This window comes from Endoryza foliicola (assembly GCF_050589245.1).
Taxonomy (GTDB): Bacteria; Bacteroidota; Bacteroidia; order Chitinophagales; family Chitinophagaceae; genus Endoryza; species Endoryza foliicola.
This window is the reverse complement of sequence record NZ_JBOBEW010000008.1, coordinates 1-115343: the sequence shown is the minus strand read 5'-3', so window position 1 is coordinate 115343 and position 115343 is coordinate 1. Positions and strand designations below refer to the sequence as shown.

Here is a 115343-nt window from a genome sequence, read left to right as displayed (position 1 = left end):
GCAGTAATTGCGGTGCTCACTTTAATGTTTTCGTGCACCAAATTAAATGAGAAGATTCTCGATGAGACTTCCGTTACAGGACAAACACAAAAGCAAATTGCCGATGGTTTGATTGCGCCGGTATATGCGCGTCTGCCGGATATTTATCGTCACACCACTTATTTCGCTTTACAAGAAATTTCTACTGATGAAGCGATCCTCCCTTACAGAGGTGGTACCGATTGGGGTGATAACGGTATCTACATTTCATTGCACAAGCACGAAACAACCAGTACCGATCCCAACGTTCGTGATACATGGAACTTGATCACTCAAAGTTTATCAAGATCTGTGGTTGCTATCAACGCGTTAGCTGATAACAAAGATGCGAATGCAAAAACCTATATCGCAGAAGCAAGAGCCATGCGTGGTTTTTACAACTGGTTGGCTTTGGACATGTTCAATCTTGCTTTCATTAAAGAGAAGCCGGATGATATCTCTAAATTGGTTCGCGATAAAGAAGCATTGGATTATATCATCTCCGATTTAGTAGCTGCTGAGTCTGATTTAACTACAACTACCGGTCCCGGTCGCATCACTAAAAATGCGGTATACGGTTTGTTAGCTCGTATTTATTTGAATGCATCTGTGTACCGCGATCGTTATGCCGCAACACATACTTTCTCTGCCGATGATATGGATAAGGTGATCGATTATACCAATCGCATTATCAGTTCCGGCACTTATGCTTTAAGCAGTGATTATTTTTCAATTTTCAACGATGATAATCATAACAATAAAGAGTTGGTATTTGCAGTAGATCAGAGAGCGGAATTGAACGGTCACAACCGTTTGGCATATTTCTCATTGTCGGGCGATCAGTTTCCTTTAACTGCTTATCCGGCAGCCAATGGTACCGATGGTCCTGCCATTACTCCCGATTTTTACAATACATGGGAAGCTGCTGCGGGTTCAGTAGATCCTTCTTTAGCTGATCCACGTTTTTCTCAAACCAATTTGGCGGTTCAGGCCGATGATACCTGCGTGAAGGCTGCAGATTTCAAAATGAACCGTGGTATTTTAAGAGGACAGCAATGGGGATTGATCCGCGTAAGTGGTGCATTTGAAAAATGTGCAAACGGAGATTTCAAAGTTGCTAAGCTTTACAACGTAACACGTAACAAGCCAACTTTGGCCGTTAATTTCACGAAAGCAATTGACTATACTGCTGAGGGAAGTAACTACAGCACCGGTTACCGCGTTTTGAAATTCCAATTCAGTGCGAAATCTACTTCAGGTAGAAACTTCGGCGATGCTGATATTCCCATTGTACGTATTGCAGATGTGTATTTAATGCGCGCTGAAGCGAAATTGAGAAAAGGAGATAATGCAGGCGCATTGGCCGATGTAAACACTGTACGTGCCGCTCGCGTTAATGGCACTGTGAAAGCAGCTCCATTGAGCGCAATTACCTTGGAAACATTGTTAAGAGAAAGAGGTTTTGAATTGTATTGGGAAATGCATCGCAGAACAGATTTGATTCGCTTCGATAAATACGAAGGAACGTGGACGGAAAAAACCAACACGAACAAAAACATGCGTGTGTTCCCGATTCCACAAACCGCTATTGACGGTGCTTCGAATATCCCCAATTACTTAACTCAGAATCCGGGCTACTAAGCAATCGATAGATCAAGTATGGTACAATCAGAAGGAAGTTGGTGAAAGCCACTTCCTTTCTTGTTTCACTCATTCAATAATAGATGTATGATGAAGACAAAATGGAGTATTGTTTCTTTATTATTCGTAGTGATTTGTTTTGTTTCCAATAGCGCAACAGCCCAGGCTCCGGTATTGGCAGATCAAGGATACACGGGTGGATCCATTCCGGAGCTAGTGAAAAAGCCCAATGCTTTACATTTCCTAGTAATGGGCGATTGGGGAAGAAATGGAGAAAACCATCAGAAAGAAGTGGCTGCTTCAATGGGCCGAGCTGCACACGACTTAGAGGCTTCTTTCATTATTGCAACAGGCGATAATTTTTATCCGAGAGGGGTTCAAAGCACGCAAGACTATCATTGGATCAGTTCTTTTGAGTCGATTTATACTGCTCACAGTTTGTATGAAAAATGGCATCCGGTTTTGGGCAACCACGATTATGGCACCAATCCCGATGCGCAAGTACAGTATTCAAAAATTAGCAGTCGCTGGGACATGCCGGCTCGCTATTACACAAAAACCTATCGTGCCGACACAAGCTCGGCATTGTTTGTATTTCTTGACACCGATCCAATGGAGAAATTATTGCGCGGCGACAAGCCCGATGGATCGAAATACGACTCCACCTATTTAGCAAAAGAGTTGAATTGGTTAGACAGCGTACTTCGTTCATCGAAAGCTCGTTGGAAAATAGTAGTGGGCCATCATCCGCTTTATACAGGCGGTTGGAGAAAAGACACAAAAGAAACGCAACGTTTGCGATCAACCTTGGAGCCGATGTTTGCGAAGTATAAAGTAGCTGCTTATATCTGTGGTCATGAGCACCATCAGGAATTGATAGTACCCACCGGTGCTACAACTTATTATATTAGTGGGGCCGCTTCAGAATCGAGATTGGTAAACGGCTATCCGGACCTCACCAAATTCAAATCATCGGATCAAGGGTATATGGCTTGCTCGATAACAGCCAACAGTCTCTTCGTGCAATTCATTAACTTTCAGGATAAGATTTTGTTTAGTTATGAACAGAAGATAATTAATAATTAAGAATTAATAATTAATAATGGGGCTCTGAAAGATGTGTATTGGATGGGAAGGGCGCTAGAGTTTTGAATGACGTTTAATAAAAAATTCGGGGGATGACAACCTTGCAGAGGTCGCTTATCGGTTTAAGAAGTAAATACAGAAACTGAAGAGGAGCAATCGCTGCGTTATCGCTGCGAACCTTGCGCCGCTGCGGTGAAAAAATATACGAGTAACTAGTAATTAAGAATTAATAATTGGGCTTCGTAGGATGTTTACTGGATGGGAAGGGTACTGGTGCTTTGAATGACGTTTAATGTAAAATATAATAAACCACAACTCTGTGGGGGCGTACATCAGTAGCACCGTTAAACGATGTGCAATGCGATTGACCCTGTAGGGGTCACACATCAGTAGCGGCGAAAAATGTGAACAGTGCCACCGACCCTGGAGGGGTCGCATCTTGGTAGCCGCGAAAAACGTGAACAGTGCAATCGTCCCTGTAGAGGCGCATATTAGTAGCACCGTTAAACGATGTGCAATGCGATTGACCCTGTAGGGGTCACACATCAGTAGCGGCGAAAAATGTGAACAGTGCCACCGACCCTGGAGGGGTCGCATCTTGGTAGCCGCGAAAAACGTGAACAGTGCAATCGTCCCTGTAGAGGCGCATATCAGTAGCACCGTTAAACGATGTGCAACGCGATTGACCCTGCAGGGGTCACATATCAGTAGCAGCGATAAACGATATGCAGTGCAAACGACCCTGTAGGGGTCGCACATCAGTAGCAGCGATAAATATGAACAGTGCAAATGACCCTGTAGGGGTCACACATCAGTAGCGGCGAAAAATGTGAACAGTGCCACCGACCCTGGAGGGGTCGCATCTTGGTAGCCGCGAAAAACGTGAACAGTGCAATCGTCCCTGTAGAGGCGCATATCAGTAGCACCAATAAACGATGTGCAATGCAAATGACCCTGTAGGGGTCACACATCAGTAGCCGCGATAAACGTGAACAGTGCAAACGACCCTGGAGGGGTCGCATATTGGTAGCCGCGAAAAACATGAACAGTGCAAACGACCCTGGAGGGGTCGCACATCAATAATAAATTCAAGGCCTTTAAAAACGAACATATGAGATTAATGATAAGAAAGATAGTTGTATTAATTGTGTTTTCCATTCTATGTTGGAATAGCCGTGCACAAACGCAATCATTCGGGCATTCGCACAACGATTACGAAAATAAAATTCCATTTTACGAGGCTTTTTTCGCCGGAATGCGTTCCATTGAGGCGGACGTTTATTTCTGGAAAGACAGTCTCCTAGTAGCGCACGAACCAAAAGACATTCGCGTTGACCGTTCATTACGTGCGTTATACCTAGAACCGCTTAAAAGCATCATTACAAAAGATGGTAATGAATTGAAGAAAATGGGGCCGAAAGGCTTTCAACTGATGATCGATATTAAAACAGCTGCTGTCCCCAGTTTGAACGCATTGATTCAACAACTGCAACAATACCCGGAAATCATTAACAGTGAATACATTCGTATTTCAATTTCCGGAAATCGCCCATCTCCCGACACCTATACTACTTACCCGGATTTTATTTGGTTTGATGGTGAAATACAAAAGACATACTCCCTCGATGCTTTGACACGCATCGCTATGATGAGCGACAATTTTGGTAGCTATGCGGCGAAGTGGAATGGAAAAGGAAGAGTAAGTGCAGAAGAAGAAAGAAAGATTGTGGCAGCAGTAACCAAAGTTCATCAATTAGGAAAGAAGATTCGTTTTTGGAACAGTCCCGATAACATCAATGCCTGGTATCATTTCTCAGATTGGGGTGTAGACTATATCAACACGGATCATTCCACCAAACTATCCGAATTTCTGAAAACCTATCCAACCCGGTCTTATACCAATGCGGTGCAATCAAAAATCTATCAACCGAAATATAAGAACGATGGAGCATCCAAGCCGGTAAAGAATGTGATTCTACTTATTGGAGATGGAACAAGCTTAGCCCATTGGTTTGCCGGATACACAGCCAATCATGCCTTCTTGAATGTATTCAATATGCGCTCTATTGGTTTGTCGAAAACTTCTTCCGCCGATAATTTTGTAACCGATTCGGCGCCCGGTTCTACAGCTTTCGCTTCCGGACAAAAAACCAAAAACCGCTACGTTGGAGCCGATACCAATGGATTACCTCTCTTACTTTTGCCCGCTATCTTTGACAAGCGTGGAATGAAAACAGCTTTGATCACTTCAGGTGATATAACAGATGCCACTCCCGCCGATTTCTATGCGCATCAATCGGAGCGCTCTAAATCTGATGCAATTTTGCGCGACCTTCTAAAAGCATCCATCGCTTTTATTGCTGGTGGATATCCATCTAACATTCCCACTTCATTACAAGACTCTGTAAAAGTAAAGTTTGATGTAGTAGCCAATTTATCTGATGCGAAAAAGGGCTTGAAGCCGGTATTGGTTAGTGATTCCAACGCCTATAAATCAATTTTACAAGGTAGAGGTGCATGGTTGACCGCTGCCTTCGAAAAAGCGGTTTCTATTGTTCAAGGTCCCAGGGGATTTTTTATGATGTTAGAAGGCGCTCAAGTAGATCATGGCGCTCATGCGAATGATCTTCCCAAAGTTGCAACAGAAGTGATCGATTTCGACCAAGCAATAGCAGCAGCTATGAAGTTCGCAGATAGCAATGGAGAAACACTCGTAATTGTTACTGCTGATCATGAAACAGGAGGATTAACGCTTTTAGATGGCGACTATAAGAAAGGATTCATCGCCGGACAATTCGCTTCCGATGATCATTCCGCTATTCCGGTACCTGTGTTCGCCTATGGACCCGGTTCACAATATTTCAGAGGGGTGTATGAGAATACAGAGATTTTTAGGTTTGTGTTGAAAGCGATGGGAGTTAATAATTAATAATTAACAATTAATAATGGAACAGCCGAGATAATTAATAATTAACAATTAATAATTAATAATGGAACAGCCGGCAGTCAGGTTGATTGAATACAGAGGCTAATCTGTGGTAATCTGTAATAATTTGAGTATTCTGTGGTCAAAAAAAATGCGAATTCTAAAATCAATTTCCGATCATAAAAATTTTCGATCAGTTTACTCAACCGCAAAGTAACTAAGTACGCAAAGGTCCGCAACGAAAGTCGCTGCGTTTCCTCCGCGAACTTGTCCTTAGCAGGCCGAAATTCTAGTCGAAGGATCGCTGTGCCGCTGCAGTGAAAGAAAATTGGATGGATGCGAAAAAAAAGCTCTCTGCGACTCCTTCGCGGACTCTGCGCTCTTAGCGGTGAATGTATTTCCTAAAGCCCAACGCCTAAAGCCTAACACCCAACGCCTAACCCCTAATTAAACATCAACTCCGGATAATTAAAATCCAAACTGAAATCCATATTCGCGCATTTCGCCATTAGCAAATCCACAATTTCTTGAGTAGAATAATGATACTTGTGATCAATTGGTTGATCGTGGTATAAGAAATCATTCATGCCATCTTTAAAATCATTCCCCAAGTCATCGAAGGTTTTCACGCCCAAATTTCTCAATGCTGCCGCATTGCACTGCTGTTCATACTGCCCTTTAATAGGAATGGCAATTAGTTTCTTCTTCAAAGCAATGGCTTCAGCAGGCGTTTCAAACCCACCACCGGTGATCAATCCATCGCAATGAATCAAGCTTTCATTGAAAGCCTGTTTTCCAACAGGGATATAAGTAATATTATCGATTCGAGTGGGTTCGTTTCTTTGATGAGAGAAAATTTGAAACGACACATCTTTGTGTTTAGAAAAAATAGGGTGCAAAATTTGATCGCAATAAGCAGGCAGATACACAGTAATGTATCCACCCTTCGTAGGTTCAGCGTTCAGGATCTCAGATTTAATAACGGGGGAGTAGATAAAGTCATCATAACTATCGAAATGCAACCCTATGTATTGATTTGCCTTGGCGTAATTCTTTAAAATCCATTCTCCCACAAAACTCTTCTTGCCCGGCCGTGGTGTTTTTTCCGACATAAAACTAGCCTGGTGTCCAAAATTCACAGATGCTTTCTTCTTTCTTGCACATGCCATGGCCGTTACGCTGTCGAAATCATTTAAAACCAAATCGTATTTTTCAACCGGTAATTCATTAACTTCTTTCCACAATTGAGCAGGATGAAAATTCTTTACCAATCTTGTAAAGTCTAAGCTTCCGGTGCAGGTATAAAACAAACTGATGCCTTTGCTTCTGTATTTAATTGGCGCATCCAAGCTAAGGGTGCTGTTCGCTCCACTCAAAAAAATATCTACTTCTCCATATTTCTGTAAGAATGGGAGTAGTTCCATAGCGCGACTAATATGTCCATTTCCGGTTGCTTGTACTGAATAAAGTATTTTCATGGTTTAAATTGCTAGTGAGTTAATATAGAAGCTGATCTCATCTGTGATCACGTTGGTATGGGCTTTCATCGGAGTGAAATTTTGGGTGAATTCTTTTTCGTCGTAGGTGAAAATGCTCCACTCGCTGTTTTTATATTCTAGTGAAGTGAGGTGTTCCACCCAATCGCCACTGTTTAAATAAGTAACCGAACCTTGTTCATTTGAGATCACACGCTTTTGTGGCTCGTGAATATGTCCGCAGATAACGTAATCGTATTTTTTTTGAATGGCAATGGTAGCAGCCATTTCTTCAAACTTTTCGATCTTCAGCGCTTTGTTAAATCCTTTCATGATTTTTTTGGAGAAGGATACCGGTTCTTTTTTCAGCAAGCGCATTATGGAATTGGTCCATTTATTTAAAAGCAACAAAGAAGCGTAACCGGTGCTGCCTAATTTAGTAATGATGCTGGCTCCATTCTTGGTTGTGTGATCAAATACATCACCGTGGAAGATCCAGGTCATTTTGTTGTTGATCTCTAGCACCAGTTTATCGGTGAGTGTAAACTGACCCAATTGCAGATCTGTGTATTTACGGAGCATTTCGTCATGATTGCCCGTAATGTAGAACACACGGGTTCCCTCATTCATCATTAAATTCAGCACTTCTTTAATAACGGCCAAGTGAGCCGGAGGGAAATAATGTTTGGAGAATTGCCACCCATCAATGATGTCGCCGTTTAATATTAAGATGCTTGGTTGTATACTTCTTAAATACGCAACCAATTCCTTTGCTTTACAGCCGTAGGTGCCAAGGTGGATATCGGACAACACTACTACATCTAATTTTCGTTTTTCCATCAGAGTTGGGTTTCACAAAGCAAGCATATCAATCTTACTAAACTATTAGCTCTATATTATGTAACCATTAAGCCTGTGTGAACATTTTATTACCACCACTGCATTTTAACATGTTTTTAATTTGCTAACAGTTCGTTAAGGCTCCGGTCACAATCCCTTCACAAATCGGTAACACGTTACAAATACTTTCGCAGCATCAAGCAAAAATCAAAATCAACTGATATGAGTAATTCCTCTTTCAGCCTCAAAACACTGATGTTGGCACTGGTAATGTGGTTGCCAATTGCAGTGTTTGCACAAAAATCGATCTCTGGAAAGGTCCTGAATTCCAAAGATCAAACACCTGTGGCTGGGGTGTCTCTCGTTGTTAAAGGAACTTCTGCAGGAACCACTACCAATGCAGATGGTCAATTTTTCTTAAAAGCAAATGTGGGCGATGTAGTTGTAGTGAGCGGCATCGCAATCAAAGAAACAAACTTCACCGTTTCAGCTTCTGCTAACTATTCTGTTTCAGTAGAAGTGAATCCTCAAGCATTGAACGAAGTAGTGGTAACCGCTTTGGGTATCAAAAAAGAAACCAAGCGCCTCGGTTACTCGGTTCAAGAAGTGAAAGGTGCTGATCTCGTGAAAGCGCGTGAACCAAATGCGATCAACGGATTGGTTGGTAAAGTGGCCGGTCTCTCAGTTGGCGCAAGTGCCGAGATTCTCGGTCGCCCGCAAGTTTTGTTGCGTGGTACCAGTCTTACCTTCTTCGTAGTTGACGGGGTTCCCATCAACTCAGATACTTGGAACATCAGCCCGGATGATATTGAATCCTATTCAGTTTTGAAAGGACCAACTGCTGCAGCTCTTTATGGTAACCGTGCAGTGAATGGCGCGATCATCATCACTACTAAGAAAGGTTCAAAAGACAAAAGAGGTTTCTCTGTAGAATACAATAGCTCAGTAATGATGGAGAAAGGTTTCAACTCTTTCCCTAAAGTACAAGATGAGTACGGTCCTGGCGACCATGGTCGCTATGCATTCGTTGATGGCCGCGGTGGTGGCTTGAACGATGGCGACTATGATATCTGGGGTCCTAAATTCGAAGGACAATCCATTCCTCAATACGATAGCCCAGTTGACCCTGTTACCGGTGTGCGTCAAGGAACTCCTTGGGTAGCACGTGGTAAAAACAACCTCGGTCGTTTTTTACAAACAGGATTGCTGACAACCAACAATATCTCTGTTTCTTCCAGCAATGAGAAGTCAGATCTTCGCTTCTCTTTAACTCATACCTACCAAAGAGGGATTGTTCCGAATACACAATTGAATGGTTTCAACTTCAACACTTCTATTGCTCACAATTTCAATAGCAAACTCCGTTTTGAAGCCAATATGAACTACAACCGTCAGTCTACTCCAAACGTTCCCGATGTGAACTACGGCCCTAACAGTATGATCTATAACATCGTTATTTGGGGTGGTGCCGATTGGGACATCGACGACATGAAGAATTACTGGCAGCCCGGTAAAGAAGGTGTTCAACAAATTTATGCTGAATACCAACGTTACAACAACCCATGGTTTTTGGCCAAAGAATGGTTGAGAGGTCACTACAAGAATGACTTGTACGGTTATGCAACCTTAAGTTATAAGATCAACAAGAACCTCGACATCATCGGTCGTTCTTCAGTAACTACTTATGGTTTGTTGAGAACAGAAAAATTCCCTTATTCTGCCACTACTTATGGTAGAGAAGAAGCAAGAGGTGACTATCGTGAAGACACTCGTAACCTATTTGAAAACAACACCGAAGTGTTGGTGAAATACAATCAAAATTTCAAAGGTTTGAATGTTTCAGCAGTAGGTGGTGGAAACGTACGCACCATGCGTTACAATTCTAGTTTCGTTACTACCGATTATTTGAACGTTCCCGGTATCTACACTTTTGCAAACTCTAGAAACCCCATCGTCGCTTCTAACTTTAGCTCTCAGATGTTGGTTCAGAGTGTGTACGGTTCATTGGATTTGAGCTACAAAAACTATGTAAGCTTGAATGCTTCTATTCGTACAGATAAATCATCTGCTATCCCAGGTTCTAAACCAGGTACCTACCCTTCAGCAGCAATTAGCACGGTGATCAGCGACTATGCAACGATGCCTGGTCCTTTCTCTTTCTTAAAATTGAAAGCATCGTATGCCAATGTTCGTGATGGTGGTACTTCCGCTTATATCGGACCTTCTTCTTACCCTATCGGATATGGGGCTGCTTATCAAACATCGTATGATGGACCAACCTATTCTTTGGTGAGCAAAACTTATAATACTCGTTTGGATTATAACAATACAAGTGCAGCCTATTATACTGATAACTTGTATGATGATATCCAAACTGCTGCTCGTTCTAACTACGAAGCCGGTTTCGACATCCGTTTCTTGAAAAACAGAATCGGCTTAGAAGGGGTTTTCTTTACTTACGTAGATGGACCTCAAATCTTCCGTAACCCGATCTCTCAAACAACCGGTTATTCAGCTATCTATATCAACGCAGCGAAATACCAAACCAAGGGTATGGAGTTTACTTTGAATGGAAGTGCCGTAAAAACTAAGTCGTTCAGCTGGGATGTATTGGTCAACTGGTCTACTTATCGTCAAACCTACGCAGAACTTCCTGCTGACTCAATTTTGGTGGGTGATATCTATGTGAAGAAAGGTGATCGTTTAGACTTGTACCAAGGTCAAGCATTTGTAAGAACACCTGATGGAAAAATTGTAAACGATGGTGGCGGACGTCCTATTCGTTATCCTAAAAACCAAATCTTGGGTTATGGTAATCCTGATTGGGTATGGGGTGTTACGAATAAGTTCCGTTACAAAAACTTCAGCTTAACCGTTCAAGTGGATGGTCGTGTAGGTGGTACTATGGAAAACTACCTGCGTCGCCAAACCTTCCGTGGTGGTCGTCACATCGAAACTACTCAAGGTGCAATGGGTGAAGCTCGTTATCAAGACTACTTAGGTAACAAAACGTATGTTGGTGAAGGTGTAGTGGTAGCAAGTGGTACTCCTGTTTACGATCCTGTAACCGGTCAGATCACTAACTACAAAGATTTAACCTTCGCTCCAAATACTACAAAAACGTATTTGCAAGATTATATCAGCCGTTACAATTCAACTGCTGAAGGAAACTTGATGAGTAAAACTTTTGCAAAAGTTCGTGAAATTACCTTGGGATATACACTTCCTGAAAGCTTTGTGAAAGGAAGTTTCATGAAATCTGCATCGGTTTCTTTTGTAGGACGCAACTTGTTCTATTTCGTGAAGAAGCGTAACAACGATGTAGACATCGACCAATACGCAGGTTCACAAACCTCTAGTAACCTCCAAACGCCTACTTTAAAGCGTTACGGAATCAACATCAACATTGTATTCTAATACATAAACTAAGTTAACATGAAATCTAGAATCTTAATAGCCGCTGCTGTTCTCGTTATGGGACTTACGGCTTGCGATAAAAAGTTTCAGGAATTGGAGCAGAATCCAAACAGCCCTGAATCCGTTCCGGCATCTCTTGCTCTGAATGGTGTTGAAAACAGCATCTTTATTGAACCCTGGGGTATTGAACACCGCTGGAATCAATTCGCTTGTTGCAATTATAACTACTATGGTAACCAAGAATACAACTTCGGTGGTGCTACTTTGTACTACACTACCTTGAAGAATGTAATTAAAATGGAAGAAGAAGCAAAGAAGTCTGGTGGTAAAGACGTAAATCCTTACACAGCCTTAGGTAAATTCTTCCGTGGTTATTTGTTTTATGAAATGACGATGCGTGTAGGAGACCTTCCTATGAGTGAAGCTTTGCAAGGAAATACCAATCTTACTCCTAAATACAATACACAGAAAGAAATCTTTGTACAAGTATTGAAATGGTTGGATGAGGCGAATACACAAATGGCACAATTGATCACTGCTTCTGATAATTCTTTGTTGGGTGATTTCTACTTCAACAATGATTTGAAAAAATGGCAGAAGGCAGTAAACAGTTTCCGTTTAAGAGTATTGGTAAGTTTAAGTAAGAAAGACGCTGATGCAACTTTGAACATCAAAGCCGATTTTGCAAAAATATTGTCTAACAAAACCAATTACCCCATCTTCGAAAGCATGGACGATAACTGGCAGTATGTGTACATCAATCCATTTAACAAGTACCCTACAAGTCCTGATAACTTCGGTTTTGATGCTACTCGTTACAACATGTCTTCTACCTATTTGGGAATTTTAACTGCCAACAAGGATCCAAGAACCTTTGTTGTTGCGGATCCTGCCGGTTCAAAATTGAAAGCCGGCTTGGCTCCCTCAGATCATGCAGCTTATGTTGGCGCGAGCCCTGCAGAAGATTTGGCTGATATGAGCTCTAAAGCAGGAACCGATAATGGCGCCGGTTTCACTCCGGGTCAATATTCTTTCTACGGTCGTAAGCGATATTACAGCACTTATACTGCTGAAAATACTTTGATGGTAGGTTATCCTGAAATGTGTTTCAATATTGCTGAAGCTATCAACAGAGGTTGGGTAGCAGGCGATGCTGAATCTTGGTACAAAAAGGGTATCCAAGCCTCTATCGGATTCTATGGTATCAAAGAAGGTGCTAACACTTTCTATTATTTGAAACCCGGTGGTAAAGTAAGTGAAGGCGGTGATTACTATAGCTTCGCTGTAAGCTTCATCTTCAACGATTACTACAACCAATCATCGGTAAAATACGCAGGCAACACTGCAACAGGTTTGAACCAAATTCTGACACAGAAATATGTAGCTTTCTTCCAAAACTCAGGTATGGAAGCTTATTACCAATACAGAAGAACCGGTATCCCTGCATTTGCACAGAATGGTCCGGGTACGGGCAATAGTGGAAAAATTCCTAAAAGATTTCAATATCCCGGAACTGAGCGTACCACCAATGGTACAAACTTGGCAAGTGCTTTAAGCAGCCAATTCGGTGGTTCAGACGATATCAACAAAGAACTTTGGGTAAATCAATAATGGTTATTAGTTAAATTTATAAGGGCGTAACGAATAGTTGCGCCCTTGTTTTAAATCTAGAAGTATGCAAAAACTTTTCTTTTCACTTATATTGATCGTTGTAAACATGGCAGTATTTGCGCAACGCAAAACTGAAAACGTGATCATCGTAACCCTCGACGGCATGCGCTGGCAAGAAGTATTCAAAGGCCTCGATCCGGTTTTAGCGTCTGACAGCAGTTATGTAAGAGACCGCGACGATTTGAAACGTGACTTTGGTGCTGCTACTCCTGAAGAAAGTAGAAAAAAGATCTTTACGTTTTTCTGGAATACCATCGCTAAACAAGGTCAACTTCACGGTAATCGTACGCTCAATAGCACAGTAGACAATGCCAACAAATATTGGTTTTCCTATCCCGGCTACAATGAAATTTTCACCGGTTATCCTGATACAGCAGTCAACTCTAACGATAAGACCTGGAACAAAAACATCAATGTGTTAGAGTTTTTAAACAATCAATCGGGAATGAAGGGTAAAGTAGCTGCTTTTACAACATGGGATGTGTTTCCGTATATCTTAAATAGACAAAGAAGCGGCCTCTACGTAAACGCAGATGCTGATTCATTCAATTTCAATACGCCTACTTTAAAAATGCTCAACGATATGCAGTACCTCGCGCCGCGTCCCATCGGCGTGCGACCTGATCTTATTACATATATGGCTGCTCGTGAGTATTTAAAAGCATACAAACCAAAAGTATTGTACATCTCTTTCGATGAAACGGATGATTTTGCTCATGGCGGCTTGTACGATCAGTATCTAAAAGCAGCTCATGCAGAAGATGCCATGATTGGCGACCTTTGGAACATCATTCAATCCATGCCTGAGTACAAAGACAAAACCACGCTCATTGTAACCACCGACCATGGAAGAGGAGATAAAGTAAAAGGAAACTGGCGTCATCACGGAGAACGTATTGAAGATGCACATGAAATTTGGATTGCTGCCATTGGACCTGATATGAAACCACTGGGTGAAGTATCGAACGGCCCCGGGCTCTTCCAACAACAAATCGCAGCTACCATCGCACAGTTGCTTGGCTTTCAGTTTACAGCCAACCATCCGGTAGCTGCACCAATTCCTTCAATCTATAAAAAATAAAAGATGGATTTAGTACATGCCATACAAATAGCTGATGAAATCATCGGGCTCTATGAAAAGCATGGTGGCAATGAGTATGCAGGTGAAGCCGTAACCCAATTGCAGCACATGTATCAGTCTGCAGAACTGGCACGTGAACAAAACAGAGAAGCTGACATCATTCTTGCAGCCTTCTTGCACGATATTGGCCACATCTGCGTTCACGCCGAAGAAGAAAACCAAATGAACGGATATGGCACTAAGAACCACGAAGGGGTTGGCGCCGAATTCCTCGCTAAACATGCTTTTTCAACTCGTGTTATTACTTTAGTAGAAGCACATGTGGAGGCAAAACGTTACCTCACGTGGAAGCATCCCGAATATTACGATCAATTATCTGAGGCCAGTAAAATTACACTAAGCTATCAAGGTGGTGTAATGAACAGCGAAGAAGCAGCCGAATTCGAACAAGACCCTTTGTTTAAAGAAAAAGTAATCATGCGACATTTAGATGATGAAGCAAAAGATCCTTCTAAACCTGTGGGCGATTTGAGTTTTTATCGTAGATTGATCATTCAACATTTACAACAACAAAACTGAGTAATGGCAAAATATAAATTGGTGGTGCTGGATATGGCCGGCACTACCGTAGTTGATAAGGGAAATGTAGCTGCTGCTTTTATCGAGGCTTTTCAATTCCACGGAATTAAATTAGGAAAAGAAGAAGTGAATTTTGTGATGGGATGGAGAAAGATAGATGCTATCACCAAATTGCTGACCGATCAAAAGAAAACCGGAATTGTTGGCGGCCCTGAATTAATCAACAGCATTCATACGCGTTTCGAAAACAATATGGTGGCTTTCTACAAAGCAGATCCTGATTTGGCACCACTACCTTATGCAGAAGAATTGTTCTCAAAACTTCGCTCGCATGGTGTGAAAGTAGGATTGAATACCGGGTTCACTAAACCCATCGCTCAAACGATTGTAGATCGATTGAATTGGAACGATAAAATTGATGTGATGGTAGCCAGCGATGAAGTTCCGGAAGGCCGTCCTTATCCCTACATGATCGAGAAAATGAAAGCTTTGTTTGGTGTGGAGAACAATGCTGAAGTAGTAAAAGTAGGAGATACAGAAGTGGATGTTCAAGAAGGGCGAAATGCTCAATGTGGATTAGTGGTTTCTGTAACAACCGGTGCCTATACCAAAGAGCAATTGGCATCCTATCAACCCGATGAAATCATTGACAGCCTCGCTGCTTTGGAACCGATGATTCTTTAATGAGTACACTACCCATAAATAAGAAAGCCGATTGGCAAAAAGCCGTTTACATCGCTATAGTGGCGTTTGTAACTTACGCTTCTGTTTATGCCTATCGCAAACCCTTTACCGTGGCTTCTTTTGAAGGCATCAGCTTCTGGGGTGTGCCTTATCAAACTTTGTTGATCATCAGTCAGGGAATTGGATACATGCTCAGTAAATTCACAGGCATCAAATTCATCGCAGAACTTGGTAGAAAAGCGAGATGGAAGCCCGCATTTTTATTGATCGGCACGTCCTGGTTGGCTTTATTGATCTTCGGATTGATTCCTGCTCCCTATGGTATGCTTTGTTTATTGTTGAATGGATTTTGCTTGGGCTTTCTCTGGGGCATCGTTTTTAGTTATGTAGAAGGAAGAAGAACCACCGATTTTATTGGAGCTGCTATGGCAGTAAGCTTCATCTTTGCAGGAGGCTTTACCAGAAGCGTTGCTGTTTGGCTTCGAGATGCTTTTTCCATTCCCGATGTGTGGATCGGCGCTGCTACCGGATTGGTCTTCTTTCTTCCCCTTGCACTTTTTTTCTTTTTGTTAGAAAGAGTGCCTGCTCCATCAGAAGAAGATGTGGCGGAACGACAAATGCGCATTCCAATGTCGCGCGAACAACGAAGAAAAATTCTCCAACAATTTGGATTGGGATTGTTAATGGTAACCATCACCTATGTGCTACTAACGGTAATGCGCGATATACGAGACAATTTCATGTCGAACATGTGGAATGAACTCGGTTACGGAAAGAAGCCCGAAAAGTTCACTCAAACCGAAACCATCACTTCCATCATTGTATTAACGGTGATGTGTTTGTTAGTGCTGATTCGAAACAGCTTCAAAACATTCTTTATTATACATTCTGTTGTAGCTGTTGGATTTGTGATAGCAGCCGGTTCTTCAATCGCCTACTTTCAAGGATGGATCAGCGGTGCAGCTTGGATGCAAGGAGTAGGGCTAGGACTGTACATGGGTTATATTCCCTTTAACTGTATCTTTTTTGAACGATTCATCAGCGCTTTCAAAATTGCAGGGAATGTTGGTTTTCTGATGTACATCGCCGATGCATTCGGATACATGGGAAGCATGACGGTGATGCTTACCAAAGAGATCGCTCGCGTTCAAATGAATTGGGTGAATTTTTATGGAACGGCTGTAATTATTGCCGGCGTGTTGGGTTTGGCAGGAGTATTAGGTTCCTATATTTATTTTAAAAAACAAGCAAGTTTGCAAACTCATGAGTAAGTCTGCTATTGTAATAGGTGCGGGTATTGTTGGCTTGGCCACAGCGCGCGCATTGTCGATTAAAGGATTTGATGTTACCGTTATCGAAAGATCCACCTATGCAGTAGGTGCTTCTGTTCGAAATTTTGGAATGGTGTGGCCGGTTGGTCAACCCTCAGGAACCTTGTACCAACGTGCTTGCAGAAGCAGAGATATTTGGAAAGAAATTGGCGACAGCGGCGCCTTCTGGTACGAGCAAGCAGGCAGTTTACATTTAGCCTATCATCAAGACGAATGGGAAGTATTACAAGAATTATACGAACATTACCATGCAGAACGTCCTATTCAATTACTTACTGCTGAACAAGTAGTAAGCAAATCTACCATTGCACAAACCGACAAATGCTTGGGTGCACTCTGGAGCTCCGACGAAACCATTGTTACTCCTTATAAAGCCATCGCATCTTTACCAGGCTATTTAAACGAAGCATACGGTGTTGAGTTTATATGGGATACAGCTGCTACTGAAGTGAGCAGTCATAAAGTGAAAGCTGGCGGCAACTATTACGAAGCAGATTTGATTGCAGTATGTAGCGGAGCCGATTTCGAAACACTCTACCCTGAAGTATACTCGAAACAACCCATTACCAAATGCAAGCTTCAAATGATGCGTTACAGCGCATCGTCTTCCGATAGAGTAGGGGCGGCGCTTTGCGGTGGATTGAGTTTGATTCACTATAAAAGTTTCACAGTTGCTGCTACTTTGGAAAAGCTGCGCGATCGTTATGAATCAGAAATGAACGATTATGTAAAGAATGGAATTCACGTCATGCTTTCTCAAAATGACGAAGCATCTATTACGCTCGGTGATTCCCATGAATACGGACTCACTTTTGATCCTTTCGATAGAGAAGACATCAATAAACTTATTCTCGATTACCTCCAACAATTTGCAAATATTAAAGGCTTCTCACCTCAAGCTTCTTGGCACGGCATTTATGCCAAATCAACCATTGGCGCTACTGAAATTCTCCTTAATCCTGAACCGGGCGTTCATATCATCAATGCATTAAGCGGAGCGGGAATGACTTTGAGTTTTGGATTGGCAGAAGAATGGAGTAGTGGAATTTGATAATTGGTAAATGTGTTCATTGGTGAATGTGACCCTGATTTCAACTAACTCAACAACTCTCAAATTAGTTAGCCGTTCTGCTTACGCGCAAGGGTAAATCCAATCGTTGTTCCCACATCAGGAGTGCTTCTTACATGCACGGTTTCACCATGTGCTTCTATAATGTGTTTGCAAATAGCGAGACCTAAACCGGTACCCCCTTTATCGCGCGAGCGCGCTGAATCGGTTCTATAAAATCGTTCGAAAATGCGGCCCAAATGTTCTTCTTCAATACCTATTCCATCATCACTTACCTCAACAATTACATGTTGCTCATCTGTATTGTAAACGCTGGCTACAATGGTTCCGTTTTGCTTGCCGTATTTGGTAGCATTCACCACCAAATTCACCAATACCTGTTTGATCTTTTCTTTATCGGCAAAAACTGTAATGGGGGCTTCGCACCCTTTTTTGATAGAGGCTTGGATGTTTTTCGCTTGTAATTTTATCGACAAAGTGTCGTACACTTCCTGGATCAAATCTTGGATCACAAAATTCTGTTTATACAACAATTGCTCTCCACTTTCCAAACGCGTGATCTCATCCAAATCGCTCACTAGATTTACCAAACGAGCAGTATTCTTCGATGCTTTTTCCAAAAATCGTTTGGCCACTTCTTGATCTTCCATGGCTCCATCCAAGAGCGTGTCTACATATCCTTGAATGGCAAAGATGGGAGTCTTGAATTCGTGAGCAAGGTTTTGTAAGAATTCTTTCCTGTAGGCCTCATTCCGTTGGAGCAACTCAATTTCTTTTTGTTGCTGCTCGCCCCAAGCTTCCACATCTTCTCTCACTTCATCAATACTTTTCTTAGGTAGAATGTATTTGAAATACACTTCTTCTCTCTTGGTAGCCTTTTTTTGATGAATGAGTTTGTAAATGAGTTTGATCTTGCGATAGATAAATTGCTCGAGCGTCACCAATATTAATGCAAAACTTCCGATCCATACAATCACCAAACTTGCTGTACCGATGCGCCAATCGGAGGTAATACCCCAAATGCCGAGTGCAATCGGTATTGAAAGTATACAAGCTGTAAAAGCAGATAACTGACGGGGAGAAAGATTCTTGGTAGACGCCATAGTGTCAAAGCTACTAACTACAAATCAAATTTGTAGCCTACTCCTTTAATTGTGGTGATGCAATCCAAACCCAATTTCTGACGAATCTTACGAATGTGCACATCAATGGTTCGGTCCCCAACAATCACTTCTTGACCCCAAATCTGACTCAATATTTCATTTCTTAAAAAAACACGTCCCGGGCGGGATGCTAGTAGATTCAATAATTCAAATTCCTTTTTTGCCAATACCACTACTTCACCTTTTACCTTCACTTCGTACTTGTCGGCATCGATCTCTAATTGGTCAAACTTCAGTTGGTGGTCATTCTCGGGAACCGGTTTGCTGATTCTTCTAAACAAGGCATTTACCCTGCTTACCAATACTTTCGGACTGATCGGCTTGTTTACGTAATCGTCGGCACCCGTTTCTAATCCCTTAATTTGGCTCGACTCGTCGCTTAATGCTGTTAGGAAAATGATCAATGTATCTTTAAAGGACGACTGACTTCGCAAAATTTCACACACTTCCACTCCATTTCTCTTCGGCATCATAATGTCGAGGATAATCAATTCCGGCTTGAACATCTTTGCCTTGGTCAAGGCCTCGTCTCCGTCTTTTGCCGTGATCACTTCATACCCTTCTTTCTTGAGGTTGTACTGAATAATCTCGAGAATATCCGGCTCGTCATCCGCAATCAGCACCTTTTTACCGTTCTCAACCATGCTTTAACAAATATTTTCACAAACCTAACACTTTGTTCATCAGTATATAGCCTTGGAATACAAGTTTACAATTTCTTAATACGACCGACCTGAAATTTAACAGCCGGGAAATAAAACCCTAACAGTTCAATAACCGTCTATTTTATTGCAAAATGGCCCGATTTCAGGCGTTAACATAGTAAATAAGTAGAAATTCTTAGCCTCATAAATACGTGAAAAGCAATAAGAAACGTTTAATTAACACGAAATGATAGTATTTTTGTTTTGTTGATCATCATGAAAAAATTCGTATACGCATTTTTCTTAGGGTCCTTCTTTATTCCCGCCTTGGTAAAGGCGCAAGACCCCGTCTCCTATAAAGTAGCCACCGACCGCCTGCTCTGGCACGATAATATTGACAAACAGCAAAAGAAACTTGTAGATGAAGCCGGTGCCGTGAAGGTATCTACCGACCCTGCTTTGAACCTGCATGTTTCCAATGCATTGATCAAGAGAGTGGATCAGTTACAGATGCAAATTGAACTCGACACCGTTTTCAATGGCAATACCAAGAAAAAATACCTCCGCAGCCTCGAAATGATGCTGAAGGGGTTCACCGATAATTTCAAGAACAAGGATTTCGGAATCGCCCTCGCCCAACCCTTAGTGGATGCTTTCGAAGAAGGAATGAAACTCGATTATAAGAACGAGTCCGTTTTCCCGCTCATTGAACGCGAGCCTTACGGTGTTGCCAAGATTTTGGTGGAACTTTTCACTTTCCCAACGGAAAATCCGGGAGTGGCACCCGGCAGAACCGAAGTGCTCAGAAAATACCTAGGCCTCCACCCGGAAGAGATTTTGAAGGTGCTGAGAAATAATACCGATCTCTATTTTGCAGATAGTTTTATTGTGATCGCTGCAAACTATGACATTCCGCGCTTTTACGATTTTGCTCAGGCTAGAAACGCTCTGGGTGATCGCATTCGCAAACACCCCGATACCCTGGTTCACACTATTGCCACCATGGCCAATAGCAAGAGCGGTCGCCTGTACATGCCGTTCTTAGAAAACATTTTACGCGGAAAAATTACCATGGAAGACATCGATAAAGTGCTGACCAACGAGTTCGCCTATTATCGATTATTGGTGAATACAAGAATTGAATACGCCGGCAGATTGCTGCCTCCAACCAGAGATACCGCACGTGAATTGAAATCACTCACTGATATGATGCGTAAAAAAGCGCAAGAGTACTTCGTGAATGAAATCAATGCATTGCACTCCGAAAACAATGAAGCCGTTCGCTTTAAACGGTTGGAAGGTTTAACGGCTCAAGAGCTGTATTATCTGGCGGTATTATGCGAAGATCAGATCTATACTTCCAGTTTCGTAAAAGGAGTATATCCCCGTATTTTCCAACGCATGAGCAATCCTAGAGGTGATAGTTTGTTGTTAAGCGTACACGCTGATTTCTTCCGTAAGTTCATTAAGATGTGCGCCGGCTACAATACCCTCAACGATTTTCTAGGTAGAATTGAAAAGGACAATGCTAATATCTTGATGAAAGCCTTCGTAATTGGACTGGAGAAAACAAAGGGCACAGAAGAAGCAGTAGATGTAGCCGATTCTTACAGCAGCATCATGGATAAAAATCCGGAACTCGCTCGTTTCATTCGCACAGAAGTGGAATGGAATTATGAAAAGAATGAAATCATTCAAAATAGAAAGGGCATAACGATCTATAATATCTTGAAAGTGTTGTTTCAATCGGCCGATACCTCCAAGAAAGTGGACGTTAGTGCAGAACTTGGTATTCCACCTGTATACACGGTTGATTTAAAATCTTTAAAAGACGATAGCAGCCGTATTGTAATGCAAGCATTCTTTTATGGTGATGAAGACAAAGACGGACAGAACTCTTTCGCCAGTTTCATGGCCAATTTCCGCGGCAATGCCAATTGGAAAGTAACCGAGAATGCGGAATGGGTATCCATCATTAATAACAAGAACAAGAACTTTCAAATCTACGCCAACAAGCCCTTGTATGGTGAAAACGATCCGGAAGAAACGGCTATCGATCATTTGAATGATTATCTTTTCGATCGCAATATTCAACCATCGGTATACATCCATCGTGGGCACAGTTACCACGTGAAGTCTACCATGCGTCGTTTAATGCCATCTGCAAGAATAGTAGTGTTGGGTTCTTGTGGTGGATATAATAATATCAACGAAGTGCTGAACATCAGCAGCGATGCACACATCATTTCTTCGAAACAAACCGGAACCATGCACGTGAACGAGCCTATCATTCAGGCTTTGAATGCCAGCATCACCGCCGGTAAAAACATCGACTGGGTAGCCATTTGGAAAGAGCTCACCGGTAAATTCACTTCCGGCGACGCCAAAGAAAAATTCGACGACTATATTCCACCGTATAAAAATTTGGGGGCCTTGTTTATTAAGGCGTACAACTTGAGAATTAATAATTAACAATTAATAATTAATAATTGAACAGCCGGCAGTCAGGCTGATTGAATATCGGAGGCTAATCTGTGGACCTAAAGCCCAAAGCCTAAGGCCTAACGCCCAACCCCCTACCGCCACCCATAACTTTATTCGCCAATTCTAACCCGTTTTGTTTTTCTTTGCATTATGTCTGATCAGCCGGCCAAGAAGAAGAAGATTCTCGATGTGAGTTTGTTGAAAAGGGTGTTTCGATATGCAGCTCCCTACAAAACACGTTTTTTCATTTCCATCTTTTTATCCATTGCACTAGCAGTGCTCGCACCGGTTCGTCCTTTTCTAATTCAAAAAACGGTTACTACTTTCATCGCTCAGGAGAACATCAATTGGGTGATCTGGATCACCGTTATTCAAATAGCTGTATTGTTGGTGGAAACCGGCGCACGATTTTATTTCACGTTCATCACCGCATGGCTAGGTCAACATGTAGTGAACGATATACGTCAACAGGTATACCGCAAAATTGTGGGACTCAACCTTCGTCAATTCGATCAAACCCCCATCGGTACGCTTACCACCCGCACCATTAACGATATTGAAAGCATCAACGATATTTTCGCTGATGGTCTCATTCCTATTGTGGCCGATTTGCTCTCCATCATTTCCATTTTCATCGTAATGTTGGTGACCGATTGGAAGCTTACCCTTATTTGCCTTGCACCTTTCCCACTTTTGATCATTGCTACTTATTTCTTCAAAGAAAGCGTGAACAAAAGCTTTATGATTGTGCGAAATGCCGTGGCTGCCCTGAATGCCTTTGTTCAAGAACACCTTACCGGAATGGCGGTGGTTCAGTCCTTTGCCGCTGAAGACCAAGAGTTTAACAAATTCAAGAAGATCAATAAAACCCACCGCGACGCGAATATCAAAGCCATTTTCGCTTATTCGGTTTTCTTCCCTGTAGTGGAGATCATTCTGGCCGTTTCTACCGGTTTGCTGGTGTGGTGGGGAGCTACTAGTGCGCTGGCCATGTCGGGAGAGGAAGCCACTGAAATGGCGGGAAAAATTATCGCCTTCGTGATGTACTTGAACCTACTGTTTCGACCATTGCGGGTAATTGCAGACAAGTTCAACGTATTGCAAATGGGCATGATTGCCAGCGAGCGTGTGTTCAAAGTGATTGATAATGAAGACTATATAAAGAAAGAAGAAGAGGGCAGCTTTGCTCCGGAAGGCCTCGAGGGTGCCATTCAATTCGATAAAGTGCAATTCAGCTATACACCCGGAACCCCTGTTCTAAAAAACATCAGTTTCGACGTAAAACCGGGAGAAACCGTGGCCTTGGTAGGTCATACAGGAAGCGGAAAGACCTCCATCATCAGTTTGCTGAACCGACTTTACCAAATTCAAGAAGGTGACATTAAAGTTGACGGTGTTTCTATCAAAGAATTTCAACTCGATGCCCTGCGAAAAAATATTGGAATAGTTTTGCAAGACGTATTTCTGTTCTCGGGGTCTATTTACGACAATATCACGTTAAGAAACCCGAATATTAGTCGAGAACAAGTGATACAGGCTGCACAAATGATTGATATGCATGAGTTTATCATGAGTTTGCCTGGTGGTTACGACTTTAATGTTATGGAGCGTGGTTCTACCCTCAGTTTGGGGCAACGTCAGCTCATTTCTTTTATAAGAGCACTACTCTATAATCCGTCCATTTTAGTATTGGATGAAGCCACTTCTTCGGTGGATACTGAGAGTGAGCTACTTATACAAAAAGCGATCGATACCTTGATTTCGGGTCGCACTTCCATTATCATTGCTCACCGTTTGAGCACCATTCGTAAAGCCAACAAAATCATTGTGTTAGACAGAGGCGAACTCAAAGAAATGGGCACGCACGACGAGTTATTGGCACTTGGCGGGTTCTATGCGTCACTCTACAAAATGCAGTTCGATACCCCTAAGATTCTCCATTAATATTTCTTAACGATTTATTATTAATTCTACCTGTTCCGACGTATCTTTGCGGCAAATTTACAGACAGGTATGACGATCAAGAGTCTCAAATGCTTATTGGTAGCGGCTTTCAGCGCAGGCTTGGTGCTTCTGGCTCCCTCTGTGAAAGCTCAGCATGAGCCCGAACATGTGAAGATTGAAGAATCAGAAGAGAAGATCAACCCCAAAGAGATCATTTTCGAGCACATCAAAGATGCGCACGAATGGCATATTGTGGGTTCCTTGTCTGTTCCTTTGCCTGTAATTCTTTACACAGACAAAGGTTTTGAAGTATTCTCCGGAGGTAATTTCCACCATGGTCATGAGAAGTTCCAAGGCAACTATTTGTATGGAATTGAAGAGGGAAAGATCAAAGTATTTGGTGCCGATGGTAAAATTGACGAAGAAGCGAGTGCGAAGATTTGGGATTTCTCAATCACAAAGAACGTAGCTTCCTTGTTGTTGTCAGTAACAGTACTCCTTCTTATTTTCTTGTCTTTAGGATCTTATTATAAAAAGAAAGGTGTGAATGGTCCTCGTGGATTGGCGGGTTTTGTTGAGCCGGTAATCATGACGATCAAGGACGATGTAGCGAAGCCTATTTTAGGTGACCGCGCTCCTAAGTACTTGCCTTTCTTATTAACCGTGTTCTTCTTCATTCTTATCAATAACTTGATGGGATTGATTCCATTCTTCCCCGGTGGTGCAAACGTGAGTGGTAATATCGCCTTCACATGTACCTTGGCAGTGTTTACCTTCTTATTGGTAAACTTGAATGGAAATGGAAACTACTGGAAGCACATCTTCTGGATGCCGGGTGTACCTGTACCGATGAAGATCTTCTTGGCACCTATTGAATTCATTGGTGTATTTACAAAGCCCATTTCATTGATGGTGCGTTTGTTCGCTAACATTACTGCAGGTCACGTATTGATTTTGGGTATCGTGTGTTTGATTTTCGTGTTGAAGTCTATTGCAGTAGCTACCGTAGTGGTTCCATTTACGTTAGCCTTAAGCATGATCGAATTACTGGTAGCATTTATCCAGGCATTCATATTTACGTTGTTGTCTACGGTGTACATCAGTATGGCTACTGAAGAGCACCATGGCGACCACCATTAATTTTTTTATTAAATAAAACCATAAACAATGACAGGAACTTTAGCTGCTGTTGGTGCTGGTTTAGCTGCAATTGGTGCGGCTATCGGTATCGGACGCATTGGTGGCTCTGCTTTAGAAAGCATGGCTCGCCAGCCTGAAATGGCTTCTCAAATTCAGACAAACATGTTGATCGCTGCTGCCTTCGTAGAAGCGGTTGCCTTGTTCGCTTGCGTTATCGCATTCTTGGGTCTGTAATTTGTACTGTACTAAAAGCCCCCAAGCACAAGGCGACAGGGGCTTTTACTTCGATTTTAAAACTTATTTAAAGAACGATTCAGTATGTTCTTCTTAGAAATAAACCCGCTGATTAAACCAGAGATTGGTTTGATCGTTTGGACTACACTCTCTTTCTTGTTGTTGTTGTTTGTTCTGGCAAAATTTGCTTGGAAGCCTATCTTGGGTGCAATCAAGAAAAGAGAAGAAACCATCAACGACTCATTGGCTACTGCTGAAAGAGTAAAAGCTGAAATGGCTCAGTTGAAAAGTGAGAACGAAGCCCTAATGGCCAAAGCACGTGAAGAACGCGCTCAAATGCTGAAAGAAGCTCGTGATACAAAAGATCGCATTATCAACGAAGCAAAAGAGCAAGCGAAAGCAGAAGCCAACAAAATTGTTGCCGAAGCTCAGCAAGCGATCCACGCTCAGAAGATGGCCGCTTTAACCGACGTGAAAAATCAGGTTGGTAAATTGGTGATCGAAGTATCTGAAAAAGTATTGCGTCGCGAACTTTCTAACAAAGGTGAGCAAGAAGGTTATATCAAGCAATTGACCGACGAAGTAAAGTTGAACTAATCATTCGAAGGGAAACCTTCTGAACAATAAATTAAAAACAGAATATGCCTAACCCCCGTTTAGCCGGAAGATACGCCAAGAGTATTCTTGGATTATCGTTGGAAACCAACCAGCTGGAGCAGGTGTATAACGATATGCTGTTCTTACAACAAGTTTGTAAGGCCAGCCGTGAGTTTGTTGCAGTGTTGAGAAGCCCTGTAATCAAAGCCGATAAAAAATTGGGCGTACTCCAATCGGTTACACAAGGTAAAGTTCAAGACATCACTTCTGGTTTCATTAAACTGTTGGTGTCTAAAGGACGTGAAAGCAATCTGCCTGAAATCATCACCGCTTTTGTAGAACAATACAAAGCGCACAAAGGAATTTATACCATCAAGTTAACCACGGCAGCTCCGGTTTCAGAAGAAATCAAGCAAGCCATTATCGCTAAAGTTCAAGAACAAACTTCCATGAAATTGATTGAAATGGAAACTGCTGTGAACGAAGCATTGATCGGTGGATTTGTGTTGGAATTGGGTGATACTTTGGTAGATGGTTCGATCGCTTACGATTTAAATAAGGTGAAAGCGCAGTTTATGAATAATGACTTTATTTATAAAATTCGCTAGTAACTTATTAGTATAACAATTACGAAAAAACGATAAACATTTCTATATGGTAGAAATTAAACCGGATGAGATATCGGCGATATTACGCCAACAGCTCAGCAACTTTAACGTAGCTGCCGACCTCGAAGAAGTAGGTACGGTGTTACAAGTGGGTGATGGTATTGCCCGCGTATACGGATTGAACAATGTTCGTAGTGGTGAACTCGTTGAATTTGAAAACGGTGTTCGCGCTATCGCATTGAACCTTGAAGAAGACAACGTGGGTGTGGTATTGATGGGTGAAAGCGGCGACATTAAAGAAGGCGGTAAAGTACGTCGTACCGGTAAAATTGCCTCTATCAACGTAGGTGAAGGAATGCTCGGTCGTGTTGTAAACACATTGGGCGAAGCCATCGACGGTAAAGGTCCAATTGAAGGTGCTCGTTACGAAATGCCTTTAGAGCGTAAAGCTCCCGGGGTTATCTTCCGTGAGCCGGTTAAAGAACCACTCCAAACCGGTATCAAGGCCATCGACGCGATGATCCCCATCGGTCGTGGACAACGTGAGTTGATCATCGGTGACCGTCAAACCGGTAAAACCGCGATCGCGATCGACACTATCATCAACCAAAAAGAATTTTACCAAGCAGGTAAACCAGTATATTGTATCTACGTAGCTATTGGTCAAAAAGCGTCTACCATTGCAGGTGTAATGAAGACTTTGGAAGACAATGGTGCGATGGCTTACACTACCATCGTTGCAGCTTCTGCTTCTGACCCGGCTCCTCTTCAATTCTACGCTCCATTCGCGGGTGCAGCAATTGGTGAGTTCTTCCGTGATACCGGACGTCCTGCTTTGATCATCTATGATGACCTTTCTAAACAAGCCGTGGCTTACCGCGAGGTGTCATTGTTGCTCCGTCGTCCTCCTGGTCGTGAAGCATATCCTGGTGACGTATTCTACCTCCACAGTCGTTTGCTCGAGCGCGCTGCGAAAGTAATCAACGACGATTCAGTTGCGAAAGACATGAACGATTTACCTGAAAGCATCAAGCATTTGGTAAAAGGCGGTGGCTCTTTAACAGCCTTACCAATTATTGAAACGCAAGCGGGTGACGTATCTGCATACATTCCAACCAACGTAATCTCAATTACCGACGGTCAGATCTTCTTGGAAGGTAACCTCTTCAACAGTGGTATCCGTCCGGCGATCAACGTAGGTATCTCTGTAAGCCGTGTGGGTGGTAACGCTCAGATCAAATCAATGAAGAAAGTAGCAGGTACCTTGAAGTTAGACCAAGCCCTCTATCGTGAGATGGAAGCTTTCTCTAAATTCGGTGGTGACCTCGATGCTGCTACGAAACTGGTATTGGACAAAGGTTCACGTAACGTGGAAATCTTGAAACAAGCTCAGTTCGCACCTTTCAGCGTTGAGAAGCAAGTAGCGATCATTTACCTCGGTACGCAAGGTTTGTTGCGCGAAGTAGCTGTTAAGAAAGTGAAAGATTTCGAAGATCACTTCTTGATGGAAATGGAGCAAAAACTACCGGAAGTATTGGCTGAATTCAAGAAAGGAAACCTTCCTGAAGATGGCGTGAAGAAAATGGTAGAATTGGCTAACGGAATCATTCCTCAGTACAAATAAGATCTAAGCGATCTTTACAATACGATCCCGAAGGAGCAATCCTTCGGGATTTTTTTTGCCCTTTTTCGAAGAATATCGATTATTCGCATAATTAGTTTCCCTTATAAGGTAATACTTGAAAGGATTTAACTTGTAAAGAAACCGGCTCTTTTTCCCCCAGCCTGAGCTGGGTCACTTCCAAATGCCATATATGGGTATTATTTTTAAAGTGTTGATCCGAATGTAACCCCTAAATCCATTTCTCTATGAAACAGATCTACACGATTTACAATAGCAGAAACTTGAAAATAGCTGCTCGGAAAAATGGACTTAGTTGGAAATCTAGATTTCTAAACGTCCTAATTCCGCCTCTATGAAAAGATTTTTACTCTTTCTATTCCTATTAACCATCAGCAGCCGTCAATATCTTTCGGCGCAATGTAACGTGAACGATCGCTACGATAAGATGGTGAGTGGTTACCACTCCACATTAGCAATCACTACCACCGATACGCTCAAAGTTTGGGGAGCGTCAATGGGTGCCAATGGTACCTCAGATGTATTGTCGCCCACGCCTGTAATTTCCTCTTCTTATTCCTATACCGGAACGATACTAAAGTATGCAATTGGAGGCAATAAGAGTGGTACAGACGTTGACCAAGCAATTATCCTTACCACCACCGGCTTATGGGCTTGGGGTGTGGAGGATATGGTATTGGAAACATCACTCACCTCTTCTAATGCGTTCCAACAAATAACCGCTATTTCAGGTGCCAATTCTTATGGGTTGCCTACGGGTGTGAATCCAACCGATGTAGCTCAATTATTTGCAACTTATCAAACGCTGGTTATTCGTACAAATGCAGGAGCAGTATGGGTGCTTACACAAGTTACGCTTGCTTTGGAGGCAAATGGTGGAACGGCAGGCTCTGCAGGGAGCAATACCTGGAAACAAGTTAAGATCAATAGTACTACTAACTTAACGAATGTTACAGCAGTGAGGGGTCAAGTGAGTAGTTCAACATACAATGCCCTTTATGCACTTACCTCCGATGGAAATATTTATACTTGGGGAAACAACGTATATCTGGGAGATGGCAATGCTTCATCTGCAAAGAACTATGCAACATTAATGACCAAGCCCGCTGCTTTGGTGAACGAAGTTCCGGCAATGATTGGAGTAACCGGAGGCATTGCAGGAACCAGTACTACAAAAAATACCTATTATCTACTTCGAAATAACGGTGATCTATATTCGCTAGGAGACAATACTCAGAAACAGTGCGGTGATTTCACAACAACAGAGAGGCGTTCATGGGTGCAAGTAAAAAAAGATGCATCAACAAATATGACCAACGTGTCCACTTTCTCCGTACAAGAACACAACTCCTCTTATCCGGGAGTTGCAGCTATTTTGACCAATGGCGACTTGTATACTTGGGGAAATAACAGTGTTGGTATGTTTGGAAGAACTGCTGATGGGACCTCTACCGGCTCCACTGCCGGAAACTATGACCCTGGAATGCCTGTATTGTTCAATGCCTCAACTGAGAATGCCATCTTCGCAGAAGTAGGAGGCCACACATTGGTTTACATCAGAGAAGGAACATCTCAGTTCTGTTATGTGGGTCACCAAACCGATGGAAGTATGGGAGATGGTAGCAGCACAGCGCAAAGTCCCTCTTCTACAACCTTGGTACACAACTGTAGTTCTACACCAGTTATTAATATTTGTGGTTATGTTCCTGTATCAGCCAGTGTTGTGAATTCATCTATTGGAACGAGTCACTATGTAATCATTGCAAATGGTGTAAGCACGGCGAATATAACAGTTCAATTGAAAGATGTAAACGGGGTAAACCTTACCGCTAGCGGAGGTGTGGTGGTTATTACAACTTCCTACGGATCTATAGGTACTGTAACAGATAACAACAATGGTACTTACTCGGCTGTATTAACGAGTGCGACAGCCTATGGTTCAGCTCTTATAACCTATACATTAAATGGCTCTTCGGGTTCCAATTCAGTAACAGTATTGTTTACATCTGCCCTGCCAGCTACATGGGGCGACTTGAAGGCATACAGAAAAGATCAAGAAGTGATAATTGAATGGATAATTGAACAAGAATCAGAAATTGCAAGTTATGAGGTAGAGCGCACCACCAATGGAAATACTTGGAATGCGGTGGCGGAGCCACTTGTAGCGTTGAACCGATCAACCCCCACAACCTATAAAATTATAGATAAAAATTACACACCCAATACTACTTGGTATCGTGTGAAGCAAAAAGCTAGTTCAGGTGTATCGGTATATTCAACAATTAAGAAGGTAGGAGAGGTGAGTAGCAATGCTAAGATTTCATTGTTTCCTGTACCGGCTTCCGATAAGTTCTATGTGAATGGTATTGCAATAACAGAAGTAAAATCGATCGTGCTTTATAACGAAAGCGGCAACCGTATCAGTCACTGGAATGAACCGCAAAAGTTCTACGACATCAGTAAACTACAGAAAGGATTGTATTTCGTGAAACTGGAAACCAAAGCAGGAGTAATTGAATACCTCCGACTGAGTAAAAATTAATACCCCCGGTTTTTATTTGCCCTTGGTGATACGAAGCTTCGGAACATCTAGATGTTTTCGAAGCTTTTTTTTGCATTTTATTGAAAGCTGGTTTTCAATGTTTTGAACACTTGTTTCAAGATAATTTTCAAACTTTTTTTGCTAAGGGCTTGCATTTATAAAAAATGCGTGCAATCTTTACATCGTCAAGCAGCAATAACACAGCTCACGACAACCACTCCAATCCTTCGTAATTCCAGTTACATCCATCTTCCTCTAACCAGTTTGATTAATCTGTCCCTTAAAAAAATGAAGATGTACCTGTGCCTCAATTTGAAAAAGGCTTACGAAGTTATCACAAGCAATTCGCTTTTCGTAATGCAAGATGCAGTTGTTGGTTCTAACACGCATCAGGTCACTCTCCCCCATTTTTTAAGGTTGTAAATAGAAGTGCTGAACGGCCAAAACCATTCAATACTCGGAAATTATTGTATTCCGTTATATAACGGATATGTATATACTAAAGAATTTATTTTAAAGGGTACGATCAACAACTCCGGCCCGTTTCTACGGGCTGGACATTTTTTAAAGTTTGTACCGGCGTTCCAATCCTATCTAACAACACTCCATCCAATACTCTTGATCCAAAGAGTTCTTAACAAGCAATTGTTATCAATATAATTATCAGGTGCAAACCTGAGCAACGGTTTATTTTAAAGGGTACGATCAACAACTCCGGCCCGTTTCTACGGGCTGGACATTTTTTAAAGTTTGTACCGGCGTTCCAATCCTATCTAACAACACTCCATCCAATACTCTTGATCCAAAGAGTTCTTAACAAGCAATTGTTATCAATATAATTATCAGGTGCAAACCTGAGCAACGGTTTATTTTAAAGGGTACGATCAACAACTCCGGCCCGTTTCTACGGGCTGGACATTTTTTAAAGTTTGTACCGGCGTTCCAATCCTATCTAACAACACTCCATCCAATACTCTTGATCCAAAGAGTTCTTAACAAGCAATTGTTATCAATATAATTATCAGGTGTAAACCTGAGCAACGGTTTATTTTAAAGGGTACGATCAACAACTCCGGCCCGTTTCTACGGGCTGGACATTTTTTAAAGTTTGTACCAGCGTTCCAATCCTATCTAACAACACTCCATCCAATACTCTTGATCCAAAGAGTTCTTAACAAGCAATTGTTATCAATATAATTATCAGGTGTAAACCTGAGCAACGATTTATTTTAAAGGGTACGATCAACAACTCCGGCCCGTTTCTACGGGCTGGACATTTTTTAAAATTCGTCCCACCATTCCAATCCTGCTGAACCTCCTCAAAATCCACCCAGATCAGTGTTCATTACTTTTTAATAAAACGAAAATTTTAACTATTAAACCTTTTAAAAATGAAAACGATGATTTACCCAAAATTGATCTTGAACTGGATCGTTAGCTTATTCAAAGCCACTTTCCTGTTGGGTTTGACCTGCTTTATCTCTAAAACTGCGAGTGCTCAAGAACTCGTATTCAGAAACCCTGCACTTATTTCAGGAACAGGTGGCGCAAACAATGCAGTGTACCGATTTTCAAGTGTTACAAGTGGTGTAGACGCGTTGGTGAAAATTAACGGTCGCTCAAATAACTTGGTTTCTTTAGTAGCAATCGATTTATCTTCTAGTGGTTTCGACAAAGCTTTTCAACCACAAGTCACTTATAATAACAACACAACGCCCAATGGCGTTTCCGATTGGTGGATGGAGTTTCAGATTTCATTTGTGAAAACAAATACTTCTACTCCTGTAACAGTGAATGCTTTCAAAGCTACTGCGGTGGATATAGATGGCAATGGTGATAAAATTAATGAGTGGGTTGGATTCTATGGTTTTGATACCTATGCAACAGAAGCCAATACTACCCTCATTGGAACTAACATTCTTGAAACCGTAGCAAACTTGTTGTCTGTAACCGGTAGAAGATTTGATGGCCCTGTTACGAACTATACCAATATTGATACCGGTGCTACACGTGTAATGGTTACCACTGCGTATTCAAACACAAATAGTTTCAGAGTTAGAACAGGTGGTCATAGCACAGGAGCCAGTGGAGCAGCAGATCGAATGAATTCGATTTATTTCAAAAACTTCAATTTCGTTACACCAACTGAAGTTCGTTTGCCGGTAACATTGAAGTCTTTTACAGCTAGCTTGGACGCATTAAAACCTGCTTTGAATTGGGTAAGCTCAATGGAAGAAAACTTGAACTATTATAGCCTGGAAAGAAGTACCAATGGAGTAGACTTCAACCAAGTGTCTATCACATTTGCAAAAGGAAACAGTGTAGGTGATGTTGCTTACAAGTATACCGATAACGCCGTTCCTTCAGATAGCAAAGGCGTACTGTACTATCGATTGAAAATGGTTGACATCGACGGAAAGTTCAAATACTCTGAAACCAAATTGGTGCGCATGGGTTCAGATAGCAAGCAAGTAACGGTTCAATTATTCCCTAACCCTGTAGTAAACGACTTGAGAATTGGTTTGCCCGCAGAAATGCAACAAAAAGCCGGCTCAATTGAGATTCTTACTCTCAGCGGTCAAGTAGTAAAACAAATTTTGATAAGCTCGGCTAGCCAAACCGAACAGGTATCTGTCTCCAACCTACCCTCAGGAGCCTACCTCGTTCGAGTGAACTTGAAAGGTGCAGTTGCTAGTCAACGCTTCATAAAACAATAAAGAGCGTTTTTTTAAAGGGTACGATCAACAAAGGCCTTCCGTTTCTACGGAGGGCCTATTTTTATTTAGAGTCTTCTAATGCACTGGAAAACAGTTATTTAGTTTTTTAGTTTCGAAGTAATTAAGTTGGCACTAGGAGCATTTCCCCCCTTACTATTACACATTTTCAGTAGAATACTTGGCTTTCAGCCATTAAACTAAAAAACGATTAAACCTAATAACCGAATAACTTCTTCCTACCTACAAACCATGATTTTTATTTTTCAATTTGGTTTATAATATAAACTAGTTTAGTTTTGAGATAAATTTACAAGCATGAATCACTTAATTGCTTTGTTGGCGCTCTTACTGGCTACTCAAATAGCCAAAGCTCAGACGCTTATTCAAGGTAAAGTTCAAGATAGCAAAAACAGGCCCTTAACCGGGGCTAGTATCGCCGTGAAAGACAGTTACGATGGAGCTACAACTGACTCCACCGGTTCTTTTCGTTTCAAAACCACTGAAAAGGGAAATGCTGTTCTATTGATCAGCTCCATTGGATACAAACTCCAAGAAAAAGCAGTGGTTTTGAACGGAACTGTACTTGAATTAAGCATCGTATTAAAAGAGGAGCCCAATGAATTGACCGCAGTTGTCATTTCAGCAGGAAGCTTCGAGGCTAGCGACCGAAAGCGTGCCGCTGCTATCTTAAACCCTATTGATATTGTAACGACCGCTAGTGCTAATGGCGACATTACCGGCGCCCTCAAAACCCTTCCCGGTGCGCAGCAAGTAGGAGAACGCGAAGGACTGTTTGTAAGAGGTGGTACCGCTACCGAAACAAAAACCTTTATAGACGGAACCCTGGTAAATAATTTCTTCTTCACCGGAGCACCCAATATTGCCGCTTTCAGCCGCTTTTCTCCCTTTATTTTTAAAGGAACCGTTTTTAGTACCGGTGGTTATTCGGCACTCTATGGTCAAGCACTTTCATCGGCAGTAATTTTAGAGTCAATTGATTTGCCTGAACAATCAGTTGCAAATATCAATGTGTCTGTTCTAGGTATCGGTGCAGGCTTTCAAGAGTTGTCGAAGAAAAAGAACAGCTCATGGGGGTTGAATTATGGATACAACAATTTGACACCCGCTTTTGCTATTTTCAAACAACGTCAAAATTATAGTCAAGCTCCTGAGTTCCATAACAGTGACGCAAATTTCCGAATCAAAACTTCGAAAACCGGGTTCTTAAAATACTATGGGTATTACAATACCAACAGACTAGACTTCACTACGCCCTCAGTTGATACAACGGGTTATTACGATCGTTTCGCCTTGAAAAATCAAAACACGTATCACAATTTAACATGGAGAGACAATTTGTCGAAAAAATGGAAAATTCAAACCGGTGTATCGTATTCTATTAATAAAGATGATATTCATTCTGAATTGAAAGATGCGAGTGGTTCAAAAGTAACTGTAACCGGAATGGAATTCAAAGAATTTACTGTAAAGAATCGTTCTCAATATTTTAATGCAAAGTTAGTATTGGAGCGTAGGCTGAAAGGCTTGTCTGCACTGCGTTTTGGAACAGAGTACAATAATAGTAACGACGAAACGGATTATACAGCTTACAATGGATCAATCTTCAAATCAATGGTAAAAGAGCATTTGAATTCGCTCTTCGCTGAATCGGATATGTACATCACCAACGATATTGCTGCGAAGATTGGCATACGTACCGAACATTCTCAGTTGTTAAATAAGTGGAACATCGCCCCACGTGCTTCTTTGGCTTATAAATTTAGTAGAGAGGCCCAAGCTTCATTGGCGTATGGAATTTTTTATCAAAATCCGGAAAAGTCTTTATTGCCAAGCAATGCGTCGCTCTTGTTTTCGAAAGCAACTCACTACATCGCCCAATACATGAAAACCACTTCAAAGCGAAGTTTTCGTTTGGAGGCATTTTATAAAAAATACGACGATTTATACAAAACTGCTTTTGTTACAGGAACAAGTAAAGCGATTAACAACAATGGCTTTGGAGATGCAAAGGGAATTGAGTTGTTCTGGCGTGATAAACAAACCGTTAAAACCCTTGACTATTGGATCTCTTATTCTTACCTCGACACCAAACGTGATTATCTCAATTTTCCTTCAGCTATTCAACCCAATTTCGCTGCAAAGCATACGGCTAGTTTAGTGATAAAGAAATTCATGAGTGCACTCAAAACAAACCTCAATATTGCTTACAATTTTAATAGTGGACGTCCTTATTATAATATTTTACCCGACAACAATGGCAATTACAAGGTAACAGATCAAGGTACTACTCCTGCTTATAACAATGTAAGCTTAGGACTAAACTATCTTCCTTTTATAGGTAAGAAAAACCGTAAAGTGTATGATGTATACGTTTTACAAGTGAACAATATCTTCAACTTCAAACAGGTTTATGGATACCAATATTCCTACAATGGAATTCGCAAACAAGCCATAATGCCTCCATCACGCATGTTTGTATTTGTTGGAGCATTTATCAGTATTGGTGTTGACCGATCAGACGAAGTAATCAATAATGGACTTTAATTCTATAAAAAATAAAAACAAATAATCATGAAACAGTTTCTTCTCTTTTTAAGCCTTACCGTTTTGATATCTACCGCTTCTGCTCAATCGGAGCGTTATGAAAAAGCCATGTTAGCCAATATTGGTGCCTTGGATACCACGCGCTCTGCCGGTGGTTATCAAGACCTCGCCAATACTTTTCAACGCATAGCTGATGCGGAAAAAACACAGTGGTTGCCATATTACTATGCTGCTTATTGTCATGTAATGATCGGTTATACCGCAATGGGTCAAGATCCTGCAAAGATGGATGTGGAAGCAGATTTGGCAGATGCCATGTTGAACAAAGCCATGGCACTTACACAAGCTAATTCGGAGTTGTTTTGTGTGAAGAAGATGATAGCCACTTTAAGAATGTCGGCAGATCCAATGACCCGCTATCAAACCCAGGGTCCTATTGCGGCGGAAGCGTTGGCCAAAGCAAGAGCCTTAGATGCCAACAATCCGAGAGTAGACATTCTCGAAGCACAAGATAAATTTTATACTCCGGAACAGTTTGGCGGAAGTAAAGTAGAGGCAAAAGAATTGTTTTTGAGTGCTCAAAAGAAATTTGAGTCGTTCAAGCCTGCTTCTTCACTGCATCCTAACTGGGGAAAAGGGCAAGTAATGTATTTCTTATCACAGTTGAAATAATGTGCATATGTCCCGGTCAAAACGGCCGGGACCTCTTTATATTTGTCGACTTATAATCATTAATATGGAACAAGAACCGCTCAGTGGAACCGAAAGCCTGCAGATCATTCAAGAAATGATCCAGAAGGCGCGTAACCAATTTAGTGAGAATGGGCATTTGTACCTGTTCTGGGGCTGGGTTATCTTGATTTGCTCGATTGGGCAGTTTGTGTTACAACACATTCTTCACACGCCTCACTACTATTATATTTGGGGACTAACTTGGGTTGCAGCTATCTATCAGTTCTATTATTTGTTCAAACGCAGGAAACATGAAAAAGTAAAGACCTATGCCGATAGTATTGTAGGGTATGTTTGGTTGGGCTTTATTGTAACCATGTTTTTGTCGTTCTTGGCAATTGGTAGCACAAACGATGTAGGTCATTTTTATAGAATGTACGCACCTATTTTATTGGCTTTGTATGGGATTCCTACATTTCTAAGTGGAATTATATTGAAAGTAAAACCACTTGCCATTGGAGGCGTATGCTGTTGGTTGCTAAGTGTTATTTCAAATTGGGTTTCTCCAGACTACCACATGATACTTCTTGGATTAGCGGTAATCATTGCCTGGATTGTTCCCGGTTATTTTCTTAAAAAAAGATATAAAGAACAACATTGATTATGGAAGAAAAGCCATTATCTGAAAAGGAAAGTATGGAGCTCATCGCTAAGATGATCTCCACTGCAAAGAACAATTTTGTAGAATCCGGTTTGGGCCCAATAATCTGGGGCTCCATCATTACATTTTGCTCCATAGCACAATACATCCAAATTACTACCAGTTTCAGATTTCCATTTGACATCTGGATCTTACCAATACTAGGACTGATACCGCAAATCTGGCTTTCCATTCGAGAAAAAAAGGCAAAAGCTACTAAGTCTTGGGTTGATCAATCAATTGATTACGTCTGGATCGCATTTGCGTTTGGCGTTTTCTTTATCAATTTCACTTTAGCAAGTTTATCGAACGAGTTGTATCCCATCTTGAAAGAATACCGCTCCTTGGGAGGCAAAGCTCCTGAGTTTGAGTTGTGGAGCTATGGCGCTGCCTTGCTTTTGTTTATGTACGGATTACCCACCTTGGTAACGGCTTTTGTAAGGAAATTTAAGTTGATGATGATTGGAGGAATCTTTTGCTGGGTAGCCGCTATTGTTGCGATTTTTACGCCTTTAGCAACCGACTTCCTTTTAATGGCTGCAGCAGCTATGTTGGCTTGGTTGATTCCCGGAATTAAGCTTCGGAAAATGTATTTAGAACAAAAGGCAGGCATTAAAAATGTTTAAGGATCTTGATCCCATATTACATTCTCAACTCCGCTTGGCAGTGGTTTCTCTATTAATTGGACTGAAAGAAGCAGAATTCACGTTTATCAAAGAGAAAACAGGTGCTACAGCAGGTAACTTAAGCGTTCAAATCAATAAGTTGAAAGATGCCGGTTACATTGATGTGGTGAAACAATTCAAAGACAACTATCCTCAAACCATCTGCAAAATCACTCCCGAAGGTATCAAAGCCTTTGAAATATACGTCGCCAACCTCCAATCTTATTTAGGTAAATAAGATTGAAACAAGGCTTCAATTCTACTAAGGTTCGACCCCTACAGGATCGTGTTGCTACTGATGTTCGATGCCTACAGCGTCGATTGCCCGATCATCATAACATCCATTTTTTATCAAACAGGCATCCATCTAACCTATCCACTAAAATCATAATCCTGTAAATCCTTTAATCTTGTGAATCCTGATCAATTGCTACTGATGTTCGACGCCTACAGCGTCGATTTCTCAATCCTTTCAACCATTCCTCACCAATAATAGGTTTATCTTATCGATCCATTAAAATCACAATCCCGTAAATCCTTTAATCCTGTAAATCCTGATCAAAAAAAAAGCCCCGGATCTCTCCGGGTACTTCTTTACCTCTGATAAACCTAACAAAAAAATTGTTATCCAAATAGTTGAAACAGTGAGTGGTACAAATGTTCTACCGTGGTTACATTTCAATACCATGAGGCATGCCCACCATTATTAATTCTTAATTAATAATTATTAATTATCAATTATCTCTTATTCTTTGATAAGTGCTACCGACATTCTCTCGGTGCTGTTTACAATTACTTCGAATGTGTAGTTTCCTTTGCCAAGGTTATTGGTTCCTTCCATTGCCAAAGTATTAGACCCACCGTTCGCTTTAATAGACTTGCGCATGATTTCACTTCCGGCATTGTCTACTACTTTCATTACAATGATAGCTGGTTCATTCAATTGAACAGTGGCGGTGATATCGTTTTTAGCTACATCTGGTGCCACACTGATCATTTGAGTAAATGTAGAGTTGTATACACGAACTACAAGAATCTTACTGGTCCAAGCTTCTCCGCCTGTGTTCACTGCTTTCAGTCGGTAGAACAAATCTTTTCTTTTTGCAGTATAAGAACCGACATGGTCGGAAAAGCGGTAAGACTTTAACTGTGAAGATCTACCGGCAGCTTTCAAACTACCAACAGTGCTCCATTTCTTTCCATCGGTGCTGCGTTCTATTTCGTAGCGATCACCAGAAACTTCTGCAATACTGTTCCAATCCAATACCACATCACCTGCTGATTCATAATTGCCTTTCAAGTTTGCCAAAGCGAAACCATTCGATGTTCCGGCTGGAAACTGAAGTGTAACCGTTGCTTGATTTGAGCAAAGTGCGCCTGCACCATTATCGCAAGCTTGGTAGGTGAATTTTGTACTATTGCCTTTGAAATCAGGTTTAGGAACAAAGCTGAATTGGTTATCGGCTGTAATTTTAACTTCGCCATCAGGAGAATTGCCTATAATGTAGTAACTCAACTTTTGGTCTTGAGCATTTTTATCAGTGGCCATCAAGGAACCGGTTGCGGTTCTATCGGGCATACCTGTGATCGTTTCGTTTGACGCTACCGGTGCTTCGTTGCAACCATTGTTGTAAAAATAGGGAGCTGAGAATTGCAGTTGGTCGATGGCAACTTTAGTAGCACCACCTACACCACTATACTTCACACAAAGTTTGTATGCACCGTTCTTTAAATTGCTAAAGCTGTGTTCGTAGGTGTAAGTTGAATTAGGTGTTACTTTGGTAAAGCTGATCTCGTCCAATACTTGTTCGGTTTGGTGTTCAGCATTTACCAGTAGAAGTGAAAGCTTTCTGCTGGCATTTGCCGCCAAAGCTTCACTAAACTGATACAAGAAAGTTACGGTTAAGGATCCATTGATATTTAAAACGGGGGTAAAAATACCACTGTTTGGATGTCCATTTCCTAGTGCCGATGATACCATCGCACCATTTCCTTCCATTGTTGGAGTCCAGCCATTCCGATTTACATCGAAGTCGGCAATTACCCAGCAATTGGTTTGAAGATAAGAACGAACTTGATTGGTTGAAACACCCGGTTTGGTGTTAAAATTTTCAATCGTCTGAGCTTTCGCGTTAGCAAAAGCCAATAATGCCCATACAGCGATAATGCGTTTCATTTTTGTCAGGTTTCAGAATGAATAAAAGTTAAGCACTGCGGTGGGAGGTAATCCACCATTGGGGCATTTCGTAGGTTGGACGGTATATCTGGAAAAAACTAATGACTTGTACTGTGTGGTACATAGTTATTGGAACACAATAAATAAACTAGAAATTAGAGAAAGGAAATTGGAGAATCTGAAACGGAATTCTCTTAGGATGTTTGTAGTGCAACAAATATAGTAGCCGTTTTTAGTATTTGCAAGTGCATCCACTTAATTTTATGCCTACCTTGAGCTAACTAACTCATAGGCAGTTTTTTAGATTTCAAACCTTTTGTAATATATTTTGTCTTTGCAGATGCATATGGAGAATCCGGTCATAAAAGTTACGAATCTTACCAAGGAATACAAGGAATTGAGGGCGGTAGACGGCCTTTCTTTCGAAGTATATCCCGGTGAAATTCACGGTTTTCTGGGCCAAAACGGCGCCGGAAAATCTACTACCATTCGAATGCTTTTGTCACTCATCAAACCCAGTTCAGGCAGTATCGAGATTTTTGGCAAATCATTGGAAACCAATCGCTCAGAAATTCTTTCCAAAATTGGCGCCGTTATTGAACGCCCCGACCTCTATAAATACCTAACCGCTTACGAAAACCTACGCCTTTTTGCCCGACTCAGCGGGTTGAAACCCGACCAAGATCAGCTTATGTACCAACTTACTCAGGTTGGTTTGGAGAAAAGAGCGCATAGCAAAGTCCGCACTTTTTCTCAGGGCATGAAACAACGCCTCGGTTTAGCGGTAGCCCTCATTCACAATCCTGATCTTATTATTCTCGACGAACCAACCAATGGTTTGGATCCTCAAGGGATTGCCGATATCAGAAACTTGATTCTGAAGCTTTGTAAGAAAGAAGGCAAAACCATTTTGGTTTCTTCTCACTTGCTAAGTGAAATTGAGTTGATCGCCGATCGGATGATCATCATTGACAAAGGAAAGAAAGTAGTGGAAGGCGCTGTGAAAGAATTGTTCGATCCTTCAAAGATGATTGTTAATGTGGAGCTGGAGAATCCTGCTGAAATGCTAACTGTATTGCAGTCTTCTATATGGGCAGAAAACATCACAGAAGTAACCGGTACAGGATTCGTACTTCAGATAGATAAAAATCAGATCCCCGGCTTCTCTTCTTTCATAATTAATGAAGGTGGCCGATTGATTTCTCTTCAACCAAAGTATTCACTAGAAGATTATTTCTTATCACTTACAAGCGCTAATCAACATGTTGACCGTTTTACGAATTGAGTTGTATAAAATATTCATGCGCCCTCGCACCTATATTTCATTCGGTGCCATTGCAGCTATTGTGATGTTGATTCAATTGGCATTGTATGTAGATGGAGAAACCTATGTGAGTTTCATGTTGCAAAGCATCAAGAACACGTTTAATGTAGAAGGAAAGGTGATGAATGGATATTTAATCTGTTACATTGTGCTTCAAACGCTTTTGATTCACGTTCCACTGCTAATAGCCATGGTAGGCGGTGATATGTTTGCGGGTGAAGCTGCCATGGGAACCCTGCGTTTGATTGCCACCAAACCCATAAGCAGAACTTCTTTGCTCTTAGGAAAGTATTTGGCTACTGTTACGTATACCATCGCTCTTCTTCTTTGGATGGCCTTTTTGGCTTTATTGCTTTCGCTCGTGTTTTTTGGAAAAGGAGATATGCTCATTTTTCAAAGTGAACAGATTGTACAAATAAAGTCGAATGATATTTTGTGGAGGTATTTTTTATCATTCGGATTTGCCTCACTGGCCATGATCACGGTAGCTACCATCTCTTTCTTTCTCTCATTGTTCGCGGAGAATTCATTGGGCCCAATCGCAACCACTATGAGCGTTGTTATTGTAGCAACTATTCTCTCTACAATGGACATACCGCTGTTTAATTTAATGAAGCCTTATCTTTTTACCTCTCAAATGTTAGGTTGGAAAGGATACTTTGATAACCCCATCGATTATGCCACCATCGGATATTCAGCAAAAGTATTGGTTGTTTATATTCTCGTTTTGTTGGGAGCTTCTTGGTGGGTGTTTAAGAAGAAGGACATTTTGTCTTAAGAAGCGAGGAGGGGGCAATTAATAATTAATAAGTAATAATTAATAATGGAACAGCCGGGTAGATCAAGAAAGAACAGGAAGAAGAACAGGGGGAATTAATTAAGAATGAATAATTAATAATTAATAATGGAACAACCGAAATACAAGAGGGAGGATGAGAACAGGTAATTTGAAGATGTGATGGTTTGAGAATTGGTTAATTGAATGAATTCTTTGAACCACCGCTTCGGTTCAAAAAAAATACCACAGACCAGAGTGTATCATCTTACAGCCTCTAATCTGTGGTAATCTGTATAATCTGCGTGATCTGTGGTTAATAACCTCTACTATAACGGACTTTCCTCTAAACACTCGGCAACTACGAATAGGAAAACTTTGCGTAACTCCTTTCCCTTCTTTGCCTTTGAGATTCCTTGTGCCGCGAAGCTGCACAACTCACGCCACTAATACGTTGTCTTCCCCGGAACCGCCACCGGATAGAATCCATCCTCATTAGGCAGTGTAGGAGGCGCAGCATTCCAATCGTACACTTTTGGTTGAATCGACAGCCCGCTATTGATCGCTTTGTCCCATTCAATTACCTGACCGGAATAAGTTGCCATTCTTCCCAAAATTGAAGTCATGGTACTCTTTGCACCGTTTTCTGCATCAGCAAATTTGTATTCACCTTTCACAATGGCATCGAATAATTCATCATGTTCGGTTTGGTATGGATTGTTTTCTAGTTTGGTGTCGTATTGATACAATACTTTGCCTTTATAGTCAACGATGTTTGCGGCTCCTGCAAAAATTTTACCCTTGGTTCCCACTAGCAATTCGTCTACTTTACTCATAGTGCCCGGAATGTGGCGGCACTGACTGTTCAAAATTGAGCCATCGGCATAATGAAATTCAACATAATGGTGATCGAAGATCTCTCCGTATTCTTTGCCTTTTCTCACCTGACGTCCACCAATACCTTGCGCTTTCACCGGATAGCCACCTTTGAACCAGTTGATCACATCAATATTGTGAATGTGTTGTTCCGTAATATGATCACCACAAAGCCAATTGAAATAGTACCAGTTGCGCATTTGGTATTCCATTTCAGTTTGTTGGTACTTGCGTTTGTTGACCCAAACACCATCGTTGTCCCACCATGCTTGAGCAGAAACGATGTCGCCGATCATATCCTTACGCTTGAACAATTCACGATAGCTGTTTTGATAATGGCGTTGAAGACCTACCACCACATTCAATTTTTTCTCTTTAGCGATGGCAGCCGCTGCCAATACTTTTTGAACACCGGCAGGGTCGGTAGCCACTGGCTTCTCCATGAATACATGTTTGCCTTGAGAGATCGCTTCTTCAAAATGAATAGGGCGGAAACCGGGAGGGGTGGTTAAAATAACTACATCGGCCAACGCAATGGCTTTTTTATAAGCATCAAATCCGGTGAATTTGTTTTCTTCCGGAACTTGAATCTTGGGTTTAAGGTCAACTTTGTTTCCTTTTGAATCGGAGGCATCTTCACTCATCAACGTTTTGTAGCAGCTATCGAGTCGATCGCGAAATGCATCGGCCATCGCTACCAGCGTAACTTCCGGACGAGCAACTAATGCCTGTAAGGTAGCACCGGTTCCTCTACCGCCGCAACCTACAACGGCAATCTTGATTGTACCGGCAGCTCCTGAATGATAGTTGGTAGCTCCGGCAATGAGTGGGGCAGAAAAAATGCCTCCGGCCAAAAACGATGTTTGTTTCACAAAATCGCGGCGTGAATGTTTATTCATATGCAATTGTTTGGGTGTGTTTTGAAATAGTTGGTTGTTTATTGTTCTTCTTCTTTAGTTCCTAAAAAGTCGTTGTAAAACTTTTCAATTTCTTCTTTTGTAAAATTTCCTGCAGGGCGCACTACTCTAAACCCAACACTCATGCCATCGGTGAGCCACCATTTGCTTTTTGGAATTTGTGGATCTCTTCTGTTCCAGCGCGCTTCCGATTTGGTTCTGGCAGCAGAACGCAATGCGTCAGCCGGATCCAAATAGCCACCACCTCTAACCACTCTTGGGTATTGGGTAGTAGGTATAGCTAGGGCATTTTCTTTCTTCGCATTGTCCGTCGCATAAAAACTTTCATTGTAACCATCGAGGGTCCATTCGGCCACATTTCCCAACATGTCGTACAAGCCCCATGCGTTGGGTTTTTTTTGCATTACCTTTTGATATTTGTTTTTGCTGTTCAAAGCAAACCAAGCATAATCTTTCAGTTGTGCCTCATCGTTACCAAAAAAATAAGTTGTGGTGGAGCCGGCTCTGCAGGCATATTCCCATTCAGCTTCAGTTGGCAATCGATAAAACTGACCTGTTTTCAAGTACAACCATCTGCAATACATCATTGCCGTGTGCTGACTCATGCTATTCACCGGAAAACCACCTTGTTTTCCCATTCCCCAACTTAAATCAATGTATTGTGGAGTAGGCCGAGTAACGGCATCTACCTGTGAGTTTCTACTCACTTGTTCATCATTAAAGAATAAGAGAAATTCATCGTAAGTAACTTCATGCTCTTCCATCCAAAAAGGGGCAATTGTTACTGTGTGCTGAGGTCCCTCATCTGCTCTTCTTCCTTTCTCAGTTTCTACACTACCCATGGTGAAACTACCGCCACTGATAGGAACCATCTTGAAACTTATCAACGATCCGGGAATTTGCAGCGTATAAGCTGCTCTGCTCGAGTCGGTTGATTGTGCTGCAATTTCTAATACCCAAAAACCAATAAAAAGAAGTGTAAAAATTACACGTACAATAAGCCAATTCTTCATAACGGAAAATTAAGGAATATTGGCACTGTTTTGTGACCGTTGGCCCTAAATTCAGAAAATTAAGGGAAACGTTTGCTTAAATTGAGTGGTGATCTCTAAAAAGGGTTTAATTTAGTTTTTAAATAATTTACTATGGAACGTCGTCATTTCATGAAACAAGGACTTCTTGCGGGTGGAGCAACTGTAATTGGTTCTTCTTTGAAGGCATCTAATGCACCAGTCGAAGCTGCACCATTTAAATTCAAGCACAACTATGGAATTCATGAAGGAATGTTCCGAAATACTGCCGGCAATAACTTTATTGATCAAATAAAATTTGCCAGTGAACAAGGCTTTAGAAGTATTGAAGACAATGGCATGATGTCGCGTTCGGTTGATGAGCAAAAGAAGATAGGAGAGGCCTTGGCGAAATATGGAATGACCATGGGAGTGTTTGTAATTACTTCCGACAGTTGGCATTGGAAAATGAGTTTAACTACCGGAAAACAAGAATTCATTGATCGGATGGTGAAAGACTGTAACGAAGCTGTAGAAGTTGCCAAAAGAGTAAACGCAACACATATGACGGTTGTGCCGGGCAATTACGATCGTAGTTTGAGTTTTGATATGCAAACGGCAAATGTGATCAAAGCCCTAAGAATAGGCGCTGAAATTCTAGCTAAAAATAATTTGGTGATGGTATTGGAACCGTTAAGTGACAATCCGGATTTGTTTCTCCGCCACTCCGACCAAACTTACATGATTTGCAAAGCTGTGAACAGTCCGGCTTGTAAGATATTATTTGATATGTATCATATGCAACGCAATGAAGGAAACATCATCGCCAATATTACAAAGTGTTGGGATGAAATTGGGTATTTCCAAATTGGTGACAATCCGGGTAGAAACGAACCGGGCACGGGTGAAATGAACTACCGTAATATCTTCAAACATATCTATAATAAGGGATATCGTGGAGTAATGGGGATGGAACACGGAAACGCTGCAGCCGGAAAAGAGGGTGAATTGGCGCTTATTAAAGCGTATCAAGACGCAGATTCATTTTAGAATGAGAACAATTTCCAACGCTTTGTTGTTTTTAATGATATGAAGAGATTATTATTGGTGATCGTTGTATTATCGAGCATTGTGGCTAAGGCGCAGGATGCCAATGCATTGGCTCAAAAAGTAAAAGCCAAATTAGCGAAAGTAAAAGACTATGAAGCGAAGGCTAATATGGTAACAGAAGTAAGTTTCATGAAAGTGCCGCCTTCTGATATCTTGGTGTATTACAAAAATCCGGATAAGTTCAAAATAAAAAAGCAAGATGGGATTGCAGTGACTCCGAAAGGAGGCATGAGTGTAAACCTGAGTGGACTTTTTGCGGGCGATCGCTTTGCCGCAGTGGCTGCAGGTTCTACTACTTTTAATGGTGCCACCGTTACTATTTTGAAATTGATTCCATTAGATGAAAAAACCGATGTGGTGGCTTCTACCTTATATATTAATGAAAAGGAGCTGTTGATTGTGAAAGCCATTACTACTACCAAAGACAATGGCAGTTATGAAATGGAGTTCAGTTATGGAAAGTATTCCGATTGGGGATTGCCCGATAAAGTGGTGTTTATTTTTGACACTAAAGATTACAAGCTTCCTAAGGGGATCGCGTTCGATTATGACCCCGGTATCAAAAAAACCAAACCCGCTCCATCTGAAAATACCAAGGGAAGGGTGACTATTACTTATACCACTTATTCCATAAATAAAGGGATTAAAGATGCGGTCTTTAATTAATAAGTACGTGTTAAATAATGAATAATGGGGGTTCTTTGGAATCCCTTTTTTTGTGGTAAAGTTATTTTTTCTTCCTTATTAGGCTTTGGGCCTTAGGATTCACCGCGGAGAACGCCAAGAGCGCAGAGCTGTCGCATAGATTTTTATTTCACCGCGGCGGCGCAGCGTTCGCTACGGTACTGCAGCGCTGGCAGTTTGTGTGTATTTCCTCCCTTCCCGCAACGGCTTCGCCTGTCCCGTATCGTTCCTCACGGGATAGACTCGACTGCTTTAGATACGCAAAACCAGCCTCCATCCTCCCTCCTGTATTTCGGCTGTTCCATTATTAATTGTTAATTATTCATTCTTAATTAATTCCCCCTGTTCATCTTCCTTTTCTTTCTCAGTACTTCCTCGTTCCTCGTTTCCTCTTCTCCTCGTTCCTATATTTCGGCTGTTCCATTATTAATTATTAATTCCCCCAGGCTGTTCCATTCTTAATTCTTCATTCTTAATTCTCCTTTCCTCTTTACAATCAACCACTTACCCTCTCTACAGGTTTACCAAAAATCGACTAAATGAAACCATTTATCGAAATCAGGGAAAATATTTATGATTATTAAGCGTTAACTTATATTTTGTAGTCAATCCAAGATCCCTGATAAAACAAATATCCTAACCAATGAAAGGCATTTTTACGCTTAAGGCATTAAGAAACAAGTTCTTAGCTGTGGCTATGCTCCTCAGCTTCGTTCAAATTGCACCGATGAGCGCCCAAGCTCAACGGATGAAATACAGTGAAGTAAAAATTTACGCTTCACGTGAAGACATTCGAACGCTCCAACAAGCAGGAATGGAGTTCGACCATTTTTCCTACAATAAAGAAGAAGGAACTATTAATACCACCCTCAGTGAGGCAGACCTTGTTGTTTTAAGACGCTTGCCCTTCAAATTCGTTGTAACGGAGTCGGATGCGGAAGCAGCCTTTCTAAAGAGAAGCAATATCACCGATTTCTATAAAAGTGAAGAGCCCGCAAGTTTTGGCCCTTCAAGAACCAAGCTTTCTTTTTTCGATGCTCCTAGTCAAAACATGAGCTCGAAAATTACTACCCCTACTGCCTTTACTCCGGGTACAATGGGCGGTTATCATACATGGGACGAGATGAGAAAAGAGATCGATAGTATGAAGATGAATTACCCTTCACTGGTACGCTTGGATACAATAGGGTATACCACTCAAGGACGCCCCTTGGTTTCAGTGAAAATTTCAGACAATGTAAATACCGACGAGGCAGAACCTGAAATTTTGTTTACAGGTATGCACCACGCTCGTGAGCCATTGGGTATGGAGAATCTTATTTTTTACATGCAGTATTTGCTTGAAAACTATTCAAGCAATCCTCGCATTAAAGAGCTAGTAGACAGTAGAGAACAATTCTTCATCCCTTGTATGAATCCTGATGGATATGAACGCAACCGAGTAAACTCCCCTTCCGGTGGTGGTTTGCATAGAAAGAACATGGGACCCTATGGTACTACTGCCAATCCTGGTACCGATTTGAACAGAAACTATGGAGTTGACTTCGGTTTAAACAATACTGGCTCTTCCGGTACCAACTCTGCTGATAACTATCGCGGACCTTCTGCTTTTTCGGAAGTAGAAACACAGGTATTAAGAAACTATGCGAGAACGAGAAGATTTACATTAATGATCAATCACCACTCATATGGTGGCTACTGGATCAACTCATATTCATCTCCAACAAGAACCTTAACTGCTGCACAGGCTACTTACGCTGCAACATCGGGTAATCAAATGTGTAAGTACAATTTCTACGAAGTGGGTACACCGCTGCAAACCGTAGGGTATGAAGCAAATGGTTCATCTGACGATTGGTTCTTTATTGGTGATATTCCAAACATTGGTAGCGTACCTTGCTTTAGCCCTGAGATAGGACTAGGTATAACTACATTCTGGCCCGCCTCAAGTACCATCATTCCATTTTGTAAAGAAGCTTTCTTTGGCAACTTGCAAGCTGCCTTGATCGCCGGTTCTTATGCAAAACTAGAAGATAGAACTGCTGTAAACCTAGCATCTTTATCCACTCAAGCACAATTCACTGTTAGAAGATTGGGGAATTTGGATTCTTCAGTAAGAGTAACTGTTTTACCCTTGGTTAACGTACAGTCTGTAGGAAGCCCGGTTACCATCAGTTCTCTACCGAACTATCTCGACACAGTTCAAAGAAGTATCGCAGTAAACATAAAACCATCTATTTCCAATGGAAACATTGTAAAGTGGATTTATAAAATTGAAACAGGTGGAACTACTATTCTTGATACAGTAAGTTATCTCTATAACGCCATTAATGTATTCAGTGATAATATGGATGCGGGTTCATTTACAGGAAAGTGGACTGCCACAGGCACATGGGGTTTTTCAACTACTTCAACATATGCAGGTGCTAGATCCGTAACGGAATCGCCCGCAGGTAACTATGCGAATAGTGCCTCTAGTACGCTTACCTCCGTAACAATTGATTTGTCGAGTTCAACGGCAGCTTATTTGAGTTTCTGGATTCGATACAATGCGGAAAATGGTTACGATCGATTGCGCGTAGCAGCTCGATCCACAGCAACAGGAGGAACTTATGTGAACTTGTCTGGAATTAATACTGTTACAGAGAATGCGCTAAATATGGGAAATCAACCAGGATTTACGGGCCGTCAAGACTATTGGGTACGTGAGCGCATCAATTTATCTCAGCACTTGGGTGCTAGTAACGTACAGATTCAATTCAGTTTCGCATCCAATGCATCTGTTCAAGCCGACGGTTTTTACATCGATGAACTAACGGTTACAAAAAGCACTTTAACTACGCTTCCTGCATATATCAACGGATTCTACGGTAAAGTAACCCAACTGGGGAATGAACTTTCTTGGGATGCAGTTACCGACGCGTCACACGATTATTTTGAATTAGAGCGCTCTGCAGACGGAAGAAACTTTACGGTTCTTTCAAAGATCACAGTAGTAGATACTAGATCATTTGTTGATGCGAACCCGGTGAATGGTACCAATTACTATCGATTGAAACAAGTAGACAAAGGCGGTAATATAGTGTACAGCAATATTGTTCAATTATTAAATGCGAAAGAGAAGAAGATAACTGTTGCTCCAACACTAGCTACTTCCAACATCTTTATCACCATTGAAAACAACGAAGCAGAGAAATTGTCGGTAGAAGTAATCGATTCTTATGGAAGAATGTTGAAGCAACAACTCATCAATTCTACCATTGGTACTCAAAAATTGACGATGGATATCACTTCGCTGCCGGCACAACAATACTTTGTAAAAGTTAGAAATCAAAAGAATGAAGTTTTACTAATCCAACAAATAATAAAACAATAGTTCTATAACCAACCTTTCAATCCTATCTAAAATGAAAACGATCCATTTTCCTAACCTCAAAAAGCTCTTTGCGCTACTGGCGCTAGCTGGGTTCATAGAATCTAGTTCAGCTGCTACCTATACAGTCACAAATACGCTTAGTTCAGGTGCAGGTTCATTGCGTCAAGCAATTACTGATGCGAATGCAAATGCCGGCGCCGATATTATTCGATTCAGTATTGCAACCGGGGGCGGTAATCTTTTTGAAAACGACGGAGCCGGTAACTCATGGGCAACCATTGTGTTGACCTCTGCATTGCCCGTTATTACGGGGCCGGTTTTAATTGATGGGTTCACCCAAACCAATACGAATCTGGGATCTTGGGCCGGACAAACAGTAGGCGTAGACGGTTATTTACAACCGAGTATCAACTATCCGGATGTTTATATCACTCGTACCTATGCCCTTCCTGGCACCAATTCAGGAACCGCCGGAAATGGATTTACGATAAATACTACTGATGTAACAATTCGCGGAATTGCAATTTCCGGTTTTGGAAACACCAATTCAGACGGCTCTCTTGCCTCAGCACACGCTGACATCATGGTGCTTCGTTCTGCAACGGTTCGTACTTCAAATGTTGATATCAATAATTGTTTTATTTCTTGTACTCCAAGAGGTGCTTTGCCGGTAGCCGCAAGACGTACGCTGGGAAATGGATTTCTATGCGGAGGAAATAACTTTGAGGGAAATGTTAGCAATAACTTATTCGCTTACTGTGGTACATATGCAGTGCATTTTAATGGTGCGAATGATATTACAACGGCAGGCCCTTCAGGTGTGAATCTGCCCAATAGAGGTTGGGATGTGATTGCGAATCAAATGATCACCATTGGAACCAATAGTGGTGCAACTACAACAAAAGCCGGTGACGGAATCAATACCATGCATTGTAATCGTTTGATGTTACAATACAACTACATCAACAACGTAGAACAAGTGGGCATCGATATCGGATGGAATGCCGATAGTATTGTTGTTGACAATAATACCATTACCGGAATGCTAATGACTACCGGTGCTCCTCCAAACGTTGGAATCCGTGTAGCGGCCTGTTCGCAATACGATACCGTTCGAAAAAATGTGATTTTCAATAATACCGGCACAAACTTTATTGCCGGCATTTGGACTGATAGGTCAAGTGTGGTTACTACCGGAGTAACGGTTAGACCCAATATCTATAATCATTTTGCTGAAAATAGAATTTATAACAACAGAGGCAGTGGTATTGTCGCCAGTACCAATTCAGGTAGTGGTGCGGTATTGAGTACAGCCACTTTTTCTCAGAATTCAATTTATAACAACACAGGCTTAGGAATTGATTTAAACTTTAATACAACCAGCGGTCCCACCACTGTTTCAGTAAACGACAATGGTGACGGCGACGCAGGCACCAATAACATTCAAAATTTCCCAATCATTGATTCGGTGAAAAAGTATACGGCCAATGACATCATTATTTATGGGAAAGCTCCCGGCGGTGCTACTGTAGAATTCTTTATCTCCGACGGTGGTGTGAATCAATTTGGTTTAACGTTGAACTACGGAGAAGGACAAACCTATATCGGAACTGCTGTAGAAGGTTCAAGCGATGATCTTAAAACCGGTACCGGTTCTTATAATGTTGATGGGAATATTGCAGTTTCAAACGTAAACTTATTCGCTTTTCATTTTAATAACGCTGTGGTAACTACCATCAATCCGGCTACCAATAGACTCACATCTACCGCTACTCTTGCGGGGGCTACATCGGAGTTTGGACCTGTAGTCACAACGCTCAGTGCATTGGGTTGCCAATTGATGAACTTCTCGGCTGCTAAGAGTCAAGAAAAAGTAAACTTGTATTGGGATGCATTCTGCGATCCTAATTTCAAATATTTCGACATTGAAAAAAGTGTTGATGGAAGAAACTTTACTCGAATAGGAACCCTCAGTCAAGTTGTGAGAAATGGAAAAGGGGAATATCAACATGCAGACGCTTATCCTAATTCCGGCGTGAACTATTATCGTTTGCGTATGGTAGATGATAATGGAATAGTGAAGTACAGCTCAATTATTGCTGTGAATTTTGGTGTTTCTCCTAAGGCAAATCAATTGCTCACGAATACCCTTTTCACTTCTAAAATTGATATGATGTATCAATCTGATGTAGAAGAGAAAGTAGCTGTTCAATTGTTCAATGCTGCCGGAGCAGTGGTAAAAAGTGAAGTAGTGATCTTGAAGAAAGGTACCAACTATATGAACCTCGATCACCTCGGCGCACTCAATGCCGGTACCTACCACTTAGTAGTGAAAGGTACTACCGTGAACCTCCACGAGGCCATGGTGAAACAATAATGTCTTATTAACGGTCAATCATAAGAAAACAAAAAGGACTGAGCAATCAGTCCTTTTTTATTTTGAGTATGTTCTTATCTATTTCCCTTCTTTTCATCCTCATCCTTGTATTTCATTATTAATCATTAATTTTTAATTATTAATTAATAATTCACTCCTCCAATTTCTCATCCACTGCATTCGCCAAAATCTGTCTGGTTAATTTTCGCATGGGGTTTCTGCGGTTATCCGCATACCCATTTCGGAAATTGATGATATCGATGCATTGGTAAATGGCCATTAAGAATGAGTTCGAGTCGGCTTTATTCTTGCCTGCAATATCAAAGGCAGTTCCATGATCGGGCGAAGTACGCACTACCGATAAGCCCGCGGTGTAGTTCACGCCATCTCCTGAAGCAAGGCTCTTGAAAGGAATCAATCCTTGATCGTGATACATCGCTAATACACCATCAAACTTTTCATGATAACCTCTTGCAAAGAAGGCATCTGCGCTGTAAGGTCCCATCACAATCATGTTTTGATGTTTCGCATCTTTAACAGCCGGTCTAATAATTGTTTCTTCCTCTTTTCCAATCAAGCCTTCATCTCCGGCGTGTGGGTTCAACCCCAATACCGCAATTTTAGGTTTATCGATGCCGAAGTCTTTGATCAAAGACTGTTGCAACAATTTTAGTTTTGAAGCTATTTTCTCTTTTGTTACTTCTTTCGCTGCATCTTGAACGGGAACATGCTCACTTACTAAAGCTACACGCATGTTTTCAGCCACCATTAACATCAACACATCTTGCGCACCGAAATAGGCTTTTAGAAATGGCGTATGACCCGTATAAGGAAACTCCTCCGATTGCGTATTCTTCTTATGAATAGGAGCGGTTACCATACCTTGTATATGACCGGCTTTCAGGGCTTCCGAGCAAGCTACTAATGATTTTACAGCGTATTGACCACCAATATCAGTCAACTGACCGGGGGTGATCGCAACTTCGTCTTCCCAGCAATTAAAAATGGCAATTTGCTTGGGGTTAACACGAGTAAAGTCTTTTATAATTTGGAAGTTGAAATTAACATCCGGCAGCATTTTTCGGTAGAAATTGATCGCTTTGCTTGATCCAAAGATCACCGGAGTGCAGAGTTCCAAAATTCGGTTGTCGGAGAAGGTCTTTAATATCAATTCGATACCAATGCCGTTGAGGTCTCCAATAGTAATGCCGATAAGGGGTTTGTGAGCGGGCGCCTGCATAGTAGTGTATAACTTAACTACTAAGGTACGATAATTTGCGGGTTTCTGCCTAGCTGCGAGCCAAAAGGAGCAGCATGGCTATAAATAAGGCTATGTTTCGTACCGATTCTATGGATATGGATTTTTTCATATTGGTGTAACGCCGGTTTTTGATGAATTTGGATGCTCCTAAAACAGAATTCTGATCATTTACAGGTTACTACTTAACCATAGGCCGTTCATTGGATGTTCTGCCCGAACAAAACCCTAATTTTGCCTCCAAGAATGAAATACACACTCAAAAAATCACTCGGACAACACTTCCTGAAAGATGAGAACATCTGCCTCGATATTGTAGCGGCACTTAAAAAAATGCCTTTTCAGCAATTGTTGGAAGTTGGACCCGGTGGTGGCGCCCTTACCAAATATTTGATTCAAATACCTGCGATCGATTTTAAATGCGTGGAATTAGATCAAGAAAAGGTTGACTGGTTGAAACATACGTATCCGGTACTAAACGATAAGATCATTCACCAAAGTTTCCTCGATATTGAATGTCCTTTTGAAGGACCGTTTTCAGTAGTTGGAAACTTCCCTTATAACATTTCTTCTCAAATTCTTTTTAAAATTCTCGACTGGTATCCGCAAGTGGAGCAGGTGGTTGGTATGTTTCAGAAAGAAGTGGCACAACGAGTGGTTGCCAAAGAAGGCAGCAAAGTGTACGGCGTACTGAGTGTATTGATGCAAGTGTATTTCGAAACAGAATACTTGTTTGAAGTACATGAGAACAGCTTCAATCCACCTCCGAAAGTGAAGAGTGCCGTTATATTGATGAAGCCAAGAAAAGAGTTAGTGGCGATGAAATCGGAGCGACAATTCAAATTACTGGTGAAAACCGCCTTCAATCAGCGCCGCAAAACCTTGCGCAATGCTGTAAAAGGTTTGTTTGAACCTCAAGAACTCACCGATCCAATATTTGATAAACGTGCAGAACAATTGAGCGTTCAAGATTTTGCGACCCTTTCTTTTAAAATGAGATAGTTCATGAAACCTTCTGTTATTATTACTGCAAAAGTGCACCCCGTACTCATTGAGAAATTAGAGCAGTATGGTTACCAGCCCATTTACTCTCCCACTATTACATACGAAGAGTTGTTGCAACAAATTGGAACGGTGAAAGGCTTGATCGTAACCACTCGATTGAAAATTGATGCGACGGTATTAGCCGCTGCAAACGAATTGAAATGGATCGGTCGATTGGGGAGCGGTATGGAATTGATTGATACCGCCACTGCAGAACAAAAAGGAATTGTGTGTGTGAGCAGTCCGGAAGGCAATCGCAATGCCGTTGCCGAGCAAGCATTGGGAATGCTGTTAAGCATCATGAACAATTTGCCCAAGGCAGCTGCGGAAGTAAAAGAAGGGAAGTGGATCCGCGATGCAAATAGGGGAGTGGAGTTGAGCGGAAGAACAGTTGGCATCATCGGTTTTGGAAATACCGGATCACAGTTTGCAAAACTCTTGCAGCCTTTTGGTGTAACCGTTTTGGCCAACGATAAATACAAGTTCGGATTTGGAAGCGGCTATATTAAAGAAGCTTCTGTAGACCAAATTCAGCGTTATGCCGATGTTATTAGCTTTCATCTTCCCCTAACCGATGAAACAAAGCACATGGCCAATGAAACCTTTTTCGAGCAGTGCAAAATGAAACCCTTTGTGATCAATACCTCGCGAGGAAAAGTGCACGATACTCTTGGAATCATCAATGCCTTAGAAAAAGGATACATTGCAGGTGCAGCACTCGATGTTTTGGAAAATGAAAAATTGGAAACATACACAGAAGAAGAACAGTACCTGTTCAAAAAACTCTTGTCTTTTCCCAATGCATATATCACTCCTCACATTGCCGGATATACGCACGAAGCCTTTCAGCGCATGGCTGAAGTAGTGCTTGAAAAATTAGATAAAATAGGGGTGTTAAGAAAGGCCTAAATTCAGGTTTGTCTGTAACATTTTTCAAGGCGCAATTGCTTCAAGAACAACAACTTGAGGGGCTAACAACTATTAGCTTTTCTTTCACAGACTTCGGTACGTTTTAGGCATTAGTACAACTAAACCTAAGCGTATGATCAGAAATCTACTCCTCTTTTCTTTGTCAATGGTATTACTAACAGGATGTACCAAATTTCTCCAACCTGCCGAGGATCGGTTGGTGGGATCCTGGACCTTGGCTTATGCTGAAAAGCAACGTTTGTTCAATACTACTACTATTTATACCGGATATGAAAACGGGGTATTCTATTTCTATGATAATGGAGAAGCCATCTTCGACGACGGTCAAATTCAAATGCGGGGCAGCTGGCAATTGCGATTGGTAAATGGTGGCTATTATGATGCAAATGGTAACTGGCAGAACGGAACCCACCAGGTTTTTGTGCTCCATTTGGTAAACTTTCAGTACAACCAAGTGCTCCACTGGGAGTTCGATGACAGCTATTTTACCAGCAATAGACGCTTCGTAGCTCGTTATCAATCATATAGTTACGACTATAAATACGTATTTAACAGGTACTAAAATTTGGATTTAAAAAAAAGTCCTACCTTTGAAATATTAATAGCAACGCTTCAGCGAGAACTGAGGCGTTGTTATTTTTTTTGTCAAACCCGATTGCTACGGAATTAAAATTGAATCATTATGAGTGGAATCCTTTATGTAACTAAAGAGACTTTAGAGCAAATGAAAGTCGACCTGATCCGAATGAAATCGGTAGATCGCCCGGCTGCTTCTAAGGCTATTGCGGAAGCGAGAGAAAAAGGAGACTTGAAAGAAAACGCCGAATACGATGCTGCGAAAGAAGCACAAGGTATTCTGGAAGCCAAAATCAAAAAGATGGAAAGCGATATCGCTTCCGCTCGTATTTTGGACGAAGCGAATGTAGATACCAGCAAAGTGTCTATTCTTACCAAAGTGACCGTTACCAATCTCAATACCAAGAAACAATTGACCTATCAGATCGTTTCCGAAAAAGAAGCCGATTTGAAAGCCTCAAAAATTTCTGTGACCTCACCTATTGGAAAAGGACTATTGGGAAAAGTAATTGGTGATGTGGCCGAAGTGCAAGTACCTGCGGGAATTGTGAAGTTTAAGATCGAAAACATTACGGTATAATTAAGTCTTCAGTTTTTATAAAAGGAATGAAGGGTTCTTCATTCCTTTTTTTATTTTTACGGAGCTATTAATAATTACAACATGACCATCTTTTCTAAAATAATTGCCGGAGAAATTCCATCGTATAAAATTGCTGAAAACGATCAATTCTATGCGTTTTTAGACATTTTCCCTTTAGTAAAGGGTCATGTATTGGTAGTACCCAAAGTAGAAACCGATAAATTCTTTGATCTCAATTATAATTTGCTGAGTGGTTTTCTAGTATTTGCTAAGCCCATTGCTCAAGCTATTGAAAAGGCCTTTCCTTGCAACCGTTGTGGCATCAGCGTTGTAGGCTTGGAAGTGCCACACGCACACATGCATTTATTGCCTATCAATTCAGCCGACGACCTCAACTTCACCCGCGAAAAACTAAAACTTAGTAAAGAGGAACTGCTCGAAGTTCAACAGGCAATCCTTAACAATCTATAAATCCTAATGCCTAAAGCCTAACGCCTAATTCCCACTCATAATACTCACCATCGTACCAATTCCCTCTCTCAAATAATCGATCCGTACATTTTCGTTTTCAGCATGTTGATTGTTATCGAAATTCACAACCGGAACCGTGAGCACTTTTGCGCCCAATTTTTGTTCGAATACGATCAAGGGTAAACTACCTCCCGCGGAAGGTTGTAATACAATAGGTTCTTTTGAACTGGCTTGAACAGCTTTAATAACAAATTGTGCTAGCGGAAGATCCATGGGAGTGCGTTGCGCATTGTATCCATCGCCCACGCTTATTTTGATGATCTTTTCGTATTTCAATCGCTCTTCATCACTGGGATCGTGATCTAATATGGTATACCCACGAGAACGAATATGTGCTTTAACTTTTTCCACTTGTCTGTTGAGATCATTACCTAATACCAATCTTAAATCCAGCGCGGCTTCTGCTTTTACAGGAATGATATTAGCAGCCATGGCTCCGGTGTTACCGCTACTGATGCCGTTAATATTCAAAGTTGGCAAGCTTAGCAATTCCAAAAAGGAGGCGCCGTTTCCTTCAGGTTGAACAATGCCCAAGTCTTTTTTCAGAGTGGTTTCAATATCAGGAATGGCAGCGATTGCTTTTTTTTCTGTTTCTGTTAGTGGAACTACATCGTCGTAAAATCCTTTGATGGTAACGCGGTTGTTTTCATCTTTCATTCCTGCCAATAGTTCTACCAACATGCGGGCTGGATTGGGTGCCCAGTTTCCATAGTTGCCACTGTGCAGCGGTCGTTTGGGTCCATAAACAGTAAGAGCCATATTCACATCGCCACGTACACCAAATACGACCATTTTACTACCCGAAACATGGCGCGGTCCGTCGGAGATCACCCATAAATCGGCGTTCAAAAGCGATTTATTTCGTTCGAAAATTTCTCCTATATGTGTAGATCCCATTTCTTCTTCTCCTTCGAAAAAGAAGACAATGTTTTGGGTGAGTTTCGCTTTTTGCTCTTTCAATGCGGCATAGGCATGGAGGATGGTCATTACTCCGGCTTTATCGTCGGCACTGCCTCTACCGCTGATTCTCCAATTTTCTGGAACGCGGGTGGCAGTATCGGGCAGTTGAATGATTTTACCTCCGCGCTCATAAGGGGCTGTAATGAATACGGGTGTGAAGGGGTCGAGTCCGGTACCCCATTGTTTGGGATTTACAGGTTGTCCATCGTAGTGAGCATAGAAAGCGATGGTGCGTGTAGCACCCGGTACTGTTACTTTTCCATAAACAGCGGGTGTAACTCCGGGAGTGATGCCTTCCAATAGTTTTGTTTCGATGCCCAATTCTTTCATCCATTGTTGAATGAAAGCGGCATTCTTGCGGATGTTGGGCGTGTCGCGGGTTACATTCGGTATCGATAAAAAGGTTTTGTAGTGGTCGATGATTGATTTCTGATGGGCATTCCAATAAGTGTCGGCGATGGTGTTTTGGGCTATTACTTGCCCTGCAAACAGTACTACTAAAACGGAAAGAATGTATTTCATTCGAAGTTTATTTTCGTGTGGATTATTTCACCGCAGAGATCGCAGCTTGCGCAAAGGAGTAGCAAAGTTCTTTCTTCTTCATTGGTATTCTCCTCGTTTCCCGGATCTCATTCCCAAATTCACCAATTCCCCCTGTTCCTGCCCCTCCTCCTTCTTCATACTTCCTCCCTTCCCGCAACGGCTTCGCCTGCGGGACTAAAATTTACTCCGCTTCGCTTCGTAAATTTCAGCCTGCTCCCGGCTGTTTAATTATTAATTATTAATTAATAATTATCCTCTCACTTTCCCCGGATTCTCCTTCACAAACTCTTCCCAACTGCTTTTCTTTTTCGTTGCTTTTTTCTTGACCGTAGTTTTTTCGGTTTTGGGTAATTTGAATTGAAAATGATGGCAAACCGCTACTGCCAGCGCATCCGAAGCATCAAGGTAAGCTATTTTAGAACTGGTAATGGAAAGCACTTGTTGCAGCATTTTCCAAACCTGGTCTTTATCGGCATTTCCGTTTCCGGTAACCGCCATTTTTACTTTTTTGGGAGAATACTCGGTTACCGGCAGCCCTTTGCTCATGGCAACCGCAATGGCAACTCCTTGAGCCCTACCCAATTTTAGCATGCTTTGTACGTTCTTACCAAAGAAGGGAGCTTCGATGGCCACTTCATGAGGGCGGTGTTCTTGGATCAATTCCTGAATACAGTGGTGGATCGATTGAAGCCTTTCGTAATGATCTTTTTTAGCACTCAATTTAAGGACGTCCATTTTCAAAAGGCGGGCTTTTGAACCGGAAGCTTCAATAAGGGCATAACCCATAACCAGGGTTCCTGGGTCGATTCCGAGAATTATTTTGGGAAGGGATGGCACCTTGGTTTTGAATTCAGTTAATTTTGAAAATCAATTGTTTACCGTAAACAAAAATATCAAAATATTTCTCAATTATGTGGTTGGCCCAGCGGTCTTCTGCATTCTGAGCTATTCTATTTATCAACAAATTCAACGGCAACCACAATGGGAAGAATCGCTCCAACATATTTGGGATGTGGTTAGTTGGGCTAAATTAAAATGGGGACTACTCACAGGAGTCTTATTGCTGTTGAATTGGGGAATAGAGGCCAAAAAATGGCAGATCGTGATCAATCGTATCCAACCCCTTAGCTGGTATACTTCCTTTAAGGCCATTTGCGTGGGTACAACCTTTGCCTTCTTCACACCCAATAGAATGGGAGAGTACGTAGGAAGGGTACTTTATATTAACGAAGGACAGCGGGTGAAAGCCATCTCCCTTACCTTGGTTTGTAGCATGGCTCAATTAATGGTGACCTTGGTATTCGGACTTGTAGGCATTTTTATCGTAAAACCCGTTGTTGAAATTCAAGTGGGGCATCAAACCGCCATGCTCCTTCAATTATTGGCTTATATAACGGCAGGTGCTTTATTGATCATGAGCGTACTTTTCTTCCGATTGTCTCGTCTGATATATTGGGTGCAGAAGCTTCCCATGAAAGCCGTAATCAAAGAACAGATTGCGGTGTTAGATCATTTCGAAACCAACACTTTGTTGAGAATTTTGTTATGGTCCATGGTCCGCTTTCTGGTATTCATGGCTCAATACTTTGTTTGCTTTAAAGTATTTAATGTTTCTTTAAATGTCGTGGACTTGTTTGGTGCCATAAGCGTTGTATTTTTGATCTTAGCCATTGTTCCTTCTATCGCCTTTTTATCAGAATTAGGGATTCGGTGGAAGACAAATATTGAGGTGTTGCAATTGTTTAGCACGAATTTGGTAGGAATTATGGCGAGTTCTTTAGCAGTATGGATCATCAATCTGGTAATACCTGCTTTGATGGGAAGTTTATTGCTCTTGAATATTCGTAGATTTAAGTACCGACAACAGAAGAGACGGAAAGCTCAACAACTATAATGCTATTCTAATTACATGAAATCGATATACGCACTTTTTTTTATAACCTTATCTGTATTGGCTTCTCCTTTAAAAGCAGGAGAAGGGTTTTGTGGGATGAGGAATACTGCTTTTCAAAACAGTGAGCAAATTACGTTCAAAGTAATGTATGCGGTAGTAGGCGCTCATTTTGGCGCCGGAGAAGTAACCTTCAGTACCAACCTCGAAATGCTAAACAACAAGCCGGTCTATCATTTTACAGGTGAGGGCAATACCTATCCCTTTTACGATAAAGTATTTAAGGTTCGTGATAAATATGAAAGTTTTATTGATACCGCAACGCTTCAGCCAATCAAGTTTATCCGAAATGTGTACGAAGGTGGCTATAAAAAATACGAGAACGTTTCCTTCAATAAAGTAACCAATACGGCTATTACCAATCAAGGTGTTTATAAACTACCCGATTGCATCCAAGATGTTTTGAGCGCCATCTACTATGCTCGCAATATCAACTTCAATGGCCTAAAACCCGACGATAAAATTCCCTTTTCTATCTTTCTCGACAATGAAGTGTACAATATGTACATCCGTTATTTAGGTAAGGAAACCATTAAAACCAAATACGGCAAATTCAAAGCAATCAAATTCAAACCCCTCTTAATTAAAGGAACTTTGTTTGAAGGCGGTGAGAAAATGACCGTGTGGGTAAGCGATGATGCGAACCATATTCCGGTTCGTGTAGAAAGCCCTATTACCGTTGGAACCGTAAAAGTGGATATGATTAGCTATAAGAATTTAAGGTATCCGTTGAGCTCGCTCGTAAGTTTGAGATGAGGAATATAGGAAACGAGGAAGCGAGGAAATACAAAGAAGGAAGAGGGGCAGGAACAGGGGGAATACAGGAACGAGGATGAGAGATGAGAGGAAACGAGGAAATACAGGGTTGAAGATATCTATGAATAGAAGGGATGATTGTAGCTAAGGTACGCCGTCGATTTATCGCGGCGGACTTAAATAAAAGGGTATTTGTAGCAACGCGATTCATCGCGTTGAAAGATGGAAGCGAGGAACGAGGAAATACGGAGAAAGAACAGGGGGAATACAGGAACGAGGATGAGAGGAAACGAGGATGAGAGGAAACGAGGAAATACAGCGTTGAAGATATTAATGAATAGAAGGTATGATTGTCGCTAAGGTACGCCGTCGATTTATCGCGGCGGACGCAAATAAAGGGTATTTGTAGCAACGCGATTTATCGCGTTGAAAGATGGAACGAGGAAAAACAGGAAGCGAGGAGGCGGGGAAATACAGAGAAGGAAGAGGGGCATGAACAGGGGGAATACAGGAACGAGGATGAGAGGAAAGGAAAACCGCTGCGATCGCTGCGCCGCTGCGGTGAAAAAAAACTTCGCGGCTCCTGAGCTTGTCGAAGGACTTTGTGATGAATATATTAAAGCTCCTCCAATTTATAAATCGCCTTCGCTCTTACCCCTTTCTCGGTTTGTTGCAAACTACACACTTCATTCACCGGATCATGCTCGAAGAACAATAGATAATCGTTTTCAACCGCTTCTTTCAAAAACATTTTTTTCTCATTAAGAGTAGTCAGCGGGAACATATCATATGCCATCACATACGGAATAGGCAAATGCGCAACCGCCGGCAAAAGATCTGCCATGTAAACAATAGTGCGGTCTTTGAACTTGATTTGCGGTAACATCATTTGATCGGTATGACCCGAAACAAATCGAATGGAGATTGTATCCGTAAACTTCACTTCGGGCAAACGGCCGGGCAATCCTTCTCCGGGTAGCTCAATAAAATTCAACTTTCCACTTTCTTGAATAGGCAAAATATTCTCTTTCAAAAAAGAAGCTTTTTCGCGGTCATTAGGAATAGTGGCCCATTGCCAATGAGCCGCGTTGCTCCAATAGCGGGCATTCTTAAAAGCAGGAACCAATTGGTCTCCTACTTTCTCTATTGCTCCTCCACAATGATCGAAATGCAAATGGGTGAGTAAAACATCGGTGATATCATCTTTAGAGAAACCGTGTGCGGCCAATGATCCCTCTAAGCTGTCATTGCCATGCATATAGTAGTGACCAAAGAATTTGGCATCTTGCTTATTACCCATGCCTGTGTCAATCAAGATTCTTCGATCTCCTTCTTGAATTAACAAGCAACGCAATGCCCAGGAACACATATTGTTTTCATCGGCAGGATTCAATTTGTTCCAAATGCTTTTAGGTACCACTCCGAACATGGCACCACCGTCTAACTTAAAATGTCCGGCATTGATGGAATAGAGTTTCATGCAGCAAGCTTTTTCTTTTCTTTCATTTGTGTAAGCAACAATCCAATAAATCCAAGCACGAAGAAAACAATGAGTGCAAGGATGGAATTTCTCATGTTATTAGTAAGACCTTCTATAAATCCAAAACTAAACAATCCAATTACAATAGCCAGTTTTTCCGTTACATCATAAAAACTGAAAAAAGAGGCCGTGTCTTTTGTTTCGGGCATCAACTTAGAATAGGTAGAACGACTCATACTTTGAATGCCCCCCATTACCAATCCTACCATTGCCGCCAGAAAATAAAAATGAAATTCTGTTTGTATAAAATATCCGACGATACAAACGGCGATCCATAATAACACAGTAAAGAGCAACACTTTGATATTTCCGAATTTTTCTGATAAGCGCGACATCACCAAGGCCCCCGCAATCGCCACTAATTGAATCACAACAGCGGTAATGATCAATCGATCATTCGGAAGTTTCAATTCTTTGATTCCAAAATCAATGGCTACTAACATCACAGTCTGCACACCCATAGAATAGAAAAAGAAGGAGAACAGATAGCGCTTTAAAACGGGCATATGGATCAATTGGTCCCATACCAATTTCAATTCATGGAATCCATTGGTCAAAGCATTTTTCTTGGTGGCTCTCTCAGCAGCGGTGCCCATAGGCAGCCTGTTGAACGAAATTTGAGCAAAGCCAATCCACCAAAGACCAACCAACAAGAAGGTGAGTTTCAAAGCTTGCTGTGTTTTTACAGGATCGTCGCCGGCGTTCATTACCAAGGCAAACCCGATCATTTGCATAATCACACTTCCAATATAACCATATGAATACCCTTTGGCGCTCACGCGATCTCTGTCGGCTTCATCCGTGATATCCGGTAAGTAGGAATTGTAAAATACTTGCGAACCATAGAAGCCAATACCTGCGAACATAAAGCATACCAATCCAAACGATACGGTATCGGTGTCAAAGAAATACAAGAGCGAACAACTCAATGCACCCATGTAACAAAAGAAGCGCATGAAATTCTTCTTATTGCCTTTATAATCGGCAATTGACGACAGAATGGGAGAGAAGAAGGCGATCAACAAAAATCCAAATGCAAGAACATAATCTTTGATTTCTGTATTTACATAGGTTCTTCCCAGAAACTCAACACCGTCTTTGAATTTTTCATTCTCAGGTTTGGTGATCGCAGCATAATAGGCCGGGAAAAAGGTTGTGGTAATTACTAAATTGTAAACTGAGTTGGCCCAATCGTACATGGCCCAACCATTGATTACTTTTTTTGAAGCAGTAGCCATTAATCAAAACGGTTTAGGTGAGGGAACTTAAACAGTACTAAATGTAAGAAATATCGGGCTATTAGAATTGCCCACTCTTCCATAACCAAACAAGTAAAAGAATACCGGCGATAATGCGGTACCATCCGAATATTTTAAAGCCGTGTTTTTGGAGAAACCCGATGAAGAATTTGATAGCAATCAAAGCCACTACAAAAGCTACCACGTTGCCTACAGCAAACAACTTTAAATTATCGGAGTTGCCGAGAAGAATTTTGTATCCTTTAGTTGCTGCGCCGTCTTGCGGCCAGTCTTTCAAAAACAAAGAATACAACGTAGCAGCTGCCATGGTAGGCACCGCTAAGAAAAAGGAGAATTCTGCCGCTAGTTTTCGGGTTAATTTCTGGCTCATTCCACCAATAATGGTAGCAGCACTTCTAGAGATACCCGGCAAAGCAACCGCCAATACTTGGAAGCAACCTATGATGATCGCTTTCACATAACTGATCTTTCCTTCTTCTTCAATTGTATTTTTTGTGAACAGCTTATCGATGAATAGCAATACAATACCTCCGGCAATAAACATGGAGGCAATGAATACCGGACTGCCCAGTTTCTCATCAATGATGTCATCGAATAGCTTTCCGAAGATGAGTGCAGGGATTACAGCCAGCAAAAGTTTAGCGTAGAAAGTCCAACTCTTGAAGTCAAGGAATTTTCTCCAATACAGTACCACCACTGCTAGGATGGCTCCAAATTGGATGGAAACTTCAAACAATTTGGTAAACGATTCTTTTTCTATTCCAAAAGCCGTGCTGGTCATTACCATATGTCCGGTACTGGAAATAGGAAGAAACTCTGTTAAGCCTTCTACAATGGCTATAACAATCGCTTGAATAAGAGTCATGGAGTGACTAAGCTTTAGATTTGCGGAAGATGGCAAATACTTCAATGCCTAATCCTAACAGGATTACGATTGGTGCCAAAGTGATTCTGCGGAAACTATACACTTCTTCGCGTTGGAATACATTTACGTTTTCACTCTTTCCACCTGTCATCATCAAATAACCAATGGCAATTACAACTGCACCAATGGCCATCCATTTGTAGTTCTCTTTTGTGAAAAGGGCTGGGGCGTTTTTCGTTTCGCTCATAAACTAAAGGTTATTAGGCTTGCAATATAGGTAAATGACCCGGAAATTAATACAGGTCGTCGAGTTTCATTTTCAAGTACTTAATGATGGAACGGTGGGTACTTACCAAGGTAATTGAGATACCAATCAATAAGATCACAGAGCAAAGCAACAACATCGTATTGCCGTTTCTCAACCCCTTCATTTCAGGCACCCAATTCTCAATAGAAAAAATCACAATTACCATTGCCACAATGGCCAGTGTACCTGAGATCGCGCCGTTGATAATGGCCCTGATATTCATGGGTTTAGCTATGAACCAACGGGTGGCTCCCACCATCTGCATGGTCTTAATAAGGAAGCGGTTGCTGAACATCGCCAAACGAATGGTATTATCTATCAAAACCACGGTCAATGCCAATAAAACAAGGGCTATGATGCCTAGTCCAACTGTCACCTTTCTCAACAAACTGAATTTGGCTACCACTTCTTTGGGGAATTTTACATCGTTTACAAACGCAAACTTTCCGAGCTCGGCCTTGAAAGAAGCCATGTGGGCCGAATCGGCAAAATCGCTCTTGAAATTCACGTCTACCGATCTGGGTAACATCATATTATCGATGAATACGTTGAAATCTTCGTTTCCTTGACTCAACCATTCTTTCTTGGCCTCATCCTTATCAATGTATTTATAACTCTTTACAAAAGGGTGATTTTGAACGAATACCACCAAACTGTCTTTATCCTTTTCGGTAGTGGTTTGATTGATAAACACGTTCATGGTAGCGCTTTCTCTGAGCACCTGTTCCAAATTGCGCGAATTGAGTACTACCCATCCCAATACCCCTACAATGAAGAGTACCAGCGTAACCCCCAGGATGGACATGAAATAGGAAGGTTTGGATCTTTTGGCGGAAAGTTTTCCGGATGGAGCCATGAATACCGATTTTAATGGATTAATAAAGGTCGATGCAAGCAAAAATAGCATATTTCAGGCGGTAAATTGTATTTTTGCTGCCCTTCTAACGGGCAAAAAAACGAGACTATTGCCAAGATTCAATCAATCAAGGCTTTTTTAAGGGATCTTTCACATCTCGTTCGCTTTTAGGAGGTTAACACAAGCAATCGTTCAAATTTTTTTAACACAGGCATGGAATACCAATTTAGAGAGCTGGAGAAGAAATGGCAAGACCATTGGAAGAAAAATAAAACCTATCAAGTACCCAATGTTTCGGACAAGCCGAAGTTTTATGTGCTCGATATGTTCCCTTACCCAAGCGGAGCCGGTTTGCACGTAGGGCACCCCCTCGGCTACATCGCTTCCGATATCTTCAGTCGCTATAAAAGATTGAAAGGCTTCAATGTATTACACCCCATGGGTTACGATGCATTTGGATTGCCCGCAGAGCAATACGCCATTGAGCACGGCGTACACCCCGCTGTTTCAACCGCTCAAAACATCGACAATTTTAGAAAGCAGTTAGACAATATTGGTTTCTGCTACGATTGGGAACGCGAAGTGAGAACCTGTGAACCCGGTTATTATAAATGGACACAATGGATTTTCCTTCAACTCTTCAACAGCTTCTTTGATCGCGATCAACAGAAAGCCAGTTCAATCAACAACTTGATCGCTTCTTTTGAAAAGAACGGTACGGAAGTTGTTGGAACCCGCGCCGGTGTGGAAGCATTTACCGCTGAAGAATGGAAAGCCAAATCACACAAAGAACAACAAGAGGTATTGATGAACTATCGATTGGCCTTTTGTGGATATGGTGAAGTGAATTGGTGCGAAGCATTGGGAACCGTACTTGCCAACGATGAAGTAGTGAACGGTGTAAGTGAGCGCGGCGGACACCCCGTTGTGAAGAAAAAACTTAGACAATGGTACCTCCGCATTACAGAATATGCTGATCGCTTGTTGAAAGGACTCGATGAAATTGAATTCAGCGAAGCAATGAAAGAAATGCAAACCAACTGGATCGGAAAATCCTATGGTGCTGAAATTGATTTCAATATTCAAAGCGAAAAAGCAACAGATCGCAAACTGCGTGTTTACACTACACGTCCTGATACTATTTTTGGTGTCGACTTCATGGTAATTGCGCCTGAACTCGATTACATTGATTCCATCACTTCTACCGAACAAGCAGCGGCTGTAGCTGATTACTTAGCATTTGTGAAGAGCAGAAGTGAGCGGGAACGCATGGCAGAAAAGAAAATCAGCGGTGTGTTTACAGGCGCTTATGCCATCAATCCTTTCAACGGGAAACAAATTCCTATTTGGATCAGTGAATATGTGTTAGCAGGATACGGAACTGGTGCCATCATGGCTGTTCCTTGCGGCGATGAGCGTGATTTCAAATTTGCAAAGCATTTCAATATTCCCATTACCAATATCATTGGCGATGCCTTCAATGGCGAAGAAGCCAACCCTACCAAGGATGCAAAATTGGAAAACAGCGACTTCCTAACAGGTATGGTAATGCGCGATGCAATTGATGTGGCAGTTAAGAAAATAGAAGACTTGGGTATCGGAACCCGCAAAGTGAATTTCAAAATGCGCGACGCGGCTTTCAGTCGCCAGCGCTATTGGGGTGAACCTTTCCCTATTACTTGGAAAGACGGCGTTGCTGCTCCGTTAACAGAGGCTGAATTGCCATTGTTATTGCCCGAAGTAGAATCGTATAGTCCGGGTCCTGAGGGTGAAGGTCCCTTGGCCAATATTCCTGAATGGGTAAGTCGCGAATTGGAAACTAATACCATGCCCGGTTATGCCGGAAGTAGCTGGTACTTCCTTCGCTACATGGATCCTCATAACAACGAAGCATTTTGCGATCGCAAAGTGAGTGATTATTGGGGGCAGGTTGATTTATACATCGGTGGTACAGAACATGCCGTTGGGCATTTGTTGTACAGTCGTATGTGGACCAAAGCCTTGTACGATCTCGGTCATATTGGTTTCGACGAACCGTTTAGAAAGTTGGTGAACCAAGGGATGATTCAAGGAAGCAGCCGTTTTGTATACAGAATCCAAAACACCAATAAGTTTGTTTCGAAGGGATTGAAAGATCAGTATGAAACGAACGCTTTGCATGTTGATGTTAACATTGTTGACGGATTAGAACTCGATACAGAAGCTTTCAAAAAGTGGAAGAGTGATTATGCTGATGCTGAATTCATTCTGGAAGACGGAAAATACATTTGCGGTGCCGAGGTAGAGAAAATGAGTAAGAGCAAGTACAACACTGTGAATCCGGATATGTTGGTTGACAAATACGGTGCCGACACTTTCCGTATGTACGAAATGTTTTTAGGTCCGGTGGAAATCAGCAAACCATGGGATACCAAGGGTATTGAAGGGGTGCACCGTTTCTTGAAAAAGTTCTGGCGTTTGTTCTACGACGAACTAAAAGGAAAGATGTGGAACGAAGAAACTCCAACTGCGGAAGAATTGAAAGTGTTGCACAAAGCCATCAAGAAAATTGAAGAAGATACAGAGCGTTTCAGTTTCAATACAGCCGTAAGTGCCTTCATGATTTGTGTGAATGAGTTGGCCGATTTGAAATGTCATAAGAAAGCAGTGTTAGAACAGTTAATTGTACTGATGACCCCTTACGCACCACATATTTCCGAAGAATTGTGGAGTTTGATTGGAAATCAAGGTTCCGTATTGGATGCGAGCTATCCTAAATATGAAGAAAAGTACACAATTGAATCAAGCAAAGAATATCCTATTTCGGTAAATGGTAAAATGAGAACAACACTCAACTTACCCGTTGATATAAGCGCAGCCGAAGTAGAGAAAATAGTGTTGGCGAATGAAGTGGTATTGAAATGGACGGAAGGAAAGCCGCCCAAGAAAATAATCTTTGTTCCCGGTAAAATGGTAAACGTGGTGATTTAATCACCACGTTTTTTTTGTACCTTATCTGAAATTTTAGCGATGAAAGCGATCTTATTTCTTGTGTTACTCAACCTTTCCTTTTTTGGCGCATCGGCTCAAGATGAAGTTGAATACAAGGAGCCTAGTAAAGAGAGCTCTGCCTATCATGACTATCGGACCTTTGAAACCATTCCAACTTGGGGATTGGAAAAAATACGTCAGTTAATAAAAACGATCAAGCCTTCCGAAGAAGATGCTGATTTCTATCAAGCAGCGCTCACACCAAAACAATTCAATGGATTGAAATTGAGAGAGAAGTTCACTTATGTGATGATTTATGGCGAAAGCTTTAGTCAGATTTGTGATGCTTTCCCTCCAATTCAAGATGAACATAAAAAAATCATGGGGTATTTGCCCGATCAGCTTTCGGAGCAAAATTGGAGTGATAAACAGCGCCAGTTTCTGATGGCCAACCGCGATTCAGTGATGAGTTACGTAAAGATATTGACACTCCCCAAGCATCGAATGGGACTTAATTTAAAGAAAGCTTTGTTAGAAGTAAACGCCGGTGAAATGATTCCTTTTATCATTCAAGAGTACAAAGCCAATCCCAAAGACCGCGATTTGCTTACGGTATTGAATTTGCTCATGCTCAACAATAAATATCCGGCTTTCATGACTTCGTTGAGCTATAAGAAAATGTATGCAAAAGAGTATGACTACACTTCTTGGATTGAATTCAATAAAGCCAACGAAGAATTGATTTTGAAACGTGCAACTGACTTTTATAATGAGCGGTTTAAGAAATAAGAGGCGACTCAATTTTTGAATCTTACTTTACGAACACATCTTGTATGAAAGCGATTTTCCTAACGATCACGTTGTTTACCTGCTTATTTAATTGCTATTCTCAACTAGATTTAAATGGTAAAGATAAATCGATATCTAGAGCGTATAAGTATAAGATGACCATTGTTGTTTGGGGATTGGAAAAAATTAGTCGAATGAAAGTAGAGGCAGCTGCAATTAATAAGAAAGAAGGAGTTACGGATTATTCAGGGTTTTTAAAACAGCATCAATACGACAGTCTTACTGTTAGGCAAAAGTTTACCTATGCTATGATGTATCCCGAAACATTTGCTCAGATTTGCTCAATTTCTTTGGAAACAGAGAGCGAAGACAAAATAATAAAGTTCTACTTGCCTCGACTATCGGGCGATTTTCAACTTAGCCAAAGACAAAGAAATTTTTTGATAAGAAATAAAGACTCAGTCAGTTTTTATATTAAAGAGTTGACTCAGTTAAATCATCAGATGGGCTTAAATCTAAAGAATGCGATTGCCATTGCCAATATTACTGAGCTAATTCCACTTATTATTTCTGAATACAGGGCGAATACGCATGATCATTATTTGTTGACTTTGTTGATACATTTAATGGAACAGAACAAATCGCCTGAATTTTTGGAATCTTCTTTCTTTAAAGAAGTGGCTAAAAACGGATCTTACTATAATGCTTCGGTTGCATATACAGCGAGTAATGTTGAATACGTCATTTCTTCAGCTCTTAAATTCTATTATGCGCAGAATAAAAAATAGCCTGTTTTTTTTGCTGCTGCCTTTTTTTGCAAATGCCCAATTGGAATTTGTAAAAATTCCTGCGGGAACGTATTCTTTAGGAAGTAAACTACATGGACTCAACAAAGCTCATAAAGTTCGGTTAGATAGTTTCTGGATCTCAACCACAGAAATCACCAATGCTGAGTTCGACCGTTTTGTGAGTAACTCCCATTATGTTACCGATGCAGAAAAAAGACACAATGCCATGGTTTTTGAACCGGGCCTTCGGGAGTTTGAGTGGATGGAAGATTCAACAGCGTATTGGAGGTTTCCAAATGGGGTGAGTAGGGGAGGAATTGAAAACAAAATGAATCACCCAGTCACCTGTATCAGTTACCGCGATGCGCAAGCTTATTGCAAATGGGCGGGGTATCGTTTGCCCACGCTCGACGAATGGGAAGCGGCCGCAAGAGCCAACACAAGAACAGATTTTTTCTTCGGAGCCAACAATCAACTCATTCACCAATATGCAAACATCTGGAAAGGGGTAGATCACTTAAAGGCCGATAGCACAGATGAATTTGTTTATACCGCACCGGTAAAATCTTTTGCGCCCAATGCTTTTGGATTGTACGATATGTACGGGAATGTATTTGAGTTTTGTTCAAGAAAACCTTTTGGTGCTACTGCTAAACCCGGTGTAGTGCATGCCCGTGGCGGTAGCTGGTGGTGCAGCATTCATTCCTGTGGTTTCTTCAACAGTGTAGATATAGGTAGAGTGGCGAGTATTGCTTCGTTTAGTAATCAGGGGTTTAGGGTGGTGAGGCAGTAGGTGTGAGGTGTTAGGCTTTAGGCTTTAGGTTTTACCGCAGCGGCGCAGCGAACGCAGCGGTTTCGCAGCGGTTTTCTTTACTTCTCATCCTCGTTCATGTATTCCCCCTGTTCCTCTCCCTGTTCTTTCTCTGTATTTCCTCCGTCTTCGATCCTCCGTCCTCCCTCCTGTATTCCGGCTGTTCCATTATTAATTATTACTTATTAATTATTAATTACCCCCGGCTGTTTCATTCTTAATTCTTAATTCTTACTTCTTAATTACTGCTTCGCTCCCGGTTTCACCAACCTCACCACCGCACTACTATTCTCATTCGCATACAAACGTGCTTCGTAACGCTTATCACCCACAATGGCTACCATGTAAGAAGTATTAGGAGGAATGGAACCGAGGTTTTCAGCTACCATCACCAGTTCATTATCATCGCCCAAGTCGGATGCTTTGATTGAAATGGTGTAAGCATTTTCGGTTAACCGAATATGTTCGAAAATCATTTTGTTGTTCAAGAATAAAGCGATGGAGTCGCCGTCTACTTGAGCATTGTCGTAAAAGCGTATTTCAATAAGTTCCGATGTTACGGGGATCACTGTTTGCATCACTTTTTTTCTGCTCTCGAATTTTTTCTGATTCGCAGAAAGTTCGGGTGCAGGGATTTCTGCAAGTTTCGGACTCGGTGCAGTGATTACAATAGGAGCCGGTGGGGGCGTATTTGCCACAATGATCATTGGTCGTGGACCAATTTCAGGCTCGTCTACAAATGGAGTAGTTCCTTGTTTTTTACTGTATTCGGCAATGATCTTAGGATCGTTGGCACCTACGAAATAGTTTTCTATCACAAAATCCCAATCGTCTATAAAAACAGTTTCTTTTGTTTTTTCGAGATGAAGGTATTGCTTGTCGCTATCTTTCGATTCTTTATTATTAGCGGTGCCATCGAGCATCATTTGTGTATTGCCCGGGCAATTGAAATCTGCCACATTTAGAAATCCGTTCGGTCCTCCCTTGGTATTGATGCCGCCATTTGAGTGATCTTCAATCAGGAAATCATCCCACCAAACCACTTCATTGGTTTCCGTATCGAAATACCCTTTTATGGCGTAGCGTTTATAGTTGTTTTTCGAAGTATAATAGTAGGAGGTTCCGGTAAGACTGTCGCCGCTTTTGATGATTTTTACTTCAACCTTTGTCTGCTGAATTTTCCCCTTCCAAGCACCCGTAATGGTTTGTGCACGGCCGGGCAACAAAATCAAGCTGAACGATGTTATAAGTAGGAGCGTAAAATACTTCACGGGACAAGTTTTGTCTTTAACGAAGAATGCTCCGGTATATTTTGCTTTAAGTTTACTTTAACGAAGCAGAAAAAGGTTCAACAAGCCTTGATTGTCACCTGTTTAAATTTGTAAATTAGAACCATGGCACAAGCAAATATTCAACTCATCGAAGGCCTCCGCAAGGCGGCGGCTAATTTACGCAACGGCGCTTATTATGCCTGGGGGCATCATGGCGGCTGCAACTGTGGTAATCTTATACAGGTTATCACTGAATTGAGTAAGGAAGAAATTGTGAGCTATGCTCATCAAGGAGCAGGGGAGTGGACGGAAATTGCCGACGACTACTGCAATATCACTTCCGCACCGCTGATGTTCATCATGAGCAAGCTGGAAGGAGTGGGGATGACTCCAACCGACTTCCACAATCTAGAGTACCTAGAAGACCGCAGCGTGCTCAATAAACTTCCCGGTGGATTCCGATGGCTCAAAAGAAACCAACGTGAAGATGTAATTGTGTACATGGAAACTTGGGCGAACCTCCTCGAGGAACAATTGGCCAATGAAGTGGTGATCAATTGGTCTGAACTCAAACAAGACCTCTCTATTCCGGTGTAAACTTATCGTGTAACCACAAATAATACGGCCGCAGTCTCTATTGAACTGCGGCCGTTATTTTTTTGATCAGGATTTACAGGATTGAAGGATTTTCAGGATGATTATTTACCTCCCTCAGTTCTTACTTTTGCATTGCCTCCCTTCCCGCATCCTCGTCTCCTCTCATCCTCCATCCTTTATCCCCCTGTTCTTTCTCTGTATTTCCTCGCTCCTCGTTTCCTCTCATTCTCGTTCCTCCTCTAAAACCCCTTCTTCCCTTTTTCCTTCTCCTTCGCAATGGTATCCAACATCTCTTTCACTGCTGCTTCAATTTGAGCGTCTTTGCCTTTCAAGAAGTCTTCGTATTTCAAAGGCACTCTAATATCGGGTTCTAGTTGAAGATTTTCAGTAGGTCTGTTTTCTTTACCAATAGTGGCTACCATTGGAATACCGAACACGATGGTTGGATCAATTTGTGTTTCCCACCAAACGGCTGTTCCGGTGCCGGGTACAGGCATACCCACCAACTTACCAATGCCGTTTTGTTTGTATACATAAGGGAAAATAAACGCATCACTGTAATTGCTTTCGCTCATCAATACAACACTTGGCTTTGCCCATCTGCCCATTGGCTCCCCATCTTTCAATCGATTTCCTTGTGGAGCAAAATCTAAGTAACGCTTAGCGCTAAGGAAGGTATTCAAGTCGTCGTGCAACCAACCACCTCCGTTGAAACGAGTATCAACGATCAGCGCTTCTTTGTCGAAATTTTTACCCAAGGCTTCGTCGTAGGTAGAACGGTAACTTCCATCGTTCATACCTTGAACGTGAACATAGCCAACTTTACCGCCACTTAATTTGGTCACCATTTCATCCATCTTCTTCACCCAACGCTTGTACATCAAGCCGCTTTCTTCTCCAAAGCTGATAGGTTTGATGGTCTCTTCATAACGTGTATTAGTAGCTGGATCGAACACAGATATCAATGTGTTCTTTCCGGTTTTTCTGTTTAAAAACTTCGCCCAGTCTACCGCATCAGTGATGGCTTCTCCATCAATTTTTTCAATGATCACGCCCGATTTTAGCTTGCTGCTGGCTTTATCGAAAGGACCTCCTTCAATTACCTCACTTACTTTCAATCCATTTCCGGTAAAGGTTTCATCATATAGTAATCCCAAAGTTGCTGTTGCATCGGGGTTTTGCATTTGAGGACTATAACGACCACCCGTATGTGATGCATTCAGTTCTCCTAAGAATTCTCCAAGCAAATCTTGGAAATCATAGTTGTTGCTGATATGGGGTAAGAATTTCGCATATTGATCGTGGAATCCTTTCCAGTCAATTCCATGAATTTTTGGATCATAGAATTTTTTCTGTACCTGACGCCATGCGTGATCGAAAATATAAGCTCTTTCTTCTGCAGCATTCAACACCATTTCACCATTGATGGCAATGGGGCTTACTTTACCGCTTTCGTCTACTTTCACCAATGAACCATTATTGGTAACAAAAAGTGATTTCCCGTCTTTGCTCATTTCAATACCACTAGGGCTACCACCAAGCTTTGCCAGAATCTTTGTTTCTCTGGTTCTAGGTTCGGTTACCCACAAATCGAATCCTTTTTCAAATGAGGCGAGGTAGTAAACTTTGCTTCCATCATTGTTCACTACATAGTCGGAAATGGAAGCACTGTTAATAGTAAGTTTAGTGATGCGCGATTTAAAGTCTTCCAAATTCAATTCACTGCTCGCTTTTTTATCAGCAGGCTTTGCTTTGATAGAAGTATCCGATTTGTCTTTCTCTTCTTTTTCTTTCAGTAAAGCATAATCATCCTTGCTCAACTTGTAACGGTCAAACAATTCTTGATCAAAGAAGCCGGCATAAATATCTACTTCTCTGCTACCTTGCATCGCTAAACTCTTTCTACCATCGCGCGCACTGGTCCAGGTCATGGCCTTTCCATTCAAAGCCCATTTAGGACTGTTCTGGCCAAATCCGCTTTTATTGGGATGTTGAATTTCACCCGTACCGTCTGCTTTAATCAATGCCGCGTTACCGGTAAACCAGTTGCCTTCGCTGTCGTCAGTGATGATCCATTTTCCATCAGGACTCCAGTTGAAATCCCAATCTCCATCACTATAAGAATAGTTTCTTCCTTCAGGAAGCAAGGTGCGGGTTTGCTTTGTTACAGTGTTGAATACTTTCAAAATATTGCGCTCTGCTACGTATGCAATTTCTTTTCCGTCGGGACTGAATTTGGGTTGAAATTCTTCAGCCGGAGAATTGATGATGGCCTCTTCATTAATAACAGTTGAAGCAAAAAAGTAAGGTTCTTCTTTTCTTGCAATGGTCGCCTTCATGATGTCCCAGCTATTCGTGCGTTCGGCAGCATAGATCAAACTTCTGCCATCGGGACTCCATTGAACCATTCTTTCTTGTTGCGGAGTATTGGTGATGCGTTTGGTTTGTCCACCTTCTACACTTGTAACAAATACTTCCCCTCTGTTTACAAAGGCAATTTCTTTTCCATTTGGAGAAAGTGCGAATTGCGTTACGTTTCCATTGATGGATACGTTCTTCTCCACGCCGGCTCTGCCATCATTGTAAATTTGAATGGCTATTTTTTCAGGTTTGCCGCCATCTTTTTGCGTGTAAATTTCACCTTCGTATGTGTAGCAAAGTGTATTGTTATTACTGATACTCAGATTGCGAACAGGATGTGTTTTGAAGCTAGTGATGCTTTGTTCTGCCATTTTATTCAGAACAGGCGCTTTGTAAATATTTTGAGTGCCGTTCTTTTCGCTTAAATAATACACAAATTGATCATCGCTGCTGAATACGGGTTCTCTATCTTCACCTTCAAAACCACTCAACTGACGATAGGTGTTGGATTTTACATCCATCAACCAAATATCTCTGGTAACAGAAGAAGTGTGGTGCTTTCTTAGTGCATCTTCATATCCCTTTCTATCTTGAAATACAATTTGAGTGCCCTTGCTGTTGTAGTGAGCGTTTTCGAAACCTGCAGAGGAAATTAAGACCGGACGGCCACCGCTTACAGGAACCGTGTATAAGTTTTGAAACAGACGTGGGCTGTAGAAGCGAATGTTTTCAGCCGGTATGTTTCTTGAACTGGTAAACAGCACTTGTTTATTGTCGACACTGAAATCGGAAGGATAGTCCGGAGCGCTGTTGTAGGTTAGGCGAACCGGGGTTCCACCGGTTGCGGGCATTACAAAAACGTCGAAGTTTCCATGACGATCGCTTGCAAACGCAATGGACTTTCCATCGCGGCTCCAAACAGGCATCATATCATGTGCTTCGTGAATGGTCAATGGAATGGCTACCCCTCCCGTTGCATCCACTCTATAAATATCACCTTTGTATCCAAAGGCAATGGTTTTGCCATCGGGACTGATCGCCGGATAGCGCATCCACATGGGCGCAGTTTGAGCCATGCTGCTAAAACCCGCCGCCAAACAAGCAAATAGTAAATAAATTTTTCTCATATATCTGAATTTAAACAATACAAGTTATTCAATTATCAATCGATTTCGGAAGCTTTTGGACGAATGGTGAATAGTAAGTGTAAAACTGAACTTAACTTTCGCTTCATTTTAGAACGATACTTTGCATTATGAACAAATTGACTCTTCTGATCGGCTTATTGTTGCTTTCTGTTAGTGGTTTTTCTCAGCATATTGGTGTTATGACCTTCAATATTCGGCTCAATGTTGCCTCCGACAGTGCTAACGCTTGGCCCAACAGGAAAGCTTTTGCCGCCTCGCAAATCCTTTTTCACGACGCGCAATTAGTAGGTGTTCAGGAAGCGCTTTTCGACCAAATGCTAGACCTGCAAGCAGCCTTGCCCGGCTATAAATACGTGGGTGTTGGAAGAGACGATGGAAAAGAGAAAGGTGAATTCTCGGCTATTTTTTATGATTCAGCCCGCTTCAAAGCATTGAAGCAGGGAACTTTTTGGCTGAGTTTGACGCCAACAGTGCCCGGCTCCAAAAGTTGGGATGCTGCTATTACGAGGATTGTTTCATGGGCCTATTTTCAGGACTTGAAGACGAAGAAGAAATTTTGGATGTTCAATACGCATTTCGATCACATTGGGAAAATAGCTCGAGCAAACAGTGCCAGGCTTTTAATGGAAGAAGTACAACGCATGGCCGGAAAAGAACAAGTGATTGTGACTGGTGACTTTAATGCTACGGTAAATGATGAACCGATTCAGATAATTGAACAAGCCGCTCCGCCCTTAAAACTCATCAATACTTTATATGTTACGAAGACGCCACACTATGGTCCCAGTGGCACTTTCAATGGATTCAAATCAGCCGAACTTTCTGATTTTGCAATCGATCATATTTACCTGAAAAATGGTGGAACCGTATTGAAGCATGCTACGCTTTCACAAACTTGGAAAGGTCGTTTCAGTTCCGATCATTTTCCTGTATATGCGTTGATTAAACTGTAAGTGTTATGCAGCCTAAAGCCCAACACCTAAAGCCTAACAACCTAACGCCTAAAACCTACTCCCCATGCCCCATCAACTCACCCAATTACTCAATCAATACAAAGATCAGTTTGCTGATCCGGTTCCTTTCGATCGTTCAAAGGATCAAGTGTTATTGTTGGATTTTACGGCTACCAACTTACAACTAACAGCAGAAATCCTCCTTGATACTGCCAAATTCTCGCAGTATGTTTCATCGGAGTTAACAGTTCATCAAGCACGTTACGGATGGGGCGGTTATATGGAGCATCGTACGGTGTATAGCCGCAGCAAGGTGTTTGATCCGGTGGATGGGTCGGAGCCAAGAAGACTTCATCTCGGTATTGATATTTGGGGAGAAGTGGGTACACCTGTGTATTCATTTATGGACGGCACAATTGAATCGATTGCCGATAACAATCGCTTTGGCGATTATGGCGCCACTATAATAGTTGCTCATCAATTGGAAGAGCGATCGTTTTATGCTTTGTATGGACATTTATCTGCAGCGGATTTAACTCGATTTAAGAAGGGTGATAAAATAAGCAAAGGCGATTTGTTAGCTCATTTTGGTCCACCTGCAGAAAACGGTCATTGGCCACCACATTTGCATCTTCAATTGATGCTCGACTTGCAGGGATGGGTAGGCGATTATCCCGGTGTGTGCGAACTTTCTAAACGAGAACAATACGCAGCTAATTGCCCCGATCCTGTTTATCTCCTGCCTTGGAAAAAGTAAGCGAAGTAATTACAAAACTTGCTGTAAAATTGCAGCATGAATGCAATTGAATTAAAAGCAAGTCTTACCGCTAATCAACCCCCATCATCTTTATCGGTGTATCATCAAGCACTGTGGTGGGAAGCCAAAGGGAATTGGGACAAAGCCCACACACTTATTCAAGATTTGCCCGATAGAAATGCTGCATGGATTCATGCCTATTTGCACCGCGTAGAAGGCGATCAATGGAACGCAGATTATTGGTATCGTAAAGCATCAAAGCCTTCTTGTAAGTTAAGTTTAGAGCAGGAGTGGGAGGAGTTGGTGATGGGAATTAATAATTAATAAGTAATAATTAATAATGGAACAGCCGAGTACAGGAGGGAGGATGGAGGTAGGAGGAAGGAGTCTGGTTTTGCGAAGCAAAAGCAGTCGAGTCTATCCCGTGAGGAACGATACGGGACAGGCGAAGCCGTTGCGGGAAGGGAGGAAATACACACAAACTGCCAGCGCTGCGGTACCGCCGCGCACGCTGCGCCGTTGCGGTGAAAAGAAATAATGATGAAACAGTCACGAATACTGAATCGAAGATAAGAGGTAACGAAAAACGATGAAATTCAGGGAGACTGCCAGCGCTGCTGTAAAAGAAAATAAACTCCGCGACCCCTTCGCGAACTTTGCGTTCTCAGCGGTGAACACACAACTCAACTTTCTTTCTGATATCCTTAACAATAACCCCACTAAATCGCCTAAAATAGACATCCCACGGGCACTTTAACAAAATATTATTCGTAACTTGTAGTGTTTGGCAAAGGATTTACTTTTATTTACGGTAGAACTTTAAACCCCTTAAGTATGGACGGAAAGAAACATAAAATTCTTCTTTGCGAAGATGACCCTAACCTGGGAATGGTATTGAAAAATTACTTGGAGCTCAATGATTTTGATGTTACTCTGGAGCGCGATGGCCGTTTAGGCTTAGCCGCTTTCCAACGTGAAAAATTCGAATTGTGTTTGCTCGATATTATGATGCCTCATATGGATGGCTTTACACTCGCTGAAGAAATTCGCGATGTAGATCCTGATATCCCCTTATTCTTCTTGAGTGCGAAAACCATGAAAGAAGACATTATTCAGGGATATAAATTGGGAGCGGATGATTATATCACCAAGCCTTTCGATAGCGAAGTATTGTTGCTCAAAATCAAAGCAATTTTAAAACGCAACGAAGAAGTAACCAAAGAAGCCGAAAACAAAGAATTCGATTTAGGCTCTTACCACTTCAACCCTAAATTGAGAGAGTTGATTCACGCCGGTAAAACACAAACTCTTTCTCCTAAAGAGAACGAGTTATTGAAAATGTTGGCGGAACACCTCAACGACTTGCTTCCTCGTGAGCAAGCCCTCAAAAAAATCTGGGGTAGTGATACTTATTTCAACGGACGAAGCATGGACGTTTATATTGCCAAACTTCGTAAGTATCTGAAAGAAGATAGTTCAATTGAAATCGTAAACATTCACGGTAATGGCTTCCGCTTGGTAGCTCCGGTGAATGCATAAGAAAATACTTGTTCTCTGTTTTTTATTGAAGAGGCGCGGTTGTACATCAATTGCGCCTCTTTTTAATTAATAGGTAATAATTAAGAATTAATAATTGGGCACGTTGATTAGATGAATTTTAGTTGCATTCTAGGTGCCAGTGCATGTAGTATCCATGCTGAGTATAAACTCCCAATCACTATAACAAACTGGGAAAAAAGGATTGCATTTCTCAATAAGGCCGAAGGCCTCATTATTAATTATTAATTATTAATTCTTAATTAATAATTAAAGCTCCAGCGTCAAACTCCCCGGTGTTCCCGGTTTCTTCCCCAAATGCTCATATGCTTTGTAAGTTGCCTCTCTTCCTCTAGGGGTTCGTTTGATGAATCCTTCTTGAATCAAAAAAGGTTCGTATACTTCTTCTAAAGTTCCCGGTTCTTCCCCTACCGCTGTGGCAATGGTGGTAATCCCTACCGGACCTCCTTTGAACTTATCAATGATGGCATTCAAGATTCGGTTGTCCATATCGTCTAGTCCGTGCTCATCTACATTAAGCGCGCGAAGTGCGTGTTGTGTTATTCCTAAATCGATAGCCCCATCGTTCAGTACTTGTGCAAAATCTCTGACCCTTCTCAACAATCCATTTGCAATACGAGGGGTACCCCTACTTCTACGGGCAATTTCACCGGCGGCATCGGTGCTTATTTGGGTGTTCAAAATACCCGCTGCTCGCAATACAATTTTCTGCAAGGTATCACCTTGATAGTATTCCAATCTTGATTTAATAGCGAAACGCGACAAAAGCGGTGCCGTCAATAAACCACTGCGTGTAGTAGCGCCAATTAATGTAAATGGATTCAAATTCAATTGGATGCTTCTGGCATTGGGTCCACTATCGATCATGATATCGATTCGGTAGTCCTCCATTGCAGCATACAAGTATTCCTCCACAACCGTACTCAAGCGATGGATTTCATCTATAAACAATACATCATTGGGTTCTAAACTGGTGAGAAGACCTGCTAAGTCGCCGGGCTTTTCTATAACCGGTCCGGAAGTTTCTTTAATATTTACCCCTAATTCATTCGCAACAATTCTCGACAAAGTTGTTTTTCCTAATCCGGGCGGTCCATGAAACAATACATGATCCAATGCTTCGCCTCGAATTTTTGCCGCTTTTATAAAAATGGTAAGGTTCTCGATCAACTGTGGCTGACCGGCAAATTCCTTGATGGCTGCCGGCCGTATATTATTTTCAAACTCCCGCTCCGCTGCCGAAAGTCCTCCTTTATCACTGTTTAAATTAGGGTTAGCCATGTCTCAAAATTATGGTTTCTACAGGCAGCTTTTTTGAAATTGTTCTAATTAATAAATAGAATTCTACCCATATTCCATGAATCTACTGGTTTTCATTTAAATTTTTTTAATATTTAATAAAATGTTAAATTGAACCTCAACCAAAAACTTCCTTATGAATCGAATTAGACTCTCTCTTAGTCTTATTGCATTATTGGCCAGTGGGGTTGCCATGGCACAAAAACCCACAAAATCTATTGCTGCCCGTGAAGGCCTTTATCCCGAATTTATTGAGTTCTCAGCCGCCGACGCACCAAAATTCAGCGCCGGCCAAGTGCTATTAACCGCTGAAAACGGAGTAGCTCGCAGTTCCGTTGCTTCGAAATTGGCTGCGCGCGAAACCGACAGAATTGGTATGGAGCACTTCCGCTACAACCAAGTTTTAAATGGTTACGTTGTTGAAAACACTGCTTACATCGTTCACACTAAAGCAGGAAAAATAATGAGCCAAAACGGTGTTTGGGTAAAAGAAGAAATTGCTTCTTCTTTAAAAACTGCTGCTTCTATTGATGAGCCTACGGCGCTAAAAATGGCCATGTCTTATATCGGAGCTTCTACTTACAAATGGCAGATTCCCGATGAAGAATTAGCGCTGAAAGATGAAATGAACAACAGAGGTGCAACCTATTTCCCCAAAGGACAATTGGTGTATTATTCAGGTGTTGGTGAAGTGAATCCTTCCAATCTACAATTGACGTACAAGTTTGATATTTATTCTCAGTTTCCTCTTGGTCGCAAAGTTGTTTATGTTGACGCAAATGCGGGAACTATTATTGGTGAAAATGATTTGATCAATACCGTTGACGCGGCCGGTTCTGCTACAACTGCTTATTCCGGCGTTCAAGCAATTACAACCGATAATACCGGAACAACATATCGTTTAAGAGAAACAGGCAGAGGTCTCGGCGTGCAAACGCTTGACATGCGTGTAGCGGGCACCAACTACAATGCTGCTGTTGATTTTACAGATGCAGATAATAGCTGGAACAACGTTAATGCTAACAAAGACCAATACGCTACTGACGCACATTGGGGAGCAGAAAAAACATATGATTTTTACCTGACTAAGTTCGGTCGTAATAGTATCGACAATGCAGGCTACCAATTAAGAAGCTATGTTCACGTGAACTTGGTTGCTTTTGGTTATGCCAATAATATCAATGCGTTTTGGGATGGCACTAGAATGAGCTATGGTGATGGCGGAACTTCCGGCACAACCACTTACTCTCCTTTAACAACACTTGACATTGCCGGTCATGAAATTACCCACGGATTAACAAGCCGCACTTCAAATCTGGTTTACTCGAATGAGTCTGGAGCTTTAAATGAAGCATTCAGTGATATCTTGGGTACTTCTATTGAATGGTTTGGCAAAGGAACAGGAAACTGGACTTTAGGCGATGAAATCGGAGGAATTTTTAGAAGCATGTCAAACCCGAATTTGTATGGTGACCCCGATACGTATCAAGGTACCAATTGGGCTACCGGAACTGCCGACAATGGTGGTGTGCATACGAACAGTGGCGTGTTGAACTTTTGGTTCTACTTACTTACTACCGGTGGATCAGGTACCAACGATAAAGGTTTCGCTTACAACGTTACCGGTATTGGTATCGACAAAGCTGCCGCAATAGCTTATAGAACCAACACTGTATATTTAACTGCTAATTCAAACTATGCCGCTGCGAGAACTTATGGTATTAAATCTGCTGAAGACTTATATGGTGTAGGAAGTGTAGAAGCAGTTCAAACTGCCAACGCTTTCGATGCCGTAGGTGTAACCGCAGTAGTAGTGCCTCCAACTTGTACTGATACGTATGAGGCAAACGAAACTAGAACAGCTGCCAAAGTAATTGCACTGAATACTGACATCAATGCTAAAATTGGAAGCTCAACCGATAAAGACTGGTTCCGTTTTACAACCGTAACCGCACAGCCTAAATTCAAAGTTACTTTGAGTGGCTTGGCTGCTGATTACGACCTACGTCTTTACAATAGTTCAGGTTCACAATTGGCAATCTCACAAAACTCTGGTACTACTTCAGAAACCATCACTCGTAATACTGCAACTGCAGGTGCTACTTATTATCTTCAAGTGTATGGCTTCAGTGGCGCCAATAGTGCTTCTTGTTATACCTTGAAAGTGCAAACAAGTGCAACGAACTTGTTTGGAATTGATGAAAATGCCGGTATCTTGAAATCAGACGCTACTACTAAACCAGGCGTTTATCCAAACCCTGCCCGCAATACCGTAACCGTTCGATTTGTTTCTCAAGCAACTGCTCAGAAAGAAATCAATATCACCGATATGTTGGGTAGAATTGTTTACCGTCAGCGTGTAGCAGCTGTAGAAGGCATGAACAATGTTACCATCTCTTTGCCAACCATCAACACAGGTGTGTACGTGGTGAAAGTAGATCAAGAACAAGTTTCTAAACTAACCATCGCCAAATAAGAATAACATTCGCTTTATTAAAAAAATCCTGACCTTTGCGGTCGGGATTTTTTTATGAATGTAAATCAACGATTATGAGAATTACGGCAGACATGAAATTGAAAAATCTAATTGTAATCGGCGACCGCGTTTTGATTCGTCCATCTCGCCCAAACGAACGCACCGAAAGCGGACTCTACCTTCCTCCGGGCGTTCAAGAAAAAGAAAAAGTACAGCAAGGCTATGTCATAAAAGCCGGTCCCGGTTATGCCATTCCTATGCCCATTGAAGAAGAAACCTGGAAAGGAGAGGAGGATAAAATTAAATATGTACCCCTTCAGGTAAAAGAAGGCGATCTGGCCATCTTTTTGGTGAGCGGTTCTACAGAAGTGGTGTATGAAAATGAAAAGTACTTTATTGTTCCACAAAGTGCTATCTTAATGTTGGAACGAGAAGAAACTATTTAACCCTATCTTATATAATTTATGGCAACTGCACAAGACTTCTTAAGCGCCGTTCAATCGGGCTACACTTTTAAAGGAAATTCAGCGGTTATTGGTCTGGGAATGTTAGATGGACATCCCGTTCCTGATGCCCTTGTGAAACTTCCTTTTAAAACCATGAACCGTCACGGACTGGTCGCCGGTGCCACCGGTACCGGTAAAACCAAAACCTTACAAGTGCTGGCCGAATCCTTAAGTGATGCCAGTATTCCTGTTTTGCTGATGGATATCAAAGGCGACTTGAGCGGTATTGCTGCAGCCGGTACCCTAAACGATAAAATCAAAGAGCGACTCGCACAAATTGGTCAAGAATACAAACCCACGGCCTATCCGGTAGAATTGCTTACTCTAAGTGATCAAAAAGGAGTGCGACTACGCGCAACTGTGAGCGAATTCGGTCCGATTCTACTTTCTAAAATTCTTGGATTGAATGATACGCAGGAAGGATTGGTGTCTTTAATTTTCAAGTATTGCGACGACAATAAAATGCCTTTGCTCGATTTGAAAGATTTTACCAAAACCCTTCAATACATTTCCAATGAAGGAAAAGCTTCTATCGAAAAAGACTACGGAAAAATTTCTACCTCTTCTACCGGTACCATTCTCCGAAAAGTAATTGAACTGCAACAACAAGGAGCCGATGTATTTTTTGGTGAACCAAGCTTTGACGTAGACGATCTCATGCGAATCAGTGACGACGGTCGTGGGATGATTTCAGTACTTCGTGTTACCGATATGCAAAGCAAGCCAAAACTCTTCTCCACTTTCATGTTGAGTTTGTTAGCCGAATTGTACGGTAGCTTACCGGAAGAAGGCGATATCGATCAGCCCAAATTAGTATTGTTTATCGATGAAGCACACTTGGTATTCCAAGAAGCAACAGAAGCGTTGTTGCAGCAATTGGAAACAGTGATCAAATTGATCCGATCAAAAGGAGTAGGGATCTTTTTCTGTACACAAAATCCTCAAGACATTCCCGCAAGTATCTTGGCTCAATTAGGATTGAAAGTACAGCACGCCCTACGTGCTTTCACTGCAGCTGATCGCAAAACCATTAAACAAGCCGCCGAAAACTATCCTGAATCTGATTTCTATAAAACAGAAGAATTACTGACCCAGCTTGGTATTGGAGAAGCCTTTATTACTCTTTTAAACGAGAAAGGGATTCCAACTCCGCTGGTTCATACCATGTTGGTGCCTCCTAAGAGTAGAATGGATATTTTGTCAGACGATGAAATCAATTCACTGGTTTCTTCATCAAAGTTGGTGAAGAAGTACGCTCAAACGGAAGACAGCGAAAGTGCTTATGAAATTCTGACTGCGAAGCTGGAAGAGGCTTCTACGAAAGAACAAGAACAAGAGCAAGCTGAACAGGAAGAAAAAGCTGAAAAGAAGCCGGCAAAAGAAGAAAAGTCGACCATCGAAAAAGTATTGGACAGCTCAGTTACTCGTCAAATTGGTAGAACGGCTGCTAGCATCATTACTCGTAGTTTGTTAGGAGCCTTAGGTTTGGGTGGAAGAAGTTCTTCTAGGAAAAAATCAGGTTGGCTTTAATGGAGCGATAACAGATCACCTTTCAGGTGTTTTAATTTATTTTCTGCCTGCATGTGTCGAATCACTTCCCAAATTTGTTGATTCGAATATGCAGGTAGTTTTTTTATAAGATCATTAATGCGCTCCGGTTTTTCATGAAGCACAGCAGAAATGCTATTTTTTAAATGCAAGAATTCAGTTTCTGAAAGTGGTTTCTTTTTGTATTCAACACAGTTATCGCAAATGCCACAACGATGCTTGATAGGTGCTCCAAAATAGGCTGCAATTAATTGTCCCCTGCAACTATGACGGTCGTAAATGAATTGAAGAAAAGCTTCCATGCGTTCGAGGTATACATGCTTTCTTTCTGCCAATCTGTTTAAGTCAATTGTCAAATGCTCAGAAGCTACTCGATCAAAGTGTACGTACAATTGTGGATCATTTTTCGTGGGTTGATAATCTACAATATGATGTTGATGCAAATGGTGCAAAGTATCGTACACTAGTTGTTTGTCGATACCAAGCGCTCTTGCAACCATGAATTCATTGATAACTGCCGGTCTGTCAAAAATTCCCTCATAGCTTCTAAGCAGAGTTTTGATGATATCGTCCCATTCCGGCTGTGTTTTTTCCAGTTCATGAATTCGTTGTTTCGAACAAGTGAATACCAATTTTGAAGGTTGAAGCAACTGTTCGTTGAAACTGATGATGGATTCTTGTGACAAAATTTGCAAAACCGCTGTTATGGTGAACCCATCAATATGAAACTTGTAGCCAAAGTCATTCAAGTCAAAGTCGAAATACTGTTCACCTCCGGCATGCACGGGCAATTGCAGGTAATTCATCAAAGCTTGATATACCGATCGAATGGTTTCCAAGTCGGGAAAACGCTTTTCAATTTTTTGCCGCAGCTGTTCAGGGTCACCTGTTTGATAAAGCAATACTGCATACGATTTATTCCCATCTCTACCCGCTCTTCCTGCCTCTTGATAATAGTTCTCCAAACAATCGGGCAAGTCGGCATGCACCACTATTCGAACATCAGGCTTATCGATACCCATTCCGAAGGCATTGGTACAAGCCATGATACGAATTTCGTTTTTGATCCAAGCTTCTTGCTTTTCATTGCGTTGTTCCTGACTTAAACCGGCATGATAATAGTCGGCAGAAATGCCTTGTAACTGCAATAGATCTGCTATTTCCTTGGTTCTTCTTCTACTACTGCAATACACCAATCCGGAGCCATCAACTTTTTCAAAGATTTCTAAAAGTTTGGCGTTTTTCGAATCTACTTCTCGCACACTATAACTTAGATTGGGACGCTCAAAACTTTGTTGGAACAAATTAGGTTCGGTGAATTCCAATTGCTCCATAATGTCTTCTTGCACTCTAGGAGTAGCCGAAGCCGTTAGCGCTAGTATGGGAACATCGGGTAGTTCGGGACGAATATTTTTGATGCGTAAATAGGGTGGACGAAAATCATAACCCCATTGCGATACGCAATGCGCTTCGTCTACTGCAATTAAATTGATGTCAAGTCTATTGAGTTGTTCCTTAAACAAGGCTGTTTCCAATCGCTCAGGAGAAACGTATAGAAACTTACAATTGCTTTCGGAAGCCAATTGAAAGGTTTGAAGTACTTCTTTGCGATTCATCCCTGAAAAAATAGCAAATGCCGTGATGCCTCTCCTCCTTAATTGCTCTACTTGATCTTTCATCAAGGCAATCAAGGGTGAAATCACTAAACAAAGTCCGGGCTTGCAAAGTGCCGGTACTTGATAACAAATGGATTTTCCCCCTCCGGTAGGAAGAAGGGCGAGGGTGTCTTTTCCGGATAAAATAGACTCGATAATGTCTTCCTGCAAAGGCCGAAACTGATCGTACCCCCAGTAATTCTTTAACACAGCAATGGGTGAGCTCACGGAAGACATATCAGCTAAGATAGCAATAAATAAAATGAACAAAAGCGCTACACATATTTCAGTTGTACTCCGGCGATATTTCCGCTCTCTTTATAAATCATCTCCGCGCATCTCCTTCCCTCCTTCCCTTTGCGATGAACAAGCTCTCCATTTACACAACCTTCTTCACAAACAATCGCACCGAGTTCACCGCCAGCACCACATCACTCAATCCCATGATCAATGCTCCATACGTTGGTCCATAAGTCCCCAACAATCCGAATGCAGCCACCGGAATGGCAATGATATTATAAGAAAAGGCCCAGAAAAGATTCTGTTGAATGGTAATAAAACTATGCTTTCCTAATCCCAAAGCAAGAGGTAGATTACCCAATCCCTTATTCATCAACACTACATCCGCAGTTTGAATAGCAACCTGCGAAGCCTCACTCATTGAAATGCCAATAGTAGCTTTCGCAAGTGCGGGAGCATCATTGATACCATCACCCACCATAGCAGTTGGTTGTTCTTGATTGAGTTTTTCAATCATCGCTAATTTCTGCTCGGGGGTTTGTTCTGCTATCACTTGATCAATTCCCAGTTCACTTGCAACGGGGGTGCAATTCGATTTGGTATCGCCGCTTAACAAGATCGTCTTAATTCCTTTTGCATGGAGATAGCTGACTACCTTGGCCGCTTCCGGACGAATAAGGTCTTTTACATCAATCCAAGCAAGCAATGTATTGTTTTTGACAATGTAAACGTTGTGCGCATTTTCCGCAGAAGCACCCGGTGCAATTCGGTAAGAACCGGCCCAGAATTCATTTCCTTCAATATCCGTTGCTTTTACGCCTTTTCCTTTGATCTCTTCAACACTTTTCCAACGGAATACATCGGTTCTTGTAAATGCTTTGGAAACCGATAACGCAATGGGGTGGTTGGAGAATTTTTCTAAAGAATAGGCAAGTTTTTTTATTTCATCCTCGGTATAGCTTGAATCAACAACCGTTAATTGTTTGATTTCAAAAGTGCCGGTTGTTAACGTGCCTGTTTTATCGAATACCACTTGACGAATGTTCTTGAATAGCTCCAAGCTTTTGGCATTTCTAAACAAAATACCCGAGCGAGCCGCTCTTCCCAATCCAACAGCGATTGCGGCAGGAGTGGCTAGTCCCATTGCGCAAGGACACGCAATAACCAATACTGCCACACTTCTCATCAAGGCTTCTGTGAAATTGTGTAAGATCAGATAGTTTAAAATGAAAGTGAGAGCAGTGATCACCAGTACAACCGGTACGAAAATAGCGCTGATTTTATCTGCTAGTTGCTGAACCGGTGGTTTCTCTCCTTGTGCTTGTTTTACTAAGTTGATGATGTTTGCTAAAACGGATTCATTGGCAGGACTGGTTACTTGAGCCTTCACCAATCCATCGGCAACAATACTACCGCCAATGAGCGTGTCTTTTTTTGTTTTGCTAATGGGTAAACTCTCACCGGTTACAATGGCTTCGTTTACGGTAGCCGATCCGGAGAGAATTCTACAATCGGCCGGAACTTGTTCGCCCGATTTAATTAAGATCAAATCTCCTGAGCGTAGGGTATTGTTTTCAACTTGAAAATGAAGTTCTTGGTGTTGATCGTCGTAGGCAATCATGGTTGCCAATACTTTCTGACTCTTGCTGAGTTTCGTTAAAGCACGTTGAGTTGTTTGAAGCGTACTGTCTTCCAGAAAATTACCCAACAAAATCAAACTCACTATTGTAGCAGTTGTTTCGAAAAACAATTGATCAGAAGGCCATCCCAAAAACATTCCTACTACACTGTAAGCAAATGAACTGGTGGCACCAATGGTAACCAGTACATTCATATTGGGCATTTTGTTTCTTACGCTAACCCAAGCACTTTTGGCAAAGAGGTACATGCCAATTCCGTATACCGGCAAACAAAGGGCAAATTGAATCCAAGGATTCATCATGAAATGAACCCAATGTTTTACTACCGGAATCATGTGCAACATGAGTAAGAGGGTAGGGCCGGCAGTTATCAAAAGGAATTTCAGGTATTTATTGAGCGCCTTTTTTTCTGTGGTGTCTATCTTGCCCACTTCGCCCACTACTTTATACCCAAGACTGTCGATTCCTTTTTTTATTTTACCGGTATCTTCTGCGCCTTCAACCACATCAAAACTAACTTCCCCGCTCATTAGGTTTACTTTCACATCTGAAAGTCCTTTTTGTTCCAGGAACTTGCTTACGGTAAGTGCACAATTCGCACAGGTCATACCATCTACTTTCCAAAACACTTTTTCCATAGTTCATTAATTTACGATACAAAGGTAAAATCCTTTCCCGGCCTATCTATTACTAAGTCGGGAATATAAAATAAACAAGGTTGCAAAAAATCAGAGTATTTTTGTGTGATGAAAATCACGTTTCAAATAGGTGAAATTGAGCAGGTAGCCGCTCAAGTGTGGGAGCAGATCCAGAACAATCCCGTAGTGGCTTTTCATGGAAACATGGGGGCCGGTAAAACTACCTTCATCCAACAACTGTGCAAACAGGCTGGGGTAAAGGATACCATGAGTAGTCCAACTTTTTCTATAATCAATGAATACCGATCACCAACAGGTTCCATTTATCATATGGACCTATATCGCTTGAGCAGCGAAGTAGAAGCCCAGAGAGCCGGAGTAGAAGAATATTTGTTTAGTGGCGCCAGATGTTTTGTAGAATGGCCGGAGAAAGCTCCGGGCATCTTTCCTGATGAAACCCTACATGTTACTATTGATATCACAAACGACGGTAGTAGGGTACTTCAAATACAAGAGAATTAAGTATTTTTGACTGGAAACACCATATTGATCCCGAAAGGATTGTAACCGACCCGCAATAAAACAAAGTTCACATGGCCCAACAAAAGCCGATCATAAGCACTTCTTTTAGTTATGAAACTTTAGAAGAAACCTTGGATATTAAACCCAAAGGCACACCACTTATGATTGGTATTCCTAAGGAAACGGCTTTCCAGGAAAATAGGGTTGCGCTCACCCCCGAATCTGTGGGCGTGTTGGTGAGCAATGGGCATCAAGTAATGGTGGAACACAATGCCGGCGAAGCAGCTCATTACCGCGACAAAGATTACAGCGAAGCCGGAGCCCGCATCGTGTACGACAAAGCAGAAGTTTATAAGTCTCCTGTAATAGTTAAGAGCGCACCCGTTATTGAAGAGGATTTGCCGCTCTTGCAAATGAATCAGGTAATTGTTTCTCCCATCCATTTGAGTGTAATGAAAGCCGAGATTCTTTCCAAAATGATGGAAAAAAGAATCACGGCGATCTCATTCGAGAATTTAAAGGACGATAGTGATAGCTATCCCATCGTTCGAAGCATGAGTGAAATTGCCGGTTCAGCTGTAATGCTAATTGCTGCACAGTATTTGAGTTCCGCCAATCATGGAAAGGGAGTTTTGTTGGGTGGAATCAGTGGGATCCCCCCCACCAAAGTAATCATCTTAGGAGCCGGAATTGTGGGCGAATACGCAGCTCGCGCGGCCCTCGCACTCGGCGCCTCCGTAAAAGTATTCGACAGCAGTATCTATCGATTAAAACGACTTCAGAATAATATTGGTCACCGTTTGTGGACTTCCGTAATTGAACCACGTATTCTCGCCAAGCAATTAAAGACTTGCGAAGTGGCTGTGGGTGCCCTTTACACTCCCGGTAGCAGAACGCCGGTGGTAGTTACCGAAGAAATGGTAAGCAATATGCGTCCCGGAAGTGTGATCATTGATGTGAGCATTGACCGCGGAGGCTGCTTTGAAACTTCTGAAATTACCTCTCATGAAAGCCCCATATTCTTGAAATACGGGGTCATCCACTATTGTGTTCCCAATATTCCTTCCGGATTTGCCCGTACAGCCTCTCAAGCCATTAGCAATGTACTCACCCCCTTGCTTATTGAAGCAGGCGACGAGGGTGGCTTTGAAAAGCTAGTATGGCATAAAGTACACCTTAGAAGCGGGATCTATCTGTTCAAAGGAGCGCTTACCAATTTCCATTTGAGTCAGCGTTTTGACTTGAAATACACCGACTTAAACCTCCTCATCGCTTCCCGTCGCTAAAAAATAGCCCCTTTCGCATTTGTTAATGCTTTGTTAAGCTATTAATTAAACGTTTGTTTAAATTAAACGACTGTTTAATTTTGGGTCATGGAAACAGGAAAAATGAATGAAAAGCAAATTCAGATCGTAGATGCGGCCGAGCATCTATTTGCTGAAAAGGGTTTTCATGGCACTTCTGTTCGTGACATTGCCGAAAAGGCACAGGTTAACCTGGCCATGATTTCCTATTATTTTGGTTCGAAGGATCAGCTTTTAGAAGCCATGTTCGAATACAAGTCGAATCTAATGGCCACTCAACTGGAAGTGCTGGTGCATCAGTCGAATTCAGAACCGCTTGAGATCATTTACTCTTTGATCGAACATTATATTGACAAGGTTTTGCAACAACAGCCCTTCCATAAAATTATGGTAAGAGAACAGGTGGTGCCCTCAACCAGTAGAGTTCAGGAATTGATTCTTGGCATGAGAAAAAGAAACCTTGAAATCATTCATCGGGTGGTTACCAAAGGTCAAGATGAAGGAAGTTTCAGAAAAGAAATTGATTTCCCTTTATTGATGACCACCATGTTTGGTGCAGTCAACAACATGGTTACCACACAATATTATTACCGTGCTCTTAGCAATCTGGAGCACTTATCCGATGAAGAATTCAAGCAAGTAATTAGAGAGAAATTATACAAACATTTAAAAGAGATTTTTAAATCAACATTGACAAATGAAGCGTAACTATTTATTCGTAGTTGTGATGTTGTGTGCACTTTCTGTTCAAGCACAAGAGAAGCGAACCTTAACGCTTCCTGAAGCTATTTCACTGAGTGTATCGAACAGCAAACAATTGAAATCGAAACAACTCAATTTGGTGGCAGCGCAAGCGGCTACCGAGGAAGCCAAAGATCGCCAGCTTCCCAGTGCTTCTGTAAGTGGGTCCTATTTACAGCTCAACAAGCCTAACATTGAAATGAAATCTTCCGGCAGTTCCGGTGGATCGGGTGGAGGTATTTCCGCGCCCAGCAATGTGATATATGGAATGGTAAATTTGAGTGTGCCCATTTATTCAGGAGGCACCATCAAGTACGGCATTCAAAGTGCGAAATTCTTGGAAGCAGCTACCGCGTTGGATACAGTATCTACTAAAGAAGAATTGTACCAAAACACTATTGAGGCATTTGCGAATCTGTTCAAAGCAAGAACAGCTTTGGTATTATTGAAAGAAAACTTAGCAACCGCCAAACAGCGTGTGGTAGACTTTACCAACCTAGAGCAGAATGGCGTATTGCCGCACAACGATTTGTTGAAAGCAAGTTTACAAGCTTCTAATATTGAGTTGGCTTTGTTAGACGCCGAGAACAATTGGAAAGTAGCCAACTTAAACATGGATCTATTGCTCGGCCTTCCAACCAATACCGAATTGATGTTGGATACAACGGGCTTAGCAAAAAAAGACGATGCGCGGACGCTTGAAGATTATCTTTCATTAGCTCAAAAAGGCAGATCTGAAAAAGAACAGATAGCTCTTCGTAAAAAAGCTGCTGAACTCGGCATCGCTTCTATCAAAGGAAGCATGTTGCCTTCGCTGAGTTTTACCGGTGGTTATATTGCTGCCGATATTCCGGGTGTATTGAAAGTAACCAACGCATTGAACGCAGGAATTGGTGTACGTTATTCCATCAGTTCTTTGTGGCAATCAAAAGCCAAGTTGAAATCTGCCAAGGCGCAAGTAGATCAACTTGATCTTGCCAATTCGCAATTCGACGATCAAATTCAATTGCAAGTAAACAGGTCTTATTTGAACTTGATAAGTAATCGTAAAAAGATCGAAGTAAACGCACAAGCTTTAGATCAAGCAAAAGAAAACTATCGAATCGTGAAGAATAAATTCGATAATAGTTTGGCAACCGCAACTGAACTACTCGATGCAGATTTAGCCCAATTGCAAACCAAACTCAATTTTACTTTATCACGTGCCGATGCATTTGTAGCTTATCATAAACTCTTGCAATCTGCCGGAGTACTTTCAACCGAATTCAATAAATAATTTATAATAAGAATACAATGGAAACAGCAACTGCTCCCCAAAAAAAGAACCCCGTTTTTATTATCATTCTAGCCCTTCTGGTTATCGGTGGTGGCTGGTTTGGTATCTCCAAATACCTACATGGACAAAAGCATGAAGAAACCGACGACGCACAAATCAGCGCCGATATTACCCCAATCATTCCACGCGTAAGTGGCTATATCGCTAAAGTATATGTGAGCGATAACCAAAACGTAAAGAAAGGGGATACTTTATTGGTGATCGACGACCGCGATTATCAAGTGCGCCTTGAACAGGCAAAAGCTGCATTAACTGCGGCTCAAGCGAATCTTGGTACTGCAGAAGCTTCTACCAAAGCTTCACAAGCTTCTATTAGCTCTGCCAGTGCCGGTATTTCAACTGTTGATGCACAAATTGAAGCAGCAAAAGTAACCCTATGGAGAGCTCAGAAAGATTTTGATCGCTATGCAAATTTGATCAAAGAAAAAACCATCACGCAGCAACAATACGAACAGGCTTTGGCAGCAAAAGAATCTGCTGAAAAGCAAGTCGCTATTTTGCAACAACAAAAAGCACAAGTGGTAAAGCAAGTAAGTGCCGTATCAGCTCAAAGCAATGCAACCGCACAACAAATTGGTGTGGCCAATGCAGCCATTCAACAACGTAAAACAGAAATTGCTGCTGCTGAACTGAACCTTTCTTACACAGTTATCACTGCATTGCACGATGGATTGATTTCAAAAGTACCTGTTCATGCCGGTCAATTTGTACAGCCTGGTCAGTCTTTGTTTAGCATCGTTCACAGCGATAAAGTTTGGGTTACTGCAAACTTCAAAGAAACTCAATTGAACAAAATGATTGAAGGACAGAAAGTAGTAGTGAAAGCAGACGTGTTTCCCGATCATGAGTTTGAAGCAACACTTTCATCCATTGCACCTGCTACAGGATCTACTTTTGCCTTATTGCCTCCCGATAATGCCAGTGGCAACTTCGTAAAAGTAGTTCAACGCATCCCTGTAAAAATTGAGTTCAATAAATCGGATTCATTGGTGAAGAAATTACGTCCGGGTATGAACGTAATTGTAGATGTACATCTTAATTAATCTTATTTAATCATTTTATATGGTTGACGCAGCATCATTAGTGGAATATGGCTCGAGGAGGGTGATCATCACCATCACGGCCATCATGTGTGCCTTGCTGGAAATCGTTGATACCACCATCGTAAACGTGGCATTGAACGATATGAAGGGTAACCTTGGCGCAACCACCAGCGAAATTGGTTGGGTCATTACAGCCTACGCCATCGGTAACGTAATCATCGTTCCCATGACCAGTTGGTTGAGCCAGCAATTTGGAAGACGAAATTATTTCGCGGCTTCAATTATTCTATTTACGATCTGTTCGTATTTGTGTGGTCAAAGTACTACCATTACTGAATTGATTTTATTCCGCTTATTACAAGGCATTGGAGGCGGTGCCCTTTTGGTTACCTCACAAACCATTATCACTGAAAGTTATCCTGTTGAAAAACGTGGGATGGCGCAAGCCATTTATGGAATGGGAGTAATTGTGGGTCCAACACTTGGTCCGCCTTTGGGAGGTTACATTGTTGAACATTCCTCTTGGCCTTATATTTTCTATATCAATATTCCTTTGGGTGTAATTGCAGCATTACTCACCATGCAGTTTGTGAGAAGTCCAAAGTATTCGGAGAAAACGGCCATGTCGCAAGTAGACTGGTTGGGCATTGGATTGCTCGCTTTGTTTGTTGGTTCATTGCAATACATTTTAGAGAAAGGACACGACGACGATTGGTTTAGTAACAACACAATTATCTTACTTACAGTACTAGCAGTGTTTGGATGTTTCTTCTTTATTTGGAGAGAATGGACGGCTAAGAAACCTGTTGTGAACTTGAGAGTATTGTCGAATGGGAATTTGAGGGTAGGTACTATTTTGTCTTTCATAATGGGATTTGGATTGTATGGTTCTACGTTTATTATCCCGCTGTATACACAGGCAACATTAGGTTGGACGGCAACGCAGTCAGGCCTTCTATTGGTCCCTGCCGCATTAACAACAGCCTTCATGATGCCATTCATTGGGAAGATGTTGCAAGCAGGAGTAAACAAACAACTACTGACTTCGATTGGGATGTTGATGTTCTTTTTCTTCTGTTTCTGGGGGTACCGCATTTTAACTCCCGATACCGGAAAAGATGCGTTTTTCTGGATGTTGATTTTGCGCGGTATTGCGATGGGCTTGTTATTCATTCCGGTTACTACACTGAGCTTGAGTACGTTGAAGGGAAGAGAGATTGGTGACGGAGCCGCTTTTACAGGCATGATGCGACAATTAGGTGGATCCTTCGGTATTGCGATCATCACAACTTTTATGGCGCAACAACAGATGGTACACCGCAATGATTTGGTGTCAAATCTTGACGTGAATAATCCGGTTGTGCAAGCGCGTGTTCAAGGCACTCAAATGGCCATGCAAGCGTCGGGCGCACCTTCTAATATTGCATTAGGAAGAGCGTACCAGTTAATGGATTATAGCATCACGAAACAGTCGATGGTATTGAGTTATATGGACGTGTTCTTTTATATCGGAATTGTGTTCTTGATTTGTGTGCCCTTGGTATTGATGGTGAGAAGTAAGAAGCAGGAAGGGAAATTGGATATGAGTAATGTGCATTAGAAAGAAAGAGGATACGAGGAGCGAGGAGACGAGGAGTCAATGTGAGAATTAGTTGATGTGTGAATTTGAGGCGGGAATGCATTTAATTTTTGGAAGGAGTTGCAATGTCAACTCCTTTCTTGTTTTATAGGTCGAAGAAGATTTTGAAGAAATTAGGTGTAGAGAGTAAGTTGGTTGAAAAATTTAGAGTTTTTTCACCGCAGCGTCGCAGCGTACGCAGCGATTACGCAGCGTAGTTCATTGCGCATCTTTGCGTGGTCCCTGAGCTTGTCGAAGGGCCGTGTCGAAGGGCTTCTTTTCTTTGAGGCAGGCTTAAACTGATTGAAAAATTAAAGGGTTGTTCACCGCAGAGACCGCGAAGCTCGCAAAGCTATCGCAGAGATTTTTTTCTTGCTTTTTTGACCACAGATTACACGAATTACAACAGATTCTCACAGATTAATCTTCGTTCCTCTGAGCCTTCGTGGTTCTGTATTTCCTCGCTCCTCGTCTCCTCCATCCTCCCTCCTGTATTTCGGCTGTTTCATTATTAATTATTACTTATTAATTAATAATTATTTGTGCTTCAATATCTCCACCCTCTCCTCACAATTCCCATACTCCTGCACATCATTGCTGCTGATAACAACAATTCTATTGGTGCTGTAGTTGGAAATCAGTTTTTGGTACAAGGCAATGCCTTCTTGATCTAAATTGGTGCAGGGCTCATCTAATAAGAGTAGGGTAGTATCACTAAACACTGCTTGTGCTAACTTCATTCTTTGTTTCATACCGCTGCTGAAATAACGGATTTGCTTATCCGCAGCTTTGGTCAATCCCACTTCTTCTAAGATTCCTACGACTGTTTTACCGGGTAGAAAGGTTTTGAATTGACCATGAAATTCCAAAAACTCTTTGGCGGTCATTTCTTCAATCAATTCTAAATAAGGGGCGGCTAGGGAAACATGTTTGAATACCAGTTCAGCGGCGATCTTTTGCTGATCATGAGTAAAATAATCAACGGTACCCTCGCTCAATTGCAGCGATCCTGCAATGGCTTGCAGCAACGTGCTTTTGCCGGAACCATTGGGCCCAACAATTGCATAAGAATGTCCTACAGTAAATTCCTGTGATAATTTGCGAAAGATCCAATCGCGGTTGAAACGCTTTCCGGCATTAGTCAGCGATATCTTCATCCACACTATTTTTAGAATAGCGTTTAATGATACCTCTGCCACTTTCACGAATAAAGGTTACAATTTCATCTCTTTCGTCGGTAGCGGAGAATTCTTCCTCCAAATACTCAAGAGCTTGAGAAGTGTTCATGCCCTTGTTATAGATTACACGATAGATTTCTAAGATATGATTGATCTTATCGATGGTAAATCCCCTTCTTTTCAAACCCACAGAGTTCACACCTGAATAGCTCAATGGTTGACGACCTGCTTTGATATAAGGAGGAACGTCTTTACCCACCAATGATCCACCACTTACAAATGCATGCTGACCAATTTTTACAAACTGATGCACAGCACACATGCCACCCAAAATAGCCCAATCACCCATTTCTACGTGACCTGCAATTTGTGTGTTGTTACTCATGATACAGTTATTGCCGATCATACAGTCGTGCGCCAAATGGCTATATGCCATGATCAAGCAATTATTACCAACACTGGTCTTGCCTTTATCTTTTGTTCCTCTGTTAATGGTTACAAATTCACGAATGGTGGTGTTATCACCAATTTCCACTAATGTATCTTCTCCTTCAAACTTCAAGTCTTGCGGAATGGCTGCAATAACAGCACCGGGGAAAATGCGGCAATTCTTTCCAATGCGCGCGCCTTCCATGATGGTTACATTACTTCCAATCCATGTTCCTTCGCCAATTTCAACATTTTGATGAATAACGGTGAAAGGATCAATTTTTACATTGGTTGCCAACTTGGCTTGGGGATGAATATACGTATGCGGGTGAATCATGTTATTTACATTCTTGAGTATAGACCCCTTTCCGGAATCAGGTATTGTGCCGATTACGGGTTCTAATTTACTAGGTTTAGATGGGCGGTTGGCTTTCAAATAAACTATTATAAGGGGGTGTCGGGGCTAGACCCGACTTACAAAAATAATCTTAATTTATCCAATTTTCGCCTTTTTCCTTCAAAATCAACCTCTTTTTACGAGTTGAGCGACCAAATCAGCCTCTGTGGCGACCTTATTTCCTACAAAAACAGTGCCTCTCATCTCACAAATGCCTCTTCTGATCGGTGCTGTTAACTCCATTTTCAACATCAAAGTATCTCCCGGCACCACTTTTTGCTTGAATTTACAATTGTCAATTTTCAAGAAATAAGTATCATAATCCCCCGGAGGCATGGCATTCATGGCCAAAATACCACCTGTTTGTGCCAGAGCCTCAACTTGTAATACGCCGGGCATCACCGGATTGCCTGGAAAATGGCCCGTAAAAAAGTTTTCGTTGAAGGTTACATTCTTGATCCCAACTATATGACGATCAGATAGTTCGATGATCTTGTCAACCAACAAGAAAGGATAGCGATGCGGTAACTTCTTTTCAATTTGCTGAAGATTGTACAACGGTGGCTGATTGGGATCGTACACCGGAACATCTTTCGTATGCTTGTTCTTTTTAATGTATTGCTTGATCTTACGGGCAAAATCCACATTGCTGCTATGGCCCGGGCGGTTCGCAATGATATGCGCCTTAATGGGGTAACCAATCAAGGCCAAATCTCCAATTACATCCAACAGTTTGTGACGTGCCGGTTCATTAGGGAAACGCAATTCTAAATTGTTCAAATAACCTTCGCTTTTCACTTCAATTTTCTCTCTGCGGAAGGCCTTGGCCAAACGGGCCATTTCTTCCTCCGTGGTCTTGCGGTCCACTACAACAATAGCATTGTTGATATCACCACCCTTGATGAGGTTGTGTGCCAACAGCATTTCCAATTCATGCAAAAAACAGAACGTACGGCAAGGAGATATTTCCGCTTTAAATTCGCGCAAACTCTTCAAACCCGCGTGCTGCGTGCCCAATACGGGGCTATTAAAATCAATTAAGGTAGTTACTTTGTATTCTGTAGCCGGAAGCGCGGTCATTTCAACACGTTTCAATTCGTCGAAATGCGTAAGGTTGGTGTCAATGCTGTACCAAGCTTTGGCAGCATCTTGTTCTAAAATTCCGGCTTCTTCAATGATTTCAACAAAGGGCTGGCTGCTACCATCAATAATGGGCATTTCAGGGCCATTCACTTCAATCAAACAGTTGTCGATTCCCATTCCCACGAGGGCCGCTAAAACGTGCTCTACGGTGCTTACTTTGGCGCCATTGTCTTCGAGGGTAGTACCACGACTGGTATCGGTTACTAAGTCACAATCGGCTTTAATGATGGGTTGTCCGGGTAAGTCAATACGTTGAAACTGAAAGCCAAAGCCAGGGTTAGCGGGCTTTAGCGTCATGTCTACATTCACGCCGGTATGCAAACCGGTTCCGGAAATGCTGATCGCTGTTGAGAGCGTATGTTGCTTATCGGGATTAAAACTTGCGTCCATTCGGCAAAGATAGTAAATCAATGCCGTACCATATAAACAGGACTGATTTTCAATCTAATCATGGATTACAACCATTCTTTCGGTTTCTGAATTAGCTCGCCGTATTTATTCGGCAAGTTTTCAGGGAACTGACAGTCTTTTAATTTTTTGTAGCCAATTTTGAAGCTACTATTTGCATAAAGTTTCAATTCGTCGGAAGTTCTACTAGGAGGAAAAGCGATGAAAATTTGCTTCGAAGGAAAAATCTCGCGAATGTGTTTTATCGGGGGAACCAAGTCGGAATCACCGGAAATTACATACGCAACATCAAATTCGTTTTTATAAGCATCAACCATTAACTGTGTAGCAATGTTAACGTCTGTTTTCTTTTCTTTCAGCTGCCAATAATCATTGCCACAAATTTCACATTTCTGCAATTCTGATCTAAACTGCCCCCAATATATATCTACCTCACTGCTATACAATGCTTCAATATAAACATCTTGCCTTTTCTTCTTGGCAAGATCGTTTTTTACAGAGGATGTGAAGTACTTAACTCCAAATAAATCATGCTCTTTATTCATTAATTTCATACAGAGTGATTTAATATCTAACCACTTACAATCTTTGTATCCTGAGTTCATTAAACCGAAATACAAATTGAATCCATCGATATAAAATCTCGCTCTTAACTGCATAAAAAAAGTTGTAAAAGAGTATTTTTTGTCGAGAAAAAAATTATTTTTGTATCACATCGCCATGGATGGTATCTATGGTTAACGCCTCCGAAAGGAGGCGTTCGTTCTTTAGATATAGAATACAAACTTGGTTCCGTCCATTTTACTGACTACAAGTTCTGAATATTTTGCATTTAAGACCCCGATTTACACCCGATTCTTCCAATTTTTTGTTGTACTACTCGTTGATTGTTATCGGTTAATCTAGAAGGCTTATTGTGTTTTCGATGATTTCGAAGCGGTCTATTTGAATAGAAAGCTTAAAATGGTTGGCAAATCTGTGATTCGAGATTAATAGCTTTTAAATATGTGTTTGCTTAACATCCTGCTCCAATTTTACTTTTAAAAGTTGGATGACAATTAATTCAATGTTATGTAAGCAATTGTAACGTGATAAGTCAAAACTTATACAATAGAGTGATCACCAAATTTGGTAATTATAAGTAGGTGCAGGTATGATGAGTGAGTAAAGAAATCAACTATGAAAGTTTCGCTTCCAGCTCTTTTATTTTGGCTTCCAACTCTTTAAGTCGCTTTTCCATTTCGGGAAGGTTGCGACTTACAGCCTGGGCTCTGAGTGCTGAGGTGTAATCGTATGCCGGCGATCCGGTTACTGCGGTGCCGGGCGTTTTAATGGCCTTACTTACCCCGCTTTGAGCATTGATCTTGCTGCCATCAGCAATGGTAATATGGCCTACAATTCCGGCCTGACCACCAATCATTACATTCTTGCCAATTTTGGTGCTGCCACTCACACCTGTTTGAGCCGCAATCACCGTATTGCTGCCAACTTCTACGTTGTGAGCTATTTGAATGAGGTTGTCGAGTTTCGCTCCTGCCTTAATTACAGTAGATCCAATAGTAGCGCGGTCAATAGTAGTATTGGCCCCAATTTCTACCCCATCTTCCACAATTACATTTCCAATTTGAGGTACTTTCTGAAAACTACCGTCGGCTTGAGGTGCAAATCCAAATCCATCACCCCCAATCACCGTTCCTGAATGCACCGTTACATTCTTGCCCACCACGCATTCATGGTATACTTTCACTCCGGGGTGCAAAATGGTATTGTCGCCAATGGTAACATTATTGCCAATGAACACCTGCGGGAAGATCTTCACATTGTTTCCAATTTTTACATTCTCTCCGGTGTATACAAAAGCTCCAATGAAAACATTGGAACCCATGCTAGTTGTTTTGGAAATATAAGAAGGCTCTTGTACCCCCTGCAATTGTTGAGTGGCAAATTCCTGGTATTTCGACAATAAGGTTGCGAAAGCTGAATAGGCATTTGGAACTCGAATTAGGGTAGCAGGAATAGGCTTCTTCAATTCCTGACTTTCATTGATGATGATGATCGAGGCTTCCGTTGTATAGAGGTAATCTTCGTATTTAGGGTTCGCCAGAAATGCCAATTGGCCGCTTTTTGCTTCTTCAATTTTTCCAAACGATGCTACTGAAACCGTGGCATCTCCTTCAACTTTTCCTTGAATTAATAAGGCTATTTGAGCGGCTGAAAAGGTCATAAAATGTGGCTGTTTATTCTTGATCTATTACTTCTTATTTGAAGGACTATAGTCCCAAATAACAAATATAATATTTTTTTACAGGGCTGGCCAAAGACTGCTGAATCAATGCATTGTCAACTTTTGAAATGTCTTTTACCGTTCCGTCTTTGAACAAAATTTTGATCTTTTCCTCAGTAGGGTCGTAAGTGGTATTGGTAGTTTCTCCTGTGAAGATTAAATATTCAGCCGCCGCTTCTTTGATTCCTAACGCTGCCGACATGGCCGCTCTCTTCTCCTTCACTTCCGCTGCATCAATTGGAGCCGCCTGTAGTTTTACTTTGAAGAGCTTGCGATTGACCAAAGCATTGCACAATTTGCTGAGAACAATATCGGAATGGTAACACCAATTCTTTATGGCCATCATTACATCAAAATCATCGAGCCTGCAGAAGCGATCCAAATGCTCTTCCATATTCACCTCTGAATTGTGGTCGAGAAAGAAATCCAATGTAATGGAACCGCTGCTTACTGCAATGTTTTGAGAATGCAAATCGCGTACCCGCTCAAAGATCTTCACCAATAGCTTTTCCGCACCCAATACGGTTTTATGCAGGTACACTTGCCAATACATCAAACGACGGCTCACCAAAAACTTCTCCGTAGAATAAATGCCTTTCTCTTCCACCATCAATTCCCCCTCATGTACGGTGAGCATCTTAATGATGCGGTCGTAACCAATGACCCCTTCAGAAACACCGGTGAAAAAGCTGTCGCGACTCAAATAATCCATTCTATCTACATCCAATTGTCCGGAGATCAACTGGTGCAAAAATGGTTTGGGGTAGTTATTGGTGAAAATGTCCAAAGCAGTTTGTAAAGCACCGTCCAATTCTGCATTCAAGACCTTCATAATATGGATTGAAATATCCTCATGATGCACGCCTTTCACCAATACGCGTTCCAGCGCATGGGAAAAAGGTCCGTGGCCCACATCGTGCAGCAAAATGGCGATTTTGGCTCCTGTTTCTTCTGTGGGGGTGATTTCAACACCTTTGCTCTTCAATTCGGTCAAGGCCGAACACATAAGGTGATAGGCGCCCAAAGAATGGTGCAAACGAGTATGAACCGCACCGGGATACACCAAATGCGCAAAAGCCATCTGATGAATTCGTCTCAAACGCTGATACCAAGGGTGGGAGATCACTTTAAATACCAAAGGATCGTCGATGGTAATGAACCCATGAACCGGGTCGTTGATGATTTTCCGAACTTTCGCATTCATAAACGCTGCTTACGATTTTGTTAAAATCTAGCCGACAAATGTACAAACCCTGTTCCGATTAAAAAGATTTATTAGTTTGTAAGCGTTATCTTGAGAGGCTACCAGGTTTTGATTTTAAAAGACACATGATTTTTACCCAAAACCTAAGGCCCAAAGCCTAAAGCCTAACGCCTATTTTCACGCTTTACAACTAAACTATATCTATGGCTACCGCAAAAATTGTATGGGTTGATGATGAAATCGAGAGTTTGCAATCACATAAAATGTTTCTGCAAAACAAAGGCTACGAAGTATCTACGTTCACCAATGGGTTCGATGCCATCGATTTCATTAAGGAAGAAGCAGTAGATGTAGTACTATTAGATGAAACCATGCCCGGCATTACCGGTTTGGAAACCTTGGCAAAAATTAAAGAGATCAAACAAAGTCTGCCCATTGTATTGATCACTAAAAATGAAACAGAGAATTTGATGGACGAAGCGATCGGATCTCAAATCAGCGACTACCTTATTAAACCGGTGAATCCGAATCAGGTTTTGTTGAGTTTGAAGAAACTTATCGACAACAAGCGACTCGTTGCCGAGAAAACCACTACTGCCTATCAACAACAGTTTCGCAATTTGTTCATGGCTTTGAACAGCAATCCCGATCACAACGAGTGGATGGACATCTATAAAAAATTGGTGTACTGGGAATTGGAAATGGAGAAGAGCGATAGTCCTGAAATGCGTGAAGTATTGCAGAGCCAGAAAAGCGAAGCCAATACGGAGTTTTTCAAATTTGTAAGTAGAAATTATGCGAAATGGGTGAATCCAAAATCAGACGATGCACCTGTAATGAGCAATAACCTGTTGCAGTTTAAAGTGCTGCCTCATGTTGAGAAGGGAGTGCCCACCTTCTTTATACTGATCGACAATTTGCGATTTGACCAATGGAAAGCCATTCAACCGATCTTTTCTGAAAGTTTTCGCATTTTGGAAGAAGATACTTTTTACAGCATTCTTCCTACCGCCACCCAATATGCGCGCAATGCTATTTTTGCGGGGTTGATGCCCATCGAAATAGAAAAGCAATTCCCCAATTTGTGGAAGAACGATGAAGAGGAGGGAGGGAAGAACATGGCTGAGGAAGATTTCTTCAAGGCTCAATTGAAGCGACTTAAAAAAGACGATCTCAAAGTTTCGTATACCAAGATATTGAACAATCAGGCCGGTCAAGACCTCGTCAACAATATCCACAACTTAATGGGCAACGATTTGAACGTGATTGTGTACAATTTCGTTGACATGCTCAGTCATGCCCGCACTGAAATGGAAGTATTGAAAGAATTGGCCGGAGATGAAATGAGTTATCGCTCTGTAACCAAGAGTTGGTTTGAACATTCTCCTTTACACCAAGCCTTAAAAAAGATTGCAGATAAGAAGATCAATTTGATTTTAGCCACCGACCATGGAAGTGTGCGCGTGAAATCGCCCGCCAAAGTAATTGGCGACAAGCAAACCACCACCAATCTACGATACAAGCACGGCAGAAACTTGAACTACGAGCCCAAAGACGTATTGGCATTCCGCGATCCCAAAGAAGCGGGATTGCCGGTTCCAACGGTGAACTCTTCTTTCATCTTCGCTCGTGAAGACGGATTCTTATGCTATCCCAATAATTACAACTACTACGTGAACTACTACAAAAATACTTTCCAGCACGGAGGCGTGAGTTTGGAAGAAATGATTGTGCCGGTGATTAAAATGACATCGAAATAAGTTGTTGAGCCTAATCTATTCATTAATGCCGAAAGCGATTGATAAGTATACTAAGAAATGTTTTCAGATTTAAGTCTTTTCTGATCTAGGACTATAAAGGAAACTAAATCTTTATCGATTTTTTATGTAACTCTAAAGAGTTAGCAGCGTAATTAATTTTTATACCTACAATCAGTTTTAGTATTAATGTGCTGAATTTGCTTAGGGTGCAATTGCTAGTCGGGATATTTTTTTTATTCGTATATTGATATGGTTTATAAGTAATTACACTTATTTCAAAAAAATATTCATGTGAGCGTGTTCGTTATTCTGTTAGTAACTATAATTTTATGCTATTAAACCAAGTCTAATTGTCATGCGATCTTTCATCTTTGCGACAACAAATGTTGTCAATTCCTCTTTTCATAATACCAGAGAGTTTCGGAGCCGATCCACTCAACTATTCATTCCTGATATAATGTCGAAGAATTCTTTCTAACAAGTCAAATTTCATTTAATCTATTGTATTCCGTTTAACATGAAGAAGTTAAGACTGATTTTATATATAACAGTAACACTATTAGTTACATATAAAAGTTACTCTCAGAACAATCCATACAAAGAGGTTAACATTGCCTCTCCAACTGCAGCCTCATTGGGAAAGTATGCAGATTTTCCGGTAAACTCACACACTGGATTGCCGCAGGTATCGATTCCTATATACAGTATTAAATACGGATCAATTGGGCTTCCTATCAGCTTGAGTTATTTCGCTGGAGGATTGAAAGTGATGGAGCCTGCAAGCTGGGTTGGAGCAAATTGGTCATTGAATGCGGGCGGAGTTATTACTAGATCTGTTCAAGGTGCCCCTGATGAAAGGAATATCAGTAGCGCTACCGCACAAGATTATGGCCACCTTAGTAATAAAGGTTACAATAATTATTTGTGGGTGCCTGGGGCAACTCCATACAGTGGAGCTCCTGGCTATGCTTTTTCCCAAAGACAAGATTACCTTGAATTTGCTGAGGGACGCAAAGATGGCGAGCCGGATATTTTTTACTACAATTTTGCGGGAATTTCCGGTAAATTCTACTTTCATGATGACGGTTCTGTAATTACTGTTCCCAAACAGGACTTAGTGATCAAGTATGGGTATACCCCTGGTGTAGGCAAGAGCATCGATAGTTTCCTTGTAATAACTCCCGATGGAACCAAATATCAATTCGGTAGAACCTCCATCACAACAGATACGGATCCGGTAGAGAAGACGTTTCCATTCGACGGCGTAAACACGTATCAAGGGCAAGTGGTGTCTAGTTGGTATTTGAACAAAATTGAGTCTGCAGACGGGGTTTTTGCGATTAATTTAACGTATGCCCCTGAGAATTATTCCTATTATACGTACTCTGCATTTCCAGTTGATGCAAGTAGCTCTGGTACTAATGAATATAAAGTTTACAAAAATATAACGAATGGTGTTAGACTTTCTCAGGTTAGTTGGCCAAATGGAGTTGTGAACTTCAACGCCTCTAGCACTGCCAGACTTGACCTAAATGGGGACGCGATTTCTTTTGTAGACGATGCAAATACACAAGCAAAGGCTCTACAATCCATTACCATTTCAGATGGAAATTCAATGTGTAAATCTTTTAACTTCTCGTACGGTTATTTTCAAGACAATACCACCAATGTGCCATCGAATTTTGTCCCCGGGAATAATTCTAACCCAATAATAACAAAGGATAGGAATAGACTGAAATTGGAGACAGTGCAAGAATCATCTTGTGATAATTCAGTTGTGATTCCTGCCTATAGCTTTGAATATTTTACTGAGTTTGTCCCTCGGAGATTAAGTTTTGGAGTAGATCATTGGGGATTCATTAATGGGGCTAACTCAAATACAGGATTAGTTCCGACTTACACAGTGAATACATTCACACAAGTGAATGGTGCAAACAGGGACGCAGCATGGCCAGCCATGAGAGCCGGATCATTAAAAAGGATTAATTACCCTACGGGAGGATATACCGACTTCGACTTTGAAGCACACAAGACTTGGGTAAGTTATACAAAAGGAGAGTGGCAGTTTCGCTTTACACAAGCGGCCGGCGGAGACGCAAGTCCTAATTGGGTTGTAAGTACGAGGTCATTCACCGGAAATACTTACAAACTAACTTTTACCAACTCAAATGTTGGTACGCAGGCTTTTCTGAATGTATATCGGGTGTCTGATAATGTTCAAGTCAACGGATGGGTATTAGAAGCAGGTGCAAGCTTTACCACTAATTTGAATTATCCTGTGGGATCCTACAGAATTGAGATGAAAAAATTGACCAATACCAGTGGTTATCCAGCTATAGCCAACTTTGATGAATGGATCACTTCTGCCATCCAAAAAGATGAAACAGTAGGAGGACTTAGGATAAAGACAATTACACATTATGACGGTGTTTCAGTTGCAAATAATCAAGTAACGAACTACTCTTACTTTACCAATGGAAAAAGTACTGGTATATTATACAGCAGACCGACGTATGTTTATAAAATAAGAAATGATATATGGAGGGATGTCGGGTTTCAAGATGGACCCAATTGCGGCATGTATGGTTGTGTTGATTGTAACGGCTCTGCATTTGCCAAAAGTGGTGCTACGATCAGACCTCTTTCAACTACTCAAGGAAATCATATTGGCTACAATGAAGTTAAAGAAAGTAGAACAGGTGGCGGATATACAGTCTATCGTTATTATGGATCAGATTTATGGGACATAAATGTGTCTGATGTTGCAGTTCGTTCCATAACTACTAATGCGGGATGTGAACCCGGTGTAGTGAATTATCCTTTTGTACCTTATCCTTTTGAGTATAAACGTGGGGATTTGAAATATGTTGGTGTTTTTAATGAAAGCGGTCAGATTCTGAAGGAAACTGAGTATTATCATACGTATGTTGAGGATTCTATCAAAACACCGGCATTAATGGTGGCAATTTCACCAATTGCTCCAGTTAATGCAATGCTTCCTTCTTATTACAACTTAGTGACTTCTAAAAAAGTGCAAATGCAAGTTGTTGAAAAGGATTACGCTCCCGGTAGTTCTGCTAGTATGTTTAAAACGTCTAATACCTATTTCGAGAGTCCTTATCATACTATGGCTACGAGAACTTCAGCTACCTCTTCAAAGGGTGAAGTGCTTGAAAGTAGAATCAAATATTCGTTCGACTACAGGGTTGCTAATTGTGATACCATAAAAGATGGATGGAATGCTTATGCTACCTCTACTGCTGCTGCATTACTTCGCTACAACCAAAGAAAAGATACTTGTTCTACACACCTTTGTCGTTGGTGGGCATGGCAGGCTTATATTAAGGAGCTATCAGATTTGAGAATCACGTATGTAAATACTCGTAAAACAAAAATATCGAATGATAATAGTACCTACAATTCATGCATGTTGAACTGGAAAGATGCCACTGCAGATGCTTTGTTGAAGCCAGTTCTAGAGCTTAGAGCAAGAAATATGAATACTCCAATTGAGACTACTTCATGGAATGCAAATAATCTTATGAGTGCTAGTTTTGTTCAATACGGATATGCAATTTCTCCCAGTTCGATGCCTGTTCCTGCGAAAGTATTTTCTCTCCCGGTTAGCACAATTAGTCCAACATTTGTTACTTCAACAGTAAACACTAGTACAATGGTCAAAGATTCTCGTTATGAAGAAGAATCTAGTGCTAAGTTCGCCAATGGTAATCTAGTAGAAATTTTGCCGAAATCTGGCGTGCTAACGTCTTATATATGGGGATTAAACAACTCAGTGCCAATTGTAAAAGCATCAGGAGTATCTTACGCAAATCTGAAAACAGCTTATGATGCTGTGAGTGGAAACTTGAATACTTTGAGAAGCCAATCGCTACTCACCAATGCATTTGTAAATACCTACGAATACAATTCAATTCTTGGTCTTTTAAAAGAGACCAATCATAATTCAAGGAATCAAACTTATGAGTATGATGGTTTGTTCAGATTGCTTAGAATAAGGGATCACAATACCAATATTGTTAAGCAATATGAGTATAAGTTTCGTTTTGGGGTTTGTGCTCCACTGTGGCAAAATGAAGGCTCTGTGTATTGCGAAACATCCGGAGGATCCAATACGGGCAATCAGGTGCAATTGCAACGAGACATGAATCCTTGCAGCGCTAGTTATAATACAACTCGAACAGTAGTGGTAGCCTATAACACCACTTCCTGTCCTGTTTCACTTTGTAATTCAGGTAACTGCCTCGGGCCGGATAAAAAATGTATCAACGACGTGTGTAGTACCGGATGGAAAGTGTACACTGGGTCTACTTATGACTATTCTCGTGGGCTATATATCTGTACGTTTCACTATGAATGGTCTGATGGTTCATGGTCTCCCAATTATACAGAAGAGAGTGCCTCAGATTGTAGTTTTATCATGTAAAAATCAAACTGATATGAAAGTACTTATGTCATTTTTATTGGTGGTGTGTGCTTATGGCGTAAAAGGTCAAACGGCGGATTCAGCTGACTTGCTTGCGGAAAAAATTGCGAATAGAATGAGAGACTCCTTGGGTTTAACGGTTTCCATCAGGGACAGCATCTTTGTCATTAATAAACAAATCAACTCGGAAAAGAAGGAGAAAATGACAAGTAGTGGGGATTACGAAACTGTTCGAAAACAGATTCAGCAGATAGAAAATAAGAGAGACTCCTTATACCAAGCTGTCCTTCCTACGGAAAAATTTTTGTTATACAAACAAAAAAAGGCCTTGCTTATTCGAAATGACTAGGGATGTTATTTCAAAACCTTTATTCTCATTAACATGAAATATTGTTTTCTTTTGATAGTTGCTTTGATGCTCGAAGGTCAGATGATGGCCCAAGATTCGTCTGCAATTATTAGACAAGCAGATCTTGTAAACATCGAAAGAATGGGTGAGTCCGCAAATAGGTTTGTTAGCGACATAGAAAAAGCTGAGAAGCGTTATTTGAAAAAGATTCAAAGAATCGAGAATAAACTCCTAAAGAAGCTTTCCAAGATCGATAGTAGCAAAGCACAAATTATGAGGTCGAACAGTAGTCAGTTTTTTGGCACTGTTATGAGTCGCATTTCAAAGCCATCCAACTCCAATTATTTTGGGCGATTAGATACCCTGATCACCGGATTAGATTTTTTTGGCAAAGGTTCTAATGATTTGACGCACTTACAAAATGGTGCAAAGACACTATCTAATTCCCGAGCTAATCTAATTGAATTTAGAAATAAACTTAAAGAAGGTCGAGAGCTTTCGACTTTACTTAACGAACGAAAGGCATTTTTACGTGAGAAATTAAATGATGTTGATTTCGCAAAGTACTTAAAGAGCTATTCAAAGGAGCTCTACTATTTGAATGCAAGTGTTAACGAAGTCAAGCAAGTTTTTCAGGAGCCTCGAAAAGCGGAAGAAAAAATTTTGAAAGTTTTAAGTCAAACTCCTCAATTCAAAGAGTTTATGAGGGAGCACTCTGAACTGGCTTCACTATTTAGGATTCCTGACGACCCTTCAGATCCTAGTGGACTGAGTCTGTTGGCAGGACTGCAGACTAGATCTCAAGTTTCTGCTATGATTCAACAACAGATAGGAACAATGGATCTGCAAGCTATAAGGCAAAACTTGAATGGAGCCCAAGGTCAGTTAGAGCAGTTAAAGTCTAAACTTGCTAAAAATCCGGATGGATTAGAAGATTTACCGGATTTTAAACCAAATAATCAGAAGACGAAAAGTTTTTGGCGAAGAGTGGAGGTAGGTTCTAATGTGCAGTCAAATCGGGGTAATAGTTTTTTCCCGGTTACGAGTGATGTTGGCTTTAGTGCTGGATACAAGTTGAGTGATAAGAGTGTGGTTGGTCTTGGCTCAAGTTTCAAGCTTGGATGGGGTGAGGGCATTCGAAATATTCGATTGAGTTCGCAAGGACTAGCACTTAGATCCTTTTTGGATATTAAGTTGAAAGGTAGTTTTTGGGCTACCGGTGGGTTTGAACTGAATTATTGGGATAGGATCAACACCTTGAGTATTTTTTCTAATCTCAGTCCTTGGCAGAAGTCGGGTCTTGTGGGCGTGAGCAAGATAGTCTCTTTGAATTCGAAATTCTTTAAGAAAACAAAAGTTCAAGTGTTATGGGATTTTATTGGTAAAGCGAACTCGCCCAACTATCAGCCACTTGTTTTTAGATATTCTTACAATTTTAGGTAGATCAACAATAAAATTTAAATAAACCAATTCTTTTGAGCGATGCTTTTCAATTTTGATTTTAAACGTCTTTTGATATATTCTGCCGCTTTAGTTTTCTGCTTAGGTAGCTTTTTGGGACTGAAATCACAAACAACTTACAGTAGTTCAATTGAAGTAAATTATGTGCGTGTTTGGGAGGCTTCAGCTCCTGAAGCAAGTGCAAGCGTATTGCCAACGAGACCGCTTCGAGATGTTAAAATGTCAACTCAGTATTTTGATGGGTTAGGTCGTCCTTTACAAACGGTTATCAAGCAAGGTTCTTTGGAGACGGGCAGCGCTGCTGTTGATATGGTTGTTCCCAACCTTTACAATTCATTGGGACAAGAGGTGAATAGCTATCTTCCTTTTGCTGCTAATACCACCGGTGGAAATACATCTACCAATGACGGTGGTTTTAAATTGAATCCATTTCAGCAACAAGGAACTTTTATGAATGCCCAATATGCAGGACAGGGGGAGAGTTATTTTTACAGCCAAGTGAATATTGAAGCTTCTCCACTTGCAAGGGTCTTGAAAACATTGCCTCCGGGAATTAGTTGGGTGGGTTCAAATAGGGGGGTAACTAATGAGTATTCGTTTAATCAAGCTGAAGAGACCAATGTAAAAAAATGGTCGGTAAGCCAAACACCTGGCAGCATACCAACAGTAAATGGAGTTTATGCCGCAGGTGAGTTGTACCGAATGGGAACTATTGATGAGCATGGCAATACAGTATATCAATATAGTGATAAAAATGGCGCTGTTGTTTTAAAAAGTGTTCAGTTAGGAGCTGAATGGGCGCATACTTTCTATGTATACGACGAGTTTAACAGATTAAGAGCGGTGGTCCCTCCCAAAGCAGTTGCTGCTATCAATACAACCTGGGTGATAACAACACCTATTATGAACGAACTTTGCTTTCGCTATGAATATGATAAACGGGGTCGTTTGATTGTAAAGAAAGTTCCGGGAGCGGAAGAAGTTAGAATGGTGTATGACGCCAGAGATCGTTTGGTGATGACGCAAGATGGCAATATGCGAAGTGCAAACAAATGGTCCTATGTTGTTTATGACTCTTACAACCGACCAATTGAAACAGGTATTTTGGTTAATAGTAGTAGTCATACGGTTTTAATGGATGCGGCCTATAATAGCACTTCTTATCCTAATACAACAGGTGGAACGGTGTTGACGAAAACATTTTACGATAATTATTCATGGCTAGCTTCAAATGGAAATCCTTTCAGCTCATCTAGGTCGCTGAGTGATGATGGGTTGCTTCTTTCTGCCTCCAGTTCCTATCCGTATACACAATTTCCAAGTCAGTCTGCATTGACCAAGGGAATGCCTACAGGTTCAATGGTTAACGTTTTGGAAAGCACCCAGAACTTGTATACAATAAGCTACTATGATGAATATGGTCGGATGATACAGAGTCAGCAACAGACTATAAATAGTGGTGTAACAATTACTACTAATCAATATAGCTATGCGGGCCAAATGTTGGCAAACTATACAAGTACAAAGATTAGTAGTACTAGTGCAACTATTGGATGTTTGACGAAGTATGAATACGATGATTTAGGGCGAATGAGTTTAGTTAAAAAGCAAGCTCGTTCTTCAACAGGCTTGAACAGTGTAGAGAAAATATTGGTGCAGAGTGAGTTCGATAAGTTGGGGCAATTGAAGAAAAAAACATTGTCTCCTGGCTTTGGAACAAGTGGTCTAGAGTCCCTTCAATATGATTACAATGTTCGAGGTTGGTTACTAGGAGCGAATAGGAATTATACCAAAGATCAAAATAACACGAATTATTTTGGTTTTGATTTGGCTTATGACAAGATCACCGGTGTTTTGGTTGGAGCTCAGTCATATTCGGCGGCGCAGTATAACGGAAACATTGCGGGAATGACATGGAAGAGTAAAGGCGACGGTGAGAAAAGAAAATATGATTTTGCTTACGACGGAATGAACCGATTGCTTAAAGCAGATTTTACGCAGTATACAAATGGAACATTTAATAAAACGGCTGGATTCAATTTTGATGTTAAAATGGGTGATGGGGTGAATGCCAGCACTGCCTATGATTTGAATGGAAACATCTTGCGAATGCAGCAGTTTGGCTACAAGTTAGCAGGAAGTGCTCAGATTGATGATTTATCTTATATGTATCTGGCGAATAGTAATAAGTTGATAAAGGTAACCGATGCCTTTAATGATGCAGCAACAAAGCTAGGCGATTTTAAAGATGGCTCGAATACAACAAGTGACGATTATTCTTTTGACAATAATGGTAATACCATAACGGATCAAAATAAAGATATTACCAGCATTACTTATAACCTACTGAACCTGCCACAAGTTATAACAGTCAATAAGACTCCGACAGATATTACAAAAAACAATACTATAACCTATACGTATGATGCATCCGGCAACAAATTAAAAAAGGTTGTGGTGGATAAAACAGTGACACCCAACAAAACAACTACCACTTTATATGCTGCCGAACAAGTATACGAGAATGATGTGTTGCAATTGATTGGACACGAAGAAGGTCGAATCAGATTTGTGCCGGCGGATGGAGAAACGGCAGCAAGTTTTCAGTTCGATTACATGCTGAAAGATCATTTGGGTAACGTTCGGATGGTATTGACAGACGAGCAAAAGATTGAGGCCTATCCGGCTGCTACCATGGAAACAGCGACTAGTACGGCAGAGAATCTATTATATGCTAATATTAATACTACGAGGTCAACAAAGCCCGCAGGTTATCCGGCAGACAGTTATTCTAGTCCTAATACATACGCTGCTAAAACCAGTGGAAGTGGTAATAAATTAGGTCCGGCCATCATTTTAAAGGTAATGGCAGGGGACAAGTTTAATGTAAGAGTAAGTAGTTGGTACAAAACAGGGGGAGCCAGTCCACAAACACCCACGAGTGCCTTAAGTGACTTAGTAAGCGCATTAACCAACTCTTTTGCTTCGATGGCCTCGTCTAA

At 41.5% G+C, this 115343-nt stretch carries 86 protein-coding genes (1 of these 86 running past the window's edge); 60 read left to right on the top strand and 26 right to left on the bottom strand.

The window, feature by feature from the left end; all coding sequences use genetic code 11:
* From ACQ2HE_RS17245 to ACQ2HE_RS17235, 3 genes are all read left to right on the top strand, one after another.
* Positions 1-1659: the 3' portion of a RagB/SusD family nutrient uptake outer membrane protein gene (locus ACQ2HE_RS17245; RefSeq protein WP_430901020.1), read on the top strand. Its footprint begins 18 nt before the window's first position; only the last 1659 of its 1677 coding nucleotides appear in the window; its start codon lies off the left edge, out of view; the stop codon is at positions 1657-1659.
* An 87-nt stretch (positions 1660-1746) separates the two neighbouring features.
* Positions 1747-2745 carry a metallophosphoesterase gene (locus ACQ2HE_RS17240; protein WP_430901022.1) on the top strand — a complete coding sequence of 333 codons (999 nt, stop codon included), beginning with the start codon at positions 1747-1749 and terminating at the stop codon, positions 2743-2745.
* 1111 nt (positions 2746-3856) lie between these two features.
* Entirely contained in the window at positions 3857-5674 is a 1818-nt protein-coding gene (locus tag ACQ2HE_RS17235) for an alkaline phosphatase (RefSeq protein WP_430901370.1), read from the top strand.
* A gap of 440 nt (positions 5675-6114) precedes the next feature.
* Here ACQ2HE_RS17235 and ACQ2HE_RS17230 read toward each other — a convergent pair whose 3' ends face one another.
* The gene (locus tag ACQ2HE_RS17230; RefSeq protein ID WP_430901368.1) at positions 6115-7149 is read right to left on the bottom strand and encodes a glycosyltransferase family protein; all 1035 of its coding nucleotides are present in this window, start codon (positions 7147-7149) and stop codon (positions 6115-6117) included.
* A 3-nt stretch (positions 7150-7152) separates the two neighbouring features.
* Positions 7153-7986 carry a UDP-2,3-diacylglucosamine diphosphatase gene (locus ACQ2HE_RS17225; RefSeq protein WP_430901366.1) on the bottom strand — a complete coding sequence of 278 codons (834 nt, stop codon included), beginning with the start codon at positions 7984-7986 and terminating at the stop codon, positions 7153-7155.
* Positions 7987-8208: 222 nt separating this feature from the next.
* On the opposite strand from ACQ2HE_RS17225, the gene ACQ2HE_RS17220 reads away from it, so the two are divergent.
* The 7 genes from ACQ2HE_RS17220 to ACQ2HE_RS17190 all read left to right on the top strand — a co-directional run bounded on the left by ACQ2HE_RS17220 (position 8209) and on the right by ACQ2HE_RS17190 (position 17800).
* Positions 8209-11403: a SusC/RagA family TonB-linked outer membrane protein gene (locus ACQ2HE_RS17220; RefSeq protein WP_430901364.1), complete on the top strand. Its 3195-nt coding sequence runs from the start codon at positions 8209-8211 to the stop codon at positions 11401-11403.
* 18 nt (positions 11404-11421) lie between these two features.
* Positions 11422-13014 (top strand): SusD/RagB family nutrient-binding outer membrane lipoprotein, encoded by a 1593-nt coding sequence (locus ACQ2HE_RS17215; RefSeq protein ID WP_430901362.1) that lies wholly within the window; start codon positions 11422-11424, stop codon positions 13012-13014.
* A 64-nt stretch (positions 13015-13078) separates the two neighbouring features.
* On the top strand, positions 13079-14155 hold the full coding sequence (locus ACQ2HE_RS17210; RefSeq protein WP_430901360.1) for an alkaline phosphatase family protein: 1077 nt from the start codon (positions 13079-13081) through the stop codon (positions 14153-14155).
* Positions 14156-14158: 3 nt separating this feature from the next.
* Positions 14159-14734: an HD domain-containing protein gene (locus ACQ2HE_RS17205; RefSeq protein ID WP_430901358.1), complete on the top strand. Its 576-nt coding sequence runs from the start codon at positions 14159-14161 to the stop codon at positions 14732-14734.
* A 3-nt stretch (positions 14735-14737) separates the two neighbouring features.
* Positions 14738-15418, top strand: a complete 681-nt coding sequence (locus tag ACQ2HE_RS17200; RefSeq protein WP_430901356.1) for an HAD-IA family hydrolase — start codon at positions 14738-14740, stop codon at positions 15416-15418.
* Positions 15418-16689, top strand: coding sequence for a DUF5690 family protein (locus tag ACQ2HE_RS17195; protein ID WP_430901354.1), 1272 nt, complete (start codon positions 15418-15420; stop codon positions 16687-16689). Before ACQ2HE_RS17200 ends, ACQ2HE_RS17195 begins: the two co-directional genes overlap by 1 nt.
* A complete protein-coding gene (locus tag ACQ2HE_RS17190) occupies positions 16682-17800 on the top strand; it encodes a TIGR03364 family FAD-dependent oxidoreductase (protein ID WP_430901352.1) in 1119 nt (372 codons plus the stop codon). Before ACQ2HE_RS17195 ends, ACQ2HE_RS17190 begins: the two co-directional genes overlap by 8 nt.
* Positions 17801-17868: 68 nt before the next feature.
* On the opposite strand, the gene ACQ2HE_RS17185 is transcribed toward ACQ2HE_RS17190, so the two are convergent.
* Both ACQ2HE_RS17185 and ACQ2HE_RS17180 read right to left on the bottom strand, forming a co-directional pair.
* Positions 17869-18921, bottom strand: coding sequence for a sensor histidine kinase (locus ACQ2HE_RS17185; RefSeq protein WP_430901350.1), 1053 nt, complete (start codon positions 18919-18921; stop codon positions 17869-17871).
* 17 nt (positions 18922-18938) lie between these two features.
* A complete protein-coding gene (locus ACQ2HE_RS17180; RefSeq protein WP_430901348.1) occupies positions 18939-19625 on the bottom strand; it encodes a response regulator in 687 nt (228 codons plus the stop codon).
* Positions 19626-19901: 276 nt separating this feature from the next.
* Between ACQ2HE_RS17180 and ACQ2HE_RS17175 the strand changes: the two genes are divergently transcribed.
* From ACQ2HE_RS17175 to ACQ2HE_RS17110, 14 genes are all read left to right on the top strand, one after another.
* Entirely contained in the window at positions 19902-22097 is a 2196-nt protein-coding gene (locus tag ACQ2HE_RS17175) for a hypothetical protein (protein ID WP_430901346.1), read from the top strand.
* Positions 22098-22259: 162 nt separating this feature from the next.
* A complete protein-coding gene (locus ACQ2HE_RS17170) occupies positions 22260-24053 on the top strand; it encodes an ABC transporter ATP-binding protein (RefSeq protein WP_430901344.1) in 1794 nt (597 codons plus the stop codon).
* Positions 24054-24122: 69 nt separating this feature from the next.
* A complete protein-coding gene (gene atpB / locus ACQ2HE_RS17165) occupies positions 24123-25193 on the top strand; it encodes a F0F1 ATP synthase subunit A (RefSeq protein ID WP_430901342.1) in 1071 nt (356 codons plus the stop codon).
* A gap of 27 nt (positions 25194-25220) precedes the next feature.
* A complete protein-coding gene (gene atpE, locus ACQ2HE_RS17160) occupies positions 25221-25427 on the top strand; it encodes an ATP synthase F0 subunit C (protein ID WP_430901340.1) in 207 nt (68 codons plus the stop codon).
* An 84-nt stretch (positions 25428-25511) separates the two neighbouring features.
* Positions 25512-26024 (top strand): F0F1 ATP synthase subunit B, encoded by a 513-nt coding sequence (atpF, locus tag ACQ2HE_RS17155; RefSeq protein ID WP_430901338.1) that lies wholly within the window; start codon positions 25512-25514, stop codon positions 26022-26024.
* Positions 26025-26068: 44 nt separating this feature from the next.
* Positions 26069-26632 carry an ATP synthase F1 subunit delta gene (gene atpH / locus ACQ2HE_RS17150; protein WP_430901336.1) on the top strand — a complete coding sequence of 188 codons (564 nt, stop codon included), beginning with the start codon at positions 26069-26071 and terminating at the stop codon, positions 26630-26632.
* 46 nt (positions 26633-26678) lie between these two features.
* Positions 26679-28256, top strand: coding sequence for a F0F1 ATP synthase subunit alpha (gene atpA / locus ACQ2HE_RS17145; RefSeq protein WP_430901334.1), 1578 nt, complete (start codon positions 26679-26681; stop codon positions 28254-28256).
* 352 nt (positions 28257-28608) lie between these two features.
* The gene (locus ACQ2HE_RS17140) at positions 28609-30816 is read left to right on the top strand and encodes an invasin domain 3-containing protein (protein ID WP_430901332.1); all 2208 of its coding nucleotides are present in this window, start codon (positions 28609-28611) and stop codon (positions 30814-30816) included.
* A gap of 1391 nt (positions 30817-32207) precedes the next feature.
* On the top strand, positions 32208-33533 hold the full coding sequence (locus ACQ2HE_RS17135) for a T9SS type A sorting domain-containing protein (RefSeq protein WP_430901330.1): 1326 nt from the start codon (positions 32208-32210) through the stop codon (positions 33531-33533).
* 315 nt (positions 33534-33848) lie between these two features.
* Complete coding sequence (locus ACQ2HE_RS17130; RefSeq protein WP_430901328.1) at positions 33849-36098, top strand: TonB-dependent receptor; 2250 nt, start codon at positions 33849-33851, stop codon at positions 36096-36098.
* A 27-nt stretch (positions 36099-36125) separates the two neighbouring features.
* Positions 36126-36770, top strand: a complete 645-nt coding sequence (locus ACQ2HE_RS17125) for a hypothetical protein (protein ID WP_430901326.1) — start codon at positions 36126-36128, stop codon at positions 36768-36770.
* 64 nt (positions 36771-36834) lie between these two features.
* Entirely contained in the window at positions 36835-37431 is a 597-nt protein-coding gene (locus tag ACQ2HE_RS17120; RefSeq protein WP_430901324.1) for a hypothetical protein, read from the top strand.
* A 2-nt stretch (positions 37432-37433) separates the two neighbouring features.
* Positions 37434-38096, top strand: a complete 663-nt coding sequence (locus ACQ2HE_RS17115) for a hypothetical protein (RefSeq protein WP_430901322.1) — start codon at positions 37434-37436, stop codon at positions 38094-38096.
* Positions 38089-38373, top strand: a complete 285-nt coding sequence (locus ACQ2HE_RS17110; protein WP_430901321.1) for a winged helix-turn-helix domain-containing protein — start codon at positions 38089-38091, stop codon at positions 38371-38373. Before ACQ2HE_RS17115 ends, ACQ2HE_RS17110 begins: the two co-directional genes overlap by 8 nt.
* Positions 38374-38880: 507 nt before the next feature.
* On the opposite strand, the gene ACQ2HE_RS17105 is transcribed toward ACQ2HE_RS17110, so the two are convergent.
* Positions 38881-40311: an Ig-like domain-containing protein gene (locus ACQ2HE_RS17105; protein ID WP_430901319.1), complete on the bottom strand. Its 1431-nt coding sequence runs from the start codon at positions 40309-40311 to the stop codon at positions 38881-38883.
* Positions 40312-40639: 328 nt separating this feature from the next.
* On the opposite strand from ACQ2HE_RS17105, the gene ACQ2HE_RS17100 reads away from it, so the two are divergent.
* Positions 40640-41596, top strand: a complete 957-nt coding sequence (locus ACQ2HE_RS17100; RefSeq protein ID WP_430901317.1) for an ABC transporter ATP-binding protein — start codon at positions 40640-40642, stop codon at positions 41594-41596.
* A complete protein-coding gene (locus ACQ2HE_RS17095; RefSeq protein WP_430901315.1) occupies positions 41574-42413 on the top strand; it encodes an ABC transporter permease in 840 nt (279 codons plus the stop codon). Before ACQ2HE_RS17100 ends, ACQ2HE_RS17095 begins: the two co-directional genes overlap by 23 nt.
* 443 nt (positions 42414-42856) lie before the next feature.
* Here the strand turns inward: ACQ2HE_RS17095 and ACQ2HE_RS17090 are convergent, their stop codons facing one another.
* Both ACQ2HE_RS17090 and ACQ2HE_RS17085 read right to left on the bottom strand, forming a co-directional pair.
* Positions 42857-44185, bottom strand: coding sequence for a Gfo/Idh/MocA family protein (locus tag ACQ2HE_RS17090; RefSeq protein WP_430901313.1), 1329 nt, complete (start codon positions 44183-44185; stop codon positions 42857-42859).
* Between the two features lie 38 nt (positions 44186-44223).
* Positions 44224-45216, bottom strand: coding sequence for a formylglycine-generating enzyme family protein (locus tag ACQ2HE_RS17085; RefSeq protein WP_430901311.1), 993 nt, complete (start codon positions 45214-45216; stop codon positions 44224-44226).
* A 132-nt stretch (positions 45217-45348) separates the two neighbouring features.
* On the opposite strand from ACQ2HE_RS17085, the gene ACQ2HE_RS17080 reads away from it, so the two are divergent.
* From ACQ2HE_RS17080 to ACQ2HE_RS17065, 4 genes are all read left to right on the top strand, one after another.
* A complete protein-coding gene (locus ACQ2HE_RS17080) occupies positions 45349-46263 on the top strand; it encodes a hydroxypyruvate isomerase family protein (RefSeq protein ID WP_430901309.1) in 915 nt (304 codons plus the stop codon).
* 39 nt (positions 46264-46302) lie between these two features.
* Positions 46303-46989, top strand: coding sequence for a hypothetical protein (locus ACQ2HE_RS17075; RefSeq protein WP_430901307.1), 687 nt, complete (start codon positions 46303-46305; stop codon positions 46987-46989).
* A gap of 661 nt (positions 46990-47650) precedes the next feature.
* Positions 47651-50383 (top strand): M14 family zinc carboxypeptidase, encoded by a 2733-nt coding sequence (locus ACQ2HE_RS17070; RefSeq protein ID WP_430901305.1) that lies wholly within the window; start codon positions 47651-47653, stop codon positions 50381-50383.
* A 31-nt stretch (positions 50384-50414) separates the two neighbouring features.
* Complete coding sequence (locus tag ACQ2HE_RS17065; protein ID WP_430901304.1) at positions 50415-52760, top strand: autotransporter outer membrane beta-barrel domain-containing protein; 2346 nt, start codon at positions 50415-50417, stop codon at positions 52758-52760.
* A gap of 151 nt (positions 52761-52911) precedes the next feature.
* Here the strand turns inward: ACQ2HE_RS17065 and pdxA are convergent, their stop codons facing one another.
* Positions 52912-54000: a 4-hydroxythreonine-4-phosphate dehydrogenase PdxA gene (gene pdxA / locus ACQ2HE_RS17060; protein WP_430901302.1), complete on the bottom strand. Its 1089-nt coding sequence runs from the start codon at positions 53998-54000 to the stop codon at positions 52912-52914.
* A 264-nt stretch (positions 54001-54264) separates the two neighbouring features.
* Between pdxA and rsmA the strand changes: the two genes are divergently transcribed.
* The 5 genes from rsmA to ACQ2HE_RS17035 all read left to right on the top strand — a co-directional run bounded on the left by rsmA (position 54265) and on the right by ACQ2HE_RS17035 (position 57619).
* The gene (rsmA, locus tag ACQ2HE_RS17055; protein WP_430901300.1) at positions 54265-55020 is read left to right on the top strand and encodes a 16S rRNA (adenine(1518)-N(6)/adenine(1519)-N(6))-dimethyltransferase RsmA; all 756 of its coding nucleotides are present in this window, start codon (positions 54265-54267) and stop codon (positions 55018-55020) included.
* Between the two features lie 3 nt (positions 55021-55023).
* Positions 55024-55971 carry an NAD(P)-dependent oxidoreductase gene (locus ACQ2HE_RS17050; RefSeq protein WP_430901298.1) on the top strand — a complete coding sequence of 316 codons (948 nt, stop codon included), beginning with the start codon at positions 55024-55026 and terminating at the stop codon, positions 55969-55971.
* 133 nt (positions 55972-56104) lie between these two features.
* A complete protein-coding gene (locus tag ACQ2HE_RS17045) occupies positions 56105-56554 on the top strand; it encodes a hypothetical protein (protein WP_430901296.1) in 450 nt (149 codons plus the stop codon).
* Between the two features lie 120 nt (positions 56555-56674).
* Positions 56675-57148 (top strand): transcription elongation factor GreA, encoded by a 474-nt coding sequence (gene greA, locus ACQ2HE_RS17040; RefSeq protein WP_430901294.1) that lies wholly within the window; start codon positions 56675-56677, stop codon positions 57146-57148.
* An 81-nt stretch (positions 57149-57229) separates the two neighbouring features.
* Entirely contained in the window at positions 57230-57619 is a 390-nt protein-coding gene (locus ACQ2HE_RS17035; RefSeq protein WP_430901292.1) for an HIT family protein, read from the top strand.
* A gap of 24 nt (positions 57620-57643) precedes the next feature.
* On the opposite strand, the gene ACQ2HE_RS17030 is transcribed toward ACQ2HE_RS17035, so the two are convergent.
* Both ACQ2HE_RS17030 and ruvC read right to left on the bottom strand, forming a co-directional pair.
* Complete coding sequence (locus tag ACQ2HE_RS17030) at positions 57644-59161, bottom strand: M20/M25/M40 family metallo-hydrolase (protein ID WP_430901290.1); 1518 nt, start codon at positions 59159-59161, stop codon at positions 57644-57646.
* Positions 59162-59431: 270 nt separating this feature from the next.
* Positions 59432-60019 (bottom strand): crossover junction endodeoxyribonuclease RuvC, encoded by a 588-nt coding sequence (ruvC, locus tag ACQ2HE_RS17025; protein ID WP_430901288.1) that lies wholly within the window; start codon positions 60017-60019, stop codon positions 59432-59434.
* Positions 60020-60026: 7 nt separating this feature from the next.
* Here ruvC and ACQ2HE_RS17020 point away from each other — a divergent pair, with 7 nt between their 5' ends.
* Together ACQ2HE_RS17020 and ACQ2HE_RS17015 are read left to right on the top strand one after the other, a co-directional pair.
* Complete coding sequence (locus ACQ2HE_RS17020; protein WP_430902479.1) at positions 60027-61076, top strand: lysylphosphatidylglycerol synthase transmembrane domain-containing protein; 1050 nt, start codon at positions 60027-60029, stop codon at positions 61074-61076.
* Positions 61077-61091: 15 nt separating this feature from the next.
* The gene (locus ACQ2HE_RS17015; RefSeq protein WP_430901284.1) at positions 61092-61889 is read left to right on the top strand and encodes a DUF3108 domain-containing protein; all 798 of its coding nucleotides are present in this window, start codon (positions 61092-61094) and stop codon (positions 61887-61889) included.
* A 616-nt stretch (positions 61890-62505) separates the two neighbouring features.
* On the opposite strand, the gene ACQ2HE_RS17010 is transcribed toward ACQ2HE_RS17015, so the two are convergent.
* From ACQ2HE_RS17010 to ACQ2HE_RS16990, 5 genes are all read right to left on the bottom strand, one after another.
* Complete coding sequence (locus tag ACQ2HE_RS17010; RefSeq protein ID WP_430901282.1) at positions 62506-63369, bottom strand: MBL fold metallo-hydrolase; 864 nt, start codon at positions 63367-63369, stop codon at positions 62506-62508.
* Positions 63366-64667 (bottom strand): MFS transporter, encoded by a 1302-nt coding sequence (locus ACQ2HE_RS17005; protein WP_430901280.1) that lies wholly within the window; start codon positions 64665-64667, stop codon positions 63366-63368. Before ACQ2HE_RS17005 ends, ACQ2HE_RS17010 begins: the two co-directional genes overlap by 4 nt.
* Before the next feature lie 61 nt (positions 64668-64728).
* Positions 64729-65553, bottom strand: coding sequence for an undecaprenyl-diphosphate phosphatase (locus ACQ2HE_RS17000; RefSeq protein ID WP_430901278.1), 825 nt, complete (start codon positions 65551-65553; stop codon positions 64729-64731).
* Between the two features lie 7 nt (positions 65554-65560).
* A complete protein-coding gene (locus ACQ2HE_RS16995; protein WP_430901276.1) occupies positions 65561-65800 on the bottom strand; it encodes a DUF3098 domain-containing protein in 240 nt (79 codons plus the stop codon).
* 46 nt (positions 65801-65846) lie between these two features.
* Positions 65847-66767, bottom strand: coding sequence for a cell division protein FtsX (locus tag ACQ2HE_RS16990; RefSeq protein ID WP_430902478.1), 921 nt, complete (start codon positions 66765-66767; stop codon positions 65847-65849).
* Between the two features lie 162 nt (positions 66768-66929).
* On the opposite strand from ACQ2HE_RS16990, the gene leuS reads away from it, so the two are divergent.
* From leuS to ACQ2HE_RS16970, 4 genes are read left to right on the top strand one after another with little or no spacing between them, the layout of a single operon-like run.
* Positions 66930-69686, top strand: coding sequence for a leucine--tRNA ligase (gene leuS / locus ACQ2HE_RS16985; protein WP_430901272.1), 2757 nt, complete (start codon positions 66930-66932; stop codon positions 69684-69686).
* A gap of 39 nt (positions 69687-69725) precedes the next feature.
* On the top strand, positions 69726-70475 hold the full coding sequence (locus ACQ2HE_RS16980; RefSeq protein WP_430901270.1) for a hypothetical protein: 750 nt from the start codon (positions 69726-69728) through the stop codon (positions 70473-70475).
* Positions 70476-70519: 44 nt separating this feature from the next.
* The gene (locus tag ACQ2HE_RS16975) at positions 70520-71263 is read left to right on the top strand and encodes a hypothetical protein (protein WP_430901268.1); all 744 of its coding nucleotides are present in this window, start codon (positions 70520-70522) and stop codon (positions 71261-71263) included.
* Positions 71244-72056, top strand: a complete 813-nt coding sequence (locus ACQ2HE_RS16970; RefSeq protein ID WP_430901266.1) for a formylglycine-generating enzyme family protein — start codon at positions 71244-71246, stop codon at positions 72054-72056. Before ACQ2HE_RS16975 ends, ACQ2HE_RS16970 begins: the two co-directional genes overlap by 20 nt.
* Before the next feature lie 260 nt (positions 72057-72316).
* Here ACQ2HE_RS16970 and ACQ2HE_RS16965 read toward each other — a convergent pair whose 3' ends face one another.
* On the bottom strand, positions 72317-73345 hold the full coding sequence (locus tag ACQ2HE_RS16965; RefSeq protein WP_430901264.1) for a hypothetical protein: 1029 nt from the start codon (positions 73343-73345) through the stop codon (positions 72317-72319).
* A 123-nt stretch (positions 73346-73468) separates the two neighbouring features.
* Between ACQ2HE_RS16965 and ACQ2HE_RS16960 the strand changes: the two genes are divergently transcribed.
* Positions 73469-73942: a hypothetical protein gene (locus ACQ2HE_RS16960; protein WP_430901262.1), complete on the top strand. Its 474-nt coding sequence runs from the start codon at positions 73469-73471 to the stop codon at positions 73940-73942.
* Positions 73943-74181: 239 nt separating this feature from the next.
* Here ACQ2HE_RS16960 and ACQ2HE_RS16955 read toward each other — a convergent pair whose 3' ends face one another.
* A complete protein-coding gene (locus ACQ2HE_RS16955; RefSeq protein WP_430901260.1) occupies positions 74182-77430 on the bottom strand; it encodes a S41 family peptidase in 3249 nt (1082 codons plus the stop codon).
* A gap of 128 nt (positions 77431-77558) precedes the next feature.
* Between ACQ2HE_RS16955 and ACQ2HE_RS16950 the strand changes: the two genes are divergently transcribed.
* The 4 genes from ACQ2HE_RS16950 (at position 77559) to ACQ2HE_RS16935 (ending at position 80700) form a co-directional block, all read left to right on the top strand.
* The gene (locus ACQ2HE_RS16950; RefSeq protein ID WP_430901258.1) at positions 77559-78404 is read left to right on the top strand and encodes an endonuclease/exonuclease/phosphatase family protein; all 846 of its coding nucleotides are present in this window, start codon (positions 77559-77561) and stop codon (positions 78402-78404) included.
* Between the two features lie 64 nt (positions 78405-78468).
* The gene (locus ACQ2HE_RS16945; protein WP_430901256.1) at positions 78469-79161 is read left to right on the top strand and encodes a peptidoglycan DD-metalloendopeptidase family protein; all 693 of its coding nucleotides are present in this window, start codon (positions 78469-78471) and stop codon (positions 79159-79161) included.
* A 36-nt stretch (positions 79162-79197) separates the two neighbouring features.
* Complete coding sequence (locus ACQ2HE_RS16940) at positions 79198-79485, top strand: hypothetical protein (RefSeq protein WP_430901254.1); 288 nt, start codon at positions 79198-79200, stop codon at positions 79483-79485.
* Positions 79486-79995: 510 nt separating this feature from the next.
* Positions 79996-80700, top strand: coding sequence for a response regulator transcription factor (locus ACQ2HE_RS16935; RefSeq protein WP_430901252.1), 705 nt, complete (start codon positions 79996-79998; stop codon positions 80698-80700).
* A gap of 267 nt (positions 80701-80967) precedes the next feature.
* Here ACQ2HE_RS16935 and ruvB read toward each other — a convergent pair whose 3' ends face one another.
* On the bottom strand, positions 80968-81999 hold the full coding sequence (ruvB, locus tag ACQ2HE_RS16930) for a Holliday junction branch migration DNA helicase RuvB (RefSeq protein ID WP_430901250.1): 1032 nt from the start codon (positions 81997-81999) through the stop codon (positions 80968-80970).
* A gap of 154 nt (positions 82000-82153) precedes the next feature.
* Between ruvB and ACQ2HE_RS16925 the strand changes: the two genes are divergently transcribed.
* The 3 genes from ACQ2HE_RS16925 to ACQ2HE_RS16915 all read left to right on the top strand — a co-directional run bounded on the left by ACQ2HE_RS16925 (position 82154) and on the right by ACQ2HE_RS16915 (position 86529).
* Positions 82154-84493: a M4 family metallopeptidase gene (locus ACQ2HE_RS16925; RefSeq protein WP_430901248.1), complete on the top strand. Its 2340-nt coding sequence runs from the start codon at positions 82154-82156 to the stop codon at positions 84491-84493.
* A gap of 74 nt (positions 84494-84567) precedes the next feature.
* On the top strand, positions 84568-84939 hold the full coding sequence (locus ACQ2HE_RS16920; protein WP_430901246.1) for a co-chaperone GroES: 372 nt from the start codon (positions 84568-84570) through the stop codon (positions 84937-84939).
* A gap of 18 nt (positions 84940-84957) precedes the next feature.
* Positions 84958-86529, top strand: a complete 1572-nt coding sequence (locus ACQ2HE_RS16915; RefSeq protein WP_430901244.1) for a helicase HerA-like domain-containing protein — start codon at positions 84958-84960, stop codon at positions 86527-86529.
* On the opposite strand, the gene ACQ2HE_RS16910 is transcribed toward ACQ2HE_RS16915, so the two are convergent.
* Together ACQ2HE_RS16910 and ACQ2HE_RS16905 are read right to left on the bottom strand one after the other, a co-directional pair.
* On the bottom strand, positions 86526-88439 hold the full coding sequence (locus tag ACQ2HE_RS16910; RefSeq protein WP_430901242.1) for a RecQ family ATP-dependent DNA helicase: 1914 nt from the start codon (positions 88437-88439) through the stop codon (positions 86526-86528). The genes ACQ2HE_RS16915 and ACQ2HE_RS16910 overlap by 4 nt on opposite strands.
* A 142-nt stretch (positions 88440-88581) precedes the next feature.
* Positions 88582-90720 (bottom strand): heavy metal translocating P-type ATPase, encoded by a 2139-nt coding sequence (locus ACQ2HE_RS16905; RefSeq protein WP_430901240.1) that lies wholly within the window; start codon positions 90718-90720, stop codon positions 88582-88584.
* A 108-nt stretch (positions 90721-90828) separates the two neighbouring features.
* Between ACQ2HE_RS16905 and tsaE the strand changes: the two genes are divergently transcribed.
* The 6 genes from tsaE (at position 90829) to ACQ2HE_RS16875 (ending at position 97266) form a co-directional block, all read left to right on the top strand.
* Positions 90829-91242, top strand: coding sequence for a tRNA (adenosine(37)-N6)-threonylcarbamoyltransferase complex ATPase subunit type 1 TsaE (gene tsaE / locus ACQ2HE_RS16900; protein WP_430901238.1), 414 nt, complete (start codon positions 90829-90831; stop codon positions 91240-91242).
* A 71-nt stretch (positions 91243-91313) separates the two neighbouring features.
* Positions 91314-92528: an alanine dehydrogenase gene (locus tag ACQ2HE_RS16895; protein WP_430901236.1), complete on the top strand. Its 1215-nt coding sequence runs from the start codon at positions 91314-91316 to the stop codon at positions 92526-92528.
* An 87-nt stretch (positions 92529-92615) separates the two neighbouring features.
* Positions 92616-93254, top strand: a complete 639-nt coding sequence (locus ACQ2HE_RS16890) for a TetR/AcrR family transcriptional regulator (RefSeq protein WP_430901234.1) — start codon at positions 92616-92618, stop codon at positions 93252-93254.
* A complete protein-coding gene (locus ACQ2HE_RS16885) occupies positions 93244-94563 on the top strand; it encodes a TolC family protein (RefSeq protein ID WP_430901232.1) in 1320 nt (439 codons plus the stop codon). The genes ACQ2HE_RS16890 and ACQ2HE_RS16885 overlap by 11 nt, the downstream gene beginning before the upstream one ends.
* Positions 94564-94580: 17 nt before the next feature.
* The gene (locus tag ACQ2HE_RS16880) at positions 94581-95666 is read left to right on the top strand and encodes an HlyD family secretion protein (protein WP_430901230.1); all 1086 of its coding nucleotides are present in this window, start codon (positions 94581-94583) and stop codon (positions 95664-95666) included.
* 19 nt (positions 95667-95685) lie between these two features.
* On the top strand, positions 95686-97266 hold the full coding sequence (locus ACQ2HE_RS16875) for a DHA2 family efflux MFS transporter permease subunit (RefSeq protein WP_430901228.1): 1581 nt from the start codon (positions 95686-95688) through the stop codon (positions 97264-97266).
* A gap of 554 nt (positions 97267-97820) precedes the next feature.
* Here ACQ2HE_RS16875 and ACQ2HE_RS16870 read toward each other — a convergent pair.
* The 6 genes from ACQ2HE_RS16870 to ACQ2HE_RS16845 form a co-directional block, all read right to left on the bottom strand.
* Positions 97821-98441: an ABC transporter ATP-binding protein gene (locus ACQ2HE_RS16870; protein WP_430901226.1), complete on the bottom strand. Its 621-nt coding sequence runs from the start codon at positions 98439-98441 to the stop codon at positions 97821-97823.
* Positions 98422-99327, bottom strand: coding sequence for an acyl-ACP--UDP-N-acetylglucosamine O-acyltransferase (gene lpxA, locus ACQ2HE_RS16865; protein WP_430901224.1), 906 nt, complete (start codon positions 99325-99327; stop codon positions 98422-98424). The genes ACQ2HE_RS16870 and lpxA overlap by 20 nt, the downstream gene beginning before the upstream one ends.
* An 87-nt stretch (positions 99328-99414) precedes the next feature.
* A complete protein-coding gene (locus ACQ2HE_RS16860; protein ID WP_430901222.1) occupies positions 99415-100821 on the bottom strand; it encodes a bifunctional UDP-3-O-[3-hydroxymyristoyl] N-acetylglucosamine deacetylase/3-hydroxyacyl-ACP dehydratase in 1407 nt (468 codons plus the stop codon).
* A gap of 65 nt (positions 100822-100886) precedes the next feature.
* On the bottom strand, positions 100887-101498 hold the full coding sequence (locus ACQ2HE_RS16855) for an NYN domain-containing protein (RefSeq protein WP_430901220.1): 612 nt from the start codon (positions 101496-101498) through the stop codon (positions 100887-100889).
* A 518-nt stretch (positions 101499-102016) separates the two neighbouring features.
* Positions 102017-103063 carry a UDP-3-O-(3-hydroxymyristoyl)glucosamine N-acyltransferase gene (gene lpxD / locus ACQ2HE_RS16850; protein ID WP_430901218.1) on the bottom strand — a complete coding sequence of 349 codons (1047 nt, stop codon included), beginning with the start codon at positions 103061-103063 and terminating at the stop codon, positions 102017-102019.
* Between the two features lie 46 nt (positions 103064-103109).
* On the bottom strand, positions 103110-104327 hold the full coding sequence (locus ACQ2HE_RS16845) for an HD domain-containing protein (protein ID WP_430901216.1): 1218 nt from the start codon (positions 104325-104327) through the stop codon (positions 103110-103112).
* 203 nt (positions 104328-104530) lie between these two features.
* On the opposite strand from ACQ2HE_RS16845, the gene porX reads away from it, so the two are divergent.
* The 5 genes from porX to ACQ2HE_RS16820 form a co-directional block, all read left to right on the top strand.
* Complete coding sequence (gene porX, locus ACQ2HE_RS16840; RefSeq protein ID WP_430901214.1) at positions 104531-106087, top strand: T9SS response regulator signal transducer PorX; 1557 nt, start codon at positions 104531-104533, stop codon at positions 106085-106087.
* Positions 106088-106604: 517 nt separating this feature from the next.
* Positions 106605-110531, top strand: a complete 3927-nt coding sequence (locus tag ACQ2HE_RS16835; RefSeq protein WP_430901212.1) for a hypothetical protein — start codon at positions 106605-106607, stop codon at positions 110529-110531.
* A 13-nt stretch (positions 110532-110544) separates the two neighbouring features.
* Complete coding sequence (locus ACQ2HE_RS16830; protein ID WP_430901210.1) at positions 110545-110880, top strand: hypothetical protein; 336 nt, start codon at positions 110545-110547, stop codon at positions 110878-110880.
* Between the two features lie 33 nt (positions 110881-110913).
* Entirely contained in the window at positions 110914-112323 is a 1410-nt protein-coding gene (locus ACQ2HE_RS16825) for a hypothetical protein (protein ID WP_430901208.1), read from the top strand.
* 39 nt (positions 112324-112362) lie between these two features.
* The coding region (locus ACQ2HE_RS16820) for a DUF6443 domain-containing protein (protein ID WP_430902477.1) at positions 112363-115343 on the top strand (2981 nt) is incomplete at its 3' end.

Coding starts and splice junctions, on each gene's coding strand:
- ACQ2HE_RS17240 (WP_430901022.1), top strand. CDS start 1,747: ATGATGAAGACAAAATGGAGTATTGTTTCTTTATTATTCGTAGTGATT.
- ACQ2HE_RS17235 (WP_430901370.1), top strand. CDS start 3,857: ATGAGATTAATGATAAGAAAGATAGTTGTATTAATTGTGTTTTCCATT.
- ACQ2HE_RS17230 (WP_430901368.1), bottom strand. CDS start 7,149: ATGAAAATACTTTATTCAGTACAAGCAACCGGAAATGGACATATTAGT.
- ACQ2HE_RS17225 (WP_430901366.1), bottom strand. CDS start 7,986: ATGGAAAAACGAAAATTAGATGTAGTAGTGTTGTCCGATATCCACCTT.
- ACQ2HE_RS17220 (WP_430901364.1), top strand. CDS start 8,209: ATGAGTAATTCCTCTTTCAGCCTCAAAACACTGATGTTGGCACTGGTA.
- ACQ2HE_RS17215 (WP_430901362.1), top strand. CDS start 11,422: ATGAAATCTAGAATCTTAATAGCCGCTGCTGTTCTCGTTATGGGACTT.
- ACQ2HE_RS17210 (WP_430901360.1), top strand. CDS start 13,079: ATGCAAAAACTTTTCTTTTCACTTATATTGATCGTTGTAAACATGGCA.
- ACQ2HE_RS17205 (WP_430901358.1), top strand. CDS start 14,159: ATGGATTTAGTACATGCCATACAAATAGCTGATGAAATCATCGGGCTC.
- ACQ2HE_RS17200 (WP_430901356.1), top strand. CDS start 14,738: ATGGCAAAATATAAATTGGTGGTGCTGGATATGGCCGGCACTACCGTA.
- ACQ2HE_RS17195 (WP_430901354.1), top strand. CDS start 15,418: ATGAGTACACTACCCATAAATAAGAAAGCCGATTGGCAAAAAGCCGTT.
- ACQ2HE_RS17190 (WP_430901352.1), top strand. CDS start 16,682: ATGAGTAAGTCTGCTATTGTAATAGGTGCGGGTATTGTTGGCTTGGCC.
- ACQ2HE_RS17185 (WP_430901350.1), bottom strand. CDS start 18,921: ATGGCGTCTACCAAGAATCTTTCTCCCCGTCAGTTATCTGCTTTTACA.
- ACQ2HE_RS17180 (WP_430901348.1), bottom strand. CDS start 19,625: ATGGTTGAGAACGGTAAAAAGGTGCTGATTGCGGATGACGAGCCGGAT.
- ACQ2HE_RS17175 (WP_430901346.1), top strand. CDS start 19,902: ATGAAAAAATTCGTATACGCATTTTTCTTAGGGTCCTTCTTTATTCCC.
- ACQ2HE_RS17170 (WP_430901344.1), top strand. CDS start 22,260: ATGTCTGATCAGCCGGCCAAGAAGAAGAAGATTCTCGATGTGAGTTTG.
- atpB (WP_430901342.1), top strand. CDS start 24,123: ATGACGATCAAGAGTCTCAAATGCTTATTGGTAGCGGCTTTCAGCGCA.
- atpE (WP_430901340.1), top strand. CDS start 25,221: ATGACAGGAACTTTAGCTGCTGTTGGTGCTGGTTTAGCTGCAATTGGT.
- atpF (WP_430901338.1), top strand. CDS start 25,512: ATGTTCTTCTTAGAAATAAACCCGCTGATTAAACCAGAGATTGGTTTG.
- atpH (WP_430901336.1), top strand. CDS start 26,069: ATGCCTAACCCCCGTTTAGCCGGAAGATACGCCAAGAGTATTCTTGGA.
- atpA (WP_430901334.1), top strand. CDS start 26,679: ATGGTAGAAATTAAACCGGATGAGATATCGGCGATATTACGCCAACAG.
- ACQ2HE_RS17140 (WP_430901332.1), top strand. CDS start 28,609: ATGAAAAGATTTTTACTCTTTCTATTCCTATTAACCATCAGCAGCCGT.
- ACQ2HE_RS17135 (WP_430901330.1), top strand. CDS start 32,208: ATGAAAACGATGATTTACCCAAAATTGATCTTGAACTGGATCGTTAGC.
- ACQ2HE_RS17130 (WP_430901328.1), top strand. CDS start 33,849: ATGAATCACTTAATTGCTTTGTTGGCGCTCTTACTGGCTACTCAAATA.
- ACQ2HE_RS17125 (WP_430901326.1), top strand. CDS start 36,126: ATGAAACAGTTTCTTCTCTTTTTAAGCCTTACCGTTTTGATATCTACC.
- ACQ2HE_RS17120 (WP_430901324.1), top strand. CDS start 36,835: ATGGAACAAGAACCGCTCAGTGGAACCGAAAGCCTGCAGATCATTCAA.
- ACQ2HE_RS17115 (WP_430901322.1), top strand. CDS start 37,434: ATGGAAGAAAAGCCATTATCTGAAAAGGAAAGTATGGAGCTCATCGCT.
- ACQ2HE_RS17110 (WP_430901321.1), top strand. CDS start 38,089: ATGTTTAAGGATCTTGATCCCATATTACATTCTCAACTCCGCTTGGCA.
- ACQ2HE_RS17105 (WP_430901319.1), bottom strand. CDS start 40,311: ATGAAACGCATTATCGCTGTATGGGCATTATTGGCTTTTGCTAACGCG.
- ACQ2HE_RS17095 (WP_430901315.1), top strand. CDS start 41,574: ATGTTGACCGTTTTACGAATTGAGTTGTATAAAATATTCATGCGCCCT.
- ACQ2HE_RS17090 (WP_430901313.1), bottom strand. CDS start 44,185: ATGAATAAACATTCACGCCGCGATTTTGTGAAACAAACATCGTTTTTG.
- ACQ2HE_RS17085 (WP_430901311.1), bottom strand. CDS start 45,216: ATGAAGAATTGGCTTATTGTACGTGTAATTTTTACACTTCTTTTTATT.
- ACQ2HE_RS17080 (WP_430901309.1), top strand. CDS start 45,349: ATGGAACGTCGTCATTTCATGAAACAAGGACTTCTTGCGGGTGGAGCA.
- ACQ2HE_RS17075 (WP_430901307.1), top strand. CDS start 46,303: ATGAAGAGATTATTATTGGTGATCGTTGTATTATCGAGCATTGTGGCT.
- ACQ2HE_RS17070 (WP_430901305.1), top strand. CDS start 47,651: ATGAAAGGCATTTTTACGCTTAAGGCATTAAGAAACAAGTTCTTAGCT.
- ACQ2HE_RS17065 (WP_430901304.1), top strand. CDS start 50,415: ATGAAAACGATCCATTTTCCTAACCTCAAAAAGCTCTTTGCGCTACTG.
- pdxA (WP_430901302.1), bottom strand. CDS start 54,000: ATGCAGGCGCCCGCTCACAAACCCCTTATCGGCATTACTATTGGAGAC.
- rsmA (WP_430901300.1), top strand. CDS start 54,265: ATGAAATACACACTCAAAAAATCACTCGGACAACACTTCCTGAAAGAT.
- ACQ2HE_RS17050 (WP_430901298.1), top strand. CDS start 55,024: ATGAAACCTTCTGTTATTATTACTGCAAAAGTGCACCCCGTACTCATT.
- ACQ2HE_RS17045 (WP_430901296.1), top strand. CDS start 56,105: ATGATCAGAAATCTACTCCTCTTTTCTTTGTCAATGGTATTACTAACA.
- greA (WP_430901294.1), top strand. CDS start 56,675: ATGAGTGGAATCCTTTATGTAACTAAAGAGACTTTAGAGCAAATGAAA.
- ACQ2HE_RS17035 (WP_430901292.1), top strand. CDS start 57,230: ATGACCATCTTTTCTAAAATAATTGCCGGAGAAATTCCATCGTATAAA.
- ACQ2HE_RS17030 (WP_430901290.1), bottom strand. CDS start 59,161: ATGAAATACATTCTTTCCGTTTTAGTAGTACTGTTTGCAGGGCAAGTA.
- ACQ2HE_RS17015 (WP_430901284.1), top strand. CDS start 61,092: ATGAAATCGATATACGCACTTTTTTTTATAACCTTATCTGTATTGGCT.
- ACQ2HE_RS17010 (WP_430901282.1), bottom strand. CDS start 63,369: ATGAAACTCTATTCCATCAATGCCGGACATTTTAAGTTAGACGGTGGT.
- ACQ2HE_RS17005 (WP_430901280.1), bottom strand. CDS start 64,667: ATGGCTACTGCTTCAAAAAAAGTAATCAATGGTTGGGCCATGTACGAT.
- ACQ2HE_RS17000 (WP_430901278.1), bottom strand. CDS start 65,553: ATGACTCTTATTCAAGCGATTGTTATAGCCATTGTAGAAGGCTTAACA.
- ACQ2HE_RS16995 (WP_430901276.1), bottom strand. CDS start 65,800: ATGAGCGAAACGAAAAACGCCCCAGCCCTTTTCACAAAAGAGAACTAC.
- ACQ2HE_RS16990 (WP_430902478.1), bottom strand. CDS start 66,767: ATGCTATTTTTGCTTGCATCGACCTTTATTAATCCATTAAAATCGGTA.
- leuS (WP_430901272.1), top strand. CDS start 66,930: ATGGAATACCAATTTAGAGAGCTGGAGAAGAAATGGCAAGACCATTGG.
- ACQ2HE_RS16980 (WP_430901270.1), top strand. CDS start 69,726: ATGAAAGCGATCTTATTTCTTGTGTTACTCAACCTTTCCTTTTTTGGC.
- ACQ2HE_RS16975 (WP_430901268.1), top strand. CDS start 70,520: ATGAAAGCGATTTTCCTAACGATCACGTTGTTTACCTGCTTATTTAAT.
- ACQ2HE_RS16970 (WP_430901266.1), top strand. CDS start 71,244: ATGCGCAGAATAAAAAATAGCCTGTTTTTTTTGCTGCTGCCTTTTTTT.
- ACQ2HE_RS16960 (WP_430901262.1), top strand. CDS start 73,469: ATGGCACAAGCAAATATTCAACTCATCGAAGGCCTCCGCAAGGCGGCG.
- ACQ2HE_RS16955 (WP_430901260.1), bottom strand. CDS start 77,430: ATGAGAAAAATTTATTTACTATTTGCTTGTTTGGCGGCGGGTTTTAGC.
- ACQ2HE_RS16950 (WP_430901258.1), top strand. CDS start 77,559: ATGAACAAATTGACTCTTCTGATCGGCTTATTGTTGCTTTCTGTTAGT.
- ACQ2HE_RS16945 (WP_430901256.1), top strand. CDS start 78,469: ATGCCCCATCAACTCACCCAATTACTCAATCAATACAAAGATCAGTTT.
- ACQ2HE_RS16940 (WP_430901254.1), top strand. CDS start 79,198: ATGAATGCAATTGAATTAAAAGCAAGTCTTACCGCTAATCAACCCCCA.
- ACQ2HE_RS16935 (WP_430901252.1), top strand. CDS start 79,996: ATGGACGGAAAGAAACATAAAATTCTTCTTTGCGAAGATGACCCTAAC.
- ruvB (WP_430901250.1), bottom strand. CDS start 81,999: ATGGCTAACCCTAATTTAAACAGTGATAAAGGAGGACTTTCGGCAGCG.
- ACQ2HE_RS16925 (WP_430901248.1), top strand. CDS start 82,154: ATGAATCGAATTAGACTCTCTCTTAGTCTTATTGCATTATTGGCCAGT.
- ACQ2HE_RS16920 (WP_430901246.1), top strand. CDS start 84,568: ATGAGAATTACGGCAGACATGAAATTGAAAAATCTAATTGTAATCGGC.
- ACQ2HE_RS16915 (WP_430901244.1), top strand. CDS start 84,958: ATGGCAACTGCACAAGACTTCTTAAGCGCCGTTCAATCGGGCTACACT.
- ACQ2HE_RS16910 (WP_430901242.1), bottom strand. CDS start 88,439: ATGTCTTCCGTGAGCTCACCCATTGCTGTGTTAAAGAATTACTGGGGG.
- ACQ2HE_RS16905 (WP_430901240.1), bottom strand. CDS start 90,720: ATGGAAAAAGTGTTTTGGAAAGTAGATGGTATGACCTGTGCGAATTGT.
- tsaE (WP_430901238.1), top strand. CDS start 90,829: ATGAAAATCACGTTTCAAATAGGTGAAATTGAGCAGGTAGCCGCTCAA.
- ACQ2HE_RS16895 (WP_430901236.1), top strand. CDS start 91,314: ATGGCCCAACAAAAGCCGATCATAAGCACTTCTTTTAGTTATGAAACT.
- ACQ2HE_RS16890 (WP_430901234.1), top strand. CDS start 92,616: ATGGAAACAGGAAAAATGAATGAAAAGCAAATTCAGATCGTAGATGCG.
- ACQ2HE_RS16885 (WP_430901232.1), top strand. CDS start 93,244: ATGAAGCGTAACTATTTATTCGTAGTTGTGATGTTGTGTGCACTTTCT.
- ACQ2HE_RS16880 (WP_430901230.1), top strand. CDS start 94,581: ATGGAAACAGCAACTGCTCCCCAAAAAAAGAACCCCGTTTTTATTATC.
- ACQ2HE_RS16875 (WP_430901228.1), top strand. CDS start 95,686: ATGGTTGACGCAGCATCATTAGTGGAATATGGCTCGAGGAGGGTGATC.
- ACQ2HE_RS16870 (WP_430901226.1), bottom strand. CDS start 98,441: ATGAAGATATCGCTGACTAATGCCGGAAAGCGTTTCAACCGCGATTGG.
- ACQ2HE_RS16860 (WP_430901222.1), bottom strand. CDS start 100,821: ATGGACGCAAGTTTTAATCCCGATAAGCAACATACGCTCTCAACAGCG.
- ACQ2HE_RS16855 (WP_430901220.1), bottom strand. CDS start 101,498: ATGCAGTTAAGAGCGAGATTTTATATCGATGGATTCAATTTGTATTTC.
- lpxD (WP_430901218.1), bottom strand. CDS start 103,063: ATGACCTTTTCAGCCGCTCAAATAGCCTTATTAATTCAAGGAAAAGTT.
- ACQ2HE_RS16845 (WP_430901216.1), bottom strand. CDS start 104,327: ATGAATGCGAAAGTTCGGAAAATCATCAACGACCCGGTTCATGGGTTC.
- porX (WP_430901214.1), top strand. CDS start 104,531: ATGGCTACCGCAAAAATTGTATGGGTTGATGATGAAATCGAGAGTTTG.
- ACQ2HE_RS16835 (WP_430901212.1), top strand. CDS start 106,605: ATGAAGAAGTTAAGACTGATTTTATATATAACAGTAACACTATTAGTT.
- ACQ2HE_RS16830 (WP_430901210.1), top strand. CDS start 110,545: ATGAAAGTACTTATGTCATTTTTATTGGTGGTGTGTGCTTATGGCGTA.
- ACQ2HE_RS16825 (WP_430901208.1), top strand. CDS start 110,914: ATGAAATATTGTTTTCTTTTGATAGTTGCTTTGATGCTCGAAGGTCAG.